The sequence below is a fragment of the Curtobacterium sp. MCLR17_043 genome, from assembly GCF_003224215.1.
GTDB classification, from domain to species: domain Bacteria; phylum Actinomycetota; class Actinomycetes; order Actinomycetales; family Microbacteriaceae; genus Curtobacterium; species Curtobacterium flaccumfaciens.
Genome location: NZ_QKLH01000004.1, coordinates 111985 through 226834, shown reverse-complemented (window position 1 = coordinate 226834; position 114850 = coordinate 111985). Strand labels below are relative to the sequence as shown.

At 71.3% G+C, this 114850-nt stretch carries 103 protein-coding genes and 6 tRNA genes (2 of these 109 running past the window's edge); 68 read left to right on the top strand and 41 right to left on the bottom strand.

Annotated elements, in window-relative coordinates:
- From glnA (DEJ03_RS05875) to DEJ03_RS05855, 5 genes are all read left to right on the top strand, one after another.
- On the top strand, positions 1-453 hold the final stretch of the coding sequence (gene glnA, locus DEJ03_RS05875; protein ID WP_027465449.1) for a type I glutamate--ammonia ligase. Its footprint begins 885 nt before the window's first position; the window shows 453 of its 1338 coding nt (coding positions 886-1338); its start codon lies off the left edge, out of view; its stop codon occupies positions 451-453.
- Positions 454-489: 36 nt separating this feature from the next.
- Positions 490-3441 (top strand): bifunctional [glutamine synthetase] adenylyltransferase/[glutamine synthetase]-adenylyl-L-tyrosine phosphorylase, encoded by a 2952-nt coding sequence (locus DEJ03_RS05870; protein ID WP_110863862.1) that lies wholly within the window; start codon positions 490-492, stop codon positions 3439-3441.
- Between the two features lie 571 nt (positions 3442-4012).
- Positions 4013-5599, top strand: a complete 1587-nt coding sequence (locus DEJ03_RS05865; RefSeq protein ID WP_110863861.1) for a glycosyltransferase family 2 protein — start codon at positions 4013-4015, stop codon at positions 5597-5599.
- Positions 5592-7178: a glycosyl hydrolase gene (locus DEJ03_RS05860; protein WP_110863860.1), complete on the top strand. Its 1587-nt coding sequence runs from the start codon at positions 5592-5594 to the stop codon at positions 7176-7178. The genes DEJ03_RS05865 and DEJ03_RS05860 overlap by 8 nt, the downstream gene beginning before the upstream one ends.
- Positions 7175-8602: a UDP-glucose/GDP-mannose dehydrogenase family protein gene (locus tag DEJ03_RS05855; protein WP_110863859.1), complete on the top strand. Its 1428-nt coding sequence runs from the start codon at positions 7175-7177 to the stop codon at positions 8600-8602. The genes DEJ03_RS05860 and DEJ03_RS05855 overlap by 4 nt, the downstream gene beginning before the upstream one ends.
- Before the next feature lie 433 nt (positions 8603-9035).
- Here the strand turns inward: DEJ03_RS05855 and glnA (DEJ03_RS05850) are convergent, their stop codons facing one another.
- On the bottom strand, positions 9036-10460 hold the full coding sequence (glnA, locus tag DEJ03_RS05850) for a type I glutamate--ammonia ligase (protein WP_027465453.1): 1425 nt from the start codon (positions 10458-10460) through the stop codon (positions 9036-9038).
- Between the two features lie 141 nt (positions 10461-10601).
- On the opposite strand from glnA (DEJ03_RS05850), the gene DEJ03_RS05845 reads away from it, so the two are divergent.
- Positions 10602-11057, top strand: coding sequence for an RDD family protein (locus DEJ03_RS05845; RefSeq protein WP_071244549.1), 456 nt, complete (start codon positions 10602-10604; stop codon positions 11055-11057).
- Positions 11058-11555: 498 nt separating this feature from the next.
- On the opposite strand, the gene DEJ03_RS05840 is transcribed toward DEJ03_RS05845, so the two are convergent.
- Positions 11556-12272 (bottom strand): DUF4191 domain-containing protein, encoded by a 717-nt coding sequence (locus DEJ03_RS05840; RefSeq protein ID WP_027465455.1) that lies wholly within the window; start codon positions 12270-12272, stop codon positions 11556-11558.
- A gap of 128 nt (positions 12273-12400) precedes the next feature.
- On the opposite strand from DEJ03_RS05840, the gene DEJ03_RS05835 reads away from it, so the two are divergent.
- Positions 12401-13228 (top strand): hypothetical protein, encoded by an 828-nt coding sequence (locus DEJ03_RS05835; protein WP_146237658.1) that lies wholly within the window; start codon positions 12401-12403, stop codon positions 13226-13228.
- 82 nt (positions 13229-13310) lie between these two features.
- On the opposite strand, the gene sucB is transcribed toward DEJ03_RS05835, so the two are convergent.
- The 3 genes from sucB to DEJ03_RS05820 all read right to left on the bottom strand — a co-directional run bounded on the left by sucB (position 13311) and on the right by DEJ03_RS05820 (position 17904).
- Positions 13311-14813: a 2-oxoglutarate dehydrogenase, E2 component, dihydrolipoamide succinyltransferase gene (gene sucB / locus DEJ03_RS05830; RefSeq protein WP_110863857.1), complete on the bottom strand. Its 1503-nt coding sequence runs from the start codon at positions 14811-14813 to the stop codon at positions 13311-13313.
- A gap of 70 nt (positions 14814-14883) precedes the next feature.
- Positions 14884-16257, bottom strand: coding sequence for a dihydrolipoyl dehydrogenase (gene lpdA / locus DEJ03_RS05825; RefSeq protein WP_110863856.1), 1374 nt, complete (start codon positions 16255-16257; stop codon positions 14884-14886).
- Between the two features lie 156 nt (positions 16258-16413).
- Entirely contained in the window at positions 16414-17904 is a 1491-nt protein-coding gene (locus DEJ03_RS05820; protein ID WP_110863855.1) for a leucyl aminopeptidase, read from the bottom strand.
- 76 nt (positions 17905-17980) lie between these two features.
- Here DEJ03_RS05820 and DEJ03_RS05815 point away from each other — a divergent pair, with 76 nt between their 5' ends.
- From DEJ03_RS05815 to DEJ03_RS05795, 5 genes are all read left to right on the top strand, one after another.
- A complete protein-coding gene (locus DEJ03_RS05815) occupies positions 17981-18910 on the top strand; it encodes a proteasome assembly chaperone family protein (RefSeq protein ID WP_027465460.1) in 930 nt (309 codons plus the stop codon).
- Positions 18911-19067: 157 nt separating this feature from the next.
- On the top strand, positions 19068-20387 hold the full coding sequence (locus DEJ03_RS05810; protein WP_071403956.1) for a nitrate/nitrite transporter: 1320 nt from the start codon (positions 19068-19070) through the stop codon (positions 20385-20387).
- Between the two features lie 193 nt (positions 20388-20580).
- Positions 20581-21840, top strand: a complete 1260-nt coding sequence (locus DEJ03_RS05805; protein WP_027465462.1) for an RNA polymerase sigma factor — start codon at positions 20581-20583, stop codon at positions 21838-21840.
- Positions 21841-21846: 6 nt separating this feature from the next.
- Positions 21847-23106, top strand: a complete 1260-nt coding sequence (locus DEJ03_RS05800) for a MurT ligase domain-containing protein (RefSeq protein WP_071244554.1) — start codon at positions 21847-21849, stop codon at positions 23104-23106.
- Positions 23103-23876, top strand: coding sequence for a type 1 glutamine amidotransferase (locus DEJ03_RS05795; RefSeq protein WP_110863854.1), 774 nt, complete (start codon positions 23103-23105; stop codon positions 23874-23876). The genes DEJ03_RS05800 and DEJ03_RS05795 overlap by 4 nt, the downstream gene beginning before the upstream one ends.
- Before the next feature lie 134 nt (positions 23877-24010).
- Here the strand turns inward: DEJ03_RS05795 and DEJ03_RS05790 are convergent, their stop codons facing one another.
- Positions 24011-24235 carry a hypothetical protein gene (locus DEJ03_RS05790; RefSeq protein ID WP_017886093.1) on the bottom strand — a complete coding sequence of 75 codons (225 nt, stop codon included), beginning with the start codon at positions 24233-24235 and terminating at the stop codon, positions 24011-24013.
- Between the two features lie 167 nt (positions 24236-24402).
- On the opposite strand from DEJ03_RS05790, the gene DEJ03_RS05785 reads away from it, so the two are divergent.
- A complete protein-coding gene (locus DEJ03_RS05785; protein WP_071403953.1) occupies positions 24403-26529 on the top strand; it encodes a type IIA DNA topoisomerase subunit B in 2127 nt (708 codons plus the stop codon).
- A 244-nt stretch (positions 26530-26773) separates the two neighbouring features.
- Here the strand turns inward: DEJ03_RS05785 and DEJ03_RS05780 are convergent, their stop codons facing one another.
- The gene (locus DEJ03_RS05780) at positions 26774-29260 is read right to left on the bottom strand and encodes a DNA topoisomerase (ATP-hydrolyzing) subunit A (protein ID WP_110863934.1); all 2487 of its coding nucleotides are present in this window, start codon (positions 29258-29260) and stop codon (positions 26774-26776) included.
- A 43-nt stretch (positions 29261-29303) separates the two neighbouring features.
- Here DEJ03_RS05780 and DEJ03_RS05775 point away from each other — a divergent pair, with 43 nt between their 5' ends.
- Positions 29304-30470, top strand: a complete 1167-nt coding sequence (locus DEJ03_RS05775) for an alkaline phosphatase family protein (protein ID WP_181422616.1) — start codon at positions 29304-29306, stop codon at positions 30468-30470.
- A 30-nt stretch (positions 30471-30500) separates the two neighbouring features.
- Here DEJ03_RS05775 and sepH read toward each other — a convergent pair whose 3' ends face one another.
- Positions 30501-31529: a septation protein SepH gene (gene sepH, locus DEJ03_RS05770; protein WP_163343679.1), complete on the bottom strand. Its 1029-nt coding sequence runs from the start codon at positions 31527-31529 to the stop codon at positions 30501-30503.
- Between the two features lie 298 nt (positions 31530-31827).
- On the opposite strand from sepH, the gene DEJ03_RS05765 reads away from it, so the two are divergent.
- On the top strand, positions 31828-32127 hold the full coding sequence (locus tag DEJ03_RS05765; protein ID WP_017886098.1) for a DUF4193 domain-containing protein: 300 nt from the start codon (positions 31828-31830) through the stop codon (positions 32125-32127).
- A gap of 128 nt (positions 32128-32255) precedes the next feature.
- On the opposite strand, the gene DEJ03_RS05760 is transcribed toward DEJ03_RS05765, so the two are convergent.
- Positions 32256-32687, bottom strand: a complete 432-nt coding sequence (locus DEJ03_RS05760) for a DUF3093 domain-containing protein (RefSeq protein ID WP_110859581.1) — start codon at positions 32685-32687, stop codon at positions 32256-32258.
- Positions 32688-32750: 63 nt separating this feature from the next.
- Here DEJ03_RS05760 and dut point away from each other — a divergent pair, with 63 nt between their 5' ends.
- The 6 genes from dut to DEJ03_RS05730 all read left to right on the top strand — a co-directional run bounded on the left by dut (position 32751) and on the right by DEJ03_RS05730 (position 40712).
- On the top strand, positions 32751-33242 hold the full coding sequence (gene dut / locus DEJ03_RS05755) for a dUTP diphosphatase (RefSeq protein WP_110863852.1): 492 nt from the start codon (positions 32751-32753) through the stop codon (positions 33240-33242).
- Positions 33239-33961, top strand: a complete 723-nt coding sequence (locus DEJ03_RS05750) for a DUF3710 domain-containing protein (protein WP_027465470.1) — start codon at positions 33239-33241, stop codon at positions 33959-33961. The genes dut and DEJ03_RS05750 overlap by 4 nt, the downstream gene beginning before the upstream one ends.
- A 131-nt stretch (positions 33962-34092) precedes the next feature.
- Entirely contained in the window at positions 34093-34797 is a 705-nt protein-coding gene (locus DEJ03_RS05745; protein ID WP_258370579.1) for a DUF3159 domain-containing protein, read from the top strand.
- A gap of 128 nt (positions 34798-34925) precedes the next feature.
- Positions 34926-37742 carry an aconitate hydratase AcnA gene (gene acnA / locus DEJ03_RS05740; protein WP_110863850.1) on the top strand — a complete coding sequence of 939 codons (2817 nt, stop codon included), beginning with the start codon at positions 34926-34928 and terminating at the stop codon, positions 37740-37742.
- A 132-nt stretch (positions 37743-37874) separates the two neighbouring features.
- Positions 37875-39812 carry a 1-deoxy-D-xylulose-5-phosphate synthase gene (dxs, locus tag DEJ03_RS05735; RefSeq protein WP_110863849.1) on the top strand — a complete coding sequence of 646 codons (1938 nt, stop codon included), beginning with the start codon at positions 37875-37877 and terminating at the stop codon, positions 39810-39812.
- Positions 39813-39977: 165 nt separating this feature from the next.
- Positions 39978-40712: a hypothetical protein gene (locus tag DEJ03_RS05730; protein WP_181422615.1), complete on the top strand. Its 735-nt coding sequence runs from the start codon at positions 39978-39980 to the stop codon at positions 40710-40712.
- A gap of 151 nt (positions 40713-40863) precedes the next feature.
- Here DEJ03_RS05730 and DEJ03_RS05725 read toward each other — a convergent pair whose 3' ends face one another.
- From DEJ03_RS05725 to DEJ03_RS05710, 4 genes are all read right to left on the bottom strand, one after another.
- The gene (locus DEJ03_RS05725) at positions 40864-43002 is read right to left on the bottom strand and encodes a 3-hydroxyacyl-CoA dehydrogenase NAD-binding domain-containing protein (protein WP_110863847.1); all 2139 of its coding nucleotides are present in this window, start codon (positions 43000-43002) and stop codon (positions 40864-40866) included.
- 2 nt (positions 43003-43004) lie between these two features.
- Positions 43005-44222: a thiolase family protein gene (locus tag DEJ03_RS05720; RefSeq protein WP_110863846.1), complete on the bottom strand. Its 1218-nt coding sequence runs from the start codon at positions 44220-44222 to the stop codon at positions 43005-43007.
- 128 nt (positions 44223-44350) lie between these two features.
- A complete protein-coding gene (locus DEJ03_RS05715) occupies positions 44351-45688 on the bottom strand; it encodes an HRDC domain-containing protein (RefSeq protein ID WP_375334813.1) in 1338 nt (445 codons plus the stop codon).
- Positions 45685-46266, bottom strand: coding sequence for a DUF3000 domain-containing protein (locus tag DEJ03_RS05710; RefSeq protein ID WP_017886108.1), 582 nt, complete (start codon positions 46264-46266; stop codon positions 45685-45687). The genes DEJ03_RS05715 and DEJ03_RS05710 overlap by 4 nt, the downstream gene beginning before the upstream one ends.
- Before the next feature lie 23 nt (positions 46267-46289).
- Here DEJ03_RS05710 and DEJ03_RS05705 point away from each other — a divergent pair, with 23 nt between their 5' ends.
- Positions 46290-47513, top strand: coding sequence for an alpha/beta fold hydrolase (locus DEJ03_RS05705; protein WP_111232797.1), 1224 nt, complete (start codon positions 46290-46292; stop codon positions 47511-47513).
- A gap of 73 nt (positions 47514-47586) precedes the next feature.
- On the opposite strand, the gene DEJ03_RS05700 is transcribed toward DEJ03_RS05705, so the two are convergent.
- Positions 47587-48045 carry a SufE family protein gene (locus DEJ03_RS05700; protein ID WP_027465483.1) on the bottom strand — a complete coding sequence of 153 codons (459 nt, stop codon included), beginning with the start codon at positions 48043-48045 and terminating at the stop codon, positions 47587-47589.
- Complete coding sequence (locus DEJ03_RS05695; RefSeq protein ID WP_110863844.1) at positions 48042-48953, bottom strand: sulfurtransferase; 912 nt, start codon at positions 48951-48953, stop codon at positions 48042-48044. Before DEJ03_RS05695 ends, DEJ03_RS05700 begins: the two co-directional genes overlap by 4 nt.
- Positions 48954-49108: 155 nt before the next feature.
- Between DEJ03_RS05695 and zapE the strand changes: the two genes are divergently transcribed.
- Both zapE and DEJ03_RS05685 read left to right on the top strand, forming a co-directional pair.
- The gene (gene zapE, locus DEJ03_RS05690; protein ID WP_110863843.1) at positions 49109-50131 is read left to right on the top strand and encodes a cell division protein ZapE; all 1023 of its coding nucleotides are present in this window, start codon (positions 49109-49111) and stop codon (positions 50129-50131) included.
- Between the two features lie 210 nt (positions 50132-50341).
- Positions 50342-51616 carry an ammonium transporter gene (locus DEJ03_RS05685; RefSeq protein ID WP_110863842.1) on the top strand — a complete coding sequence of 425 codons (1275 nt, stop codon included), beginning with the start codon at positions 50342-50344 and terminating at the stop codon, positions 51614-51616.
- Between the two features lie 197 nt (positions 51617-51813).
- Here the strand turns inward: DEJ03_RS05685 and DEJ03_RS05680 are convergent, their stop codons facing one another.
- Positions 51814-52785 (bottom strand): aldo/keto reductase, encoded by a 972-nt coding sequence (locus DEJ03_RS05680; RefSeq protein WP_071403939.1) that lies wholly within the window; start codon positions 52783-52785, stop codon positions 51814-51816.
- Positions 52786-52901: 116 nt separating this feature from the next.
- On the opposite strand from DEJ03_RS05680, the gene DEJ03_RS05675 reads away from it, so the two are divergent.
- Together DEJ03_RS05675 and DEJ03_RS05670 are read left to right on the top strand one after the other, a co-directional pair.
- On the top strand, positions 52902-53309 hold the full coding sequence (locus tag DEJ03_RS05675) for a ChaB family protein (protein ID WP_110863841.1): 408 nt from the start codon (positions 52902-52904) through the stop codon (positions 53307-53309).
- A 67-nt stretch (positions 53310-53376) separates the two neighbouring features.
- Positions 53377-54345, top strand: coding sequence for a beta-ketoacyl-ACP synthase III (locus DEJ03_RS05670; protein ID WP_110863840.1), 969 nt, complete (start codon positions 53377-53379; stop codon positions 54343-54345).
- 116 nt (positions 54346-54461) lie between these two features.
- On the opposite strand, the gene DEJ03_RS05665 is transcribed toward DEJ03_RS05670, so the two are convergent.
- Positions 54462-55334 (bottom strand): hypothetical protein, encoded by an 873-nt coding sequence (locus tag DEJ03_RS05665; RefSeq protein ID WP_181422614.1) that lies wholly within the window; start codon positions 55332-55334, stop codon positions 54462-54464.
- A 38-nt stretch (positions 55335-55372) separates the two neighbouring features.
- Here DEJ03_RS05665 and DEJ03_RS05660 point away from each other — a divergent pair, with 38 nt between their 5' ends.
- On the top strand, positions 55373-56020 hold the full coding sequence (locus DEJ03_RS05660) for a hypothetical protein (protein ID WP_110863839.1): 648 nt from the start codon (positions 55373-55375) through the stop codon (positions 56018-56020).
- A gap of 17 nt (positions 56021-56037) precedes the next feature.
- Here DEJ03_RS05660 and DEJ03_RS05655 read toward each other — a convergent pair whose 3' ends face one another.
- The 5 genes from DEJ03_RS05655 to DEJ03_RS05635 form a co-directional block, all read right to left on the bottom strand.
- Positions 56038-56958 carry a hypothetical protein gene (locus DEJ03_RS05655; RefSeq protein WP_110863838.1) on the bottom strand — a complete coding sequence of 307 codons (921 nt, stop codon included), beginning with the start codon at positions 56956-56958 and terminating at the stop codon, positions 56038-56040.
- Between the two features lie 258 nt (positions 56959-57216).
- On the bottom strand, positions 57217-57585 hold the full coding sequence (gene fliW / locus DEJ03_RS05650) for a flagellar assembly protein FliW (RefSeq protein ID WP_027465503.1): 369 nt from the start codon (positions 57583-57585) through the stop codon (positions 57217-57219).
- Positions 57582-58463: a flagellin gene (locus DEJ03_RS05645; RefSeq protein WP_110863837.1), complete on the bottom strand. Its 882-nt coding sequence runs from the start codon at positions 58461-58463 to the stop codon at positions 57582-57584. The genes fliW and DEJ03_RS05645 overlap by 4 nt, the downstream gene beginning before the upstream one ends.
- Before the next feature lie 2 nt (positions 58464-58465).
- Positions 58466-59887: a flagellar hook-associated protein FlgK gene (gene flgK, locus DEJ03_RS05640; protein ID WP_110863836.1), complete on the bottom strand. Its 1422-nt coding sequence runs from the start codon at positions 59885-59887 to the stop codon at positions 58466-58468.
- Positions 59888-59891: 4 nt separating this feature from the next.
- Positions 59892-60377, bottom strand: a complete 486-nt coding sequence (locus DEJ03_RS05635; RefSeq protein ID WP_110863835.1) for a flagellar protein FlgN — start codon at positions 60375-60377, stop codon at positions 59892-59894.
- A 443-nt stretch (positions 60378-60820) separates the two neighbouring features.
- Between DEJ03_RS05635 and DEJ03_RS05630 the strand changes: the two genes are divergently transcribed.
- From DEJ03_RS05630 to DEJ03_RS05540, 19 genes are all read left to right on the top strand, one after another.
- Positions 60821-61636 (top strand): sigma-70 family RNA polymerase sigma factor, encoded by an 816-nt coding sequence (locus tag DEJ03_RS05630; protein WP_110863834.1) that lies wholly within the window; start codon positions 60821-60823, stop codon positions 61634-61636.
- 118 nt (positions 61637-61754) lie between these two features.
- Positions 61755-62594 carry a flagellin gene (locus tag DEJ03_RS05625; RefSeq protein WP_181420034.1) on the top strand — a complete coding sequence of 280 codons (840 nt, stop codon included), beginning with the start codon at positions 61755-61757 and terminating at the stop codon, positions 62592-62594.
- Positions 62595-62700: 106 nt separating this feature from the next.
- Positions 62701-64089 carry a flagellar filament capping protein FliD gene (fliD, locus tag DEJ03_RS05620; protein ID WP_258370569.1) on the top strand — a complete coding sequence of 463 codons (1389 nt, stop codon included), beginning with the start codon at positions 62701-62703 and terminating at the stop codon, positions 64087-64089.
- Positions 64090-64100: 11 nt separating this feature from the next.
- A complete protein-coding gene (gene fliS, locus DEJ03_RS05615) occupies positions 64101-64574 on the top strand; it encodes a flagellar export chaperone FliS (protein WP_110863833.1) in 474 nt (157 codons plus the stop codon).
- Positions 64564-64890 carry a hypothetical protein gene (locus DEJ03_RS05610; RefSeq protein WP_110863832.1) on the top strand — a complete coding sequence of 109 codons (327 nt, stop codon included), beginning with the start codon at positions 64564-64566 and terminating at the stop codon, positions 64888-64890. The genes fliS and DEJ03_RS05610 overlap by 11 nt, the downstream gene beginning before the upstream one ends.
- Before the next feature lie 236 nt (positions 64891-65126).
- Complete coding sequence (locus tag DEJ03_RS05605) at positions 65127-65471, top strand: flagellar basal body protein (protein ID WP_017886135.1); 345 nt, start codon at positions 65127-65129, stop codon at positions 65469-65471.
- Positions 65468-65863 carry a flagellar basal body rod protein FlgC gene (locus tag DEJ03_RS05600; RefSeq protein WP_017886136.1) on the top strand — a complete coding sequence of 132 codons (396 nt, stop codon included), beginning with the start codon at positions 65468-65470 and terminating at the stop codon, positions 65861-65863. The genes DEJ03_RS05605 and DEJ03_RS05600 overlap by 4 nt, the downstream gene beginning before the upstream one ends.
- The gene (gene fliE / locus DEJ03_RS05595; protein WP_027465513.1) at positions 65863-66204 is read left to right on the top strand and encodes a flagellar hook-basal body complex protein FliE; all 342 of its coding nucleotides are present in this window, start codon (positions 65863-65865) and stop codon (positions 66202-66204) included. The genes DEJ03_RS05600 and fliE overlap by 1 nt, the downstream gene beginning before the upstream one ends.
- Positions 66204-67874 (top strand): flagellar basal-body MS-ring/collar protein FliF, encoded by a 1671-nt coding sequence (gene fliF, locus DEJ03_RS05590; RefSeq protein ID WP_110863831.1) that lies wholly within the window; start codon positions 66204-66206, stop codon positions 67872-67874. Before fliE ends, fliF begins: the two co-directional genes overlap by 1 nt.
- 8 nt (positions 67875-67882) lie before the next feature.
- Positions 67883-68923, top strand: coding sequence for a flagellar motor switch protein FliG (gene fliG, locus DEJ03_RS05585; protein WP_110863929.1), 1041 nt, complete (start codon positions 67883-67885; stop codon positions 68921-68923).
- Positions 68916-69590, top strand: a complete 675-nt coding sequence (locus tag DEJ03_RS05580) for a hypothetical protein (RefSeq protein ID WP_110863830.1) — start codon at positions 68916-68918, stop codon at positions 69588-69590. The genes fliG and DEJ03_RS05580 overlap by 8 nt, the downstream gene beginning before the upstream one ends.
- On the top strand, positions 69587-70930 hold the full coding sequence (locus tag DEJ03_RS05575) for a FliI/YscN family ATPase (protein WP_110863829.1): 1344 nt from the start codon (positions 69587-69589) through the stop codon (positions 70928-70930). Before DEJ03_RS05580 ends, DEJ03_RS05575 begins: the two co-directional genes overlap by 4 nt.
- Entirely contained in the window at positions 70930-71361 is a 432-nt protein-coding gene (locus tag DEJ03_RS05570; protein ID WP_071403924.1) for a flagellar FliJ family protein, read from the top strand. Before DEJ03_RS05575 ends, DEJ03_RS05570 begins: the two co-directional genes overlap by 1 nt.
- Positions 71358-72104: a C40 family peptidase gene (locus tag DEJ03_RS05565; RefSeq protein ID WP_110863828.1), complete on the top strand. Its 747-nt coding sequence runs from the start codon at positions 71358-71360 to the stop codon at positions 72102-72104. Before DEJ03_RS05570 ends, DEJ03_RS05565 begins: the two co-directional genes overlap by 4 nt.
- Positions 72101-73498, top strand: coding sequence for a flagellar hook-length control protein FliK (locus DEJ03_RS05560; RefSeq protein WP_110863827.1), 1398 nt, complete (start codon positions 72101-72103; stop codon positions 73496-73498). The genes DEJ03_RS05565 and DEJ03_RS05560 overlap by 4 nt, the downstream gene beginning before the upstream one ends.
- A 25-nt stretch (positions 73499-73523) precedes the next feature.
- Complete coding sequence (locus tag DEJ03_RS05555; RefSeq protein WP_071403921.1) at positions 73524-73967, top strand: flagellar hook assembly protein FlgD; 444 nt, start codon at positions 73524-73526, stop codon at positions 73965-73967.
- Positions 73968-74037: 70 nt separating this feature from the next.
- On the top strand, positions 74038-75213 hold the full coding sequence (locus DEJ03_RS05550; protein ID WP_110863826.1) for a flagellar hook protein FlgE: 1176 nt from the start codon (positions 74038-74040) through the stop codon (positions 75211-75213).
- Between the two features lie 425 nt (positions 75214-75638).
- Positions 75639-75965, top strand: a complete 327-nt coding sequence (locus DEJ03_RS05545) for a helix-turn-helix transcriptional regulator (RefSeq protein WP_110863825.1) — start codon at positions 75639-75641, stop codon at positions 75963-75965.
- Complete coding sequence (locus DEJ03_RS05540; protein WP_110863824.1) at positions 75947-76636, top strand: cation diffusion facilitator family transporter; 690 nt, start codon at positions 75947-75949, stop codon at positions 76634-76636. The genes DEJ03_RS05545 and DEJ03_RS05540 overlap by 19 nt, the downstream gene beginning before the upstream one ends.
- 25 nt (positions 76637-76661) lie before the next feature.
- On the opposite strand, the gene DEJ03_RS05535 is transcribed toward DEJ03_RS05540, so the two are convergent.
- The 3 genes from DEJ03_RS05535 to DEJ03_RS05525 all read right to left on the bottom strand — a co-directional run bounded on the left by DEJ03_RS05535 (position 76662) and on the right by DEJ03_RS05525 (position 77953).
- Positions 76662-76952, bottom strand: coding sequence for a helix-turn-helix transcriptional regulator (locus tag DEJ03_RS05535; protein WP_110863823.1), 291 nt, complete (start codon positions 76950-76952; stop codon positions 76662-76664).
- Positions 76953-77072: 120 nt separating this feature from the next.
- The gene (locus DEJ03_RS05530; protein ID WP_017887460.1) at positions 77073-77228 is read right to left on the bottom strand and encodes a hypothetical protein; all 156 of its coding nucleotides are present in this window, start codon (positions 77226-77228) and stop codon (positions 77073-77075) included.
- Between the two features lie 89 nt (positions 77229-77317).
- Entirely contained in the window at positions 77318-77953 is a 636-nt protein-coding gene (locus DEJ03_RS05525) for an isochorismatase family protein (RefSeq protein ID WP_110863822.1), read from the bottom strand.
- A gap of 115 nt (positions 77954-78068) precedes the next feature.
- Here DEJ03_RS05525 and DEJ03_RS05520 point away from each other — a divergent pair, with 115 nt between their 5' ends.
- Entirely contained in the window at positions 78069-79016 is a 948-nt protein-coding gene (locus tag DEJ03_RS05520; protein WP_110863821.1) for a GlxA family transcriptional regulator, read from the top strand.
- Positions 79017-79137: 121 nt separating this feature from the next.
- Here the strand turns inward: DEJ03_RS05520 and DEJ03_RS05515 are convergent, their stop codons facing one another.
- From DEJ03_RS05515 to DEJ03_RS05480, 8 genes are all read right to left on the bottom strand, one after another.
- On the bottom strand, positions 79138-80739 hold the full coding sequence (locus DEJ03_RS05515; RefSeq protein WP_110863928.1) for a Na+/H+ antiporter: 1602 nt from the start codon (positions 80737-80739) through the stop codon (positions 79138-79140).
- Between the two features lie 159 nt (positions 80740-80898).
- Positions 80899-82029: a DUF475 domain-containing protein gene (locus tag DEJ03_RS05510; RefSeq protein WP_110863820.1), complete on the bottom strand. Its 1131-nt coding sequence runs from the start codon at positions 82027-82029 to the stop codon at positions 80899-80901.
- 146 nt (positions 82030-82175) lie between these two features.
- The gene (locus DEJ03_RS05505; protein ID WP_181422612.1) at positions 82176-83744 is read right to left on the bottom strand and encodes a UDP-N-acetylglucosamine 1-carboxyvinyltransferase; all 1569 of its coding nucleotides are present in this window, start codon (positions 83742-83744) and stop codon (positions 82176-82178) included.
- Between the two features lie 110 nt (positions 83745-83854).
- Positions 83855-84676: an anti-sigma factor domain-containing protein gene (locus DEJ03_RS05500; protein WP_110863819.1), complete on the bottom strand. Its 822-nt coding sequence runs from the start codon at positions 84674-84676 to the stop codon at positions 83855-83857.
- On the bottom strand, positions 84673-85218 hold the full coding sequence (locus tag DEJ03_RS05495; protein ID WP_110863818.1) for an RNA polymerase sigma factor: 546 nt from the start codon (positions 85216-85218) through the stop codon (positions 84673-84675). The genes DEJ03_RS05500 and DEJ03_RS05495 overlap by 4 nt, the downstream gene beginning before the upstream one ends.
- Before the next feature lie 68 nt (positions 85219-85286).
- Positions 85287-85919 carry a class F sortase gene (locus DEJ03_RS05490; RefSeq protein WP_111101179.1) on the bottom strand — a complete coding sequence of 211 codons (633 nt, stop codon included), beginning with the start codon at positions 85917-85919 and terminating at the stop codon, positions 85287-85289.
- Positions 85920-85933: 14 nt separating this feature from the next.
- Positions 85934-86773, bottom strand: coding sequence for a DUF4397 domain-containing protein (locus DEJ03_RS05485; RefSeq protein ID WP_071403907.1), 840 nt, complete (start codon positions 86771-86773; stop codon positions 85934-85936).
- 109 nt (positions 86774-86882) lie between these two features.
- A complete protein-coding gene (locus DEJ03_RS05480) occupies positions 86883-87962 on the bottom strand; it encodes a hypothetical protein (RefSeq protein WP_110863816.1) in 1080 nt (359 codons plus the stop codon).
- Positions 87963-88090: 128 nt separating this feature from the next.
- On the opposite strand from DEJ03_RS05480, the gene DEJ03_RS05475 reads away from it, so the two are divergent.
- From DEJ03_RS05475 to csrA, 13 genes are all read left to right on the top strand, one after another.
- Positions 88091-88393, top strand: coding sequence for a flagellar FlbD family protein (locus DEJ03_RS05475; RefSeq protein WP_110863815.1), 303 nt, complete (start codon positions 88091-88093; stop codon positions 88391-88393).
- A gap of 1 nt (position 88394) precedes the next feature.
- Positions 88395-89219, top strand: coding sequence for a motility protein A (locus DEJ03_RS05470; protein ID WP_071244627.1), 825 nt, complete (start codon positions 88395-88397; stop codon positions 89217-89219).
- Between the two features lie 2 nt (positions 89220-89221).
- Positions 89222-90151 carry a flagellar motor protein MotB gene (locus tag DEJ03_RS05465; protein WP_110863814.1) on the top strand — a complete coding sequence of 310 codons (930 nt, stop codon included), beginning with the start codon at positions 89222-89224 and terminating at the stop codon, positions 90149-90151.
- Positions 90152-90317: 166 nt separating this feature from the next.
- Positions 90318-91196, top strand: coding sequence for a flagellar motor switch protein FliM (locus tag DEJ03_RS05460; RefSeq protein ID WP_110863813.1), 879 nt, complete (start codon positions 90318-90320; stop codon positions 91194-91196).
- A complete protein-coding gene (gene fliN, locus DEJ03_RS05455; protein ID WP_110863812.1) occupies positions 91196-91900 on the top strand; it encodes a flagellar motor switch protein FliN in 705 nt (234 codons plus the stop codon). Before DEJ03_RS05460 ends, fliN begins: the two co-directional genes overlap by 1 nt.
- A gap of 7 nt (positions 91901-91907) precedes the next feature.
- Positions 91908-92468 (top strand): flagellar biosynthetic protein FliO, encoded by a 561-nt coding sequence (locus DEJ03_RS05450; protein WP_110863811.1) that lies wholly within the window; start codon positions 91908-91910, stop codon positions 92466-92468.
- Positions 92465-93301 (top strand): flagellar type III secretion system pore protein FliP, encoded by an 837-nt coding sequence (gene fliP / locus DEJ03_RS05445; protein ID WP_110863810.1) that lies wholly within the window; start codon positions 92465-92467, stop codon positions 93299-93301. Before DEJ03_RS05450 ends, fliP begins: the two co-directional genes overlap by 4 nt.
- 9 nt (positions 93302-93310) lie before the next feature.
- Positions 93311-93586, top strand: a complete 276-nt coding sequence (locus DEJ03_RS05440) for a flagellar biosynthetic protein FliQ (protein WP_017887433.1) — start codon at positions 93311-93313, stop codon at positions 93584-93586.
- Positions 93586-94344, top strand: a complete 759-nt coding sequence (locus DEJ03_RS05435) for a flagellar biosynthetic protein FliR (protein ID WP_071403902.1) — start codon at positions 93586-93588, stop codon at positions 94342-94344. The genes DEJ03_RS05440 and DEJ03_RS05435 overlap by 1 nt, the downstream gene beginning before the upstream one ends.
- 4 nt (positions 94345-94348) lie before the next feature.
- Positions 94349-95542 carry a flagellar biosynthesis protein FlhB gene (locus DEJ03_RS05430; protein ID WP_110863809.1) on the top strand — a complete coding sequence of 398 codons (1194 nt, stop codon included), beginning with the start codon at positions 94349-94351 and terminating at the stop codon, positions 95540-95542.
- Entirely contained in the window at positions 95539-97593 is a 2055-nt protein-coding gene (locus DEJ03_RS05425) for a flagellar biosynthesis protein FlhA (RefSeq protein ID WP_027465543.1), read from the top strand. Before DEJ03_RS05430 ends, DEJ03_RS05425 begins: the two co-directional genes overlap by 4 nt.
- A complete protein-coding gene (locus DEJ03_RS05420; protein ID WP_146237657.1) occupies positions 97568-98533 on the top strand; it encodes a hypothetical protein in 966 nt (321 codons plus the stop codon). The genes DEJ03_RS05425 and DEJ03_RS05420 overlap by 26 nt, the downstream gene beginning before the upstream one ends.
- Positions 98534-98537: 4 nt before the next feature.
- Complete coding sequence (csrA, locus tag DEJ03_RS05415) at positions 98538-98816, top strand: carbon storage regulator CsrA (protein WP_110863807.1); 279 nt, start codon at positions 98538-98540, stop codon at positions 98814-98816.
- Positions 98817-98907: 91 nt separating this feature from the next.
- On the opposite strand, the gene DEJ03_RS05410 is transcribed toward csrA, so the two are convergent.
- A complete protein-coding gene (locus tag DEJ03_RS05410; RefSeq protein ID WP_110863806.1) occupies positions 98908-101058 on the bottom strand; it encodes an acyl-CoA dehydrogenase in 2151 nt (716 codons plus the stop codon).
- Positions 101059-101256: 198 nt separating this feature from the next.
- Here DEJ03_RS05410 and DEJ03_RS05405 point away from each other — a divergent pair, with 198 nt between their 5' ends.
- A complete protein-coding gene (locus DEJ03_RS05405; RefSeq protein ID WP_173033752.1) occupies positions 101257-102723 on the top strand; it encodes a peptide MFS transporter in 1467 nt (488 codons plus the stop codon).
- 166 nt (positions 102724-102889) lie between these two features.
- On the opposite strand, the gene DEJ03_RS05400 is transcribed toward DEJ03_RS05405, so the two are convergent.
- From DEJ03_RS05400 to DEJ03_RS05380, 5 genes are all read right to left on the bottom strand, one after another.
- Entirely contained in the window at positions 102890-103177 is a 288-nt protein-coding gene (locus tag DEJ03_RS05400; protein WP_110863805.1) for a hypothetical protein, read from the bottom strand.
- 999 nt (positions 103178-104176) lie between these two features.
- Positions 104177-107545 carry an ATP-binding protein gene (locus DEJ03_RS05395; protein WP_110863804.1) on the bottom strand — a complete coding sequence of 1123 codons (3369 nt, stop codon included), beginning with the start codon at positions 107543-107545 and terminating at the stop codon, positions 104177-104179.
- Positions 107542-108324, bottom strand: coding sequence for a DUF4194 domain-containing protein (locus DEJ03_RS05390; RefSeq protein WP_110863803.1), 783 nt, complete (start codon positions 108322-108324; stop codon positions 107542-107544). Before DEJ03_RS05390 ends, DEJ03_RS05395 begins: the two co-directional genes overlap by 4 nt.
- Positions 108321-109871, bottom strand: coding sequence for a DUF3375 family protein (locus DEJ03_RS05385; RefSeq protein WP_110863802.1), 1551 nt, complete (start codon positions 109869-109871; stop codon positions 108321-108323). The genes DEJ03_RS05390 and DEJ03_RS05385 overlap by 4 nt, the downstream gene beginning before the upstream one ends.
- A gap of 115 nt (positions 109872-109986) precedes the next feature.
- A tRNA-Val gene (locus DEJ03_RS05380) sits at positions 109987-110059 on the bottom strand.
- A gap of 215 nt (positions 110060-110274) precedes the next feature.
- Between DEJ03_RS05380 and DEJ03_RS05375 the strand changes: the two genes are divergently transcribed.
- From DEJ03_RS05375 to DEJ03_RS05350, 6 genes are all read left to right on the top strand, one after another.
- Positions 110275-110346 (top strand) — tRNA-Gly (locus tag DEJ03_RS05375).
- Between the two features lie 82 nt (positions 110347-110428).
- Positions 110429-110502: transfer RNA gene (locus DEJ03_RS05370), tRNA-Cys, on the top strand.
- Positions 110503-110549: 47 nt separating this feature from the next.
- Positions 110550-110624, top strand: a tRNA-Val gene (locus tag DEJ03_RS05365).
- Between the two features lie 127 nt (positions 110625-110751).
- The gene (locus DEJ03_RS05360; RefSeq protein ID WP_110863801.1) at positions 110752-111666 is read left to right on the top strand and encodes a helix-turn-helix transcriptional regulator; all 915 of its coding nucleotides are present in this window, start codon (positions 110752-110754) and stop codon (positions 111664-111666) included.
- Positions 111667-111781: 115 nt separating this feature from the next.
- Positions 111782-111855, top strand: a tRNA-Arg gene (locus DEJ03_RS05355).
- Between the two features lie 47 nt (positions 111856-111902).
- Positions 111903-111977, top strand: a tRNA-Val gene (locus DEJ03_RS05350).
- 123 nt (positions 111978-112100) lie between these two features.
- Here DEJ03_RS05350 and DEJ03_RS05345 read toward each other — a convergent pair.
- Complete coding sequence (locus DEJ03_RS05345) at positions 112101-112559, bottom strand: hypothetical protein (protein WP_110863800.1); 459 nt, start codon at positions 112557-112559, stop codon at positions 112101-112103.
- Between the two features lie 525 nt (positions 112560-113084).
- Positions 113085-113645: an AAA family ATPase gene (locus DEJ03_RS05335; RefSeq protein WP_110863798.1), complete on the bottom strand. Its 561-nt coding sequence runs from the start codon at positions 113643-113645 to the stop codon at positions 113085-113087.
- 103 nt (positions 113646-113748) lie between these two features.
- Here DEJ03_RS05335 and DEJ03_RS05330 point away from each other — a divergent pair, with 103 nt between their 5' ends.
- Positions 113749-114850: the 5' portion of an MFS transporter gene (locus DEJ03_RS05330; RefSeq protein WP_258370563.1), read on the top strand. Its footprint extends 83 nt past the window's final position; only the first 1102 of its 1185 coding nucleotides appear in the window; the start codon lies at positions 113749-113751; its stop codon lies off the right edge, out of view.

Here is a 114850-nt window from a genome sequence, read left to right as displayed (position 1 = left end):
CGGCTCTGGGGCGGCGACGAGGCCCCGTCCTTCGTCACCTGGGGCCACAACAACCGCTCGGCCCTGGTGCGCGTGCCGCTCTACAAGCCGAACAAGGGCCAGTCTTCGCGCATCGAGTACCGCGGCATCGACTCGGCGGCGAACCCGTACCTGGCGTACTCGCTGCTGCTCGCCGCCGGCCTCAAGGGCATCGAGGAAGAGTACGAGCTCCCCGCCGAGGCCGAGGACAACGTCTGGAGCCTCAGCGACTCGGAGCGCCGGGCCCTGGGCTACAGCCAGCTGCCCGCGAGCCTCGACCACGCGCTGAGCCTCATGGAGGACTCCGAGCTGGTGGCCGAGACCCTCGGCGAGCAGGTGTTCAACTTCGTGCTGCTCAACAAGCGGCAGGAGTGGAAGCGCTACCGCGACCAGGTCACCCCGTTCGAGCTCGACACCAACCTCGGCGCGCTCTAGAACCGAGCGCCCTGACCCCTCGGGAGCACGTTCCACATGACCGGTCGGACGACGACGTCACGTTCGGAGCTGGCCCGTCTGGGGTTCGCCGAGCTGTCGGAGAGCCTCGAGCGGGCTGCCGACCTGGAGGCCCGGTTCGGCCCCGACGTGCCGCTGCCGGTCGCCGGGTCTGCCGCGCTCTGGGGCGGCACCGCTGATCCGGACGGTGCCCTGCGGATGCTCGAGCGGCTGCTCGAGCGCGCGCCGGACGAGCTCCGCCCCGTCCTGACGGACGACGCGGCGACCGAGCGCCTGATCCGCCTGCTCGGCGCCTCGATCGGTCTCGGGGAGTTCCTGCACCGGCGTCCCGCCGAGCTGGCTCTGCTGCTCGAACCGGTCGGCGAACCGTGGTCGCAGGAGCGGTACACGGCGTCGCTGACCGAGGCCGTCGACGGTGCCACGGGTGAGGACGCCCGGATGCGCCTGCGGGTGCGCTACCGCCGGCACCTGGCCCAGATCGCCCTGTTCGACGTGCTGCACGCCGTGCCGACCGATGCCTTCCCGGCCGTCGCGGCGGGACTCGCCGACCTGGCGGGCGCCACCCTCGACGCCGCCGTCGACATCGCCCGGCGCGAGGTGCCGTTCCCGGCGGCCGACGTCGCGGCGACCCCGCTCGCGGTGATCGCAATGGGCAAGGCCGGTGCACGCGAGCTCAACTACGTCAGCGACGTCGACGTCATCTTCGTCACGGAGCCCACCGACGACGTCTCCACCGACCGGGCCGTCCTCGTCTCCACCCGCATCGCGATCGCCGCCATGCACGCGATCACCGACCTCGCCGCCGAACCCGCCCTGTGGGAGGTCGACGCGAACCTCCGGCCCGAGGGCAAGGACGGCGCACTCGTCCGCACCCTCGACTCGCACGTGGCGTACTACGAGCGCTGGGCAAAGGGGTGGGAGTTCCAGGCGCTGCTCAAGGCCCGCCCGATCGCCGGATCCGCCGACCTGGGTGCCCGGTACGCCGAGGCCGTCGCGTCGTTCGTGTGGAACTCGTCCACCCGGCCGGGGTTCGTCGAGTCGGTGCAGCGCATGCGCGAGCGGGTGACCGAGCACATCCCCGACGCCGACGTCGACCGGCAGCTCAAGCTCGGCCCCGGAGGCCTGCGGGACGTCGAGTTCACCGTGCAGCTCCTGCAGCTCGTGCACGGCCGTGACGACCCGTCCGTGCGGGTCCGGTCGACGCTCGAGGCGATGGACGCCCTGACCGACGCCGGGTACGTCGGCCGTGCCGAGGCCGCTCGGTTCGGCCCGGACTACGCGCTGCTCCGGGTGCTCGAGCACCGCATCCAGCTCCGGCGCCTGCAGCGGACGCACCTCATGCCCTCCGACGAAGAGGAGCTGCGGGTGCTCGCCCGGTCGAGCGGCGTCGCGGCGTCGGCGCCGGCGCTCGAGGCCCGCTGGCGCGCCGTGAAGCTCGAGGTCCGCGGGCTGCACGAGCGGCTGTTCTACCGACCGCTGCTGTCCGCGGTGGCCTCCACCGAGGACGAGATCGTCCTGACCAACGACCAGGTCGTCGACCGGCTCGCCGGTGTCGGGTTCGTCGACCCCGCCGGAGCCGTCGGCCACATCCGCGCCCTCACGCAGGGCACGAGCCGACGCGCGGCGATCCAGCGGAACCTGCTCCCGGTGCTCCTGCGCTGGATGGCCGAGGGGCCGGCGCCGGACCGTGCGCTGCTGGCCTTCCGGCGGTTGAGCGACGGGCTGGGGGAGTCGAGCTGGTTCCTCCGCATGCTGCGCGACTCGTCCGGCGCCGCACACTCGCTCACCACCGTGCTGTCCGAGTCGGCGTTCCTGTCCGGGCTGCTCGAGCGGTTCCCCGAGGCGGTCGCCTGGCTCGACGAACCCGAGTCGCTCCTGCGTCCGCGGCCGATCGACTCCCTGCTCGCCGAGATGACCGCGACGACCGCCCGGCACGGCAACGACGTCGACGGCTCCGCGGCCCTGCTCCGGTCGGCCCGACGTCGGGAGACCCTGCGGCTCGGCATGGCCGCCGTGCTCGGCTCCCTCGACGTCGACGGGCTCGGCCCGGCCCTGAGCGACGTCACCGAGGCCACCCTCGCCGGTGCCCTCGCGCTCGCCCGCCGGGACGCGCCCGAGGGCTTCGAGTTCGGCATCATCGCGATGGGCCGGTACGGCGGGCGGGAGCTCGGCTTCGGGTCGGACGCCGACGTGCTGTACGTGTACCGGGCCCCCGACCTGGCGCCCGAGGTCGCGTCCCGGACCGCCCAGACCATCGTGCGCGAGCTCAACCGCCTGACCGAGGACACGATCCACCCGCTCGACCTCGACATCGACCTGCGCCCCGAGGGCAAGAACGGTCCCGTGGTGCGGACGCTCGAGTCCTACGGCGCCTACTACGCCCGCTGGTCGCTCACGTGGGAGGCGCAGGCGCTCCTCCGCGCCCGCGGGGCCGTCGGCGACGCACAGCTCCTGCGTGACTTCGAGCACCTTGCCGACCGCACCCGGTACCCGGAGCGGATCGACGACCACCAGGTGCGTGAAGTCCGCCGCATCAAGGCCCGCGTCGAGTCGGAGCGGCTGCCCCGCGGCGCGGACCCGGCCCGACACCTCAAGCTCGGCCGCGGGTCCCTCAGCGACGTCGAGTGGTTCGTGCAGCTCCTGCAGCTGCAGCACGCGCTCGAGATCCCGTCGCTCCGGACCACGTCGACGCTCGAGGCGCTCGACGCCGCGGTCGACGCCGGACTCGTCGGCGCCGAGGACGGCGAGCGACTCGGGGCCGCCTGGCGCTTCGCGTCGCGCACCCGCAGTGCCCTCGTGCTGTGGTCGGGGAAGACCACCGACGTGCTGCCCGTCGACCGCGTCCAGCTCGAGGGCGTCGCCCGCCTGATGGAGTACCCGCCGGGCTCCGCGAGCCGCCTCGAGGACGACTACCTCGGCGTCACGCGGCGCGCACGACAGGTGTTCGAGCGCGAGTTCTACGGCGCCTGACCCGCCGCCGACGCAGCGCCTGACCTGCCGCCGGCGCAGCACCTGACCCGCCACCGATGCAGCGCCGAGCACCTCGCGACACGCCCGAGCGTCCACGGACGGACCCGACCTGAGCAGCCATCGAAGGTTAATTCTCCGTGTCGCACGACGTCCCCCGACGGCACCCTCTTCGTACCCCTGTTCGAAACGGAGCCCGGTTCGTTACCGGGCCGTGACCGAACTCCCACCGGACCGCCAGGGGACCTTTTCCGACGTCCCCCGACACGCCGCGTGATCACCTGCTGACCTGGGCTTTCCGTCGGACCCGACCCGTGCCTCCAGGCCGCACCTGTCGCCCATCAGGGCGACCCGGCGTCGAGGCGTGGTCCGCAGGAGTGCTGTCAGCACCACGGGGGACCGCTCCGACCGGCCGAGAGGGGGACCGGTGTGTACCCCGTAACGCGCCCGTAACGCCCCCGGACGGGGGCCGCGTTGCGCGCGCGTTCAGGTTCTGCATCAATTGCATCACCCGAACCGGCCCTGATTCCCCGATGAAGCGGAATCTCCACCTCGAACGTTGAAGCAGGGATCAGTGTTCACCTTCATTCTGCAGATCAGGCAGATGGTCGAAGGCCACCCCGAGTTCTACCTGTTCGCCGTGTACTCCGCGGTGATCTGGTTGCTCTGGTTGCTCAAGGTCGTCATCTCCGCCCGCTACCGCCCCTTCACCGGCACCTTCGTCGGTACCACCAGCGTCGTCGTCCCCGTCGTGGACGAACCGCTCGACCTCTTCCGTGACGTCATCGGCCGCATGGTCGAGCAGCAGCCCGGCGAGATCATCGTCGTCATCAACGGTGCCCGCAACGAGGCGCTCGAGGAGGTCTGCGACGAGTTCGCCCCGCTCGTCCGCTGGACCCACACGCCCATCCCGGGCAAGCGCAACGCCGTCAAGGTCGGCACCGAGATGTCCAACGGCGACATCACGGTGCTGGTCGACTCCGACACCGTCTGGACCCCCGGCGCGCTCGAGGAACTCCTCAAGCCGTTCGCCGACGAGTCCGTCGGTGGCGTGACGACCCGGCAGCGCATCCTCGAACCGGAGCGCAGCTGGATCACCCGCTGGGCCGACTGGCTCGAGAACTCGCGGGCGCTCTACTCGATGCCGGCACAGAGTGTCCTCGGGCAGATCGGCTGCCTGCCCGGGCGCACCATCGCGTTCCGCCGGAGCATCCTCATGCGGGTGATGGACCGGTTCATGCACGAGAAGTTCATGGGCGTGTTCCTCGAGGTCTCGGACGACCGGACACTGACGAACCTCACGCTCAAGGAGGGATACCGGACCGTCTACCAGTACACGTCGCTGGTCTACACGGACGCCCCGCTGCAGGTGAAGAAGCTGTTCAAGCAGCAGCTCCGCTGGGCCCGCGGTTCGCAGTACAACACGCTGCGGATGCTGCCGTGGATGCTCGGCCACGCGCCGGTCCTCGCGGCGTTCTTCATCACCGACATCATCCTGCCGTTCATGCTCTTCGGCGTGATCGCCGGCTGGATCTACCGTGCCTTCACCGGCCAGGGCGAGAACCTGTACCAGGGCATCCTGTCGCAGTACGGCTTCTCGACCGGGTTCGTCTACGTCGCGGCGCTCATGGTGATCTCGAGCGTGCTGAGCATGGCGATCCGCCAGATGCGGCACCTGTCCGAGAAGCCGAGCGACTTCTTCCGCCTGCCGATGTTCATCATCGTGTCGACGTTCTTCCTGATGCCGATCCGGCTCATCGGCTTCTTCCGCCTGGCGCACGCCTCCGGCTGGGGGACCCGGGCCGGCGCCTACGCCGGCGGTCCGATGCAGGAGGACCCGGCGGACGCCGTCCAGCCGCTGTCCTCCGCGGCGCAGGTCCCGGTCAGTCCGATCGACGACGAACGTGCCCGGTCGGCCGGGGTCGACCAGGTGGCCGTGGACCGTGCGTTCGACGAGCTCTTCGGCGCCGACGCGGCGACCAACTCCACCACCACCGTCCTCGCCACCCGCCGTGAGGCCGCAGCCGCGGTCGCGCAGCAGGAGGCCCAGCGAGCAGCCGCGCCGGCCCCCGCCCGAGCCCGCCGGTACAACCCGTACGCAGCGATCCCGTACGTGATCGGCATCGCGATCTTCGCCCTGGAGGCGTTCCTCATTGTCTGACTTCATCCGTTCCTCGAGTGCTTGGTGGGCGCAGTCCAGCAAGCACGCCCGCCGGACGGCCATCGGCACGACGGCCATCGTGCTGGCGCTCGGCCTCATCACCTGGTCGGTGTGGATCTCACCCTCCGGCCCCGTCTCGACCGCCGTGCACCAGGCTCTGGGCGTCGAGGCGCCGAAGGCCAAGAAGGTGTCCGCCGCCGAGCTGCAGACGCAGCTCGACGCCGCCCAGGAGCGCATCTGGTCGCTCGAGGGCAAGCTCGACTCCCGCACGGCCCAGGCTGGGTCGCGTGGCGACCAGATCTCGGAACTCAAGGCGCAGATCGCGTCGCTGCAGTCCCAGCTCGGTGCCGCGAAGGACTCGGGAGGCTCGTCCAACGTCAACGCCGCGGGTTCCGGCAGCGGTGGCTCGGGTTCCGGCGGGTCCGGTGCCGGTTCGGCCGGTGCGTCCGGGTCCGGCTCGGGCTCGTCCGACAACGGGTCCGGCAGCGGCTCCGGTTCCGGCAACGGATCCGGGTCCGGCTCTGGTTCCGGCAACGGCGGTGGCTCGAAGCCGAACCCCGGTCCCTCGACCGACCCGGGTTCCACCCCGGTCGTCACGCCGACCAAGGCCGAGATCCTCGGTCAGCAGTCGCGCTGGTACGGCCTGTACACCGCGCAGTCCCCGTTCAACTGGGCCGAGTACGACGAGGTCTCCCGTCAGGTCGGTACCGCGTCCAACATGACCGGCTTCTTCCAGGGCTTCGACCAGGAGTTCAACGCCCCCGCGGTGCAGCGCTCCTGGGCCAACGGCCGTGTCCCGCTCATGACGTGGGAGACGGTGCCGGCACAGACCGGCAACGACCAGAAGTACGTCCCCGGGTACACCAACGACGACATCTCCGGTGGATCGTTCGACGCCTACCTGACGAAGTACGCCAAGGCGCTGGCGGCCAACGGGCAGCCGATGGTCATCCGTCTCGACCACGAGATGAACGGCTCCTGGTACAACTGGTCCGAGGGTGACGCCCAGAAGAACCCGGCCGGCTCCTACAAGAAGATGTGGCAGCACGTGCACGACGTCTTCCAGGCGAACGGCGCGAACAAGTACGTCATCTGGGACTGGTCCCCGAGCCGCATCGACAAGCTCGGCAACCCGAAGTACCAGACGCTCGACTACATGCAGCAGTACTACCCGGGTGCGGACTACGTGGACTGGGTCGGCATGAGCGGCTACTACCGCGACGCCACCGAGCAGCCGACGTTCGGCACGACCTTCGGAGCGACGCTCACGCAGCTCCGCCAGATCGCGCCGGGCAAGGGCATCATGCTCAACGAGATCGGGGCGACCGAGACCGGCACGAGTGTCGCGAACCCGCAGAAGACGCAGTGGATCAACTCGCTCTTCGATGCGCTGGCGGACCCCGCCAACAAGGACATCGTCGGCTTCGCGTACTTCAGCGAGACCGCGACCACCATCATCGACGGCAAGCGCACCACGAACGACTGGCGTCTCAACTCCCGTGCCGATTCCCTCAAGGCCTTCGCCGAGGGCATCAAGCGCAACGACATCGACTACGACCTGCAGGAGGTCACGCAATGAGCGAGTCCAAGAAGTCGACCGCATCGGCCGACACCCGCCCCGCACCCGTCATCAGCGTCATCGGCACCGGCTACCTCGGCGCCACCCACGCGGCCGCCATGGCCGAGATGGGCTTCGAGACCATCGGTGTCGACATCGACCCGTCGAAGCTCGCCGCACTGTCCGCCGGTGAGGTCCCGTTCTTCGAGCCCGGTCTGCCCGAGCTCATCACGAAGCACGTCGCCAGCGGCAAGCTCCGCTTCACCTCCGACATCGCCTCGGCCGTCGCCGCTGCGGACGTCCACTTCGTGTGCGTCGGCACCCCGCAGAAGGCCGGGTCGCACGCCGCGAACCTGGCCTACGTCGAGAGCGCCACCCGTGGCGTCGCCGAGAACCTCACCCACCCGGGCCTCATCGTCGGCAAGTCGACGGTCCCGGTCGGCACGGCAGCGCGGCTCCGCGGCATCGTCCGCGAGTTCACCCCCGCCGGCATCGACGCGGAACTCATCTGGAACCCCGAGTTCCTGCGTGAGGGCAAGGCCGTCGAGGACACCCTGCACCCGGACCGTCTGGTCTGGGGTGGAGCCTCCGAGGCCGCCGACGCCGTGATCCGCGAGGTCTACGCCGCACCGATCAGCGAGGGCACCCCGGTCATCACCACCGACCTCGCCACCGCGGAGCTCGTCAAGGTGAGCGCCAACGCGTTCCTCGCCACGAAGATCTCGTTCATCAACGCGATCTCCGAGATGTGCGCCATCACCGGCGCCGACGTCTCCACGCTCGCCGACGCCCTCGGCCACGACGCCCGCATCGGCCGGAAGTTCCTGAACGCCGGCCTCGGCTTCGGCGGCGGCTGCCTGCCGAAGGACATCCGGGCGCTCATGTACCGCGCGAACGAGATCGGCGCGGGCCAGGTCGTCGGCCTCATGCAGCAGGTCGACGAGATCAACATGGGGCAGCGCCAGCGGGTCATCGACATGGCGATCGACTCGGCCGGGGGATCGGTGCTCAACCGTCGCGTGGCCGTCATCGGTGCCGCGTTCAAGCCCCTGACCGACGACGTCCGGGACTCCCCGGCGCTCAACGTCGCCGCCGCGCTGCACCTCCGCGGCGCCCAGGTGACGCTCTGGGACCCGGAGGCGATGGAGCCCGCGAAGCGCTCGTTCCCGACGCTGAGCTACGCCGCGTCGATGGCGGACGCGATCGAGGGCGCCGACGTCGTCCTCGTGCTCACCGAGTGGGACGACATCATCACCGCCGACCCGGTCGCCCTCGGTGACCTCGTCGGGCGCCGCGTCGTCATCGACGCGCGCAACTGCCTCCCGGTCCTCGACTGGGTGAAAGCGGGGTGGACCGTCCGTTCCCTGGGACGTCCCACGCCGGTCACGGGTGCACCCGTGAGCGTCGCAGCGGGGACGAACGACGCGTTGGCCACGAGCCGCTAGTCACCGTTCGCGAGACGGGGTCCGTGCCGGGCGGCGCGGGCCCCGTTCCCGTGTGCCCGGGGCCTGGTCTGTCCGGGCGGTTCCGGGCGTACCGGGTCGAATCGGGCGTGCCTGGTCGGGAGTTCTGACCAGGTACGCCCGATTCCGCTTTCCAGTCCGGCTGCGATGGGAAGTAACGTGCGTCGCGACCGCCTGGAGGCCCGACACCCGCCCGCCGGACCGACACCGGGCCTCCAGGCGGTCGCGTCAGCACCCCGCGCGCACGGTGGCAGCGTCCTCGCGCGAAAGCGACAGAATCCCGCGGAACGTTCTCGGCGTTCTGTCGCTCTCGCGGGTGCCAGCGCCCTGGCCGTCAGCGCACTGTCGCTTTGGCATACACACGAAGGGCCCCGCACCTGACGGTGCGGGGCCCTTCGTGTGGTGTCAGCGAGACTCAGACGCCGAAGTACAGCTCGTACTCGAACGGGTGCGGGCGCTGGGCCAGCGGGAGGATCTCGTTCTCACGCTTGTAGTCGATCCAGGTCTGGATGAGGTCCTCGGTGAAGACGTTGCCCTTCGTGAGGAACTCGTGGTCCGCCTCGAGCGCGTCGAGCGCTTCGTCGAGGGAGCCGGGGACCTGGGGGATGCCCTTGGCTTCCTCGGGCGGGAGCTCGTAGAGGTCCTTGTCGACCGGCTCGTGCGGCTCGATGCGGTTCTGGATGCCGTCGAGGCCCGCCATCAGCTGCGCGGCGAAGGCGAGGTACGGGTTGCCGGAGGCGTCGGGCGCGCGGAACTCGATGCGCTTGGCCTTCGGGTTGGTGCCCGTGATCGGGATGCGGATCGCCGCCGAGCGGTTGCCGGCCGAGTAGACCAGGTTGACCGGAGCCTCGAAGCCCTTGACCAGACGGTGGTACGAGTTGATCGACGGGTTGGTGAACGCGAGCAGCGCCGAGGCGTGCTTCAGGATGCCGCCGATGTACCAGCGGGCGAGGTCCGACAGGCCGCCGTAGCCGTTCTCGTCGTAGAAGAGCGGCTTGCCGTCCGACCAGAGCGACTGGTGGGTGTGCATGCCCGAGCCGTTGTCGCCGAAGAGCGGCTTCGGCATGAACGTGGCGACCTTGCCCCACTGGTCGGCCGTGTTCTTGACGATGTACTTGAACTTCAGGATGTCGTCCGCGGCGTGGACCATCGTGTCGAACTTGTAGTTGATCTCCTGCTGGCCGCCGGTGCCCACCTCGTGGTGCGAGCGCTCGAGCTCGAAGCCCGCGTCGATCAGCTTGAGGGTGATGTCGTCGCGCAGGTCGGCGGTCTTGTCGACCGGCGACACGGGGAAGTAGCCGCCCTTGTACGGGGTCTTGTTGGCGAGGTTGCCGCCCTCTTCGTCACGACCGGTGTTCCAGGCGCCCTCTTCGGAGTCGACCGCGTAGAAGGACTCGTTCTGCGTGACCGAGTAGCGGACGTCGTCGAAGATGTAGAACTCGGCCTCGGGGGCGAAGAACGCGGTGTCCGCGATGCCCGTCGACGCGAGGTACTTCTCGGCCTTCTTCGCCACCTGGCGCGGGTCGCGGCCGTAGATCTCGCCGTTCCGCGGGTTGTAGATGTCGAAGATCATGATGAGCGTGCGCTCGGCGCGGAACTGGTCGACGTACGCCGTGGTGACATCGGGGATCAGCTGCATGTCGGACTCGTGGATCGACGCGAAGCCGCGGATGGAGGAGCCGTCGAACAGCTGGCCGACCGAGAAGAAGTCCTCGTCGACGGTGGATGCCGGGATGTTGAAGTGCTGCTGCACACCGGGCAGGTCCGTGAAGCGGATGTCGAGGAACTTGACGTCGGTGTCCTTGATGAAGGCCAGGACCTCGGAGGAATCGCTGAACATGGGGCCGATCTCCAATGGGTTGGGTGATGTCGGAGGCACCGGTCAAGGCACCTCCGACGAGGCTATTGACACGGGGTTTCCCGGACATGACTGGTTTGTTTCGGGCGTGTTACGCCCGGGCCGTCGCCTACGCTGGGGACCATGGCCCGCAGCACTCCCAGTCCGTCCGCGCCCTCCGAGCACCCGGACGGATGGCCGGGCAAGGACCTCGGTCTGCCCGAGTCCGGGCCCCGGAGTGTCGGGCGGATCGGTCGGCGGGTCGTCGCGCTCCTCATCGACGGCGCACTTGCTGACCTGGTCGCCTACGTCACCGGGGTGTGGTCGCCGGTGAACGGTTCGGGCGACATCGCGCACTCCTGGGTCCAGATCGCCATCTTCGCCGTGCTGCAGATCGTGTTCATCTGCCTGCTGTCCGGGTCGTTCGGGCACATCTGCGTCGGACTGCGGGTCGTCCCGATGCGCGGGGGCTACGTGGGGGTGTGGCGGCCGATCCTCCGGACGGTGCTGCTCTGCCTGGTGGTCCCGGCGCTCATCATCGACCGCGACAGCCGGGGTGCGCACGACCGCATCGCGGGGACGGTGCTCGTCCGCCGCTGAGCCGGGGCCGGCCGAGGGTGCGGGGCGCGCACCGTGGCTGTCGTCCGCGCCCTCGCACCGTGCGAGGTCGCGAGCCGGGTTTCCGCCGCTGGCCCTCGCACCGTGCGAGGTTGCTCATCGGGTGCGAGTTTGCCCGTCCCGTGCGCCGTCGGAGTCTCGCACCGAGCCGACAACCTCGCACGGTTCAGGGCCGGTGCCGCGCCCTCGCACCGTGCAAGGTTGCGCGCCGGGCCTCCGTCGATCGCCCTCGCACCGTGCGAGGTTGCGCGCCGGGCCTTCGTTGATCGCCCTCGCACCGTGCGAGGTTGCTCACCGGGTGCGAGCATGCCCGTCCCGTGCGCCGTCGGAGTCCCGCACCGAGCTGGCAACCTCGCACGGTTCAGCGAAGGTCGAACGGTGCGGGCCTCGCGAACACCTCCAGCCCCCCGCGGCCTCAACACACGAGAACGCCCCCGACCAGATCTGGTCGGGGGCGTTCTCGTGTGCGGAGGGCTTCGGTCAGCGCGGCCGTCCGGCGCGAGCCCGCATCGGGTCCATGCCCTTCGGGATCGAGGCCGCAGGGCTCTGCGTCAGCGAGTCGAGACGGTTCGCGACCGCCAGGACCTCGTTGCGGTTGAGCGACTTCTTGAGCTTGTTCATGGCACGGGGCAGCTTGTGCAGCGTCAGGCTCTCACCGGTGCCGTCACCCACGTGCAGCACGTGCACGGCGACGTTCGGGACGATGCGCTGCACCTTGCGGCGCTCCTCGTCGACCTGGCGGTTGAGGTTGCCACGCTGGCCCTCGGTGATCAGGACGACGCCCGGGCGACCCACGGCGCGGTAGACCGCTGCCTGCGAGCGACCGTGCACCGCGACCGGCATCTCGCTCGAGCGCCACTGGCGACGGAGCGAGTTCGACAGCACGGCACCGACGGCGCCGGGCTGGCCTTCGATCTGCGAGTACGCGGCGCGTTCGGCCAGACGGCCGAGCACGATGAGGAAGAGCAGCACACCGAGCAGCACACCGGCGACGATCCACAGGACGATCGCGAGCCAGTTCTGCCCCGGCAGGAGCAGCGCCAGCAGGACACCGAGGACAACCGGACCGACGAAGGCGAGGGCGAACCACCAGACCGACGACGGGTCGGCCTTTCGGGTCATCTGGAAGACCTGGAACATCTGCTTGAGACGCCCCGGCTCCTTCGCCTTCTTGTCTGTGGAAGAGCTGCGTGCCATGCGAACAGGATACGGCCTCCGTGCGGCGGGGGAGACCGTCGCGTGTCCGGCTGTGCGCGAACACGTCTTGTCCACAGGTGGTGCGGGAGAGCCTGGAGGCCCGCCGCGCCACCGCCACGCTGGTCACCATGGAGACGAGCACCGACGACCACCCGGATCGCTGGATCGCGACCGGCAACGAGCACGACGTGCTCACCTGGGTCGCCGACCGCTCCGCGGCCATCGAGCGGCACCTCGTCCCGGTGGCCGCGGTCGGCCGGACCGCGACAGGGCATCTCGTGGTCGACCTCGACCGGCCGACCGGCACACCGCTCGTGGCGGCGCTCGACCGGCTCGGCACCCCGACCACCGGCGTCGCGGTGACCCTGACGGTCCCGCTCCTGGAGCTCCTGGTGGCGGTGCACGACGGCGCGGTCCTGCTCGGTACAGCCGGCATCGACGACGTGCTGGTGGACGACTCCGGTGCCGTCGTGCTCTGCGACCGCCCGACGAACGCGGCGAGCCCGGCGAGCCCGACGAACCCGACGAACCAAACCAACGCGAGGACCCCGACGCGCACCGTGCACTCGACCGACGCGACCCGGACCCTCGTGCTCGCAGCCCGGACGGTGTGGGACCGCGTCGACCCGGCCGATCCCGCTCAGCAACCGGTGCTCGACGCGCTGCAGGACGCCCTCGACGGTGACGGACCGAGCGCACGAACGGCACTCGACGTCGTCCACGGCACCGCCGCGCCCCGGCCGTTCCGCTGGACCCCTGTGCCGAGCGACCTCGTGTTCGCCGAACCGCCGACATCGGACGGGCAGGACGGACTGCTCGAGCGCCTTCGGGACGTGGTCGAGCACGGCGTCCCGCTCGGAGCCGACCGACGGCTCCCGCTCCGCCGCGTGCTCGTAGGGCTCGTCGTCGCCGTCGGGTCGGTGGTCGCCGCCCTGACCCTGCTCGGCGGCGGGTGACGCCGAACCCGCCCGTGAACGGGAACGGGGACGGCCCCGGCTCCCACGAGGGGAACCGGGGCCGTCGGCCGTGCTGCTGGGATCAGTACCCGAGGTTCGGGGCGAAGTTGCCCTCTTCGAGACGGTTCTTCACCGCGACGAGGTACCGCGAGGCATCCGCACCGTCGATGATCCGGTGGTCGTACGACAGCGCCAGGTAGACGAACGAGCGGATGGCGATGGCCTCCTGGCCGTCGACCTTCACGACCGCCGGACGCTTCGTGACGATGCCGGTGCCGAGGATCGCCGACTGCGGCAGGAACACCACGGGGGTGTCGAACAGCGCGCCACGCGAACCGGTGTTGGTCAGCGTGAACGTGCCGCCGGCCAGCTCGTCGGGCTTGAGCTGGTTGTTCCGGGTGCGCTCGGCGAGGTCCGCGATGGACTTCGAGAACTGCGCCAGGTCCAGCGAGGCCGCGTCCTTGATGACCGGGGTCAGCAGGCCGCGCTCGGTGTCCACCGCGATGGAGACGTTCTCGGACTCCGGGTAGACGATCTCGTCGCCCTCGACCGTGGAGTTGATCTTCGGGTGGGCCTTCAGCGCCTCGGACGCCGCGAGGGCGAAGAAGGGCATGAAGGAGAGCTTCGAGCCGGTCTTCTCGAGGAACTCCGCCTTGTGCGCGTCGCGGAACTGCGCCACCTTCGTGACGTCGACCTCGACGACGCTCGTGAGCTGTGCGGTCGAGGTCATCGACTGCACGGCACGCTCGGCGACGACCTTGCGCAGGCGGGTCATCTTCTCGCGGGTCCCGCGCAGCGGCGATACCTCGGCGACGAACGGGCCGGACGCGGCGGCGGGTGCTGCTGCTGCCGAGGCGGCCGGGGCCTTCGCGGCGGCGGCGAGGACGTCCTCCTTGCGGATGCGCCCCCCGACACCGGAGCCGGTGACCGTGGACAGGTCCACACCCTGCTCGTTGGCGAGCTTGCGCACCAGCGGGGTGACGTAGCCGGAGGCTGCGCCGTCCTGCGTGGGGTTCGACACCGCTGCGGCGGCCGTGGTGCTCGGCGCGGACGCCGGAGCCGGAGCGGCCTGGGCCGGCACGGCTGCCGGCGGAGCGGCTGCGGGCGGCGGGACCGGAGCGGCGGCCGGGACCGGCGCTGCCGCGGGCGGGGCGGACGGTGCCTGCGGGGCGGCGGGCTGCGTCTGTCCGGCGGGGGCCGGCTCGGGCTCGGTGGGCTCGGGCGCGGGGGTCTCGGCCTCCTGCTCCGTGCTCGGAGCGGCCTCGGGCTCCTCGGCGTCGGCAGCGGCGGCGTTCGCGTCGTCGGCGCCGGAGTCGGACGAGTCCGAACCGCCGTCGGACGAGCCGGAGCCGTCACCGATCTTCACGAGGGCGGTGCCGACCTCGACGGTCTCGTCCTCGGGAACGAGGATCTCCTCGACGACGCCGGCGATCGGCGACGGGATCTCGGTGTCGACCTTGTCGGTCGAGACCTCGAGCAGCGGCTCGTCGACCTCGACCCGGTCACCGACGTTCTTCAGCCATCGGGTCACCGTGCCCTCGGTGACGCTCTCGCCGAGCGCCGGGAGGTTGACGGATTCGCTCATCGGGTGGACTCCTCTTCGCGGGGGATTGCAGTGGTTGTTGATGTCATTGTCACAGTGCGGCCGGTGCCGGTCACAGCGCGTGCAGCGGCTTGCCCGCGAGGTGCAGGAACGCCTCGCCGAGGGCTTCGTTCTGGGTCGGGTGACCGTGCACCAGGGGAGCGATGTCCTCCGGGTAGGCCTCCCAGTTCACGGCGAGCTGGGCTTCGCCGATGAGCTCGCCGACGCGGGCACCGATCATGCTGACCCCGACGACGGGGCCGTCCACGACGCGCACGACCTTGACGGAGCCGGAGGTCCCGATGATGTGGCTCTTGCCGTTGCCGGCCAGGTTGTACTCGTACGAGTCGACCTTGTCGGCGCCGTACTGCTCCTCGGCCTTGGCCTGCGAGAGCCCGACCGAAGCGACCTCGGGGTCGGAGTAGGTGATCTTCGGGATGTTCTTGTCCTCGATGACCACCGGGTTGAGGCCGGCGATCTCCTCGGCGACGAAGATGCCCTGCTGGAAGCCGCGGTGCGCGAGCTGCAGGCCGGGGACGATGTCGCCGACGGCGTAGACGTTCGGGATGTTCGTGGCGAGACGCTCGTTCGTGGTGACGAACCCGCGGTCCATCGCCACGCCGACCTCGTCGTAGCCGACGTTCTGCGTGACCGGGCCACGGCCGACGGCGACGAGCAGGACGTCACCGTCGAAGGTCTTGCCGTCCTCCAGCGTGACGACGACGCCGTTCTCGTGCTGCTCGACGCCCTGGAACCGGACACCGAGCGAGAACTCGATGCCGCGCTTGCGGAACGCACGCTCGAGCTGCTTCGACATCGACTCATCCTCGGCGGGGACCAGGTGCGGCAGGCCCTCGACGATGGTGACCTCGGCCCCGAAGGACTTCCAGACGCTGGCGAACTCGACGCCGATGACGCCGCCGCCCAGGATGACGACCTTGTTCGGGACGTAGTCCATGCGGAGCGCGGTCTCGCTGGTGATCACGCGGCCGCCGATCTCGAGCCCGGGCAGGGACTTCGAGTAGGAGCCGGTCGCGAGCACGATGTTCTTGCCGGTGACGGTCTGGTCGCCGACCTGCACGGTGTTCTGCGAGGTCAAACGACCCCAGCCCTCGACCACGGTGATGCCGCGGGCCTTGATCAGGCCCTGCAGGCCCTTGTACTTGGAGTTGATGACGCCCTGCTGGTAGTCGATGACCTTGGGCACGTCGACACCGGCGAACTCCGCGATCACGCCGTACTTCTCGGCGTCACGCGTGCCGTCGGCGATCTCCGCGGCGTGCAGCAGCGCCTTGGTCGGGATGCAGCCGCGGTGCAGGCACGTCCCTCCGAGCTTGTCGCCCTCGATGAGCGCGACGCTCATGCCGACTTCGGCGGCCCGGAGCGCAGCGGCGTACCCACCACTCCCGCCACCGAGGACAACGACGTCGTAAGTCTGTTCCGTCACCTGGTGCAACTCCCTCGTGCGTGTCGGGCCGATCGGGCCCTACGTGGACACCGCGGAGGGCGGCGTCCGACGGTCGGACCGCGTGGTTCCGGTCCCGTCCCGTGCAGTACCGGTGGGAGGCGCGTCGGTGCGCCGTTCCCACCGGTACCAAACCTACTACTCGGACTGGAGGTCTTCTGCGAGAGCGATGAGCGTCCGGACCATCACGCCCGTCGCACCCTTGCCCAACCAGGCGTACCCGCCGCCCTTGTTCTCCGACGGACCAGCGATGTCGAGGTGCGCCCAGGGGACACCCTCGCCGGCGAAGCGCTCGAGGAACTTGCCCGCGAGCAGCATGCCGCCGGCCGGGTTGCCGACCGTGGCGTTGACGATGTCGGCGACGTCGCTGGACAGCCGGGCCTCGAGCTCCTCGGGCAGCGGCATCGGCCAGATCGGCTCCGCGACGCCCTCGGCGACGGCACGGACCTTCGCGACGAGGTCGTCGCTGCCCATCAGGCCGGTGGTGCGGTCGCCGAGCGCGACGACCTGGGCGCCGGTCAGCGTGGCGACGTCGACGAGCGCGTCGGGCTCCTCGAGCGACGCGGCGGCCATCCCGTCGCCGAGCACCAGGCGGCCCTCGGCGTCGGTGTTCGTGACCTCGACCGTGGTGCCGTTCTTCAGCGTCAGGACGTCGCCCGGGCGGGTCGCGGTGCCGGAGGGCATGTTCTCGGCGAGGGCGAGCCACGCGGTCACGCGCACGTTCAGCCCCAGGCGGGCGGCGGCGACGGTCGCGGCGAGCACCGTGGCGGCACCGGTCATGTCGGTCTTCATGCCGAGCATCGACGCCGCGGGCTTGAGCGAGAGGCCGCCCGAGTCGAAGGTGATGCCCTTGCCCACGAGGGCGAGGTGCTTCGTGGCGGAGTCCGGCGCGTACCGGACGACGACCAGGCGCGGGGGACGCGCCGAACCGCGGCCGACACCGAGGATGCCGCCGAAGCCCTGCTCCTCGAGCGCCTGCTCGTCGAGGACCTCGACGGTGAGCGGCAGGTCCGAGGCGAACCCGGTCGCGACGTCGGCGACGTCCTGCGGCCCGAGGTCGCCCGCGGCGGTGTTCACGAGGTCGCGCACGAGCGACGCGGCGTCGGCGACGATCGCGGGGCGCACGGCGGCGTCGGCTGCGACGTCGGCGGGGGCGACGACCTCGATGCGCTGGTCACCGCGGGCCGGGGCCTTGGTGCCGGTGCCCTTGTGCCGGGTGAAGGCGTACGCGCCGAGCGCCGCGCCCTCGAGGGCGGCGTCGACGAGCTCGGCCGAGTCCGTGGGCAGGGCGAGCGTGATCGAGTCGACCCGGGGGAGCTGTCGCACGGCGCTGCCGGCCGCAGCGCGGATCGCCGCGGCGCCCGTGGCGGAGCCGAGGCCGATCAGCGCGACCGACTTCGCACCGACGCCGGTGGCCGGCAGCCGGACGAGCTGGTCCTTCGCGCCGGTGACCCCGATCGCGGCGAGGTCGAGGCCGGCGAGGGCATCGAGCGTGCCGAGGGCAGTGGGAGCGAGCACAGCGGTGCTGTCGGCCTCGCCGGACGAGCCCGGGCGGACCCCGACGACGAGCACGTCGGCGGTGGTGGTCTCGGGGGGTGAACTGGTGGTGGAGAGCGTCGGTCGGACCATGCTCCAACCCTACCGACGGCCTGTTCGCTGTCGGCGTGGTCGTCGCGCACCGGGGACGTCGGAGGCCCCGCCTAGCATGGGGACGGTGAACCACCCCGAGGAGCTCTACACGTTCGACGCGGACGCCCCGACCGTGCCAGCAGGGTTGCACCTGATCGCCGGGCTGACCGGCTTCGCCGATGCCGGATCGGCCGTCGCGCAGGTGACGAACTCGATCCTCGAGGACCTCGACACCGAACTCGTCGCCGAGTTCGACCCGGACGTGCTGCTCGACTGGCGGGCCCGTCGGCCGGTCATCACCTTCGAGCACGACCACATCAGCGCCGTCGAGCCGCCCCGTCTGGCCCTGCACCTGGTGCGCGACGAGATCGGCCAGCCGTTCCTGTTCCTGTCGGGCTACGAGCCGGACTTCCAGTGGAACCGCTTCGTCCGCGCGGTCACCGGGCTCGCCGCCGACCTGCAGGTGGCCGACACCACGTGGGTGCAGTCCATCCCGATGCCGGTCCCGCACACCCGTCCGATCAGCCTGACCGTCTCCGGCACCCGGGCCGACCTCGTCGAGCAGATGAGCGTCTGGAAGCCCGAGACCCAGGCGCCGGCGAACGTCCTGCACCTGGTCGAGCACCGCCTCGCCGAGACGGGTGCCCAGGTCACCGGGCTCGTGCTGCTCGTGCCGCACTACCTGTCCGACACCGAGTTCCCCGACGCCGCCGTCGCAGCGCTGTCCGGCATCGCCGCCGCGACCGGGCTCATCTTCCCGACCGACGCCCTGCGGGAGTCGGGTCGCGAGTTCCTCACCCGCGTCGAGGAGCAGGTGGCCGGCAACCCCGAGCTGCAGCGCCTGGTCTCCGTGCTCGAGGAGCGGCACGACACGTACATGGAGGGCAACCCCGTCGCGTCGCCGCTCACCGGCGTCGACGGCGAGGTGCCGACCGCCGACGCGATCGCGGCCGAGCTCGAGCGCTTCCTCGCCGACCGGCGCACCCAGGGCGACGCGACCGACTGACCGTCGCGGGATCCGGACGTCCCCACAGGGCGGCCTGGAGGCCCGTGGCGGCCCCGCACCGCGCCTCCAGGCCGTCCTCCGGTCGCCCGCACGACGTGACGCGCGTCGACGACGCTCGTCGCGCATCGACGTGGGGACGCGTCGGTAGCCTGGTCCGGTGAACTCCCGTCGTGCCTTCCTGATCTGGGGCGTCGCGGTCCTCGCGTACGTCCTCGCCGTGGTGCAGCGGTCCTCGCTCGGGGTGTCCGGCGTCGACGCGCAGGACCGGTTCGCCGTCTCCGCCGCGGTCCTGTCCACCCTCGCCGTGGTGCAGATCGCCGTCTACGCGGGGCTGCAGATCCCGGTGGGGATCGCGCTCGACCGCGTGGGCCCGCGCCGGCTGGTGCTCCTCGGCGCCGCGCTGCTGGTCGTCGGACAGGCGATCGTCGCCGTGTCCCCGTCGATCGGGCCGGCCATCGCGGGGCGGGTGCTCGTCGGTGCCGGTGACGCCATGACCTTCATCTCGGTGATCCGCCTGGTGCCGATGTGGTTCAGCGGCCGGATCCTGCCGCAGATCTCGCAGTGGACGGGCAACCTCGGGCAGATCGGCCAGATCCTGTCGGCGTTCCCGTTCGCCGTGCTCCTGCACACAGTGGGCTGGACCCCGGCGTTCGGCGTCGCGGCCGCGGCCAGCGCTGTCGGTCTCGTGCTCGCCGCGGTCTTCGTGCGGAACGGTCCCGTGCCGGTGCGGACGGACACCATCCCGCTGCCGCACTCGTGGGGTGCCGCGTTCAGCACCTTCGGCCACGCGCTCCGGCGCCCGGGCACGCAGCTCGGGTTCTGGTCGCACTACGTCACCCAGTCGTCGGGCACGGTGTTCTCGTTGCTGTGGGGCGTGCCGATGCTCCGAGGGCTCGGGTACTCCCCGGGTGAGGCTGCCGGGTTCCTCACGATCATCGTGGTCGTCGGGTTCGTCGCCGGTCCGGTGCTCGGCGTGCTCTGCGCGCGGTTCCCGATGCGCCGGTCGAACCTGGTGCTCGGCGTGGTCGTCCTGCTCGCGGTGCTCTGGACGGCGATCCTGCTCTGGCCCGGGCACCCGCCGACGTGGTTGCTCGTGCTGCTCGTCGTCGCGATGGGGATCGGTGGGCCCGGTTCCCTGATCGGCTTCGACTTCGCCCGGACCTTCAACCCGGTCGGATCACTCGGCTCGGCGAACGGCGTGGTGAACGTCGGCGGGTTCCTGGCGGCCTTCGTGATGATGTACCTGATCGGCGTCGTCCTCGACGTCGCTGCGCGGGCTTCGGGCACCGAGGTGTTCGCCTGGGAGAACTTCCGGATCGCCCTCACGGTGCAGTACGTCGTGGTCGGTTTCGGCGTCGGGATGCTCCTGCACGCCCGCCGTCGGACCCGCCGGGTGCTGCACTCGGAAGAGGGAATACGCGTCGGGCCACTCTGGGTTGCACTCGTTGCACGCCTGCGGAAGCGGCACGTGCAATAATGATCACGGACCCGTTCGGGACCCCTGTCTGTCGGAGCACTTCGGTGCGCCGGTGAACTCGGGGGACTTGACATGGGTCCTAGTGCTGCCCGGAACGGTAGGACTCGTACGACGCGGGGGACTGCGGCGCGGGACCTGGGCGGCGAGGGAGGCCACGACCCCACGAACGTGGCACGACGAGAGAGGTGATCGCATGGCTGCCCGGAGCACGACGATCGATCCCACGAAGGACACCGAGCCCGAGGGCGCTGTGGCAGAGGACGCCACGGACACCGAGGGCACCGCAGCGCCGAAGAAGCGCGCCACGAAGGCCCCCGCCAAGAAGGCGCCCGCCAAGAAGGCGGCGCCCAAGGCGAAGAAGACCGACGCCGTCGACGAGGCGATCGCCTCCGACGAGCCCGTCGAGGAGCCGACCGACGAGGCCGACGACACCGACGACAAGACGGCCAAGCCGGACGCCGCTGCCGCGGTCGCCGCCGGTGCGCTCGTCATCTCGCAGACCGACGACGACGAGGCGCCGGTCTACTCGACGACCATCACGGGTGCCACCGCCGACCCGGTGAAGGACTACCTGAAGCAGATCGGCAAGGTCGCCCTGCTCAACGCCGAGCAGGAGGTCGAGCTCGCGATGCGCATCGAGGCCGGCCTGTTCGCCGAGGACAAGCTGCAGCACGCGACGGGGCTCTCGAAGCCCGCCGAGCGTGAACTGCGCTGGGTCGCCCGTGACGGTCAGCGTGCGAAGTCGCACCTGCTCGGTGCGAACCTCCGCCTGGTCGTCTCGCTCGCGAAGCGCTACACCGGTCGTGGCATGCAGTTCCTGGACCTCATCCAGGAGGGCAACCTGGGCCTGATCCGTGCGGTCGAGAAGTTCGACTACACCAAGGGCTTCAAGTTCTCGACCTACGCGACGTGGTGGATCCGTCAGGCCATCACCCGCGCCATGGCCGACCAGGCCCGCACCATCCGCATCCCGGTGCACATGGTCGAGGTCATCAACAAGCTCGCCCGCGTCCAGCGGCAGATGCTGCAGGACCTCGGTCGCGAACCCACTCCGGAAGAACTCGCCCGCGAGCTCGACATGACCCCGGAGAAGGTCGTCGAGGTCCAGAAGTACGGCCGCGAGCCGATCTCGCTGCACACGCCCCTGGGTGAGGACGGCGACTCGGAGTTCGGTGACCTCATCGAGGACACCGAGGCGGTCGTGCCGGCCGACGCGGTGGGCTTCACGATGCTGCAGAAGCAGCTCGAGAGCCTGCTCGACTCCCTGTCCGAGCGCGAGGCGGGCGTCATCCGCATGCGCTTCGGCCTCGGTGACGGCCAGCCGAAGACCCTCGACCAGATCGGTGACACGTTCGGCGTGACGCGCGAGCGCATCCGTCAGATCGAGTCCAAGACGATGGCGAAGCTCCGCCACCCGTCGCGGTCGCAGTCGCTGCGCGACTACCTCGAGTAAGCCGGCATGCGCTTCTTCATCCCGATCCTGATCGGGCGGATCCTCCGTGCCCTCGCCCGTGCGAGGGGCGGCGGGTCCGCCTACCCCGGGTACATCGTCCTGAAGCTCGTGCCGGACTTCCTGCAGCACGTGACGAAGCAGTTCCCGAACGGCGTCGTCTTCGTGCTCGGGTCGAACGGCAAGTCGACGACCACGCACATGATCTCCGACATCGTGCGGGCCCACGGGCTGCGGGTCTTCACGAACCCGTCCGGCGCGAACCTGCCGCAGGGCATCGCGTCGGCCCTGCTGTCCGAGGTCTCGCTGACCGGCCGGCTCAAGGCCGACATCGGCATCCTCGAGGTCGACGAGGCCTTCGCGGTCGAGCTCGCCGGCATCCTGTCGCCCTCGACGGTGACCATGCTCAACGTGCAGGTCGACCAGCTGTACCGGTTCTTCGAGACCGAGCGCGTGGCGACGATGATGCTCGACACTGCCGCACTGTCGACGGCGAACGTCATCACGAACCACGACGACCAGTTCCTCGACGGCTACTCCGGCGCCCCCGGGCAGCGCGTCCTGCGGTTCGGTGCGAGCGACGAGGTCATCGCCGCGGCACCGAACGGTCTGCAGAACGCCGACTCGTTCGACGCCGGTGACCGTGCCCAGCACACCGCCGACGCCGAGGTCGTGGCCCACACGGGCGACGGCGCGACGATCCGCTTCGACGGTGCCGAGATCCCGGTCCGCCTGCCCGCCCGCGGCCTGCACTACGCGGTCGACGCCGCTGCGGCCACCGCGACGGCCAGTGCGGCCCTCGGCGCGCAGTTCCGCGCCGATGCCGTGACCAAGGCCTTCGGCACGATGAAGCCCGCGTACGGCCGCGGAGAGCGTCTGCCCATCGCGGGCGAATCCGCCGAGTTCACGATGTTCAAGAACGCCGCGAGCCTGCAGCTCAACCTCGACGCCCTACCGGACCAGCCCGAACAGGTCCTCATGGCGATCGACGAGGGCACGCCCGACATCTCCTGGATCTACGACATCGACTTCTCGAAGCTCGACCACGTGGACGTCGTCTCCGGTGACAAGGCGTGGCAGATCGCGATCGCGCTCGAGCACGCCGGTGTCCGCATCGGCCGGGTCGAGCCCGACGTCGAAGCAGCCATCAAGCACATGGAGCAGCTCGGCTCGACGACCCGCGGGACGAAGAACTTCATCGTCAACTACGAGATCATGATGATCGCCCGCAAGGCCCTGGGCCACCCGGACATGGAGAAGACCGCATGACGGCCGACCGGCTGACCATCCTGCACGTCTACCCCCGGCAGATGGGCGTGTCGGGCGACCGTGGCAACGTCGCGGCCCTGGTCCGCCGTGCGGCCGCTTCGGGCATCGAGACACAGGTCCTCGAGTACGCGCCCGGTGACGAGCTCCCGACCGCGGCGGACGTCGTCGTGATCGGCAACGGACCGCTCAGCGCGATGCGTTCCCTGGGCGACGACGTCACCCGCATCGGCGGCGCGCTCCGTGCGTTCGCGACCGATGGTGTGCCGGTCATCGCGGTCGGCGGTGGGTTCGACCTGGCGACGAACGAGGTCGTGCCGACCGAGGGTGCGCCGGTCGCCGGCTTCGGCGTGTTCGACGCCCGGGCCGTCCGCGGTGCCGAGCGCCGCGTGAACTACTTCGTCCTCGAGACCCGGTACCCGCTGCTCCCCGGAGCACCGAAGCGTCTCGCCGGCTTCGAGGACCACGCCACCACGATCGAACTCGCGGCCGGGGTCAGCCCGTTCGCCGACGTCGTGTCCGGTGGTGGCAACCAGGCGGGAGCCCCGGTCGAGGGTGCGATCGTCGGCACGTCGTTCGGCACGCACACGCAGGGCCCGATCCTGCCGCTCAACCCGCAGCTGACCGACGGCGTCCTCGCCGCGGCCACCGCACGGCTGGGCCGCGAGTACGCACCGGACGCCGAGCGCACGGCGACCATCGACCGCTACGCACGCGAAGCGCGCGCCACGGTCGACCGGTACGTCGACAAGGCGTTCAAGCGCATCGCCTGACGGACGAAGAAGAAGGCCGGGTCCCGAGGGGGGCCCGGCCTTCGTCGTCTCCGCGCGTTCTGAACCAGGCTGCAGACAGACGGGAGGCGCGGTGCCAGCTGGCACCGCGCCTCCTGTCCGTCTATCGGTCGCGACTACTTCGACTCGTAGAGTCGGCTGCTCTCGTCGTGCCACTCGATGGCGGTCGCCGCGAGCTTGTCCTTGAACTCGGCGCCGTGGTGGGCGCAGAAGTAGAGCTCGCCGCTCGACATGGTGGCTCGGATGTAGGCCTGCGCCCCGCAGCTGTCGCAACGGTCGGCGGCGGTCAGCTGGTGGTTGCTGACTTCGTCGATGGAGGGGTCCTGCACGGTCTGGGTCATTGCTGTGCTCCTCACGGATCGCAGGTGGTGCCGGGTAGTTGCACCATTTCAACACGTGATGCCTGAGAGCGACGCATTGTCGGGGCCTGTTTCGCTCAGCGCGGATCGCTTGGCCCCAGTGCGAGTGTCCACACGGTGCTGTCGGTGCCGCTCGGTAAACTCCGACGGTGAGCTCCGACTACTCCGCACGCCATCTCTCCGTCCTCGAAGGGCTCGAGGCGGTCCGGAAGCGGCCGGGCATGTACATCGGCTCGACGGACTCCCGGGGCCTCATGCACTGCCTGTGGGAGATCATCGACAACTCGGTCGACGAAGCCCTCGCGGGGCACGGTGACGAGATCGGTGTCGTGCTGCACGCCGACGGCTCGGTCGAGGTCCGGGACACCGCCCGGGGCATCCCCGTCGACGTCGAACCGAAGACCGGCCTGACCGGGGTCGAGGTCGTGTTCACCAAGCTGCACGCCGGCGGCAAGTTCGGCTCGGGGTCCTACGCGGCCTCGGGCGGGTTGCACGGTGTCGGCGCCTCGGTCGTGAACGCGCTGTCGGAGCGCCTCGACGTCGAGGTCGACCGGGGCGGCAAGACCTACGCCATGTCGTTCCACCGCGGCGAGCCGGGCATCTTCGACGACAGCAAGGGCATCGGGCCGGACGCCCCGTTCGCGCCCTTCACCTCGGGCAGCGAACTGCGTGTGGTGGGCAAGGTCAAGAAGGGTGTCACCGGCTCCCGGATCCGGTACTGGGCGGACCGCCAGATCTTCACCGCCGACGCCCGGTTCAGCACCGATGACCTGGTCACCCGTGCACGCCAGACCGCGTTCCTCGTGCCCGGGCTCGGCATCACCATCACCGACGAGCGCGCGGCGTCGATCGAGGCTGCTGCTGCCCGGGCCGAGGCGACGGGCACCACCGTGGCCGCCGGGCCGGTGGTGGAGCGCTTCCGGTACGAGGGCGGGATCGGTGAGTTCGTCGAGCACCTCGCCGTCGACAGCCCCCTCACCGACGTCTGGCGCGTGCAAGGGACCGGCACCTTCACCGAGACCGTGCCGATGCTCGACGACAAGGGCCACATGGTCTCCACCTCGGTCGAGCGCGAGTGCGAGGTCGACCTGGCGCTCCGCTGGGGCAGTGGCTACGAGACCGTGTTCCGCAGCTTCGTCAACATCATCGCGACGCCGAAGGGCGGCACCCACCAGGCCGGGTTCGAGTCGGGCGTCGTCAAGGCCGTCCGTGCCCAGGTCGAGGCGAACGCCCGCAAGCTCAAGGTCGGGCAGGACAAGCTCGACAAGGACGACGTGCTCGCCGGCATGACCGCCGTGCTGACGGTGCGCCTGCCCGAGCCGCAGTTCGAGGGGCAGACGAAGGAGATCCTCGGCACCCCGGCGGTCCGCAAGATCGTCGACCAGGTCGTGTCGAAGCGCATCACCGAGATCCTCACCTCGACGCAGCGCACCGAGAAGGCACAGTCGGCCGCCCTGCTCGAGAAGGTCGTGTCCGAGATGAAGACCCGCATCTCGGCGCGGGCACACAAGGAGACGCAGCGCCGCAAGAACGCGCTCGAGAACTCCTCGCTGCCGACCAAGCTCGCCGACTGCCGCTCGCAGGAGACCGAGGGCACCGAGCTCTTCATCGTCGAGGGTGACTCGGCGCTGGGCACCGCGAAGCTCGCCCGCAACAGCGAGTACCAGGCGCTGCTGCCGATCCGCGGCAAGATCCTCAACGTGCAGAAGGCGTCCGTGTCGGACATGCTCTCGAACGTCGAGTGCGCGTCGATCATCCAGGTCATCGGCGCCGGTTCGGGCCGCACGTTCGACATCGACCAGGCCCGCTACGGCAAGATCATCATCATGTCGGACGCCGACGTCGACGGGGCCCACATCCGCACGCTGCTGCTGACGCTGTTCTTCCGGTACATGCGGCCGATGATCGAGCAGGGCCGGGTCTTCGCCGCCGTGCCACCGCTGCACCGGGTCGTCGTGGTGAACCGCGGCAAGCCGAACGACACGCTCTACACGTACTCCGAACAGGAGCTGCAGACGGTGCTGAAGAAGCTCGAGAAGACGGGCAAGAAGTACCAGGAGCCGATCCAGCGGTACAAGGGCCTCGGCGAGATGGACGCCGACCAGCTGGCGGAGACCACGATGGACCGCGCGCACCGCACCCTGCGCCGGGTGAACGTGACCCATGCCGAGGGCGCCGCGAAGGTCTTCGAGCTGCTCATGGGCAACGACGTGGCGCCGCGCAAGGAGTTCATCCTGGCCGGCGAGGGCCTGGACCGCGACCGCATCGACGCGTAGCGCGTCGCGAAAGCGACACCGCTCGGCCGACGCGCACGCTCCATGGCGTAAGAGCGACAGAACCCCGCCGAACGTCGGCGGGGTTCTGTCGCTTCCGCGATGTCGGACGGGAGGCCCGTGGCGGGGCCGCCCCGCGCCTCCAGGCCGGTGCGCCCTGCGTTCTCACGCGCTGGGCGACACCTCACGCATCCCCACGGGCGTGAGGTGTCGCCAGGCGCTAAACGTGGCGGACGCCAGCGCGCCCCTACGCCTCGCCGGCGGTGCCGTCGAGCGTCGCGGCGCTGCCGCCGATCGAGCCGATGACCGCCTCGAGCGGGGCACCCGACCCGTCACGCTTCGACAGCCAGTCGGGCAGGGTCCGTGCGGCGCCGTCCGTGCCGACGGCGTGCGGCGGCGCGATGCCGGCCCAGCCCACGGTGAGCCCGTCCTCGCCCTTCAGGAAAGCGTGCGCCCGGACACCCTGGGTGGCGCGGCCCTTCGCCGGGAACTCCGACAGGGCGGAGACCTTGGCGCGGCCGGCGTCGGTGCCGGGCAGTGCGGTCGAGGTGGTGGACACCGTGGCGACCACGGCGTCGTCGGAGCGGGCGACCGAGCCGAACCAGATCACCGAGGCGCCGTCGGCCAGGGCCATGCCGGCCACGCCACCCGCGGGCAGCCCCTGCGCCCGGACGACGGACGCCGGGAAGCGCAGCAGCTGCGCGTTCGAGCTGATGAACACGAGGTCGTCGGACTCCGGGGCCTGGGCAGCGCCGACCACGTGGTCGCCGGGCTTCAGGCCGATGGCGACGAACTCCGGCTTGTCGGGCCACGCACCCGCCACGACGCGCTTCACGACGCCGTGTGCGGTGCCGATCGCCAACGAGTCCGACGACGCGCCGGACAGGTCGACGATCGCCACGACGGTCTCGCCCTTGGTGAGCGCCAGGAAGTCGGTGACCCGGACGCCGGCGTCGAGCCGGACCGCGGCGGGCGGTACGGCGGGGACGTCGACGGGGGAGAGCCGGAGGACACGACCGGTCGAGGTGATCGCGCCGATCTGCCCCCGCACCGTGCTCACCACGGCGGAGCGGACGGCGTCGTGCTTCGAGCGCTTCGGCACGCGGACGATGCCGAGCTCCGACGTCGGGATGTCGACGCGGATGAGCCGTCCGGTGGTGGAGAGCAGCACGCGGCAGGGCGAGTCGGCGATCTGCAGGGACTCCGGGTCGACCGCGGCCTTCCGACCGCCCTTCACCGGGGCGTCGGCCTCGGTGAGCAGGGTGCGCCGCGGGGTCGCGAACTTGTCGGACACCTCGGTGAGCTCGAGGGCGACCTGTGCGCGGAGCCGTTCGTCGGACGCCAGGAGTTCTTCGAGGGCGGCGATGTCGGCGAGCAGCTGGTCGCGCTCGGCCTCGAGCTCCATCCGTGAGAACTTCGTCAGGCGGCGCAGGCGCAGCTCGAGGATGTACTCGGCCTGCACCTCGGACAGGTCGAAGACGTCGCGCAGGCGGTTGCGCGCCGCCTCGGAGTCGTCGGAGGTGCGGATGACCTGGATGACCTCGTCGATGTCGAGGATCGCGATGAGCAGGCCCTCGACCAGGTGCAGCCGTTCCTTGCGTCGTGCCAGCCGGTACTGGGACCGGCGGGTGACGACGTCGAGGCGGTGCTGCACGTAGACGTCGAGCAGCTCACGGAGCCCGAGGGTGCGCGGTGACCCGCCGACCAGCGCGACGTTGTTGATGCCGAAGCCGTCCTCGAGCGGGGTGTGCTTGTAGAGCTGCTCGAGCACGGCGGTGGGGTTGAAGCCGCTCTTGATGCCGATGACGAGCCGGAGCCCGTGGTTGCGGTCGGTCAGGTCGTTGACGTCCGAGATGCCGACGAGCTTCTTGGACTGGACGCCGTCCTTGATCTTCTCGATGACGCGTTCGGGGCCGACCAGGTACGGCAGCTCGGTGACGACGAGTCCCACCTTGCGCGGGGTGAGGTTCTCGACGCTCACCTTGGCGCGGGTGCGGAACGAACCACGGCCGGTGGCGTAGGCGTCGCGGACCCCGGAGAGCCCGACGATCGTGCCGCCGGACGGCAGGTCGGGGCCGGGGACGAACTCCATGAGCTCTTCGAGGCTGGCCTGCGGGTTCATGAGCAGGTGCTTCGCGGCCTCGACGACTTCGCCGAGGTTGTGCGGCGCCATGTTCGTCGCCATGCCGACCGCGATGCCGGAGGCGCCGTTGACGAGCAGGTTCGGGAACGCCGCCGGCAGCACGCCCGGCTGCATGATCTGGTTGTCGTAGTTCGGGACGAAGTCGACGACGTCCTCGCCCAGGCCCTCGGTCATCGCCATCGACGGTTCGGCGAGCCTGGCCTCGGTGTACCGGGCGGCAGCGGGGCCGTCGTCGAGCGAGCCGAAGTTGCCGTGACCGTCGACGAGCGGCACGCGCATCGTGAACGGTTGGGCCATGCGGACCAGCGCGTCGTAGATCGCGCCGTCGCCGTGCGGGTGCAGCTTGCCCATCACCTCGCCGGTGACGCGGGCGCTCTTGACGTGTCCGCGGTCGGGCCGCAGCCCCATCTCTGCCATCTGGTACAGGATGCGGCGCTGCACCGGCTTCAGGCCGTCGCGGGCGTCGGGCAGCGCCCGCGAGTAGATGACGGAGTACGCGTACTCGAGGAAGGAGCCCTGCATCTCCTCGGAGACGTCGACGTCCTCGATGCGCTCACCGTCGGGCAGGCCGACTACGTCCGTGCGTGCCATGGCACCTTTCTGGAGAACCGGAGTCGTCTGGGAGACTCGTGGGATGGGAACAAGCGTACCGACGGCCCCCGACGCCGTCGCGAACCTCGCCGACGTCTTCCCGAGTTGCCTCGTGGCGCTCGGCGCTGCGGACGACGCGTGGTTGCGGAACGACGGCCTGGAGGCCCGGATCGCCCTCCGCCCCGCCCGCTCGGCGATCGTCGTGCTGGTCGACGGCCTCGGTTCCGCCGCGCTGGCGGCGCGCGCCGGGCACGCCCGCTGGTTGACCGGCGCGAAGGGCACCGGCACCGCGAAGAAGCTCCGGAGCGGGTTCCCGACGACGACCGCGGCGGCGCTGAGCACCCTGACCACGGGCCGCTCGCCCGGCAGCCACGGCGTCGTCGGGTACAGCGGCTGGAACCCGGACACCGGTGCCGTGATGAACCTGCTGGGCGGCTGGGACACCGAGGTGCCCGCCGACTGGTTCCTGACGCAGACCCTGTTCACCCGGGCCGCGGAGCTCGGGCTCGACCCGGTCGTCGTCGGGCCGGACCGGTACCGCTCGTCCGGGATGACCGCGAACGTGCTCGGCGGCGCCCGGTACGTGTCCGCGGACACCATCCCGCAGCGTGTCGACGCCGCACTGGCCGAGACCGCCACCGGCCGCTCGCTCGTCTACCTGTACGTGCCGGAGCTCGACTCCATCGGGCACAAGTACGGCTGGCAGTCCGACCGGTGGACGGCCGCCCTCGAGCTGCTCGACGGGGAACTCGCCCGCCTCGATGCCCGGACCGCTGAGGACGTGGGGGTCCTGGTGACTGCGGACCACGGTGTGCTCGACGTGCCGGACCACGCGAACATCGCCATCGACCCGCTGCTGCTCACCGACGTCGTCGGCGTCGCGGGTGACCCGCGCTGCCGCCAGCTCACCGTCGCACCCGGTACCGACGTCCGCGCCCTGGTCGGCGCGTTCCGGGCCCGCTACGGCAAGAAGGCCTCCGTCGCCAGCCGTGCCGAGGCGATCGAGGCCGGGTGGTTCGGGCAGGTGTCCGACCAGGTGGTGCCGCGCATCGGCGACGTGCTCGTCGTGGCGCGCGGCTCGTGGGCGTTCAACGACGACCGTGCCCTGCGCGAGGACGAGACGCCGAAGCGCATGATCGGCCAGCACGGGGCGATGACCGACGAGGAGACGATCGTGCCGCTCCGGCTCGCCGGCGCGTTCGCCCACTGAGGGCGCCAGCGCCGACGGGCGACGTGCGGATCAGGCGGGGTCGTCGTCCGGGCGGGTGCCGAAGACGATCTCGTCCCAGCTCGGCATCGAGCGGCGGTTGCGCTTCTTGCGTTCGCCACGGCTCTCGGGCTCGGGCGCCGACGCCGGACGGGCATCGGTCGACTGCGGCGCGGTGTCGTGCGCGCCGCCGTCCTCGAAGCCCTGCAGCGGGATGTCGACGACGCTGATGGACGTGCCGCGGGCGGACTCGTCGCGCTGTTCGCCGAAGGACGCTGCTTCGCGCTCACCGCGGCGACGGCGGAGCGCCTCGAGCAGGTCGGCGGTCTCGTTGCCGGGAGCACGCTCTTCCACGGCGGCCTGGCCGATGCGGGGCAGCGGTGCACGGAGCGGTGCGTGCTGCGACGGCTCGGGCTCGGCGGCCGGCTGCTCCGGCTCGTCGACGCGGAAGGCGCCGGAGTCGAAGCGGGTGCCGTCGTCGTCCTGCTGCTCGAACTCGACCGCACGCAGACGCGGGGCGATGCCCTCGTCGTCGGTGTGCGACAGCCGGTGCGCGTCGCCGTTGTCCGGCACGAGGGTCGAGGTCTTGGGGTCGAAGTGCCACTGGGCGTCGTGCTCGACCTCGCCCGCGGTGTAGCGGACGCGGACCTGCCAGCCGCTCTCCGGGTGCTTCCAGGAGCCCCAGGTGATCGCGGTGGCCTCGCCGGCCTCGAGCTTCGCGGTGATCGCGGGGCCGAAGGTGTCGGGGGCCTCGTCGTCGACCGGGGTGACCGGCACGCGGTGCGAGGCGTCGAGGATGAAGGCACGCTCGGCGAGGACCGGGCCCTCGAAGCGGCGGACGTACTCGACGTCGACGTCGAGCGCGGCGGCCACGTCGGCGGCGTCGGCGCCACCACGGATGCGCGCCTGGACGTCCTTGGGGGAGACCCGCTTCTGCGGTCCGGCGTCGGGGTTCGCCTGGCGCACCTGGCCTGCCAGCGACGACGTGACGGGCAACCGGAACTCGGTGCCGCCGTCGGTCGCCAGGAGGAGTGCGCCGGACTCGACTCCGATGACTCTCACGTCTTGCATGGTTCCGCCTTCCCAGCGTCGCGTACGGTCCTGCTGTCGTACCCCGTGAGTATGCAGGGACGACGGGCGGTTTCCGGGGAGGCGCACGGGCGTGCCGCGGACATCCGCACGGCCGATCCCGGGCGCGCGGCGCTCCGGCAACGGGTGTCGGGAATGTCCGGTTCCGGTCATGGGTTGCACAGCCAGCACGACCCGCCGCAGCACTCGGTTTGCGCTCTGGCGGGGCGTGGTGCAAACTGTCGCCGCCGATCACCCGGCGACGACCTCTCGATACGAGAAATGGATGGGCATGGCCACCGATTACGACGCCCCCCGGAAGACCGACGACAACTCTGACTCAGAGTCGATCGAGGCCCTCAAGGAGCGCGTTCCCGACAAGATGTCGGGGGTCGTCGACGATGATTCCGACAACCCCGGCAGCTTCGAACTCGCCGGGCAGGACCTCAGCGACGTCGACCTCGACGTCGTGGTGCTGCCCCCGCAGGTCGATGAGTTCACCTGCGTCGAGTGCTTCCTCGTGAAGCACCGCTCCCAGCTCGACCACGAGTCGAAGCTCGGACCGGTGTGCGCGGAGTGCGCTTCGCTCTAGCGAGCACAGCCGCGTCGCTCTCGACGCAACGATCAGCGAAGGCCCCGCATCCTCCAGGGATGCGGGGCCTTCGTCGTGTGCTGCGAGGCGGGGCCGAGCCGCGCCTCCAGGCCGTGGACCGTGGTCCGTCAGGACCGCAGCGCCTCGACGACCTTGCCCGGGTGCCGGACGCTGACCAGCCAGTAGGGCGTCGGGTCCGCGTCGTCGCGCACCTCGACCTTGACGACCCCGCGGACGTAGCCGCGGAAGAGGGTCCAGGCGCGGGCGTCGAGTGCCGGCCCGCGCTGCTCGGTGGCCGCCGCGCCCTCGAACGCCTCGGTCGTGCCGACGAGCGTGCGGGGGAGGTGGGCCTTGCCCGCGCGGAACTCGGTGTCGGTGACCTCGATGGTGGGTGCGAGTGCCCACAGGAGGACGAGGACCCCGAGCTCCATCCCGATCGCCACGAGGACGCCGGCCAGGACGCTGATGGGGAGGAAGACGAGCAGGGTGGCGGGGATGACGAGCGCCGTCGCCAGGTAGAGGGCGGGCGGGGCCCAGAGTCGTTCGCGGTACAGGGTCACGGGTCCATTCGATCACGAGCGAGCGAGGTCACGGAACGGTCACGGCTGCACTACCCTCGTCACGTGACCGAACCAGTCGACGTCCTCTGGACCGGGGAGCACGCTCCCGGCCACGCCCACCCCGGCGACGCGGGTGCCGATCTCGTCTCCACCGAGGCCTTCGTGCTGCAGCCGGGGGAGCGACACCTGGCCGCAACGGGCCTGCGCGTCGCGCTGCCCGAGGGGTACGCCGCGTTCGTGGTCCCGCGGAGCGGCCTGGCTGCGAAGCACGGCATCACGATCGTGAACAGCCCCGGCACCGTCGACTCCGGCTACCGCGGGGAGATCAAGGTCGCTCTGCTCAACACCGACCAGACGGAACCGTACGAGGTGCACGTCGGCGACCGCATCGCCCAGTTGATCGTGATGCCGGTGCCGCAGGTGACTTACACCCGGGTCGACGACCTGCCGGACAGCGTCCGCGGACAGGGCGGGTTCGGCTCGTCGGGCTACGGTGACCGGAGCGACGCCGTGACCGGTGCCGCCGCAGACGCTCAGGAAGGAACGCGCGCATGAAGTTCGGCCGACGCAAGCGGGACGAGGTCGAGGTGGCGGACGCCGTCGCCGACGACATCGAGGTCGCGGACACGTCCCCCGAGGTCGACATCGCGACGGATGCCGACGCGGACCTCGACGAGGTCGACGCGGTCGCCCCGACGGACAAGTCCGCTCCGGAGGACCGGGCCGAGAACGGCCCCCACGACGAGACCGAGGCGAACCTGGTCCGCCCCTACGTCGACCTGGGCGGGGTGAAGGTGCTCCCGCGCGAGGGCCTGCACCTGCGCCTCGAGGTCGAGGAGGGCTCGCAGCGCGTCGTCGCGGTCGGGCTCGACTACGACGAGTCCACGCTGCAGGTCCAGCCGTTCGCGGCACCCCGGTCCACCGGCCTGTGGCACGAGATCCGCGCCCAGATCGCCGAGCAGATCGAGCGCCAGGGCGGTGTCGTGACCGAGGTCGACGGCCCGTTCGGCCCCGAGCTCCGCGCGTCCGTCCCGGTCGCCGTGGACGGCGACGGCGGCACCGCGGGCTCCCGTCCGGCCCGTTTCGTCGGCGTCGACGGCCCGCGCTGGTTCCTGCGCGGCGTGATCGCCGGCAAGGCCGCCGAGCAGCCCGACGACGCGAGCGAGATCGAGGAGCTGTTCCGCAGCGTCGTCGTCGTGCGCGGCACGACGCCGATGCCGCCGCGCGACCTCATCCCGCTGCACATGCCCAAGTCGACGCAGACCGCGATCTGACCGACTGACGACCAACCCCGCCTGGAGGCACGGTGCCGGACCACGACGACACCCCACGACCCGAGACGGCTGGCTCCGACCCCGTTGCACCGGCTGCTGAGTCATCGGTGGCGCCGGCGGCTGAGCCCTCGGTGGCGCCGTCGTTCTCCGCGCAGTTCCGTGACGCCGTGCAGAACGCCGGGATCGCCCGCGTGGCACCCGGTGAGGCACCGTCCGGCCGGGCGCTGCTCGGCGCGGTCGGCGGGGTGCGTGGGCTCGCCGAGTCGGTGCTGCCCGGGTTCGCGTTCCTGGTCGTCTACGCGATCACGAAGGAGCTCGTGCCGAGCGTCGTGATCCCGGTGGCGGTCGGCCTGGTGTTCGTGGTGCTCCGGCTGCTGCAGCGGCAGTCGGTGACGATGTCGTTCGCGGGCATCCTCGGCGTCGCGGTCTCGGCCGGCCTGGCGCTCATCACCGGCCGCGCGGAGAGCAACTTCATCCCCGGAATCATCATCAACGCGGTCTGGCTCGTCGGACTGCTGATCACGCTGGCGATCCGCTGGCCGCTCATCGGACTCGTCGTCGGCTTCCTGCTGCCCGCGAACGAGGACGGCTCGCACGTCGACTGGCGCGCCGACCCGGTCAAGCGCCGCGTGCTGACGGTCGCCACCTGGATCTGGGTCGGGCTGTTCGCGGTCCGGCTCGCGGTGGAGGTCCCGCTGTACCTGACGGCGCAGGTCGAACTGCTCGCCGGGCTGAAGCTCATCCTCGGCGTGCCGCTGTACGCGGCGGTGCTCTGGGTGACCTGGCTGCTGGTCCGCACCGTGTTCGTCCGACGCGACGACGTCGCCCCGGTGTAGAGTTCTCTCGACATCAAGATAGTTCTCGCAGGGCGCGCACGCGTCCTCGGGATTAGGTTTGCCTTGCTGGTGGGACGGTCCACGGCCCGCGAGGATGAGGGCAAACCGATCAGTAGGGAGGCGGCACGGTGGCTGCAGTCAATAGCTTCGGCTCGAAGGACACACTGTCGGTTGGGGGTGTCGACTACGCGATCCACCGGATCGACTCGGTTCCCGGGCACGAGAAGTTGCCCTACAGCCTGAAGGTGCTGCTCGAGAACCTCCTGCGCACCGAGGACGGCAAGAACGTCACCGAGGGGCAGATCCGCACGCTCGGCTCCTGGCGGCCCGACGCGGAACCCGACACCGAGATCCAGTTCTCGCCGGCACGCGTCGTCATGCAGGACTTCACGGGTGTGCCGTGCATCGTCGACCTCGCCACCATGCGCGAGGCCATGGCGGACATCGGCGGCGACCCGAACAAGATCAACCCGCTGTCCCCGGCCGAGATGGTCATCGACCACTCCGTCATCGCCGACCTGTTCGGCAGCACGGACGCCCTGCAGCGCAACACGGACCTGGAGTACGAGCGGAACGGTGAGCGCTACCAGTTCCTCCGCTGGGGCCAGACCGCGTTCGAGGACTTCAAGGTCGTCCCGCCGGGCACCGGCATCGTCCACCAGGTCAACATCGAGTACCTGGCGAAGGTCACCTACACGCGTGACTTCGACGGCGAGACGTACGCGTACCCGGACACCCTGGTCGGTACCGACTCGCACACCACGATGGTGAACGGCCTCGGCGTGCTCGGCTGGGGCGTCGGCGGCATCGAGGCCGAGGCCGCGATGCTCGGCCAGCCCGTGTCGATGCTCATCCCGAAGGTCGTCGGCTTCAAGCTCTCCGGTGAGATCCCGGCCGGCGTGACCGCGACCGACGTGGTGCTCACCATCACGCAGGAGCTCCGCAAGCACGGCGTCGTCGGCAAGTTCGTCGAGTTCTACGGCGAGGGCGTCGGCGCCGTCCCGCTCGCCAACCGCGCCACCATCGGCAACATGTCGCCCGAGTTCGGTTCGACGGCGGCGATCTTCCCGGTCGACGACGTCACGCTGGACTACCTGCGGCTGACCGGTCGCGACGAGGCGCAGATCGCCCTGGTCGAGGCCTACTCCAAGGCCCAGGGGCTGTGGCACGACGCCTCGGTCGAGCCGAACTACTCCGAGTACATGGAGCTCGACCTCTCCACGGTCGTGCCCTCCATCTCCGGCCCGAAGCGTCCGCAGGACCGCATCGAGCTCACGAACGCGAAGACCCAGTTCGAGCTCGACCTGAACAACTACACGACGCCGTCCGAGCAGACCGACCTCGACGACGCGGTCGAGGAGACGTTCCCGGCCTCCGACCCGATCGCCGCCGGTTCGACCAACGAGGACACTGCGCTGCACGAGCACGTGCACGTGTCGAGCGCACCGTCGACCGCCTCGGCGCCGACGAAGGTCGCGATGGACGGGGCCGACCCGTTCACGATCGACCACGGTGCCGTCGCGATCGCCGCCATCACGTCGTGCACGAACACGTCGAACCCGTCGGTCATGATGGCCGCCGGCATCCTCGCCCGGAACGCCGCGAAGAAGGGCCTCACCGCGAAGCCCTGGGTGAAGACCACCCTCGCACCCGGGTCGAAGGTCGTCACCGACTACTACGAGAAGGCCGGTCTCACCACCTACCTCGAGCAGCTCGGCTTCTACACGGTCGGCTACGGCTGCACCACCTGCATCGGCAACTCGGGCCCGCTGCCCGAGGAGATCTCGCAGGCCGTGCAGGACAACGACCTCGCCGTCACCGCGGTGCTCTCGGGCAACCGCAACTTCGAGGGCCGGATCAACCCCGACGTCAAGATGAACTACCTGGCGTCCCCGCCGCTGGTCATCGCCTACGCCCTCGCCGGGTCGATGCACTTCGACTTCGACAAGGACGCCCTCGGCACCGACCAGGACGGCAACGACGTCTACCTGACCGACATCTGGCCCGACGCGGCCGAGGTGCAGCAGGTCATCGACGAGTCGATCGACACCGAGATGTTCACCCACGAGTACGGCTCCGTGTTCGAGGGCGACGACCGCTGGAAGAACCTGCCGACCCCGACCGGCGACACCTTCGAGTGGGACCAGGAGTCGACCTACGTCCGGAAGCCCCCGTACTTCGAGGGCATGACGATGCAGCCCGACGCGGTCTCGGACATCTCCGGCGCCCGGGTGCTCGCGAAGCTCGGCGACTCGGTCACGACCGACCACATCTCGCCGGCCGGTTCGATCAAGGCCGACAGCCCCGCCGGCCAGTACCTCGCCGAGCACGGCGTCGACCGCAAGGACTTCAACTCCTACGGCTCGCGTCGCGGCAACCACGAGGTCATGATCCGTGGCACGTTCGCGAACATCCGTCTGCGCAACCAGCTGCTCGACGGCGTGGAGGGCGGGTACACCCGTGACTTCACGACGCCGGACGGTGCGCAGTCGTTCATCTACGACGCCTCGCAGCACTACCAGGAGCAGGGCATCCCGCTCGTCATCTTCGGTGGCAAGGAGTACGGCTCCGGCTCGTCCCGTGACTGGGCTGCCAAGGGCACGAACCTGCTCGGTGTCCGCGCGGTCATCACCGAGAGCTTCGAGCGGATCCACCGCTCGAACCTCATCGGCATGGGCGTCGTCCCGCTGCAGTTCCCGGCGGGCGAGACGGTCGAGTCCCTCGGGCTCGACGGCACCGAGATCGTCTCGATCTCCGGGCTGACCGAGCTGAACGAGGGCCGCACCCCGAAGACGGTGCACGTCACCGCGACGCCGAGCGAGCACTCGCCGGCCGGCAAGCAGCCGATCGAGTTCGACGCGGTCGTCCGCATCGACACCCCCGGCGAGGCCGACTACTACCGCAACGGCGGCATCCTGCAGTACGTGCTCCGCTCGCTCGTCTGAGCGTCGTGCGCACGGGTCGCTGACGCGACCGACGACCGGCCTGGAGGCGCGGTGCCAGCTGGCACCGCGCCTCCCGTCCGTTGTCGGGTCCCCGGAATAGAGTGGGCCGACAGCCCCACGAAAGGAGCGCCCGTGAGCCTGCTCGCCAGCATCACGTCGCCGCGCGACCTGAAGCGTCTCTCCGACGCGCAGATGACCGACCTCGCCGCCGAGATCCGGCGCTTCCTGGTCGCCGAGGTCGCGAAGACCGGTGGGCACCTCGGGCCGAACCTGGGCGTCGTGGAGCTGACGCTCGCGATGCACCGCGTGTTCGACTCGCCGAACGACCCGTTCGTCTTCGACACCGGGCACCAGTCGTACGTGCACAAGCTCGTCACCGGGCGCCAGGACTTCTCGAAGCTGCGCGAACGCGGCGGCATCGCCGGCTACCCGCAGCGGAGTGAGTCCGAACACGACATCGTCGAGTCCTCGCACGCGTCATCGTCGCTGTCGTGGGCCGACGGCATCTCCCGCGCGTTCGGGCAGACCGGGCAGACCGACCGCACCGTCGTCGCGGTGGTGGGGGACGGCGCGCTCACCGGCGGCATGACGTGGGAGGCGCTCAACAACATCTCCGACGACAACGACCGTCGACTGGTCATCGTCGTCAACGACAACGGCCGCTCGTACGCCCCGACGATCGGTGGCATGGCGCGGTTTCTGAGCTCCGTGCGCACCCGCCGCGAGTACCGGGCCCTGTACGAGGGCACGCAGGCCGTGGCGGCCCGGTTCGGCGCTCCGGGACGTGCGGTCTACCGAGGCATGCGCGGGGGCCTGCACGGCTTCCTGTCGCGGCTGACGAACAACGAGGCGCTGTACTCGAACCTCGACATCAAGTACATCGGCCCGGTGAACGGGCACGACCAGCAGGCGATGGAGGCAGCGCTCCGGCAGGCCAAGGAGTACGGCGCTCCCGTGATCGTGCACGCGATCACCGAGAAGGGCCACGGCTTCGAGCCCGCACTGCGCGACCAGGCCGACCAGTTCCACGCGGTCGGGCACATCGACCCGGAGACGGGGGAGTCGCTCGACGCCGCGTCGGGTCCGTCGTGGACGTCGGTGTTCGCGTCTTCCCTGGCCGAAGCCGGCGCCTCGGATCCTCGGATCGTCGCCATCACGGCGGCGATGCTCCGGCCGACGGGGCTCCACCTGTTCCAGGAGCAGCACCCCGACCGGGTCTACGACGTCGGCATCGCCGAGCAGCACGCCGTGACGACCGCCGCGGGCCTCGCCTACGGCGGTCTCCACCCGGTGGTGGCGCTCTACGCGACGTTCCTGAACCGCGCGTTCGACCAGGTGCTGATGGACGTCGCCCTGCACAAGGCTGGCGTGACGTTCGTGCTCGACCGTGCCGGCATCACCGGCCCGGACGGCCCCTCGCACCACGGCATGTGGGACCTCGCGCTGCTGCAGGTGGTGCCGGGGATCCGGATCGCCGCGCCCCGCGATGCTGCGACCCTGCGCGAGGAGTTCCGCGAGGCGATCGCCGTCGACGACGCCCCCACCGTGCTTCGGTGGTCGAAGGGGCAGGTCGGGCCGGACATCCCCGCGGTCCGTCGTCTCTCGGATGGCGTGGACGTCCTGCACGCAGCCGCGGACGACGTCGAGGACGTGCTCTTCGTCGCCGTCGGGTCGATGGTGCCGGTGGCGCTCGAGGCCGCGGCGCTGCTCGAGGCGCAGGGCATCGGCGTCACCGTTGTGGACCCGCGTTGGGTGGTGCCGATCCCGACGTCGCTGATCGAGCTCTCGCGGACGCACCGGCTCGTGATCACCATCGAGGACGGCGTGCGGGTCGGGGGCGTCGGGACCCGGCTGCGGCAGGACCTGCGCGCTGCCGGGGTCGACACCGGGGTGAACGAGCTCGGGCTGCCCGACGCGTTCATCGACCACGCGACCCGGTCGCAGATCCTCGCCGACGCGGGGCTGACGGCGCAGGCCATCGCCCGCGACGTCATCGACCAGGTCGTCGGGACGAAGTTGCCGCAGGCGAAGCCCGCGCGGTCCCGCGAGTCGGCGGCGTCCGACCGCTGACGCCTGACGGCTGACGGCTGACCGCTCGGAACCAGGTTCCGGACACGGCACCACGTTCCTCCGCGGTGCTGTGTCCGGCACCTGGTTCGGTGGGAGGCCGCCTTGCCGCCGTGCTGCCATGCCGCGAGGTGCATGTGCCACGGGGACGTCTGGCAGGATCGCCACATGCGACGGGGGCTCAGGACGGTGACGGTGGGGCTCTGCCTCGCCGTGTTGGCGCTGACTTCGGGGTGTTCGGCGATGAACGACGGTTCGGTCGCGCCGGAGCTCGGTGCTGATGCCCGGGTCGGTGCCAGACAGACGATGCACCGCGTGATCGACTGGGATGGCGGGGAAGCGGTCCACCGGGTCGATGCCACCTGGACCGACTCCTGCGGGCACGCGAGCAACTCCGGCTTCTTCCAGGCCGCTGCAGGAACCACGTGCCGGATCGACGCCGGAGTGGTCGACACGATCGACGGTGCGACCACACCGGTCGACGCGGTGCGCATCGTCGGCCCAGCGCTTCGTGCAGGCGGCCTGACCGACGAGGACCTCGTGGCGCAGGCGATCCGGCCGGACAGATCGACACCGTCCTTGATCGATGTCGGTGGGCGGCAGTCGATCGCACTCGGCAGCGATGTCGGCCAGGACCGGTTCGCCGTCGTCCGGGTCCGTGGTTGGGACCAGTCACTCGGACTGTGGCAACCGGACGGATCGTCCGTCGTGCAGTCCGCGCCGGGACTCGGTGTCGACCGACGAGACGACGCCGTGCGGGCGAGCGGGGCGGACTACGTGCTCGTCGTGACGCACAGCGCCGACTACTTCACGTCGTACGACAACGAGCCGCCCGAGCCGCCGGCACCCCGGCCGTCGGTGCCGCCGTGCTTCAGTGGCAGCAACGACTGCGTCGGTGGCTGACGGCGGCGCACGTTAGCAGACGCCCGGGCTGCTGTCGGAGTCGGTGGCACGCCTCGGCGCCGCACAATCAAAGTCACCCCGAACCACGGCGATCCGCGGTTCGGGGTGACTTTGGTTGTGCGGCGGTGCCGCCTTCGAGACCGAGTCGGCTCTAGCGGGAAGCGGGGCCGACGATCCGGGGCTCGTGGAACGTGCCGCCGAAGACCCGCTCGGACGCACCGGAGCGGTCGAGGTACGGGCTGATCCCACCGGCCTGGAACGGGTAGCCGGCACCGAGGATGAGCCCGAGGTCGATCTCCTCGACGTGCTCCACGACCCGGTCCTCGAGCATGCGGTGCAGCTCGTCGGCCAGGGCGTCCTCGAACCGGCGCTGCATCTCGGCGGCGTCGACCGGCTTCGCGTCCTTCTTGGAGGGCGCGACGAGCTTCACGGCGGCGGGGTCGTACCCGGTCGCGTTGCCCTTCTTGTCGCGGGTCAGGATCGTCCCGTGCTCGGCGATCTTCTTCAGCCCGTCACCGGGGTAGAAGCGCTCCGGCCAGGCCGCGTGGTGCGAGTCGAGCACGTGCGCGCCGACCGGCAGCCCGACGAGCTCGAGCAGCTCGAACGGCGACATCGGCAAACCGAGGGGCGCGGCACCCTGGGCGACGGTGTCGAACGAGGTGCCCTCTTCCACGCCGCGCATCGCCTCGCCGAGCACCCGCGCGAGCACCCGGTTGACGACGAAGCCCGGCTGGTCCGCGGTGATGATCGCGGTCTTCTTCAGGGTCTTCGCGACGGCGAGGGCGGTGACGAGGGCCTCGTCCGAGGTCTTCGCCGCGCGCACCACCTCGAGCAGCGGCATGACCGCGACCGGGTTGAAGAAGTGGAAGCCGACGAGTCGCTCCGGGTTGGTGAGGACCGACGCCATCTCGTCGACGGAGAGCGACGACGTGTTCGTGGCGAGGATGGCGTCCGGTGCGATGACCTGCTCGATCTTCCGGAGGACCTCCTGCTTGACGGTCATCTCCTCGAAGACGGCCTCGATCACCCAGTCGGCGTCGGCGAAGGCGTCGTAGGACACCGAGCCGCTGACGAGTGCGGTGATGCGGTTCGCGTCGTCGGGGGAGATCCGGCCCTTGTCGAGCAGCTTCGCGACCTCGCCGCGGATCCGCTCGACGCCGGCGTCCACACGGGACTGGTCGACGTCGGTGATGACGACGGGGACGCCGAGACGTCGGGCGAACAGCAGCGCGAACTGCGACGCCATCAGCCCGGCGCCGAGGACGCCGACCTTCGTGATCTTCTTCGGTTCGACGCCCTCGGGAGCGCCGACGGGCTTCTTTGCACGCTTCTGCACGAGGTCGAAGGCGTACATCGACGCGGCGAACTGGTCGCCCGAGATGAGGTCGGCGAGGGCCTCGTCCTCGTCTGCGAAGCGTTCGTCGAGCGAGCCCGACTTGGCGGCGGCGACGAGGTCGAGCGCCCGGAACGGCGACTTCGGCACGGTGCCGATCTTCGACGCGACCTGTCCGCGGGCGACCTTGACGACGGTGCCCCAGGCGGCCTTCTCGAGCATGCCCGGTTCGTTCTTCCGCACCACCTTGGTCGTTCCGGTGATGACGCCGTCCGCCCAGGCCACGGCCGAGGGCAGGAACGTGACGGACGGGACGAGCACGTCGCCGATGCCGATCTCGACCGCGGCCGGACCGTCCATCAGGCGGTTGTTCTTGAGCGGGTTCTCGACGATGACGCGGAGCGCGCGCTCCGGGCCGATCAAGCGGGGGAGCAGCGTCGCGCCGCCCCAGCCGGGGATGATGCCGAGGAACACCTCGGGCAGGCCGATGCCCTGCGCCGCGGACGAGAACGCCCGGTAGGTGCAGTGCAGGGCGATCTCGAGCCCACCGCCGAGCGCCAGGGTGTTCACGAACGCGAACGACGGCACCCCGAGGTCGGCGAACTTGCGGAGCGTGGCGTGCCCGAGGGCGGCCAGGTCGTGGGCGGCCTCGCGCGACGGGACCGCCGCTGCCTGCGACAGGTCGGCGCCGGCGGCGAAGCAGTACTCCTTGCCGGTGATCGCGACGCCCTGGATCGTGCCCGCGGCGGCCTCGGTCTTCAGGGTGTCGAGCACGCCGGACAGCTCACGGAGCGTGCGGGGCCCGAGGGTGTTCGGCCGCTTGTAGTCCTTGCCGTTGTCGAGCGTGATGAGCGCCAGCGTGCCACCCGAGGGCATCGTGACGTACTTGACGAACGAGTGCGTGACGACCTCGTCCTCGCTGAGTTCGGCCAGTCGGTCGTTGTCGACGATGGTCATGGTCACGCCCCCTTCCGAGCCGAACGCTCGGCCGACTTGCTGTGGTTCGGGTTCTCCCAGATGACGGTGCCGCCCTGGCCGAGCCCGATGCACATCGTGGTGATGCCGTACTTGACGTCCGGTCGCTCGGCGAACTGTGCGGCGAGCTGGTTCATCAGCCGGACACCACTCGACGCGAGCGGGTGGCCGACGGCGATCGCGCCGCCCCAGGCGTTCACGTTCGGGGAGTCCTGGGCGATGCCGTAGTTGTCGAGGAACGCGAGCACCTGGACGGCGAACGCCTCGTTGATCTCGAACAGGCCGATGTCGTCGATCGACAGGCCGGCCTTCGACAGGGCCTTGTCGGTCGCGGGGACCGGGCCGACGCCCATGACCTCGGGCTCGACGCCGGCGAAGGCGAACGAGACCATGCGCATCTTCGTCGACAGTCCGTGCTGCTTCGCACCGTCCTCGGACGCGAGCAGGCTCATGGTCGCACCGTCGTTCAGACCGGCGGCGTTGCCGGCGGTGACCCGTCCGTGGGGCCGGAACGGCGTCTTCAACGCGGCCAGCGCCTCCAGGGTGGTCCCCGGCCGCGGCGGCTCGTCGGTGCTGACGACGTCCCAGCCGTCGCCCTTGTTGACCTCGACCGGGATGACGTCCGGCTGGAGCTTCCCGTTCGCCCATGCGGCGGCGTAGCGCTGCTGGGACTGGACGGCGTAGGCGTCCGTGCGGTCCTTCGTGATCGCGGGGAAGCGGTCGTGCAGGCGCTCCGCGGTGGCGCCCATGACGAGGGCGTCGCTCGAGACCATGCGCTCCGCGACGAAGCGTGGGTTCGGGTCGGCGTTGAAGCCCATCGGGTGCCGGCCCATGTGCTCGACACCACCGGCGATCGCGATGTCGGCGGCGCCGAAGGCGATGGCACCCGCGAGCGTCGTGACGCTCGTCATGGCACCGGCACACATGCGATCGATCGCGTAGCCGGGAACCGACTTCGGCAGACCAGCGAGCATGCCCACGGTGCGGCCGAGCGTCAGCCCCTGGTCACCCTGCTGCGTGGTGGCCGCGACGGCGACGTCGTCCACCGCTGCGGTGTCGAAGGTGTTCCGGTCGAGCAGTCCGCGCATCGCGTGCACCGCGAGGTCGTCGGACCGGGTCTTCCAGAACACCCCCTTCTCGCCGGCTCGTCCGAACGGTGTGCGAACGCCGTCCACGAACACGACGTCTGATGCCTTTGGCAATCCGGGCCTCCCAGATCCTCATCGATCGGGCCGGAACGCAGGTCGCTCCGGCCTGGCCGGGCCTCGCCCGGCGACCCTCCCGACGCTATGCCCCCAGCCTGGGCGGCCGCATGCCGGTTGGGCAGTTCCTACGACTCGTCGTCGTCCGTCGCCGCGGGCCGCTGTGCAGCAGCCACAAAGGCCGAGGCGATGATCGACGCGAGTTCCTCGACCTGCCACGGGCGGGCGTCGTGCTCGGCGAGGGCGGCGCCGACCAGTTCGGTCGACGGCGGCGACGGCGGGGCCCACGACACGAGCCGGAGCGTCTCCGGCGTGAGCAGGTTCTCGAGCGGGATGTCGAGTTCCTCGGCACGCTTCGTCACCGCCGCGCGCGCGGCCTTGTACCGGCGGTCGGCGGCCGGGTTGCGGTCCGCCCAGGCTCGGGGCGGGGGCAGGGTGGCCTCGCCGGCACCGCGCAGACGGGGGAGGTCCTCGGTGGTGCGGCCTTCCTCGACGGCGGCCCACCAGCGGTCGAGCTCGGAACGGCTGGCGCGGCCCGTGAACGTCTTCAGCGCACCGAGTTCGGCGCGGGACTCGGGTGCAGCGGCCGCGGCGGCGACGATCGCCGAGTCGGGGATCGTGCGCCCGGGGGCGATGTCCGCCTGTCGGGCGTACTCGTCGCGGGCGAGCCAGAGCGACCGGGCGATCGCCAGTGCTCGCGCACCACGGAGCGCGTGCATGCCGGACAGGCGACGCCAGGGCTCGGCACGGGCGGGCTTCGGCGCACGGTGCAGGACCGCGTCGAACTCCTCCTGGGCGATCCGGGTCTTGCCGGCCTCGTCGAGCTTCTCGGCGAGGGCATCGCGGAGGTCGGGCAGCAGCTCGACGTCGAGCGACGCGTAGACGAGCCACGACTGCGGCAGGGGACGGGTCGACCAGTCGGCGGCCGAGTGCGCCTTGGCCAGGGTGATGCCGAGCAGCTGCTCGACGACGGCGCCGAGGCCGACGCGGGGGAACCCGGCGATCCGGGCACCGAGCTCGGTGTCGAAGATGCGCGTCGGGACGAGGCCGACCTCCTGCAGGCACGGCAGGTCCTGCGAGGCGGCGTGGAACAGCCACTCCTCGTCGACGATGGCGGCCTGCAGCTCCGAGAAGTCGCCGATCGGGATCGGGTCGAACAGGAACGCACCGGCACCGCGGCGGAAGACCTGGATCAGGTAGGCGCGCTGCGAGTAGCGGTAGCCGCTGGCGCGCTCGGCGTCGACCGCGACGGGGCCGTGGCCGGCGGCGATGGCGGCGACCGCCTCGAGGTAGTCCTCGCGGGTGTCGATGACCTTGACGGCGTCGTGCGACGCCTCGAAGGCGGGGCCGGCGGCGGCAGCAGTCGGGCCGGCAGCGGCAGCCGGAGCAGTCGAACCGGCAGCCGTGGCTGCGGGCGCAGCCGGGCCGGTCGATCCAGCGGCGTCCTGGGGAGCGGGGTCGGTCACTTGGCGAGCCTCCTCGGGGCCAGCAGGGTCACGCCGTCCGATGCGGGCGGCAGACCGGCGAGCATGGCGACGATGTCCTGCCAGGCCCGGACGTGTGCGGTGAGGTCGTCGCCGCGTGGTGTCCACGACGCGCGGAGTTCCAGCTGGGCGCCGTCGCCCTGTGCGGCGAGGTCGCCGTACCCGCGCGAGATGATCTTGGTGGCTGTGCCCGAGGCGTGGTCGTACGTCGCACCGTGCGACTCGAGCGCGTCGACGAGCCAGCTCCAGGTGACGTCGGCGACGAACTCGTCGACGCCGATCTCCGGCTCGAGCGGCGCCTGCGCGAACGAGACGACACGGAACGCGCCGCCCCAGCCCTCGGGTTCTTCCGGGTCGTACAGGGCGATGAACCGACCGGTCCCCAGGTCCGACTCCACCCCGTGCGCGGTGCCGGACACGTCCGCCGCCAGGGCGATCGAGAACGGTGCGATCCGGGTCGGCGAGGGGATCTCGGTGACGGTGGTCTCGGCACGGCCGCTGCCGCCGGACACGAACGCGCGGAGCCGCGCGAAGGCGTCGGGCTCTCGGGTTTCGGACACACATGCAGACTAGGCTCCGGGCCATGTCCCGATCCGCGCGACCCGCCGAGGACGTCGTCCAGGAGACCGCTCGATCCGCCGGGTTCATCGCACTCGGCGCCGGTCTGGCAGCTGCCGCGGTGGGGACGGCCGTCATCGGTGGCTTCGTCGCCGCCGTCGCCCGCGCCGTCGTCACCCCCGACCGCAAGCGCAACGAACGCGTCCCGATCCACGCCGTCGACCCCGTCCGGAAGACCGTCACGATCGAGCGCACGGCCGACACCGAGCTGCAGGGCCGCTACTCGCTCTGGTTCGGCGGCGGCACCGGCCACATGCGCGTCGGCGAGGTCCTCGGCACGACCGACACCACCGTCACGCGCCGCATCATCGCGATCGACGCCGGCGATCCGACCGCCGCCCGTCGCGGACGCTGGGGCGGCTGGTTCTACCTGACCCCGGGCGAACTCGACGTGCCCGTCGAGGACGTCGACATCCCCACCCCGAACGGCCCCGCCCCCGCCTGGGTCGTCCGCGCCGACGACCCGGCAGCGCCGTGGGCCGTCCTGGTGCACGGCCGCGGTGTGACCCGTGCCGAGACGATCCGCGCCGTCCCCGTCTTCCGCGCCGCCGGGTACTCGGTCGTGCTCGCCTCGTGGCGGAACGACGGCGTCGCCCCGCCGAGCGTCGACGGCCGCTACGGCCTCGGCAGCACCGAGTGGGAGGACGTCGACTCCGTCCTCCGCTGGCTCACCGCGCAGGACGCCCAGAGCGTCGTGCTCATGGGCTGGTCGATGGGCGGCGCCGTCGTGCTGCAGACCCTGCTCCGCTCGCGCTTCGCCGGCCTGGTCGACGGGGTGGTCCTCGAGTCCCCGGTGGTCGACTGGCACGCCGTGCTGAAGTCGCAGAGCCAGCTCCTGCGCCTGCCACGTCCGGTCCGCAAGGTCGCGCAGCGGCTGCTCCGCACGCCGGTGCTGTACCGGCTCGCCGGGCTCCAGGCTCCTGTGGACCTGCGCGAGCTCGACATGGTCACGCGATCCGACGAGCTCACGGTGCCGATCCTGCTGCTGCACAGCGACGACGACGGGTTCGTTCCGTCCTCGGCCTCACACGACCTGGCCCGCGCACGGCCCGACCTGGTGCGGCTCGAGATCCAGACCACGGCCCGGCACACCAAGCTCTGGAACCACGACGCCGACTGGTTCGACGCCCGGATCCTCGCGTGGCTGACCGAGGTGGTCCAGCGGCGCGGGGCGGCCAGCGCGCGGTAGACGCAACCGGAGGAACGGACGGGAGGCGCGGTGCCAGCTGGCACCGCGCCTCCCGTCCGTCAGTGGGTCGCGTCTACGCGACCGCCGCCTGTACCTGACGCTGCACGCGGCCGAGCATGCCCACCATGCCGCGGATCCGCAGGGGGCTGACCGCCTCGGACAGGCCGATGGTCAACGGGTAGTCCGTCGGGACGGCGAGCACCTGCTCGACGGTCAGGCCGGACAGTCCCTGTGCCAGGATCGAGGCGAAGCCGCGGGTGGTCGGCGCCTCGCGCGGGGCGGTGGCGTGCATCCGGACCACGTCCGGGGCGTCGCCGTCCTCGCCCACCGTCACGGTGATGAAGACGGGGGACTGGCACTCCTCGACGCGTTCGAGCTCGTCCTCGTGCCCCTGCAGGCGTTCGGGTAGCGCAGGCAGCTCGTTCGAGAACTCGAGCAGGAGCTGCAGGCGGTCCTTCTGTCCCAGGGCGAGGAAGTCGTCGCGGATCTCGGCGAGGGTGGCGGGGAGTGGTGCGTCGGTGCTGGCGTTCATCGGTTCGGAACAGTACCCGGCTCGGATCCCTGCACGATGGGGACGCGGACGGCGCTGCCCCACTCGGTCCACGAGCCGTCGTAGTTGCGGACGTTGTCGTAGCCGAGCAGGTGCTGCAGGACGAACCAGGTGTGGCTCGAGCGCTCACCGATGCGGCAGTAGGCGATGACCTCGTCGGCGTCACCGATGCCGGCGCCGTCACGGTAGACGGCGTCGAGCTCGGCGCGCGACTTGAAGGTGCCGTCGGGGGCGGCGGCCGTCGCCCAGGGGATGTTCACGGCGGTGGGGACGTGGCCGCCGCGCAGCGCGCCCTCTTCCGGGTAGTCGGGCGCGGTCGTGCGCTCCCCGCTGTACTCCGGGGCGCTGCGGACGTCGATGAGCGGCTTGCCGAGGTGCGCGAGGACGTCGTCCTTGAAGGCGCGGACGGGCTCGTCGTGGCGCTCGACGACGGGGTACTCGACGGGCGTGACCGGGGTCTCGTCGGTGGTCAGGGCGCGGTCCTCGGCGATCCACTTGCCGCGACCGCCGTCGAGCAGGCGGACGTCCTCGTGGCCGAACAGGGTGAGCACCCAGAGGGCGTACGCCGCCCACCAGTTGTTCTTGTCGCCGTAGATCACGACCGTGGTGTCGCGGCCGATGCCCTTGCCGCCGAGGAGCTCGGCGAACGCGGCGCCGTCGATGTAGTCGCGCTGCACCGGGTCGTTGAGGTCGGTGTGCCAGTCGATCTTCACGGCGCCCGGGATGTGGCCCGTCTCGTAGAGCAGGACGTCCTCGTCGGACTCGACGACCACCAGGTCGGGCGCGCCGGCCCCGGCGTCGAGTTGCTCCTGCAGCCACTCGGTGGAGACGAGGCGCTCCGGGTGCGCGTAGGCGGCGAACTTCTCGGACGGGTCGACCGGTGCGGTCATCGGGGGTACCTCCAGGGGTGCGGGGGAGCGTGGTGCGGGGCGAGCATGGTGCCCGGGTGCGTGCTGCCGGCGCCGGACTAGGATCGGGCGTCGGTGCCTGTGGGCAACGGTACGCGGACGTACCGTGCCCCTGACGCAACGTGACACCCCACGACATGCTTCCCGGAAGGGTTCCCCGATTGCCCGCTCACCTCGTCGACCGTGATCCCCAGGTGACGCCGCAGCAGATGGCTGCGGCGCTCGTGCCCCCGCCGCAGTTCACGGACGCGTCGTTCGACTCGTACCGGCCGGACCCGGACTACGACTCGCAGGCCTCGGTCCGCGATGCCGTCGCCGCGTTCGTGGCCGCCGGTCCGACGGAGGCCCCGCGGCGCGGGCTGTTCGGGCGCCGGAAGCAGGCGGCGGAACCCGCGGCGAAGTCCGGTGTGTACCTGGACGGCGGGTTCGGTGTCGGCAAGACCCACCTGCTCGCAGCCGCCTACCACGCGGCCACCGGCCGGAAGACATTCGGCACCTTCATCGAGTACACCGCGCTCGTGGGCGCCCTGGGGTTCCAGGGGACCGTCGACCTGCTCCGCGGCACCGCACTGGTGTGCATCGACGAGTTCGAGCTCGACGACCCGGGCGACACGATGGTGATGACCCGGCTCATCAAGGAACTGACCGAGACCGGCACCCGCTTCGCCGCGACGTCGAACACGCCCCCGGGAGCCCTGGGCGAGGGGCGCTTCGCCGCGCAGGACTTCCTGCGCGAGATCCAGGCGATGTCGGACCGCTTCGACACCATGCGCATCGACGGCCTCGACTACCGCCGACGTGCCGTGGACGAGTCGGCGCAGGTGGTGTCCGACGTGCCCGCCGCGCTGCCGTCCGGCACCGTGACGCTCGACGACTTCGGCGCGGTGGTCGCGCACCTGGGTTCCGTGCACCCCTCGAAGTACGTCGCGCTGGTCGAGGACCTCGACGCCGTCGGGCTCACCGACGTCCGGGCGTTCACCGACCAGACCGACGCGCTGCGCTGGGTCGCCCTGGTGGACCGGCTGTACGACGCGCAGGTGCGCATCGTCGCGTCAGGCACGCCGCTCGACCAGGTGTACCCCGACGTGATGCTCGAGGGCGGGTACCGCAAGAAGTACCTGCGCGCGGCGTCCCGCGTGGTGGCGCTCACCCGCGCCTGAGCGTCGCTCGCCGTCAGACCGATCTGTCCACGGCGGTCTCCTGCCCCTCGCGCAGGGGACATCGGGCCGCTGGAAACACGACGTTTACAAACGGCGCGGTCGCGTTACATCCGCGAAACAGTTCGTGCTCCCTCGTGAAACCTCGCCTCGCCAGACTCTGTGACACCCGAGGCGGTCCAAGAGCCGCTCGTGCAATCGAGAGGTGAGCAGATGCTTGATCAGGGCAACACGACGTTCGTGTTGGTGATGGCTGCGCTGGTGTTGTTCATGACACCCGGCCTGGCCTTCTTCTACGGCGGCTTGGTGAAGGCCAAGTCCGTCATCTCCATGATGATGATGTCGTTCGGTGCGATCGCGCTCGTGAGCGTGCTCTGGGTGGTCTACGGCTACGCGATCGCCTTCGCCAACCACGGCGACGGCACGGCGGTCTCCGGCGTGGTCGGGTTCTTCAGCATCGACTGGAACCAGATCGGCCTCGGTCAGGCCTTCGAGGAGGCGCAGTCCTCGAACATCCAGGCGGCGTACCCGTCGATGGCCTTCGTCGGGTTCCAGGCGACGTTCGCGATCATCACCGTCGCGCTCATCTCCGGTGCCATCGCCGACCGCGCCAAGTTCGGCGCGTGGATGGTCTTCGCCGGCGTCTGGGTCACGGTCGTCTACTTCCCGGTCGCCTCGTGGGTCTTCAACCTGACCTCGGGCTGGGCCGCCACGTGGGGCGTCATCGACTTCGCCGGTGGCACCGCGGTGCACATCAACGCCGGTGCAGCGGGTCTCGCCCTGGCAATCGTCCTCGGCAAGCGCGTCGGCTTCGCCAAGGGCGCGCACAAGCCGCACAACCCGCCCTTCGTCCTCCTCGGTGCCGCCATCCTGTGGTTCGGCTGGTTCGGCTTCAACGCCGGCTCCGAGGGCGCTGCTGACGGCATCGCCGCGATCGCCTGGGTGAACACCCTCGCCGCCCCGGCCGCCGCCATCCTCGGCTGGCTGCTCATCGAGAAGCTCAAGGACGGCAAGGCCACCTCCGTCGGTGCCGCATCGGGTGCCGTCACCGGCCTCGTCGCGATCACCCCGGCCTGTGCCGCGCTGACCCCGGGCTGGGGCATCCTGCTCGGCTTCCTCGCCGGCATCGTCTGCTGCTTCGCGATCGACTGGAAGTACCGCCTGGGCTTCGACGACTCGCTCGACGTGGTCGGCGTCCACCTGGTCGGCGGCATCTTCGGCACGCTGTTCCTCGGCTTCTTCGCCAACGACACCGGCCTGATCTACTCCGGCTCGTTCGAGCAGCTCGGCAAGCAGGCCGTGGCGGCCCTCGCCGTCGGCCTCTACTCGTTCGTGCTCGCCCTGGTCATCGGGTTCGCCATCGAGAAGACGATGGGCTTCCGCGTCAAGACCGAGGACGAGGTCGCCGGCATCGACACCGCCGTCCACGGCGAAGAGGGCTACGTCCTCTACGAGCAGACCGACGACAGCCCGGTCAGCGTCCGCTAGTCACCAGGCACCACCCGCACGACGACGGGCCCCGCGCACACAGCAGCGCGGGGCCCGTCGTCGTTGCGTTGGTCGCGTTCTCGACGTGACCACGGCCGGGAGGCGCGGTGCGGGTCCGGCCCGCACCGCGCCTCCAGGCAGATGGTCGCGTCAGCGACCCGTTGGTTCCGTTGGTTCCGTTGGTTCCGTTGGTTCCGTCACCAGGCGTAGTCCTCCGGCGAGGTCTCGTGCCCCGGGAAGATCTCGTCGAGACGGTCCAGCGCACGCTGGTCGAGGCGGATGTCGACGGCGCGCACCGCGGACTCCCACTGCTCCATCGTGCGGGGGCCGGTGATCGGCGCCGTGACGCCGGGCTGGTGCAGCAGCCAGGCGAGTGCCAACTCGCCGGGCGTGTGGCCGAGCTCCTTCGCGAACGACTCGTACGACTGCAGCTGGTCGCGGTGCGCGTCGACGTACTCGGCGCTGCGGCCGGAGAGCCGACGGGAGCCGTTCTCGGTCTTCTCGATGACGCCGCCGAGCAGGCCGCCCTGCAGCGGCGACCAGGGGATCACGCCGAGGCCGTACGCGCGGGCGGCGGGCAGGACCTCGCGCTCGACGTCGCGGACCACGAGGTTGTAGATCGACTGCTCGCTGACCAGGCCGAAGGTGTTCCGGCGCTTCGCTGCCTCCTGCGCCTGGGCGATGTGCCACCCGGCGAAGTTCGACGAGCCGACGTACAGGACCTTGCCCTGCTGCACGGCGACGTCGATCGCCTGCCAGATCTCGTCCCACGGCGTCGCACGGTCGACGTGGTGGAACTGGTACAGGTCGATGTGGTCGGTCTGCAGCCGCTGCAGGCTCGCGTCGAGCGACTGCCGGATGTTCAGGGCGCTCAGCTTGCCGCCGTTCGGCCAGTCGGTCATCTCGCCGTAGACCTTCGTGGCGAGGACCGTCTTCTCGCGGCGACCGCCACCCTTGGCGAACCACCGTCCGATGATCTCCTCGGTGGCACCCTTGCCCACCGAGCCGCCGTAGCCGTTGGCGGTGTCGAAGAAGTTGACGCCGAGCTCGTGGGCCCGGTCCATAATCGCGTGCGAGTCGTCCTCGCTGGTCTCCGGGCCGAAGTTCATCGTGCCGAGCACGGCGCGGGAGACGGACAGACCGGTGCGACCGAGGTGTGTGTAGTCCATGAGACGGGTCTACTCGTGACGCGCTGGTGGCGCCAGGCCCTGGGAGTACCGGTCGGGGCTTGGTGCTCGTTGTGCTGGTCGGAGTAGTCAGGGTGGACCACCCGAGAGGAGCAGCCATGCCAGCCAAGGACGAGATCCCCAGCACCCTGCAGCGGTCCCCGGAGCACGCGCAGGAGATCTTCGAGAAGACACTGGACTCGGCGAACGAGACGTACGGCCCGGGTGAGCGGGCGCACCGCACGGCGTTCGCCGCCGTGAAGCACGAGTACGAGAAGGTCGGCGACCACTGGGAGGAGAAGGAGTCCTCCGGGCCGTCCGACTCCGGTGCCGCCGGCTCGCGTGGTGCTGGCTCGGGCTCATCCGGGAAGACCGAGGGCGGTGTGGACGCGAACGCCTCGAAGGCGCACCTGATGGACGTCGCGAAGCGGCTCGACGTCAGCGGCCGCTCCAAGATGACGAAGGACGAGCTGGTCGAGGCGATCGGCAAGGCGAACGACCGCGCGACCGCTGCCGCGCGGAAGTGACCGTCGCGCGTGCCGGGCATGCCCCGCTCGGCATGCGGCGGTCGGGTGAGGGGGTAACGTGCCGACGATGAACATCCCAGTACTCCGCGGCAGCCGGATCCTCGGGTTCGGACACCACCAGCCCGAACGCGTCCTGACCAACGACGAGCTCTCGACGATGGTCGACACGAACGACGAGTGGATCCGCACCCGCACCGGGATCCAGACGCGTCGGATCGCCGGTCCCGACGACACCGTCACGTCGATGGCCATCGAGGCTGGGCGCCGTGCCCTCGCCGACGCCGGGGTGTCGCCCTCGGCCGTCGGACTCGTCATCGTCGCCTCCACCACCCACCAGGACCGCGCCCCGTACACGGCAGGCCGCGTCGCCGCTGCACTGGGCATGACGAACGGACCGGCGCCGATCGACATCAACACCGCGTGCAGCGGGTTCGAGTACGCGCTCGGGCTCGCCGACCAGTCCATCCGCACCGGTTCGGCCGACGTCGCGCTCGTCATCGGGTCCGAGGTGCTGTCCGGCATCGCCGACTGGACCGACCGGTCGACGTGCGTGCTCGTCGGTGACGGGGCCGGTGCCGCCGTGCTCGGGGTCGCCGAGACGCCCGAGATCGGCCCGGTGTCGTGGGGGAGCGTGCCGCACCTGCTCGACGCCGTGCGGGTGGAGGGCTCGCCGGGGCGCTTCAACCAGGAGGGTCGCTCGATCTACCGGTGGGCCATCACCGAGGCCGAGGGGCACGCCCGCAAGGTCGTCGAGGCCGCCGGACTCACGATGGACGACATCGAGGTGTTCGCGTTCCACCAGGCGAACCTGCGGATCATCGAGCCGCTCGTCACCGCGCTCGGCGGGGAATCGAAGTTCGTCATCCGAGACGTCGTCGAGTCCGGGAACACCTCGGCCGCCAGTGTGCCGCTCGGCCTGTCGAAGGCCTGGGAGCGCGGCGACCTCCCGGAAGGCGTGCCGGCCCTGCTGTTCGGGTTCGGTGGCGGGTTCGCCCACGCCGGGCAGGTCGTGACGACACCGGTGCGGTCCTTCTAGGCGCAGCTGCACGAACGGCCCGGGCTCGGCTGCTGAGCATCCGTGCCCGGGCCCTGCTCGGTCGTCGCGCCGGGCCGTTCTCGGTAGGCGTGCCGGACCGTTCTCGGTCGTCCTGGCTAACGCTTCGAGCGGGGGTCGTCCTGGCCCGGCTCGGTCCAGAGGTCCTGGTCCTTGCCCGTGCCGCGCTTCCACGGCAGGGCTCGCCGGGTCTTCTCGGCAGTCGGTGTGACCGTCAGCACGATGGGGAACTCCGCCGGCGGCATCCCGAACCCGGTCCGCGACGCCTGGATCACCTTGCGCCCCAGGGCGTGGTTCCCCAGACCGCCGACGGCCGCTCCGATGCCGAACGGGAGCGCGCGGCCGAGGACCGAACCGCCCTGCCGGATGGCGAAGCGCTTGATGAACTGGTCACGGACCTGTCCGCCGATGCCGTTGACGACCTGCTTCGGCAGCGAGGACGTCACCATCTCGCCCCAGAATGCCGTCCGGGCCTGCCCGCCGGCAGCCTGGCCGGCGAGCTGCTTGATGAGCTGCGTGCCCGGTGCGCCGAGGATCATCGCCATCACCAGCGTGCGGGCGCGCTCCGGGTCGTCCAGCGCGATGCCGTGGACCTCGGTCACCGACTGTGCGAACAGCGCGGTGGTCTCGAGGAACCCGACCGTCTCGGCGCCGCTCAGTCCGAGCGCAGCGGCCATCCCGACGCCGGGGATCACCGCGCTCGCGCCGACCGCGGCGCCACCGGTCGTGACCGCGGCCAGGTACTGCCGCTCGAGGATCTGGATCACCTCGGCGGGGGTCGCGTCGGGCTTGCGGCGACGGATCGCGTTGACGTGCGCGACCACGACGGGGCGCTGCACACTGATGACCCGATCGAGCCACTTGGCCCAGCCCGAGGGCTGGACCTGCTGCGTTCGGGGGTCGGACGTGGTGGGGGAAACCGGTGCGGTCGGCAGGGGCACGATCGACTGGTCCTTCGGGGCGCGGGCCATGCGCTCACCGTACGCCGCACACGTGAGAGGCTCGCTGGATGGACACCGACCCCGCGCAGCGAGCCCTCGACGACGCCCGTCGTGCGGCCGGGTTCCTGACCGTCCGGCAGGTGGCCGCCCTCGCGCCCGAGGTCCGGGTGCTCGATCCGGCGTCCGTCCTGATCGGGGAGGGCGTGTCGGTCCTGCCCGGCGTCGTGCTGTACCCGTCCACGACGCTCGAGACCCGTCACGGTGGGGCGATCACGCTGGCTGCCGGTGCCTGCCTGGGCCCCGGCCCCGTGACCGTCGTCGCGTCTGCGGCGACCGTGCACATCGGGGCGGGCGCCGAACTCGGCCCGGGCCCCGTCACCGTCGTCGCGGACGGGTCCGACGTCGTGATCGGTGGTCGGGCTCGCCTGACGGCCGGGTGTCTCGTCGAGGGGCCGGCGCGGATCGGTGCGGGCGCGCAGGTGCTCGGTCCGGTGTCCGTGCGTGACGTCGAGCTCGAGGACGGCGGCGACCACCGCGAACCCGACCCGGACCACCGCGGCGGCGTGGTCAAGGGCACCGGGCCGGTCCGTGGGGTGCGCGTGGGGCTCGGCGAGGTCGTGGTCGGTGGGGCAGTGGACATCGGGGCATCGTCCGGCCGGCCGCGGATCGAGCGTCAGCGCACGAACCACCCGGATGCGCCACGGCGCCCGCGCTGATCGTCCGGCACGCACCCTCAGCACGGGACACCCGCCCGCCGGAGGGCAGCCCGCACCCGGTCGGGCTGCATCAGGTCGGCCCACGAGAGCCGCACGACCGCCCGGACCTCGGGGAACGACCGGATGAAGTCCTCACGACGCTTCTCGCGCCAGTGCGCGTCCGCGGTGGAGCGCCCGTCGAGCAGCGCCGGGTCCTCGTACTTCGCGCGGCCGTCGACCTCGACCACGACGCCCTGGTCGGGGAACCAGAAGTCGATGACCGCCGTGGCCGATCCAGCCCGGGCGAACACGTGCTGCTGCACCGGCTCCGGCGCCCCGAGCTCCCGGAACCGCACGCGGCACACCGACTCCGCGGGTGAACCCGACAGCGCCGACCCCATCCCCACCGCGATCCCCGCCTTCGTCCGGGCGAAGACCAGCGATGTGAGTTCCGCGTCCAGCGCCTCACGGTCGGCGAGCCGACGGGAGAGCACGGCATCGACGACGGGGAGTGCTTCGAGCAAGGAGCGCGTGGCAGCGACGTCGATGGCGGTCCTCGCGGCCGTCGTCGTGGGGGTCGCCTGCTGATCGACGAGGACTGCGGGCGCTCGCCCCTGTGCACCGTGCCGGACGAACCACGCCGTGACACGGGTGTGCGGCGTGGTCGGATCGGCGAGGTGCACCTTGGGTGGGGCGGTCCCGATCAACGGGAGTCCGAGGACCGCGCAGGCAGACTGGTGTGAGACGACATCGGTCGCGCGGAGTCGGTGCGCCGAGGCCCGGACGAGCACGTGGTGCTGCTCACCGGGGTGCATCCCGTCGAGTGCATCCGGGCGGACGAGGACGCCGGGGCGGAGGCGTTCGTACCGTCCCCGTTGGACATCGCGCTCGAGCGCGCGGCGTTCAGCGGAGGTCGCACCCGTCGTGCGGATCAGTTCGACGTCGTTCGCTCTGGACATGGCACCAGGCTCGCCGAACCTCGTGGCCCAGCTCTCGCCGTCGTCCGATCTGTGGAGAGCCGGGCGGCGACGACGACCTGTGCAGGACTGACCAGCTGCAATGCGCGTGCATCTTGCGACGATCCACGCGTCGAACGACTCGTGTCTTGTCGTCACATGCACACGCAGCCTCTGCGTACACATCTTCCGACGATCCACGCCGAGAACGACTGGTGGAATGTCGCAGAACGGGTGTGAAGCAGCCGCGCGCGCCCCGCGCTACACCCGCGCGAGCTCCGCCCGCAGCGGCAGGTCCTGCTCCTCGAGGATGACCTGCGCGCCCACGGCCGTCCGGGCGTTCACGACGATCGGCGCGAGCAGGTTGACCGTGGTGCCGGACGCGCCGGGGTTCGCGACCACGAGCAGCATCGCGTCGGCGGGGTCGGTCAGCCCGAGCCCGGCGGCCTGCTCGTCGGTGAGCTCCGGCGCGTAGGACGGCAGGTGCACCGCGGCGTCGAGCAGGAACAGCCGTGCGTCGTCGCCGACGAGCGTGAACAGGCCCTCGGCGCCGTCGACCGGCGAGAGCTCGAAGGCCGCGGCGGGAGCGAGCCCGAACGGGGGGACGGCGAAGGTCAGGGAGATGCTCATCGGAGGTAGTCCATCAGGGTCGGCTGCAGGACCTTCGCGGTGACGGCGAGGGCTGCCTGGTAGTTGGTCTGCTGCACCTGCAGGTCGAGGACGGCCTTCGCGAGGTCGACGTCCTCGATGCCGGCGCGACGGCTCTCGAGCGAGACGGTCGCGGACTTCAGCGAGTCCTGCGCCGTGAGCGCGGCGGCGTGCCGGACGCCGACGTCGGCCTGGGCGCCGCGGACGGTCCCGAGCGCCGTGTCGACGTCCCCGATGCGAGCGTTCACGTTCACCCCGTTCTGCAGGTCACTGACGATGGAGTCGATCATGCCGAACACCGAGTCGTCGCCGGATCCGAAGACCGCGGTGCCGGTGGTGTCGACCCGCACCGTGGTGCCGTCGCCGACCCGACGGGACACGTCGGTGCCCGATGCCGCCCAACCCGTCGCGGGGTCGTAGGCGACAGCGGCGGTCGACGATCCCGCGAACACCGAGCGGGTGCCGTAGGTCGTGTTGGCCCGCGCCTCGAGGTCCGCCTTGAGCGACCGGAACTGCGTGACGAACGCGTCGCGGTCGGTGTCGCTCATGGTGCCGGAGTTCGCGGCCCGCACCGTGAGGTCGCGGACGTTGTTGAGCACCGAGTACACGCCGGACAGCGCACTGTCGGTGGTCGCGAGCCACGCCGCGGCGTCGTTCGCGTTCCGCGAGTACTGCGAGGCTGCGGCCTGCTCCTTGCGCACCTGCATCGACGACGCGGTGCCGACCGGGTCGTCCGAGGGCTTCTGGATGGCACGCAGCGTCGTGGCCTGGTCGGTGAGCTCGGCGACCCGCGCGGCACCGGCCTGCAGCCGGGCCGAGGCGGCCGCCATCGACATCTGGGTGGTCACACGGGTGATCACGATCAGCCCCTCCCGACGAGTCCGACGCGGTTGATGATGGTGTCGAGCATCTCGTCGACCGCGGTCAGGACGCGCGCCGCGCCCTGGTACGCGTGCTGGTAGCTCAGCAGGTTGACGTTCTCCTCGTCGAGGTCGACGCCGGCGCTCGACTGCTGCTGGTTGCGCGCGTTGGTGAGCGCGAGTCCGGTCATCGTCGATTCCGACGTGGCCGACCTGGAGGCGGTGCCCACCCCCGCCACGAACGTCGCCCAGACCTGGTCGGCACCGTCCGACGACGCCCCGAGTCGCGCGAGCGCGTCGGCGAACGAGTCGTCGAGTTCCCCCGCCGCGTTCCGCGTCGCCAGCCCACTGGCGTCCGTGGGGACGACGCCGAGTGCCTGGGCGGCGGGGACGCCGGCCGTCAGGGAGAAGAAGGGTGCGCCGGTGGTGCCGGCCGGGGTGGTCCCGGCGGCGTGCAGGGTGTTCACGGTCGTGGCGAGCCGCGTGGCCACGGCGTCGTAGGACGCGGAGGCCTCGGCGAGTGCGCCGCCGGTGCCGGTGCCGGACGCGGGTGCGAGGACCGTGAGGGCGCCACCGATCGACCCGCCGCTCAGTCCCACCACCCCGGCCGTGCCGGTGGTCCAGGTCAGGGTGACCGCGGTGCCGTCGGCGAGACGTTCGCCGCCGCCGAGGGCGACCGGGCGTGCGTCGGTGCCCTGCACGAGCGGGTTGCCGCCGAGGAGCACGTCGACCGTGCCGTCGGCGTTCGTCCGGGTGGTGCCGCCGGCGAGCGTGGCGATCTGCTGCGTGAGCTGGTCGCGCTGGTCGAGCAGCTCGTTGGCGTTGCCGCCCGAGGCGAGCGCGGTGCGGATCCGGCCGTTCAGGTCGGCGACCTGCTCCGCGGCGCCGTTCAGCTGGGCGACCTGCCCGGTCAGGGTGCCGCGCACCGAGGACCACTGCGCGTCGACGGCCTTCGAGCCGGCGGCCAGGGCGGCGACGACGGTGCCGGCGGCCCCGAGCACGGCACTGGCGGCACCCGGGTCGTCGGGGTGGCTGGCGAGCTCGCTCCAGGACGACCAGAACGCGTCGAGCTTGGCGCTCAGGCCGTCCTTGCCGGGCTCGTGCAACCCGGTCTCGAGGGCGGAGAGCGCCGTGGCGCGGGCATCGGCGTAGGCCGACGAACCGGCGGCGACGCGGACACCGGCGTCGAGCGTCAGGGACGCCAGGCGAGCGATGCCGTCGACCGAGACGCCCTGGCCGGCGAGGGCCGCGGTGCCCCGCATGAACCCGGTCTGGGTCGCGGGGATCGAGTTCTGCGTGACGCGCTGCCGCGTGTACCCGGCGGTGCCGGCGTTCGCGATGTTCTGGCCGGTGACGTCGATGCCGGCACGGGCGGCTGCGAGGCCGGAGTAGGCGGTCGCGAGGGATCCGAAGGTGCTGACCACGGTGCTACAGCGTCCCCTCGAACAGGCGGGCGCCGTCCTGGCCTGCGCCGGACGTCCCACTGGCGTCGTAGGTGGCGGCGCCGGTGACGGTCCCCGCCAGGGTCTCCTCGGTGGCCTGGGCGGCGACACGCAGGAACCGGTCGTTCTCGTCGCGCAGGGCGCCGATCTGCGTGGTCAGCTCGACCATCGCGGTGAGGTGCGACGACAGGATCTCGCCCCACGGCCCGTTCGGTGCCGCGGCGACGACGTCGCGCAGGGGAGCGTCGGCGGGGACGCCCCACCCCTCGGCGACCTCGGCGCTCTGCGCGGCGCGCTCGAGCCCGGTGCTGCGGAGCCGGTCGAGGACCTGCTCGACCTCGCGGCTGGCGTGCGACACCCAGCGGGAGCGGCCCGCGGTGAGCAGGAGCTGTTCCTCCTCGAGCTTGAAGGTGAGCAGTTCGAGCAGCTCGCGTTCGCGCCAGAGCACGGCGGACAGGTCGTTCACGCTCATCAGCTCCTCCCAGGTGGTGGTTCGTCGGGGTGGTCCCCGGTCCGTCATCCTGCGGACACCGGGACCTATCGACTCGGTGACCGCGACCGTAAGCCCCGGCGGCCGAGTGCCGTCCCCCGTACTCGTCGACTCTGTGACCCGATGACCCCCGTCGGGGGACAAGAACGAGCGTTCCCAACCCTGAGTCCCCCCAAATGCCGACCGGAAAGGGGGCCTGACACCCCCGCACTGGGGACGGTTGAGCACCTGTTCAGCGCATTGCCAGCCGATACATTCAGAACGCACCCCGGGGGACACCCGGAACCGCTCGGGAACGATGCGGGGTGCACCGCTCGGAGGGACCCGGGCGGGTCTTCGGCGTACGCACCGGCCATCCGAGGCCGGCGTCCGTCGCGCCCACGGACGGGTGAGCCGACACACGTCAGGTCGACCAGGGGAACAGCATGGACCGCACCGAACGCAACGCGATGATCGTGGAGCACCTCCCGCTCGTGGGCTACATCGTGGCCGACGTCCGCTCCCGGGCGACGCACCTGGATCGCGACGACCTCGCCGCCGTCGGGTCGCTCGCACTCGTCGCAGCCGCCGAGGCCTTCGACCCCACCCTCGGCGTGCCGTTCGGTGCCTACGCCCGCACCCGGATCGCCGGTGCGCTGGCCGACGACATGCGCTCGGCCGACTGGGCCTCCCGCGGAACCCGGAAGCGGATCCGCGAGACCCTGGCCACGCAGGAGGCCCTGTCCGCACGGCTCGGCCGGAGCGTCGGCGCCCAGGAGATCGCCGATGCCATGGGCGTCGACAAGCAGACCGCCGTCGACGCGATGAGCGACGCCGCCCGGACCGTCGCGCCGCTCGACGAGACCGTGCACGACCTCGTCTCCGCGGACCTGCCGCTCCCCGGGGACGACCTGCTCGAGACCGAGAAGCGCCGGTACCTCCGCGCCGCGGTCGAGGCCCTGCCGGAGCGGATGCGCTTCATCGTCGAGGCCGTGTACTTCGGCGACCGCTCGGTCACCGACGTCGCCGCCGAGCTCGGCATCACGCACTCGGCCGTCTCGCAGCAGCGCTCCGAGGCGATGCGCCTGCTCCAGGACGGTCTCGCCGCCCACTACGGCGACGGCACGACCGTCGAGCCCGCGAGCCGCACCACCGCGGCCCGCCGCAGCGCCTACCTCGCCCGTGTCGCCACGAACGCCGCCGCCGGTGTCGCCCGTGCCGTGCACGACGCCGCGTCCGGCCCGGCTGTCGCTGCGAGTTGAGACGTCGGCGGAAACTTCTCCGCCGATCCCCTAACGACTCCCGGCAACCGGTCGAGAGTCATCCATGTCAGCCCACGGACGGGCCGACGTACGACCCACATTCACGGAGGAAACCACCATGGGTATGTCCATCAACACCAACCTCTCGGCACTCAACACGTACCGGAACCTCAACGCGACGCAGAACGACCTGTCGAAGTCCCTCGAGAAGCTCTCGTCGGGTCTCCGCATCAACCGTGCTGCCGACGACGCTGCCGGTCTGTCGATCTCCGAGGGGCTGAAGTCCCAGGTCGGTGGCCTCACGGTCGCCGCCCGCAACGCGCAGGACGGCATCTCCGTCGTGCAGACCGCTGAAGGTGGCCTCACCGAGACCCACTCGATCCTCCAGCGCATGCGCGACCTGGCAGTGCAGGCCGGCAACGACTCGAACAACGAGGACTCCCGCAAGGCGATCACCACCGAGGTCGGCGAGCTCACCAAGGAGCTCACCCGCATCTCGGAGTCGACCAACTTCAACGGCATCAACCTGCTCGACGGCTCCGCCGGCACCGCAGGCGTCCTGAAGTTCCAGGTCGGCGCGAACGGCGACGCGGCGAGCCAGATCGACGTGGACCTGTCGAAGTCGAACGTGGAGTCCGTGTCGACCGCGGTCGGCGCGCTCACCTTCGACTCGGCGACGAACGCTCAGGCCGCCATCACCGCGATCGACGAGCAGATCAAGTACGTCTCCTCGGCTCGTTCGAGCATCGGTGCCGTCCAGAACCGCTTCGACCACGCCATCAACGTGACGAACGTGGCCAAGGAGAACCTCACCGCTGCCTCCTCGCGCATCACCGACGTCGACATGGCGGAGGAGATGGTCAAGTACACGCGCGACAACATCCTCAGCCAGGCCGGCACCTCGATGCTCGCGCAGGCGAACCAGAGCACCCAGGGCGTGCTCTCGCTCCTGCGCTAGCCATCACGACGTCCGTCCTCCGGGCCCGATCGGGTGCCCCGGGGGGCGGACGCCGCCGTCCTGACCACCTCCACGACGCCAGGGAGTGTCGACGATGTCCTCGTCCGTGTCCTCGAGCACCAGCCTCGCGATCGATGGTCTGGTCAGCGGTCTCAAGACGACCGACCTCATCAACTCGCTGATGAGCGTCGAGGGGGTCCCGCAGACCCTGCTCAAGAACAAGCTCACCACCACCAACTCGTTCATCTCGTCACTGCAGACGCTCAACGGGTTGATCCAGGGGCTCGCCACGAAGGCCGCGGACGCCGCGAAGGCCTCGTCGCTCGACCTCTTCGCCGCGACGAGCACCGCGCCGAGCGTCACCGCCGTCACCGGTACCGGAGCGACCGCGGGCTCCATCAGCTTCACCGTCGGTTCGACCGCCTCGGCCCAGGTCGGCGTCACGGCCGCGATGTCGACGTGGTCGACCGGTGCGCAGCCGATCACGATCGTCGGCGCGGACGGCAAGTCGACCACCGTGACGCCGGCGTCCGGTTCGCTCGACGACGCCGTGTCCGCCCTGAACAAGTCCGGTGCGGGCGTCACCGCGACGAAGGTCTCCGCCGGCACCGATGCCGACGGCACCAAGCTCTACCGCCTGCAGCTCACGTCCGCCACGACCGGGGCGGCCGGCGGGTTCCAGCTGTACCGGGGCGGCGCCGACGACGTGGCAGCGGGCACCGCGACGAACGTCCTCACCGAGACCGGTGCCGCCGTCGTCACCGCGGCGACCGACGCCAGCGTCACCCTCTGGGCCGGCACCGCCGCCGCGCAGAAGGTCACGAGCGCCACGAACACCTTCACCGGGCTCGTCCCCGGGCTCGACGTCACCGTCTCGAAGGCCACCACCGACCCCGTCACCGTGACGATCGCGCAGGACACCACCAAGGCGCAGTCCGTCGCCTCCGGGCTCGTCGACGCGATGAACGCGATCGCGGCCTACTACAAGACGAACACCGCGGTGTCGAGCTCGACCAGCGCGACGTCCGGCACCACGACGACGAAGGCCGGTGTCCTGCTCGGCGACGGTGCATCCCGCGACGCCGTGCAGCGGCTCACGAGCACGATGTCCGCCCCGGTCGACGGCAAGTCCCCGTCGACGATCGGCATCGTGATCACGAAGGACGGCACGTTCACCTTCGACCCCGAGGTCTTCCAGAAGGCCCTCGCCACCGACCCGAAGGCCACCCAGGCGATGCTCTCCGGGGTCGCCGCGAACGTCGGCGCCGCGGCCACCGCCGCGTCCGACAAGTACGACGGCTCGGTCACCACGTCCATCACCGGGCAGCAGGCCGTCGCCAAGGACCTCACCACCCAGATCGACAGCTGGACCGACCGGCTGACGATGCGCCGTGCCGCCCTGCAGACCCTCTACTCATCCCTCGAGACCAGCCTCAGCAAGCTCCAGTCGCAGTCGAGCTGGCTCGCCGGCCAGCTGGCCTCGACGTCGAGCTGACGGGAACGACCATGTCCTTCGACTTCCAGGCAGCCGCCTTCCGCCAGGCCGCCCAGCCGCGCACCGTCACCGACCAGCGTCGTGCCCAGTACACGAACGAGGCCGTGCTCTCGGCGACGCCGGCCCAGCTCGTGACGATGCTCTACGACCGGCTGCTGCTCGACCTGCACCGTGCGGAGGCCGCGCAGGTCGCCGCCGACTGGGAGGCGGCCCGCGAGCAGCTCCTGCACGCCCAGGCGATCGTTGGCGAGCTCTCGAGCACCCTCCGGATCGACGTCTGGGACGGCGGCGAGGGCCTGCTCGCCGTCTACAACTACGCCTCCACCTCGCTCATCACGGCGAACGTGCACCGCGACGTGCAGGCCACCCGCGACTGCATCCGGATCCTCGAGCCGCTGCGTCAGTCGTGGCACGAGGCAGCCGCGTCGCTGCCCGCGACGCCCACCGCGCAGCAGCCGACCGGGGGAGCCCTCGGTGTCGCCTGAGCCGTCCGCAGAGCCGTCGCCTGAGCAGTCGGGCGGACGAGCCGCATGGGAGGCCCTGCTCACCTCCCTGGAGCACGACGCCGCCGGGCAGGCGGCCGACTCCACTGCCGTGGCCGGGTGGTCGGAGCCGGCCGGGCTGGGACCGCTGCCGCGGGACCTGGTGGGACGGGCCTCCCGGCTGCTCGCCGCGCAGCGGGACCGGATGACGGTGCTCGAGGCGGACCGCCGCTCGACGCTGGAGCACCTCGGTGCCCTGCGCGCCGTCGACGCCACGCGCGAGCCCCGCGGCTCCGTGTACCTCGACGCTTCCGCCTGACCCGCGCCCCCGCACCAGTTCTGCGACAGAGCACCCGTCGACCGACGGGTGCTCTGTCGCATCTCGGGTGCTCCGCCCCACCGCCGCACCGCCCCCCGTTCGGGGCGATGCCTAACGCGGCGGACGACGGGCTCCGATAGCGCCACTCGAGCACGGATCGCTCACCAGTTCGGCCAGGGATCGGCCACCACCGCACGGCGACGTCGCACCGACGACGCCTGACGAGGGGATCCTTCGTGTTCGATTCCGTGACGAGCGTCGCGCTGCAGAGCGCACTCGACGGTCTGTCGATGCGCCAGAAGGTGATCGCGAACAACATCGCGAACATCAACACGACGAACTACCACGCCGAGAAGGTCCAGTTCGAGGACGCCCTGGCGAAGTCGATCGTGGACGGCGACGGCGCCACCACGCCGACGATGGCGCGCAGCCTCGAGCCGACGAACACGAACGGCAACAACGTCAACCTCGACGAGGAGACGCTGTCGAACATCGACACCGTGCTGCGGTACCAGTTCGCCACGCAGGCGATGAACTCCGAGCTCACCAGCGTCCGTGCGGCGATGCGGACGAACTCGTGACGACCTTCGACGCGATCGGCATCGCGAGCACCGGCCTGACCGTGCACCGGAAGTGGCTCGACGCCGTCTCGGACAACATCGCGAACGCGAACACCGTGAAGTCGATGGACGACACCGCGTTCCAGGCGCGCTACGTCGAGGTGCAGGAGGGTGCCGGCGTCTCCGGCGCCTACGTCAAGGGCGCTGCGTTCGGCAGCGCCGCCGGCCGGGTGACCTACGACCCGGACAACCCGCTCGCGAACGAGGAGGGCTACGTCCGCATGCCCGACATCGACCTCGGCACGCAGATGGCGGACCTCATCATGGCCCAGCGCGGCTACCAGGCGAACGCCGCCGTGGTCGACCGTGCCAAGACCGCCTACGAGGCGGCACTGCAGATCGGGAAGAACTGATGCCCATCGACGCCGTGAACGGTGTGACCACCAACGCGATGACGAACGCCCTGACGAGTGTGTCGGGGACGTCCAGCGACAGCACGAACGCCACCGGTGCCGCCGGCGCGACGACCGACGGCAGCGGGTTCGCCGCGAGCCTCGGCAACGCCGTCGACGGGCTGCAGTCGCTGCAGAGCGACTCGAAGACCCTGGCGCTCAAGGCCGTGACCGGCAACCTCGACGACATCCACGACGCCACGATCGCCGCCACCCGTGCGCAGGTCACGCTCGAGCTCGTCTCCGCCGTCCGCAACAAGGGCGTCGACGCCTTCAACGAGATCATGAGGATGCAGGCCTGATGCCCGTCGCCGTCAAGAACGTCTTCGCGCGCCTCAGCGCCTACGTGAAGGGCTTCTCCGCCGCCCAGCGCACCATCGCGATCCTGGCGATCGCGGCGCTCGTGCTCGGCGGGATCGCCCTGGCGTCCTGGCTCGGCAAGGCGTCCTACGCCCCGCTCTTCACCGGGCTCGCCGCGGCCGACGCGAGCTCCATCACGGACCAGCTGCAGACCGACGGTGTGCCGTTCCAGCTCACCGACGGCGGCGCGACGATCCTCGTGCCGCAGGCGCAGGTGTACTCGGAGCGGCTCAAGGCAGCGTCGAACGGCCTGCCGTCGTCGAACGAGGGCGGCTACTCGCTGCTCGACAAGATGGGCGTGACGAGTTCGGAGTTCCAGCAGGACGTCACCTACAAGCGCGCGATGGAGGGCGAGCTCGCCAAGACCATCGGCGCGATGGACGGCGTGCAGACCGCCACCGTGCAGCTCGCGATCCCCGAGAAGTCGGTGTTCGTCTCCGAGGAGAAGGACCCGACCGCATCGGTGTTCATCGCGACCGAGAACGGCACGCAGCTGAGCACCGACCAGGTGCAGGCCATCGTGCACCTGACGAGCGCCTCGGTCGAGGGCATGCAGCCCACCGACGTGTCCGTCGTCGACGCGAAGGGCCAGACCCTGTCCGCCGTCGGCACCGGTGCGACCGGCAGCGGCGCGGACCAGGCCGCCGACTACGACGCGGCGACGAGCAAGAAGATCCAGGACCTGCTCGACACCACGCTCGGCGTCGGCAACGCGACCGTCGTGGTCTCCGGGACGATGAACCAGGAGTCCGGCACCCGGACGTCCGAGAGCTACACGAGCCCGACCTCGGGTCCGGTCGCACTGAACGAGTCGAGCACCACCGAGGAGTACGGCGCCGGCTCCGGCGCGGGGAGCGGCGCGACGGGGGTCCTCGGTCCGGACAACATCGCCGTCCCGAACGGCACCGCGACGAGCGGCACCGGCGACGACGGGTACAAGAACGAGTCGGCGACGAAGAACAACGCCGTCGACCACACCACCGAGACCACGCAGATCCCCTCGGGCGGGCTCGACCGGCAGACCATCTCGGTCGCGCTGAACTCGAAGGCCGACGCCGTGCAGAACGCGAACCTGCAGAGCATCAACGACCTGGTGTCCGCCGCCGCGGGTGTCGACCAGGACCGTGGCGACCAGGTCAAGGTCGCGATGATGGACTTCGACACGAGCGCCTCCGACCAGGCCGCCAAGGCCCTGGAGGCCCAGCAGAAGGCCGACCAGCAGGAAGCACTGTGGTCGTCGATCCGCACCGCCGGCATCGTGATCGGCATCGTCCTCGCCGTCATCGCGATCATGTTCTTCGTCGCCCGCCGCAACCGGAAGCAGGAGCGCGAGGCCGTCGACCTCGGCGAGCTCGACGCCTTCGCCGGTGAGACGTTCCAGCTGCCCCTCGCGATGGACGGCGTCGACGACCGGGCCACGCTCGGTGCCGGTGACGCGCCGACCGCCGTGCTGTCGGCGATGCCCGCCGGCGACGCCCCCACCGAGGTGCTCACGACCGAGGAGATCACCGCAGAGCGCCGCCGTCAGGACATCTCCGCCCTGGCCGAGCGCGACCCGAAGCGCACCGCCGAGCTCCTGCGCGGGCTCCTGGACGACCGGGCACCGGTGTGAGCGCGCTGATGCCGAGCCCCGGCGGCGGTTCCGGTCCGAGTGACCGTGCCCTGACCGGTGCGCAGAAGGTCGCGCTCATCCTCATGCAGATGGAGACCGACCGCGCCGCCGAGGTGATGAAGCAGTTCACCGAGATGGAGGCCGAGGAGATCTCCGCCGAGATCGTCCGGATGCGCCGCGTCGAGGACACCGTCGTCGACCAGACGCTGTCGGAGTTCCACCGGATCACGATGAGCGGCCGCCTGCAGAAGCGCGGCGGCAAGGAGACCGCCCTCGGGCTGCTCGAGGCGTCGTTCGGCGCCGAGCGGGCCGCCGGCGTGATGGACCGTCTGGCCTCGAACCTCGCCGGCCAGTCGTTCGACTTCCTCGACGACGCCGAACCCGGCCAGGTCATCTCCCTGCTCGAGGGCGAGCTGCCGCAGACGATCGCCCTCGTGCTCGCCCACCTGGGCCCCGGGCAGGCCAGTGCCGTGCTCGCCGGGATCGACGAGCGCGTCCGTACCGACGTCGCCCAGGCCTTCGCCACCATGGGCAGCGCGACCCCCGAGGCCGTCGGCATCGTCGCCGGTGTGCTGCGCCAGCGCGCCGGGGCCGTCGTGTCCCCGCGCGAGAGCGTCGAGGTCGTCGGGGGCATCGCGCCCCTGGTCGACATCATCAACCGCTCGGACGTCGCGACCGAGAAGGCGGTGCTCGAGGGACTCGAAGCCCGCGATCCGGAGCTCGCCGAGGACATCCGCTCGCGCATGCTCACCTTCGAGGACATCGTGAAGCTCGAGTCCCGCGACATCCAGCAGGTGCTGCGCGGCATCGACTCGAAGATCCTCGCGACCGCCATGAAGGGTGCAGCCGGGCCGGTCGTCGAGACCATCCGCGCGAACGTGTCCGAGCGCAACCGCGAACTGCTCGACGACGAACTGCAGGCCATGGGCCCGGTCCGCGTCTCGCAGGTCGAGGAAGCCCGTGCCGAGGTCGTCCGCTCCGTGCGCGAGCTCGAGGCCCAGGGCATCGTGACCGTGCACCGCGCCGAGGAGGACGAGCTCGTTGACTGACACCGTCGTGCACCGCGTCGCCTTCCCGGTGCTCGCCGACCCCGCCGGACGCGAGCGTGCGTCGAGCGCCGACGTCCGCGGGCACGCGGCCGGCTACACCGCCGGCCTGCGGGCCGCGCAGGCCGAGACCGACGCCCTGCGCGCCCGGCTCGAGGCAGAGCACGCCGCGCGGGTCACCGCGCTGCAGGCCGACACGGCACGCCGGATCGCGGTCCTCGACGCCGCCACGAACGCCATGCTCTCCACGGTCGCACCCGTCCTGGCGGACGCCGAGGCGTCGGTCGCGAGTGCGGCAGTCGACCTGGCCGAGGCGATCGTCGGCAACGTGGTCCGCGCCTCCAGGCCCGCGCACGACGCGACCGTAGCCGACGGTCCTGATGGACAGGGCAGCCGGGAGGCCCGGATCGCGTCCGGCGCCGAGGCCACCGTCCGGCGGGCGCTCGCGTCCGTCGACCGCACGGTCCCGGTGGCCGTCCGGCTGAGCCCGGCGGACGCCGCGCGCGTCGCCGGCCTCGACCTGCCGGTGCCGGTCGTCGCCGACGGCGCCCTGCGCGACGGCGACGCCGTCGTCGACCTGCCGGACGGCATGCTCGACGCGCGCATCGCCACGGCGCTCGACCGCGCCCGCACCGCCCTCGGTGTCGACGCGACGGGAGCCGACCGGTGACCGCCACGCTGCTCCGTCCGCGCGGCCTCGACGAGGCGCTGCTGCGGGCCGCGCCCCAGCGGGTCGGTGTCGTCACGAGCGCCGTCGGCCTGGGGCTGACGATCGCCGGGCTCGACGCCCGCGTCGGCGAGGTCGTCACGGTCGGCGCCGAGGACGGCGAACAGACCGCGGTCGAGGTCGTCGCCACCGATGCCTCGGGCGTCCGCTGCATGCCGCTCGGCCGCCTGACCGGCGTGACCGCGGGCACCCCGGCGCGTCCGACCGGCCGCCCGGTGCTCGTGCCGACCGGATCTGGTCTGTTCGGCCGCGTGCTCGACGGACTCGGCCGACCGATCGACGACCGGGGCCCGCTCGAGGGCCCCGGCGGCGAACCGGTCACCTGGGTCCCGCTCGACCACGACACCCCGAGCGCGATGGCCCGGACCCGCATCGACACCCCGATGCAGCTCGGCGTCCGCGTGCTCGACACCCTGACCACCGTCGGCCGCGGGCAGCGCATGGGCCTGTTCGCCGGGTCCGGTGTGGGCAAGTCGTCGCTGCTGTCGATGATCGCGCGTGGGAGCGACGCGGCCGTCAACGTCATCGCCCTGGTGGGGGAGCGCGGCCGTGAGGTGCGCGAGTTCCTGGAGGACGACCTGGGACCCGAGGGGCTCGCCCGCTCGATCGTCGTCGTGTCGACCTCCGACGAACCCGCGCTCATGCGTCTGCGCGCCGCGTTCGTGGCCACCCGCATCGCCGAGTCGTTCCGCGACGCCGGCCAGGACGTCGTGCTCATGATGGACTCGCTCACCCGTGTCGCGATGGCGCAGCGTGAGATCGGGCTGTCGGTGGGGGAACCGCCGGCCACCCGGGGCTACCCGCCGTCGACGTTCTCGGTGCTCGCCGGACTGCTCGAGCGCGCCGGGACCGACCGCGTCGGCAGCATCACGGGCATGTACACCGTGCTGGTCGACGGCGACGACCACAACGAGCCGATCGCCGACGCGGCCCGCAGCATCCTGGACGGCCACGTCGTGCTCGACCGCAAGCTCGCGATCACCGGGCACTTCCCGTCGGTCGACGCCCTCGGCTCGGTGTCCCGCGTCGCCTCGAAGGTCACCCGACCCGAGCAGCGTGCCGCCGCCACCGTGCTGCGGAAGGTGATGGCCGCCCGAGCCGGGGCCCAGGACCTGCTCGACGTCGGTGCGTACCAGCGCGGGTCGAACCCGCTCGTGGACGCCGCCGTCGACCACCAGGGATCGATCGACGCGTTCCTGCGCCAGGGCATGGACGAGCGGGCGACCGCCGACGCGTCCTGGCAGCGCCTCGGCGGCCTCGTGCAGCAGCTGGGGGTGTCGTGATGGCCCGCCGGTTCCCGCTCGCCGGACTCCTGCGCCTGCGCCACACCGAACAGGACCGTGCCGCCGCCACGCTGGCCACCGCGAACGAGCGCGTCCGGGACGCCGCCGACGCCCGGATCGCCGCACGCCGCAGCCTCGCCGACAGCGAGGACGCCCAGCCGATCCAGGACGCCGCCACCCTGAGCGCCGTCGCCGCAGCCCGTGCCGCGACCCGCGGGATGCTCGAGGAGCTCGACGCCGTCGTGCAGAACCGCCGTGCCGACGCCGACCGGGCGCAGCAGGACTACACCGCTGCCCGGCGCGCCGCCGTCGGCCTCGAGAAGCTCGAGGGCAAGCACACCGAGCAGCAGGCGGCCGAGGAACTCCGGACCGAACAGAACGCCCTCGACGAGATCGCGGCACGACGCCGCACGGAAGGTGGTGCCCGATGAGCGTCGAAGCGGTGCTCTCCCGGATCTCGGAGATCCGGTCCCAGATCGACACGCTGCGCGGCGGGACGGCCACGGCTGCCCCGAGCGCGGCCGCCGCCAGCGGTACCGCGGGATCCTCGGCCTTCGCCGACGCCCTCGCCACCGCCGACGGCACGACCGGCGCCGCGAGCGCTGCCGGTGCGACCGCCGCAGCGACCCCGGCGGCCACCCGTGCCCCCGCGACCTCGGTCGACGCCGGGGCCGGCACCCTCGCCACCGGCAGCGGTGCGACCGGCGCCGACGTGGTGGCCGACGCGAAGAAGTACCTCGGCGTGCCGTACGTGTTCGGCGGGGAGACGACCGCGGGCATGGACTGCTCGGGCCTGGTGCAGACGGTCTTCAAGGACCTCGGGGTCACGATGCCCCGGGTCGTGCCGGACCAGGCGAAGATGGGCGTCGAGGTCGGCTCCCTGAAGGACGCGCAGCCCGGCGACCTGATCATCCCGAAGGGCGAGGGCCACGTCGTCATCTACGTCGGCGACGGCAAGGTGCTGCACGCGCCGCGCCCCGGCAAGGACGTCCGGATCGTCGACAACTGGTACTCCGACGGCGACATCGCGACCATCCGCCGGATCGTCCCCGCCCAGGCGGCCCAGGCGTCCCCGGCGGCCGTCGCCGCGCCGACCGCCTCGGCTGCGCGTTCCGCGACCGACCTGCAGACCGCCGCGCTGCTGTCCATGATGCAGTCCGGGAGCGCCGCATGAGCCTGACCATCGCCACCCAGCCGTCCGTGCCCACCGCACCGGGCTCCACCCAGGGTGCATCGTCCGACACCGCGGCTGCCGGGTCCTTCGGTGCGGCACTGACCGCCGCCGTAGCGACCGAGCGGCGCCCCGGAGACGGTGCTGCCGGGCGGGACGACGTCGACGGCCGCACGGCGGACGGGTCGGCTGCGACGCCGGGCACCGCCGCCACGCCGTCTGCGTCTGCGGCCACGTCCGCGTCGGACCAGCCGGTGCCCGCGACCGAGGCAGCGCCCGTCGACGCGCAGGCGTTGCTCGCCGCCGGACTCGTGGCCGTGACCGCACCGCTCGTTCCGGCCAGCCGCGCCGCCGAGACTCCCGCCCGCGACCCACACGCCGCCGTGGCCGCAGGGGTGACCGCCGGAACGACCAACACCACGACCACGACACCGCCGTCGGGGGAGGGGGACACCTCGACGCCAGTGCCGTCGACCCCGGCGCCGACCACCGCCCCCGCCACGGCGACCCCGCAGCAGGCACCGGCGTCGGGCGCGGCACGGGGGACCGCTGCCGCAGCCACGACGGGCCCGGCGACCGCCACGACCCCCGCCGTGACACCCGCTGGCACCGCGTCTCCGGCCGCGCCCGCGACGACCGTCGCCGGCGCCACCCCCACGACGACCGCTGCGTCGACGACCGCAGCCGCGACCGACCCGGCGACCACCGCCCCGACGGCCGCTGCCGCGATCGCGGCCCCCGCTGCGACCCGCACCGCCGACGGCGACACCGCCACCGCGACCCCTGCTCAGGCACCGGTCGTGGCGGCCGCCGCCCCGGCAGCCGGCCCCGGCTCCCGAGCCGGCCACGGGACGGAGCAGCAGGCGTCGACGCCGGGTGATCCGGGCCTCCCGGCCGTCGCCCCCAGCCGCGGTGGCGAGACGCCGTTCGTCATGTCGACGACGCCGACCGCCGCGCCCGCCGCGGCGACCGCGCCGGCCCCGGCACCGCTCGCCCAGCAGCTCGCGCGACCGGTGTTCTCACTCGCGCAGGCCGGCCCCGGCGAGCACGTCGTCACGGTGCAGGTCGTGCCGGACAGCCTCGGCCCGGTCACGGTCCGCGCGCACGTCACCGCCCACGGCATGCACGTCGAGCTGTTCGCCGCGTCGGACGCCGGCCGCGAGGCCGTCCGCCAGGTCCTGCCGGAGCTGCGTCGCGACGCCGCCGGCACCGGTGTGAGCACCACGCTCGACCTGTCGTCGCAGAACCAGCCGCAGGATGCGCCGGGTCGCGACGAGCGTCCGGCCGCGCGTGCGCTGCCTGGTGACCCCGGCCTGGAGGCGCGGGTCACCCCGCGTCCGCAGCCCACCGCCCACACGCCCTCCATCCGCACCGCGGGACTCGACGTCCTCGCCTGATCCGGCTCACGAACAGGAACGCACCATGCCCATCGACGGCATCACCGGCAGCGTCGACCCGACCGCGCAGGCCGCGGCCCTCGCCGCGAACTCCACCGCCCAGAAGTCCCAGACGATGGACTCCGAGGTCTTCATGAAGCTGCTCGTCACGCAGCTGCGCAACCAGGACCCGTCGTCGCCGATGGACACCAACCAGATGATCGGCCAGCAGACGCAGCTCGCGATGATGGAGCAGATCACCAACCAGACCACGACGGGGAACGAGAACTTCTCGCTCCAGATGCGCATCGCCGCAGCGAACCTCGTCGGCAAGCAGGTCAGCTACACCGACGCCGACTCGGGCAAGTCGGTCACCGGGACCGCCTCGGCCGTGTCGTACGCGAACAGCGTCCCCACGGTCACCGTGAACGGGAAGGAGGTCGCTCTCGACGTGATCTCCGGCATCACCACCACCGCTCCGGCGTCCTGACGCCCGCTCGTTCCTTCCTCGTACTCCCTCGTACTTCCTCGCTCTTCCTGCCTCTCCGAAAGGACGCACCATGCTCCGCTCGCTCTACTCCGGGATCTCCGGCCTCCGCTCCCACCAGCAGATGCTCGACGTCACCGGCAACAACATCGCCAACGTGAACACCGTCGGCTTCAAGTCGTCGACCACCGTGTTCCAGGACACCCTGTCGCAGATGACCCAGGGTGCCGGCGGACCGCAGACCGGCATCGGCGGCACGAACCCGGCCCAGATCGGCCTGGGCGTGCAGGTCGCCGGAGTCTCCACGAACTTCTCGCAGGGCTCGGCGCAGGCCACCGGCAAGGCCACCGACCTGATGATCTCGGGCGACGGGTTCTTCGTCACCCGCCTGGGCAACGACACCGTCTACACCCGTGCCGGTGCGTTCGACTTCGACGCCAACGGCCGCCTGGTCACCGCCGACGGCAAGATCGTGCAGGGCTACCCGGCCACGAACGGCGTCGTCAACGAGAACGGCCAGCTGTCCGACATCACGCTGCCGCTCGAAGCAGCGGCTCCGGCGGTCCGCACCACCGCCGCCACGGTCGCCGGCAACCTGCCGTCCGAGACCGCCGTCGGCCAGACCATCACCCGCGAGGCCACCGTGTACGACGCCTCGGGTGCCAAGCACACGATGTCGCTCGCCTACACGCGCACCGCCGACGGCTGGGACGTCACCGGGCGCAACGGCCAGGGCACCACGGCGACGACCTCGCTGACCTTCGGCACCGACGGCAAGCTGACCGCCGGCGGCACCCTCGCCGTCGGGGGTATCCGGGTCGACATGGGCGACCTGACCGGGTTCGCCTCGCTCAACACCGCGGCGATCGGCTCGCAGAACGGCCGCGAGGCCGGCGCGCTGCAGGGCTACTCGATCTCGAAGGACGGCACCGTCACCGGCACGTTCTCGAACGGCGCGTCGCTCGCGCTCGGCCGCATCGCCCTCGCCACGTTCGCCAACCCGGCCGGCCTCGAGAAGACCGGGGCGTCGGGCTACCGCGCCACGGCGAACTCGGGCGGTGCCACGGTCGGCGGTCCCGGCTCGGCGGGCGTCGGTTCGCTCGCGGCGGGGACGCTCGAGATGTCGAACGTCGACCTGTCGCAGGAGTTCACGAACCTGATCGTGGCGCAGCGCGGGTTCCAGGCGAACGCCCGCATCATCACCACCTCGGACGAGGTGCTGCAGGAGCTCACGAACCTGAAGCGCTAGGCGCGGGGGCGCGCGTCGCGGGGGCGCTTGTCGCGCGTCGCGGGCGCTTGGTGAGCAGGAACGGTCGGGTGCTGAAGGGGGACTCGACCGTTCCTGCTCACCATCGTTCGTGGTGCAGGGAGTTCGGCGACGGTTCGTGACGAAAGGGTGCGTCGTGACGTCTCATCGGTGCGATGCGCGAGAACCACGACACCGACCACCAGTCCGACCACCGCTGCTGCAGCGTCTTCGACCGCTGGCGGTGTGAGCGTCCGGACGGCCATCCGGGACCCCACGCATCGGGCGCTGGGGGCACCCGCACGAACTGGAACGACGGGCTGACCGGGCGGCGGCTTAGGGACGTCTGAGTTCGAACGCTGCCCGCGAGCGCGTCGCGTCGTCCGGATCGGTGGCGGTCTGGGCGTGGCCCGATGTATGGTCAGCGCATGGTGACCATTGCTTCGCGGCACGACGTGTTGAACCGTCTCGGGCGGGCGCTCTCCGACCCCACGCGTGCGCGCATCCTGCTCCGGTTGCTCGACGGACCCGGCTACCCGGCACGGCTCGCCGAAGAACTCGAGTTGACGCGGACGAACGTGTCGAACCACCTGGCGTGCCTGCGCGGCTGCGGGATCGTCGTCGCCGTGCCCGAGGGGCGTCGGACCCGCTACGAGATCGCCGACCGCAACCTCACCCGCGCGCTCGAGTCCCTGGTCGACGTGGTGCTGGCGGTGGACGTCACCGACGACGACGGATGCGAGGTCGAGCGGTGACCACGACCGCGGTGTCGCTCGCACCGGCTCGTGTCGGCGTGCTCCGGAGACGGATCAGGTGGATCGTCGCGGCGACCATCGCCTACAACGTGATCGAGGCCGTCGTGGCGATCGCCGCCGGTTCGGTGGCGTCCTCCACCGCGCTGATCGGCTTCGGGCTCGACTCGATCGTCGAGGTCCTGTCGGCGGCGGCCGTCGCGTGGCAGTTCGCCGGGCGCGACCCGGAGGCCCGGGAACGAACGGCACTGCGGGTGATCGCGGTCTCGTTCTTCGGGCTCGCCGTCGTGGTCGGTGTCGATGCCGTCCTGACCTTCACGGGTGTCCGGTCGCCGGAGCACAGTCCGGTCGGCATCGTCCTGGCCGCGGTGAGCCTGGCGGTCATGCCGTTCCTGAGCCTCGTCGAACGGCGGACCGGACGCGAACTCGGTTCGGCTTCGGCGATCGCCGACTCGAAGCAGACGCTGATCTGCAGCTACCTGTCGGCGGCGGTGCTGCTCGGCCTGCTGGCGAACAGCTTGTTCGGCTGGTGGTGGGCCGATCCGCTCGCCGGACTTGTCGTGGTCGTGTTCGCCGTGCGCGAGGGACTTGAAGCCTGGCGCGGTGACGCGTGCAAGCAGTCGGTGTCGGCGCTGACGGGGGAGCGCGAGGGCGACGGCTGCGACTGCTGCTGAACGGAGTCTGCCCGCGGTCGGCGGTTCAGTCGGCTTCGGACTCGCTGACGTGGCTGACCGCGTCACCGACGATGTGCGCGATGTGCTCGTCGTGCAGCGAGTAGACGGCGTTCCGCCCGATGCGCTCGACCTGCACGATGCCCGCGAGCCGCAGCGTGCGGAGGTGCTGGGACACCAGGGGCTGCGACAGCTCGGTCGCTTCGGCGAGGGAGCCGACGTCGGAAGGCTGGGAGATCAACGCCGACAGGATCCGGAGTCGGGCGGGCGAGGACAGCGCCTTGAAGAGTTCGGCTGCTGCTTCGATCCCGTCTGACATGGACTCATGTAAGCGCACGCGCATACGTGCATGCAACACGACGGCCCCGGCGCGGTGCGTCGGGGCCGTCGTGCAGGTCCGTCGATCGGTGCTGATCACGGGCCTGCGCTGATCAGGAGATCAGTGCTCGTCGTAGTGGTCGCCGTGCTGGGCGTGCTTGTGTCCGTCGTGGACGAAGTCGACGTGGTCCTCGTGCTGGACCGTCTCGTGGCCGCAGCCGTCCTGGTGGGTGTGCTCGGCGACGGTGTGCTCTGCGCTGTTCTCGTGCTCGGCCATTGTGACCTCCTGCTGATCGTCGATTGGGATGCCCTCAGCGTAGATCACATATGCAGAAGTAGCAATACATTTATAGAGGAGAACGGATGTCAGCCCGGGAACCGCTGGGTTCCCGCGACGGCCGACGTCGGCAGCGCGTCCCCGGGGATCGCGACTCCGGCGGCGAGTGCCGACGCCCACTCCGCGGTCGGTGCGACCGCGGCGAGGTTCGACTGCAACAACGCCATCAGCGTGCGGTGCACCGTCTCGGCGGACACGGCCCCGCCGGCGTTGACGATGTTGATCGCGCCGGTCGCGTCGGACAGCACCTCGACCGAGACGCCGAGTGCCTCCGCCTCGGCTGCCGAGGCGATGATGCAGTTGTTCGTCATGAAGCCGACCAGGGTGACCGTGTCGATCGACCGCTCCTGCAGCCAGGCGAGCAGGTCCGTGTGGGCGAAGACGGAGCTGAACTGCTTCGTGACCTGATGCCACTCGGGTGTCCGTCGTCGCTCGATCTCGGGGTGCAGGGCGAACGCCTCCGTCGTCGGGTTGAACACCGGCGCAGCATCACCGGCGGTGTGCTGGACGACGACGATCGGCGTGCCGGCAGCGGTCGCGGCGTTGATCGCGGTCGTGATCTGCGCGAGCGCGTCGCGGACGGGCGGGAACCGGACCTCGAGTGGACCGCTGAAGTACTCCAGCTGGATGTCGACGAGGACGAGGGCGCGCTGGGGATCGGACACGGGAGCTCCTTGGGTCGGTGGGCGTACTCGACGATCCTCGTCCGTCGATGCGCTCGGTGCGATTGGCACGCGTGCGTCGGTACGATGGATCCAGGCCAAACCGGAGGAGTCCCGCGTGCGGATCGCCATCTACGCCTTCGACGGCATCACGATGTTCCACCTGTCGGTCCCGCAGATGGTGTTCGACGAGGTCACCCGGCTCGGGCTCGCCGACTGGGAGACCGTCGTCTTCTCCGACCGGCGCGGTTCGGTCCGGACCGCCGAGGGGCTGACGCTCGGTCCCGTGCAGGGGCTCGACGCCACGGCGGACGCCGACCTGGTCGTGGTGCCGTCCTGGACCGACGACGGCACCCGACTGCCGGCACCGACGGAACGGGCGGTCGTCGACGCGCACGCGCGGGGATCGGTCGTGGTCGGTCTGTGCCTCGGGTCGATCGCGGTCGCCGGTGCCGGGCTCCTCGCGGGACGCAGCGCCGTCACGCACTGGCGCGAGGTCGACCGGCTCGCCGCCGCACACCCCGACGTCACCGTGGACGCCGACGTGCTCTACGTCGACCACGGTGACGTGCTGACCTCGGCGGGCACGGCGTCCGGGCTGGACGCGTGCCTGCACGTCGTGCGGACGCGGCTCGGCGCCGAGGCAGCGAACCGGGTCGCGAGGAGCCTGGTCGTCGCGCCGCACCGCGAAGGCGGGCAGGCCCAGTACATCGAGCGGCCGGTCGTGCAGCATCGGGGCGACGACCCGGTGGCGACGGCATCAGCCTGGGCGGTGGAGCACCTGGACGAGGAGCTCGGCGTCGACCGACTCGCTGCGGCGGCCCACATGAGCCGCCGCAGCTTCGTCCGGGCCTTCAAGGCGTCGACCGGCACCACCCCGGCGGCCTGGGTACGGAGTCGCCGTCTGGACGAGGCCCGTCGGCTGCTCGAGACCACCGACCTGCCCGTCGACCGGATCGCCGCAGCGTGCGGGTTCGGCAACCCGGTCACGCTGCGGCAGAACTTCGCCGTGGCCTTCGGCAGCACGCCCTCGAGCTACCGCCGACGGTTCGACGCGCGGTCCTGACCGGCCAGCTGAAGGAGCGCGTTCCATCCCAAGACGGCTGCAATGGGAACGCGGAACGGGCGTACCTGGTCGGAACGACCGACCGGGTACGCCCGGTTCGACCAGGTGCGCCCGGAGTCGCCTACGACGACGTGGGCGGTGACGCCACCGGTTCGATGCCGTCCAGCCGCGCCTCTTCCGCGTCGTACCCGGCGCGCACCTGACGCAGCACCAGGTCGTCGATCTCGTCGGCGTCGCGCAGGCGCAACAGGGTGTTCGCCTTGTGCTGGACGAGTGCGAGCTCGAGGGCGACCGCGTTGTCGTGCCGCTGCAGCGCCGGGTGGTCGTCGTCGTCCCCTTCGCGGGCTTCGATCACGTCGAGGTGCGCCTCGTACTCCTTCCGCAGGCGATCGACGGTGGCACGATCGGCTCCGGTCGACCGTGCGAGACGGGGGAGCGCATCGAGCGCCTCCTCGATGGCGGTGCGTTCGGCGTAGCGACGTTCCTCGCTGACGGACTCGTCCTCGGGGAGCGCGGCGCGGCGCAGGACGGCCGGCAGCACGAGGGCCTGCCCGACGATCGTGACGATGACCACGCCGGCGGTGACGAAGACGATGAGGTCCCGCTCGGGGAAGTCACCGCCGGACTCGAGGGTGCGCGGCACGGCGACGGCCATGGCGAGCGACACCGCGCCCCGGAACCCGGCGAACCCGCTGACGAGCCGGTCGCGGTGGCCCTCGCGGGGTTCTCCGCCGGTGCGTCGGGTGACGAGCCAGATGGTCCCGCCCGCGGCGTTCAGGAACGCGAACCGCACGATGACGAGCAGCACCGCGACCGCGAAGACGATCCCGGTCCCGCGCAGCAGGTCGGCGGGGTCGAGTGCGCGTGCGGCGACCATCGCCTCGATGCCGACCAGGACGAAGAGTGCGCCGTTGAGCAGGAAGGTCAGGAACGACCAGAACGCGCGCACCTGCTGGCGGGTCTCGGCACGGTCGAGCTTGGGGCCGACCTGGCTGACGACGATGCCGGCTGCCACGACTGCGAGCACGCCGGAGGCGCCGATCGCCTCGGCTGCCAGGAAGGCTGCGAAGGGCACGAGCAGGGTGACGAGGTTCTCGAGCACGACGGTGTCGACGCGTCGCAGCACCATCGTCCCGATCCAGGCGGCGGCGAGCCCGGCGGCGACCCCGCCGATGTAGGACAGGACGAGCATGCCGGACACGCCCCAGAACGTGAGCTCCTGCGTACCGACGGTGACGGCCACCGCGATGCCGTAGACCACCAGGGTGGTGCCGTCGTTCACCAGGCTCTCGGCGCGGAGCACCGTGACGTTCCGCCGCGGCAGCATCTTCGTGAGCACGCCGACCGCGGTCGCGTCGGTCGGGGCGACCGCGGCGCCGAGCACCCAGGCCGGCCCCCACGGCATCCCGAGCAGGTGTAGCAGGACGGCGACGGCACCAGCGGTCACCACGACGAGCAGGGTGCCCATCAGGACGATGCCGCGCAGGTTCTTCCGGATCTCGCGGAGCGACGTGGTCAGGCTCTCCCAGTAGAGCAGCGCCGGCAGGAACAGCAGCAGCACGGCATCGGCGGGGAGCTCGACGTCCGCGAACTCCGGTACGAGCCCGAGCAGCGCGCCGAAGACCAGGAGCAGCACGGGTGGTGCGATCCGGACCCGGTCGGCCACGGCCGCCGTCAGTGCGATGGCGAGGCCGAGCACGACCACCAGTTCCGGTCCCAGCACGTGCACTCCGATCGTCGTCCGACCCGCCAGTCAACGCCGATCCACGGTTGATCCTTCCAGAACAGCCGGACGACGCGCCGCACCACACACGGACGACGCGCTGCGCACAGCCGGACGACGCGCCGCACGACACCGCACGGACGCGTCACGAGCCGCCCCTCACACCGCCCGCGGCCGCCGCACCACCCGCCGCCACCACGCGCGCCACGGCAGGGAGCTCACCAGCGCCGATCCGATCACGACGGTCCCGAACCACCCCACGACGACGCCCGGGATCGGCACGAGCAGACTCGCCCACAGCAGCACCGACAGCACCCCGAGGACGTACGCCGCCCCGGCCTTCAGGTACCGCAGCCGCTTGAGCCCCGCAGCCTGGTCGACCCGCGAGGTCAGGCGGGCCAGGAACACCGCGCCCACCCCGATCGCCCCGATGGCGACCGCGGCCTGCTCCAGCGCCCCGAGCCCGTCCGACCCGAGCGGCCCGGACCCCGACAGGCTGTACACGCCGTCGAGGATCTCGAAGAGCATGAACACGACGAGCCCCCGCTCGAACACGACCGTTGACGCGTACAGGTGGATGCGCCAGGCTCCGCGGCCGACCCCGATCGACGCCGTGTCCGACCCGCCGCCGGGGCCACCGCGAAGCGCCCACGCCGCGGTCCGCTTCGACACGAGGTACGCGGCGAGGCCGGCCACCCCACCGAGCGCGACCGGCAACAGCGCACCGGCGGCCCAGCCGGAACGCGACCCGACGAGCACGGAGGTCACGACGACCCCCGTCGCAGCGGTGACCAGCGACCAGACGCGCGGTCGCGCGACGGAGGCGAGTCGCGCCTCCAGGCTGCCCAGCCACGACCTGCGGGACGCGCGATCGGTGTTGAACAGGTACTCGGCGAAGACCTGCCAGATGAACGCGGCGCCGAAGGCGGCGAGGGCGGGACGCACCTCGGCCAGGTGCGCGGAGAACGAGCCGGGCGCGAAGACGGCTTCCTCCACCGAGCTCGCCGGGTCGGTCGCGTCACCGACCGCGACGGCGGCCGGCGGCAGGAGCAGGCGCATCGCGAGCACGCCCGCGACGATCCCGAGCGACAGGAACAGCCGCCGGGCGGGGGAGTGCAGCCGGCCGGCGATGCCGGCCATCGGCACGGACGAGTCCGCGGCCATCGCGATCTCGAGGAACGCGAGGGCGACGAAGGCGAGCGCTGCGGCGGGGCCGAGCACCAGCCAGGCCGCCGCGGCGGCCGCGACGGTGATGAGCAGGGGGACGGTCAGGAGTGATCTCGTGGCCATCTGCCCATCCAGCACGGTCGGGCTGGGCGGCGCATGGAGCGCTCCTGGGCATCGGCCTGGAGGCCCGTGGGGAGCCCGTCAGACGGGTGACGGCCCGTCCCCACTTGCGGGGACGGGCCGTCAGGTCGCGCGGGTGGGGCGTCGAGTCAGTCGTGGAACGTCTCGATGGACGCGCCGAGCGAGTTCAGGCGCTCCTGCAGCTGCTCGTAGCCACGGGCGATGATGCCGACGTTGCGCAGGACGCTCTCGCCCTTCGCCGCGAGCATCGCCAGCAGGATCACCACGGCGGGGCGCAGCGCCGGCGGGCAGCTGATCTCGGCACCGGAGAAGTGCGTCGGACCGGTCACGTCGAGGCGGTGCGGGTCACGCAGGGTGACGCTCGCGCCCAGGCGGGTGAGGTCGAGCAGGTGGATCGCCCGGCCCTCGTAGACCCAGTCGTGCACGAGCGTGGTGCCCTCGGCCATGGCCGCGATGACGACGAAGAACGGCAGGTTGTCGATGTTCAGGCCGGGGAACGGCATCGCGTGGATCTTGTCGATCGGCGCGTGGAGCTCGGACGGGTGCACCGTGATGTCGACGAGGCGGGTGCGGCCGTTGGCGGCGGCGTACTCCTCGGTGACGTCGAAGCGCAGGCCCATCTCGGCCAGGGTCGCGAGCTCGATCTCGAGGAACTCGATCGGCGCCCGGGTCACGGTGAGGGTCGACGCGGTGACGATGCCGGCGGTCAGCAGGCTCATCGCCTCGACCGGGTCCTCGCTCGGCCAGTAGTCCACGACCTCGTCGATCTTGCTCTTGCCGGTGATGCGGAGCGTGGTGGTGCCGATGCCCTCGATCTGCACCCCGAGCAGCTCGAGGAAGAAGCAGAGGTCCTGCACCATGTAGTTGGGGCTGGCGTTCCGGATGACGGTCTCGCCGTCGCGGGCCGCGGCGGCCAGGATCGCGTTCTCGGTCACGGTGTCGCCGCGCTCGGTGAGCACGACCGACTTGGTGGGGACGGCCTGGTTCGCCACGTCGACCTCGTACCAACCTGAGGTCGCCTCGACGTCCACGCCGAACGGACGGAGCGCGATGAGGTGCGGCTCGACCGTGCGGGTGCCGAGGTCGCAGCCGCCGGCGTAGGGCAGGCGGAAGGACTCGTACCGGCCGCTGAGCGGGCCGAGGAACATGAGCACGCTGCGGGTGCGGCGGGCGGCGTCGGCGTCGATCGCGTCGAGGTGCAGGTCGTCGGGGGCGACGATCTCGAGGGTCTCGCCGTCCTCCGACCAGGTGACGCTCGCACCGAGGCTGCGGAGCACGTCGATGATGCGGTCGACCTCGACGATCCGGGCGACCTTGTGCAGCCGGGTCACGCCGCGGTTGAGCAGCGAGGCGCAGAGCAGTGCCACGGCGGCGTTCTTGCTCGAGTTCACCGCGATGGAGCCACTGAGCTTCCGGCCGCCCTGCACGCGCAGGTGGGCCCGCTGCGGGGCGCCGCCGATCGAGACGATCTGCTGGTCGAGGGCGTCGCTGATGCGGGTGAGCATCTCGAGGGACAGGTTCTGCCCGCCCTGCTCGATGCGGTTGATCGCGCTCTGGCTGGTGCCGACGCGTTCGGCGAGCTGGGCCTGCGTCATGCTGCGGCCCTTGCGGGCACCCCGGATCAGGGCGCCGACCTCACGGAGGGGTGCTGCGGTCGCCGGAGATGCCGGCGAGACGACGGTGGTGGTGTCGGTCATGCGCGCCACGCTAACACGCTCATGAGATAAACCAGTGGAAGATCGACACCCGTCGCGCGTTCCGAGGTCTCGAATACGTCACAGTTGGGAATTCCGGGGGACGAAATTGCTCAGGGATCGGTCAGGGTGCCCCGGACGATCGAGTCGCCGGAGTGCGCCGGATCGCCGTCGTCGGCCTCGGCCGAGACGTCCACGACCGGGAACTCCGCGGTGTCGATGCCGTCGGGCACCGTGAAGCGGCCCTGGTCGCCGTCGAGGTAGCCGACGCTCACCAGTCCGCCGAGGTCCGACCGCATCATCCAGACCTCGCGCAGCGGACCGGTGCCGGAGCGACCGCGCTCACCGTGCAGGTCGACGACGAGGGTCACCCGGCCGTCCCGGTCACGTTCGAGTTCGGCGCGGCCGGTCGTCCCCGACCAACCGGGCAGCGCTGCGAGCTCGGTGTTCGCCAGGACGGTCTCGGTGTCGCCGCGGGGGAGTCCGGGGACGTCTCCCGACGCCACACCGATGCCGAGGACGACGGCGAGCACGCCGACGCCGGCGATCGCCAGCGCCAGGACACGGCGACGACGCGGCCGGGATCGGGGCCGGCGGCCCACGGTGTGGTGCTGCGCGTCGGACGGCGTGGCGACGGACGTGCGTTCAGGCGCTCGCCCGGGTACCCGTTCGGCAGCTCGTTCGGGTTCGGTCGCCCGCGCCGCGGTCTGCTGCGGCGTCCGGGCGATCTCGGCCGCGATCCGCTCCCACACGTGCTCCGGGGGCGCGGCCAGCGTGACGTCCTCGGACGCCCGGGTCACCGCGGCGACCCGCTGCAGCGCGGCGACCTCGTCGCGGCACCGGTCGCAGGACGCCAGGTGCTCGGCGACGTCGTCCGCGGCGACCTGGTCGGAGACCGCGAGCATCGCCAGCGTCTCGTCGTCGACGTGCTTCATTCGATCACCTCCAGACGTGTTCGGAGCCGAGCCAGACTTCGGTGGATGTGGCTCTTGACGGTGCCCAGCGGCAGATCGAGCCGTTCGGCGATCTCACGATGGCTGAGGTCGTCGTAGAACGCCAGCCGCATCACGCGTCGTGGGACCTCGTCGAGCCGCTCGAGCTCGCCGGCGACGAGTGCGCGCTCGGCCAGGTCGAAGGCCGGTTCCGGCGCCGGGGTGGTCTCCTCGACCACGTCCGGGTCGGCGGCGCTGGCGTGCCGTCGGCGCTCGTTCTGCGCGTCGGTGATGCAGTTCCGGGTGATGCCGACCAGCCATGCGCCGAGCGGGGCGCGGCCGGGGTCGTAGCTCGTGCTGCGCTGCCAGGCCTTCACGAAGACCTGCTGCGTGACGTCCTCCGCGGCGGCCTGGTCGGCCAGGGCGCGCAGGGCCAGCGAGTACACGAGCGACGACCACCGTTCGTAGACGGCTCGCAGGGCGTGCTCGCCCCCGGCGCGGAACGCGTCCGAGAGCTCGCTGTCGTCCGGGAGGATGGTCGTCACGTCTTCCTGTCGCTGGCGCGGTCGTCGTCGACCACGATCCGATCGTAGGGGGCGGATCGTCGCCACGGTCAGGCCGGGACCGCGGTGACGACGAGGTTGCTCTCGTAGTGTCCGGTGGCTGCGTCGAACGTCCCACCGCAGGTCACCAGGACGAGCCGTCGTGGTCCGTCGTCACGGAACACCTCGCCCCAGGGGAGTCCCTGCTTCTCGAGCATGCTGACGGAGTCGATGCGCCACGCGGTCTCGGCACCGTCCGCGTCGGTCAGGGTGACCCGGGTGCCGGTCGGGGCGTCGCCGAGCCGGGAGAACGGGCCGATGCCGTAGCCGACCGCGTCGACGTGGGCCGCGATGACGACGGTGCCCTCGGTGGACGACGGTGCGGCACCGAACCGGTACCAGCCCGCGGTGGCCGGGTCGGGCGGGAGCGCCATCGCGCCGTCCTCGTCGACCCCCTCCGGACGGACCGGCGCGCTGATGCCGGCGTGGTCGACCGTGATGGTGGTCGGGGCGGGGGCGTCCCGGACCGGGGGGATCGTGGCGGCCTGCTGCGGCACCTCGGTCGAGAACGCCGACGGGACCGGTGTGGGGGTGGTGGTCGGCAGGACGGACGGCTGCCCGCCGGGGGTGGTCCCGGCCGACGAGCACCCGGTCAGGGCGGCGGCCGCCACGGCGACGACGAGCGTCACCGTGGCGGACCGCACGGGGCGTGGCACGTTCAGCGGCGGGTCGCTGCGTGCCGGCGGCGGAGCACCACGGCCCCGATCGCGGCAGCGGCGGCCAGTGCGGCCGCCGCTGCGCCGACCAGGGGCAGGGGGTCCTGGTCGTTCGTGGCCACGAGACCGGCGTTCCCGGCGGGGACGCCGTTCGGCGTGCCACCGAGGTCCGCGATCGTCTGCGTGGCGAGGGCGAGGTTGTCGTCGTCCAGGCTGCCCCAGGCGTAGACGATGGTCGACGAGCCCGCGGTGACCGCGACGTCCGCCGGGCCGATCACGGGGTCGGTGGTCCCGGTGGCGGCGACGGTTGCAGACACGGTGCCGGCCGGCAGTTCGAGTGCCTGCTCGTCGGGGTTCGACAGGTTCGACACGACGGCCTTGCCGCCAGCGAGGACGTCGACGGCCGGTGCGGCGGCGACATGCCGGACGACCAGGCGTCCCTGGCCGGCCGCGACGGCCGAGGTGTCGTTGGTGAACACCGTGGCGGTCGGCGACCCGTCCGTGGCGTCGTGGGCGACGGCGGTGTAGTTGCCGCCGGCGTCGAACGAGACGTCCGCCGGGCCGATGATCGGCTTCGACGCGTCGGTGGCGTCCGAGGCGGTGATCGCGAGCTGGTGTGCACCGGCCGGCACCATCATCGGGCCGGCGAGGGTGCCCGGGGTGAAGTCGTCGATGGCCCGTTCGCCGTCGAGGTACACGTCGACGGTGACGTCGGGGACGGCATGGAGGACCGAGAGCGTCGCCTCGCCGGTGGCGGCGGTCGCAGCGGTCGCGGGCAGTACGGCCGCAGCGGCGGCGAACAGGACACCGGCGCTGAGGCCGGTGGCGAGTGTCTTGCGCATGACGTGTCTCCTTCGGGCCTGTCCGGGCCGGTGCGGACGACGTCGTCCTCGACGTCGTACCCCCACTACCGCCGGAGCACCCCGATCGGATGCAGCGATTTCCTGGGGATCAGCTGAGACGGCGCCAGACCCCAGCGTTGCCCGGACGCGACCAGGTCTCCGGATCGCCCGTGACGGCCTCGTCCCCGGCTCCCCGGTCGGTGAGCCGGTACGCGGAGTCCGGCGTCCACCCTGCGACGACGCTCGCGCGGCTGCCGTCGACCGGCACGGTGAGCCCGGAAGTGCGGAACCAGCCCGCGACGGTCAGGTGCACGACGTCGTACTCGGTGGCCACCGCGGACCAGTCCGGCTGCACCCAGCCGCCCTGCCGTCCGGTCGCCACGGCCCAGTCGTTCCGTCGGGTCGTCCCCGTCACGTCGAGCGGCCAGCGCCGGCACAGCGCGGCCCAGTCGGCGGGACCGTCGACGGTGCACACGCGCGCCGTGGCATCGGCCGGCACCGCCGAGACGACGGCGCGTTCCTGCCCGAAGGAGTCCTCGACCGCCCAGAGCGCCAACGGCCCGGCGGACGGGAACGGCGCTCGCGTGTGCTGCGCGAGCGGCCACGGCGGCGTGGTCCACCACACACCGCTGGCCACCCCCGGGTTCCCCTCGGCGTCCTCGCGGCGCAGCTCCCGGGACCAGTCGGCGAGCGCCTCTGCCGCTTGCGGACGTCGGGGCTGCTCGTCCTCGTCGAACTCGACGGTCCATGCTCCGCCCTGCGGGTCGAAGAGCCTGCGCACGACCGGGCTTCCGACCGCCCACCGAGCGAGCCGCCGGAGCGCGGCCTGCAGGTCCGTCCGAGCGAGGAGCGCGTCCAGCGCATCGGGCTGCTGCCACCACAGCGCGCTCTCCGCAGTCGACTCGAGTGCGACCACGACGTCGTCCTCGCCCACGGACGGCAGGGACACCGCCGCGAGTGCGCTCGCCACCGCTGCCAGGTTCGGAGCCGGCTCGGGTTCGACCGCACCACCGATGCCGAAGAGCGTTCGGTCGTCGCCGCGTTCGACGCCGAGGTGGTGCTCCGCCCAGAAGAGCAGGTCGCCGAGTTGCAGGGCGGCCGGGTCGTCGGGGTCCTGGACACCGCTGACGAGCTCCAGGCAGAAGCGCCGGCCACGCGGGTGGGCGAGCAGGTCCGAGGCATCGATCACCGAACCAGGCTAGTGACGGCCGCTAACGCACCCGTCGCACCCGCCGATAGTCCTCCGTGCAGGCCCACGGACGGGCCCGCATCCCGCCCCACGGACGGCGGCGGGACGATCGAGAACCAGGACGGGCCATGATCGTCGTCACACGACTGAACGGCAGCGGATTCGCTGTGAACCCCGATCTCGTGGAGCGCATCCAGGAGACGCCGGACACGACGCTCATCATGGTCGACGGTGCGAAGTACATCGTGCGGGAGTCGATGGCCGACGTCATCGACCTGATCGCCGCGTACCGCGCACGCATCGTCGGCATGGCCTACGGCACCGACCAGGCCCCCCGCTCGAGCACGAACACCGGCCCGCAGCCCACGCTCGCCCCCGTCGCCGCTCTCCGCTCCACGCAGCACGGCCGCGCGCTGGACGGGGGTCGCTGACGTGGACATCGCAACGATCGTCGGCATCCTGCTCGCCTTCGGCGCCCTGTTCGGCATGGTCCAGATGGAGCACGTCGAGCTCGGTGGACTCTTCCTGCCCGCCCCGATGCTGCTCGTGTTCGGTGCCACCATCGGCTGCGGCATCGCGAGCACCACGCTGAAGGACGCGATCGCCAGCTTCAAGGCCGTGCCGAAGGCGTTCACCGGCAAGGTCACCCCGCCGGCGTCGGTCATCGACGATGTCGTCGGGCTCGCCGAGACCGCCCGCGCCAACGGCCTGCTCGCCCTCGAGCAGGAGGCCGACAAGCACGACGACCCGTTCATGAAGAAGGCGCTGCAGAACATCGCGGACGGCACCGACGGTGACGAGCTGCGGATCCTGCTCGAGGACGAGATCGAGTCGAACGCGGCCCCGACCCGGAGCGCGAGCGCGTTCTTCATGGGCCTCGGCGGCTTCGCCCCGACCGTCGGCATCATCGGCACCGTGGTCTCGCTGACCCACGTGCTCGCGAACCTCGGCAAGCCCGACGAGCTCGGACCGCTGATCGCCAGTGCGTTCGTCGCCACCCTGTGGGGCCTGCTGACCGCGAACTTCATGTGGCTGCCGATCGGCGGCAAGCTCCGCAAGCTCGCCCAGCTCGAGTCGGACCGCCAGACGCTCCTGATGGAGGGGCTGCTCGCGGTGCAGGCCGGCAGCCAGCCCCGTCTGCTCGGTGAGCGGCTGAAGGCCATGGTCCCGCCCGCCGCCCGCGCCGACACGGGCGGCAAGGCCGGCAAGGCCGGCAAGAAGGCCGACGCGGCCGACGACCAGCAGCTGGCGGCCTGACCGTGAGCGCCAACCCCCGGGGCCGCGGCCGCGGTCGCGCGAAGAAGTCCCACGACGAGGCCGAGCACCCCGACGAGCGCTGGATGGCGTCGTACATGGACATGATCACGGTGCTGATGTGCATGTTCCTCGTGCTCTTCGCGATGTCCACCGTCGACCAGGAGAAGTACATCCAGCTGAAGCAGTCGCTCGCCACCGGCTTCGGCGAGGTCGACTCGCAGAAGATCGACACCGCGAGCGGCACCGTCGTGACGAAGGACCAGGTCGAGGACGGCTCCGGGTACTCGACGGACAAGTCCCAGGCGGACCACTCGACCGCGTCGTCGGGCACGAAGGACACCAACGTCGACCCCGCGTCGACGGTGGTGCCGACCACGGCGAGCAAGCAGGACCTCGCCGAGGCGAAGCGCGAGCTCGACGACCTGACGAAGCTCGAGCGTGCGATCCAGCGCAACCTGGCGAAGGCGGGCCAGACCGAGAACGTCCAGTTCACCGTGGACGCCCGCGGCCTGATCGTCCGGTTGATCGGCAGCGAGACGTACTTCGGCACGAACAGCGCGGACCTGTCCGACCAGGCGCGGTCGATCATGGACGCCATCGCGCCGGTGCTGAAGACCTCCGCCCACGACGTCAGCGTCGAGGGCCACGCCGACCAGCGGAACTCGACCGCGCCGTACGCCACCAACTGGGAGCTCAGCGCGGCGCGGGCGACCGGGGTCCTGCGCGACCTGGTCGAGCGGGGCGGGATGCCCGGCGACCACGTGCAGAGCGTCGGGTTCGGGTCGAGCCGGCCGCTGGCGAAGGGCGGCACGGACCGGGACCTCGCCCTGAACCGGCGGGTCGACATCGTGGTCCTGTCGAACGCCGACCAGGACGTCAGCGCCCTCATGCCGGCGCTGGCGAAGGCACAGGACGGAGCGCAGCAGGGCTGAGAGACCCAGCGCAGCAGGGCTGGGACACGCAGCGCAGCAGGGCTGGGACACGCAGCGCAGCAGGGCTGAGACACGCAGCGTGCGGAGCGCACCAGCGCTGCCGCCACCGCCCCACTACGGGGTACAGCACTGACGGGTGCCCCACAGGTGACCGATAGACGCACCCGTGACCGAGACCCTGCCAGCGCCCGAGGTGTACGACTTCGCGCGCCCGTCGACGCTGGCCCGTGAGCACGCCCGGGTCCTCGAGCTCGCTTTCGAGACGTTCGCCCGCCAGTGGGGCACGCAGCTGACGGCGAAGGTCCGCGCGGTCAGCCAGGTCACCTGCGAGCAGGTGGAGATGACGACGTACGACGAGTACGCCGCGTCGCTGCCCGCGCTCACCGGCATGGTGCTGCTGCCGATCACCGGCCTGACCCCGAAGGGCGTGCTGCAGGTCCCGCTCGACGCCGCGCTGACGTGGGTGTCGCACGCGCTGGGCGCGTCGAAGCCGCTGCCGACGCCGGACCGCACCTTCACGCCCATCGAGCAGGCCCTGGTCCGCAAGATCGTCGAGGACGCCCTCGACGACCTCCGCTACTCGTTCGGAGGCCTGCTCGCGCAGGACGTCACGGTCGGCGGGTTCCAGTTCAACAGCCAGTTCGCCCAGGCCGCGCAGAAGGGCGACCTGATGATCGTCGCCTCGTTCTCGATCCGGGTCGGCGACCGCATCGCGCCCGGCACGCTGGCCCTGCCGGCCGAGGCCGTCCTGCCGCAGCTCGGCGAGGCCGCCGCGCACGTGTCGCGCGCCGACGCCCGAGCCCTGCTCGACGCGCAGCTCGAGAGCGTGCCCGTGGGCGTCAGCCTGCGCTTCGCCCCGGCCGCGGTCCTGCCGACGCAGGTCCTGCGGCTCGCCGTCGGCGACGTCCTGCCGCTGCCGCACCCGCAGCACCGGCCCCTCACCATCGCGGTCGACGGCGAACCCGTCGGCACCGCCGCGGTCGGCGCGAACGGCTCGCGCCTCGCCGGCATCGTCGTCACCACCACGAGCACGGAGCAGCACTGATGACCGAAACGACCACCCTCCACACCGCAGCGGCCGAGTCGCTCGCGGCGCAGCTCCCGACGGCCGCCCCCTTGACCGCGGTGCTCCTGCCTGGAGGCGCGACACCGGTCGTGCTCGACGCGGCGACGGACGCCGTGGTCGCCTCGTTCGTCGGCGGCCTGTCGGCCGACCTGGCGCTCGTGCTCACCGACCTCGAGTCGATCACGGCCGCCGGAGGCACCGACCACGGCATCGTGGCCGTCACGGACGTCCTGCGTCCGTCGCTCGAGGCCGCGGCCGGGGTCCTCGGCGTCGGGGTGCTCGGCGAGGCGAACCGCGAGTCGGCCGCGTCGCTGCTGGCCGACCCCGACACCGTCGTGTTCGAACTGGCCGCCGGTGGCCTGCCCGCCGGGTGGTTCGGCATCCGGATCCGCGAGAACGGCACGGTGTCGGCGCCCGTCGTGGCGAACCTGCCCGCCGGCAACCTCGGCCGGATCAACAACGTCGAGATGACCCTGACGGTCGAGATCGGCCGCACCCGGATGTCGGTCCGCGACGTGCTCGGCATGGAGCCCGGCGCCGTCGTCGAGCTCGACCGCAGTGCCGGCGCCCCCGCCGACGTCCTGCTGAACGGCCGCCTCATCGCGCACGGCGAGGTCGTCGTCGTCGACCAGGACTACGCGGTCCGGATCACCCGCATCCTCGACGTCGCCGAAACGGTCTGACCCGCACGTGGACACCCTCGTCGTCACCCTCCGCGTCGCGCTCTCGCTCGGCGTCGTGCTCGCCCTCATGTGGGTGCTGCACCGCGCGAGCCGCAAGCGCTTCTCGGGCAAGCCGTCGGGCCGCCGTGCGGCGACCGTCGAGGTCGTCGGTCGGCAGGGCATCGGCGGCAAGGCGAGCGTCGTCGTGGTCGACGTCGAGGGGGAGCGGCTCGTGCTCGGCGTGTCCGAGCACGGGGTCAACCTGCTCACCAGCGGGCAGGCGCCCGCGCCGGAACTCACCATCGTGACCGGACCGGTGGCGCTGCCGGTGCGTCACGCCCCGTCGGCCGACGCGTTCGGTCGGGAACTCGCGCAGCAGTCGGACGCCACCACGGGCCTCCCGGCAGACACGGACGACGTGACCCGGGCGACCGACGCGACCAGCGCCGTCGCGCCGCTGCCGATGCGCCCGCGCAACCGTCGCCCGCAGCGCGCCGTGCCGAGCGCGCAGCAGCTGCAGGGCTCGATCCTGTCGGTCGACACCTGGCGCCAGGCCGCCGCCGCGCTGCGGAACCGGCGGGCCGGGTGACCGCGGCAGGGCCGCACCGGCTGGCACGGTCGGTTCGACTCGTCGCCCTCGTCCTGCTCGGCCTGGCGGTCGTGGCCGGGTTCCTGATGCTCACGACGACGGGTGCGCACGCCGCCGGTGTCGTCGAACCCACCGCCCCGGCGACCCCGACCGCCCCCGCGACCGGTGACTTCAGCGTCAGCGTGAACGGTCCGGACGGCACCCCCTCGTCGGCCGTGGTGACGCTCATCGGCATCACGCTGCTGAGCGTCGCGCCGGCGCTGATGCTCATGATGACGTCGTTCACGAAGATCTTCGTCGTGCTCGCGATGACCCGGAACGCGCTCGGGCTGCAGTCCATCCCGCCGAACCAGGTGATCGCCGGACTGGCACTGTTCCTGTCGCTGTTCGTGATGGCACCGGTGCTCGGGCACATCAACGACGACGCCCTGCAGCCCTACCTGGCCGGGCACCTCGACTTCAACCAGGCCGTCGAGATCGGCACGAAGCCCCTGCGGACCTTCATGCTCCACCAGACCCGCGACGAGGACGTCGCCCTGATCACCCGCGCCGCCGGGCTGGACAACCCGAAGTCGATGGCGGACGTGCCGATGACGACGGTGATCCCGGCGTTCATCATCTCGGAGCTCCGCAGCGCGTTCATCATCGGGTTCGTCATCTTCATCCCGTTCCTGGTGATCGACCTCGTCGTCTCCGCGGCCCTGATGTCGATGGGCATGATGATGCTGCCGCCGGTCATGATCTCGCTGCCGTTCAAGATCCTGCTCTTCGTGCTGGTCGACGGCTGGGGCCTCATCATCACGTCGCTCATCGAGAGCTACCACGTTGTCTAGGGGGCACGCATGAACCAGCAGGCCGTCATCGACCTCGTGCTCCAGGCGCTCCTGGTGTCCGGCAAGCTCGCCGCCCCGGTGCTCGTCACCTCGCTCGTCGTCGGCTTCGCGATCTCGCTGTTCCAGTCGGTGACGCAGATCCAGGAGGTCACGCTCTCGTTCGTGCCGAAGGCCGTCGCCGTCGCGATCGCCCTGGTGGTCTGCGGCAACTGGATGATCTCGGAGATGATCGCGTTCACGCACGTCGCCTTCGACATGATCCCGAAGCTGCTCGGGGCCGGTTGATGGAGCTCAGCATCGACGCCGACCGTCTGGAGGCGACCATGCTCGCCGGCGTCCGGCTCGTCGCGTTCTTCGTCATCGCGCCGCCGTTCTCGTACCGGGCGTTCCCCGGCACGGTCAAGGTGATCCTCGGGCTGGGGCTCGCCATCGGCGTCGCCCCGCGTGTCGCCGTCGGCTACGAGTCGCTCGACACGGGGCCGTTCCTGCTCGCCCTGCTCACCCAGCTCGTCGTCGGGCTGTCCCTCGGGTTCCTGGTGTTCCTGGTGTTCGCCGCCGTGCAGTCGGCGGGTGCGCTCATCGACCTGTTCGGCGGGTTCACGCTCGCGCAGGCGTTCGACCCGCAGTCCCAGGTCAACGGCGCCCAGTTCACCCGCCTGTTCCAGATGACCGCGCTCGCGCTGCTCTTCACCTCGGGCGGCTACCAGCTCATCGTCGGCGGCCTGGTGCGGTCGTTCGACGCCGTGCCGCTCACCGGCACCTTCGCGGTGGACGGGCTCGCGTCGATGCTCGTGACCGCGATGTCGCAGATGTTCCTCGCCACCCTGCAGATCGCCGGACCGCTCGTCGTCGTGCTGTTCCTGGCCGACGTCGGCCTCGGGCTGCTGACCCGCGTGGCACCGGCGCTCAACGCGTTCCAGATGGGCTTCCCGATCAAGATCGGCCTGACCGTCCTGTTCGCCGGCGCGCTCTTCATGGCCCTGCCCTCGGTGGTGTCGTCGCTGACCGGCGATGCCGTCGAGGCGATCACGGGACGGGGGTGACGACGTGTCCGACAGCGGAGAACGTTCCGAACAGGCAACCCAGCAGCGGATGCGCGAGGTCCACGAGAAGGGCCAGATCGGCCGCTCGCAGGACCTCGGCGCGTGGATCGGGATCGCCGTCGCGGCGCTCATGATCCCGGCCGCGATCGGCAACGCCGCAGCTGCGGGGCAGGACCAGCTCCTCGCCGTGCAGCGCGTCATCGAGGACCCCGAGCTCGGTGCCGTGCAGGCCCTGCTCGCCGACGCCCTCGGTTCGATGGGTGCGACCCTCGGCCCGATGCTCGCGGTCGTCGCGGTCGCGGTGCTCGCCGCCGCCGTCACCCAGGGCGGGGTGCACTTCCGCAAGATGACGCCGCAGCCCGACCACTTCGATCCCGTCGCCGGACTGAAGCGCGTGTTCGGCACCCAGGCGCTCTGGAACGGCGCGAAGGCGCTGCTCAAGACCGCCGTCGTCGGGCTCGTCCTGTGGTTCGCGGTGCAGGGGCTCATGCCGGTCCTGATGACGAGCGGGTCGCTGCCGCTGTCGGCCGTGCTCGAGGCCGCCGCCGCCGGGTCGGGCACCCTGCTGCGCGCCGCGATCGTCGCCGGACTCGTCCTCGCAGCCCTCGACGTGTTCGTGGTGATCCGCCGCAACCGGAAGCGCACGATGATGACCAAGCGCGAGGTCAAGGACGAGAACAAGCGGAGCGACGGCGACCCGCTGGTGAAGTCGCAGCGCCGCTCCCGCCAGCTCGCGATGAGCCGCAACCGGATGATCCAGGCCATCGGCACCGCGGACGTCGTGATGACGAACCCGACCCACTACGCCGTCGCGATCAAGTACGAGCCGGGGAAGTCCGCGCCCCGGGTGGTGGCGAAGGGGGCCGGTCCGGTCGCCGACGTCATCCGCGCCCGTGCCGAGGAAGAGCGCGTGCCGATCGTCCGCGACGTCCCGCTCACCCGGGCGCTGCACGCCGCGTGCGAGCTCGGGCACGAGATCCCCGTCGACCTGTACACGCCCGTGGCCCGCGTCCTGTCCTTCGTGATGGCGCTCAAGGCCCGTGGCACCGCGGCCGGCACGCACGCGCCGCCACGGCCGACCACCCCGGACGAGGTCGCGAGCGTCATCGACCCCGCCACCCTGATCGGTGACCTCCGCCCCCGCAAGCTCCGCACACCGCGCACCGCAGAGAACCAGACCGAAGGACTCCCCGCATGAACCGCAAGGACCTGCCGAAGCTCGTCGTCCCGGTGTTCATCGTCGGCATCATCCTGCTGCTGATCCTGCCGGTGCCGTCGTTCCTGCTCGACTTCCTGATCATCATCAACATCCTGCTGGCGCTGGTGATCCTGCTCACGACGCTGTTCGTGAAGAAGCCGCTCGACTTCTCGGTGTTCCCGTCCCTGCTGCTCGTCGCGACGCTGTTCCGGCTCGGCCTGAACGTGGCGTCCACCCGGCTGGTGCTCGGCGAGGGCTTCGCCGGTGACGTCATCCAGGCGTTCGGCCACGTCGCCGTCTCCGGGTCGATCATCATCGGCGCGGTCATCTTCCTCATCCTCATCGTCATCCAGTTCGTCGTGGTGACGAAGGGTGCCGAGCGCGTCGCCGAGGTCGGGGCACGCTTCACCCTCGACGCGATGCCGGGCAAGCAGATGGCGATCGACGCCGACCTGAACGCCGGGCTGATCACCGACCAGGAAGCCAAGGAGCGCCGTGCCGCGGTGTCCGCCGAGGCCGACTTCTACGGCGCGATGGACGGTGCGTCGAAGTTCGTCAAGGGCGACGCGATCGCCGGCATCCTGATCATCATCATCAACCTGATCGGCGGCATCGCGATCGGCATGCTGCAGAACGGGCTGTCCGCCACCGACGCCCTGTCGAAGTACGGCATCCTGACGATCGGCGACGGCCTGGTCACGCAGATCCCGGCGCTGCTCATGGCGGTGTCCACGGGCATGATCGTCACCCGGTCCGGCGCGGAGTCCGAGATGGGTTCCTCGGCCGCGACCCAGCTGTCGCAGTCGCGGAACGCCCTGATGATCGCCGGCGTCGCCGCGATCGCGATGGGCTTCATCCCCGGCATGCCGATCCTGCCCTTCCTGCTCGTCGGCGCGACCCTGCTCTTCACGGGCTGGCGCATCGGCCGGAACGCCGCCCGGGCCGAGGCCGACGCCGCCCAGCAGCAGGCACTCGCGGCCGCCGCACCGACCGGCGACACCCCGGAGGACCTGCTCGAGCAGATGCGCGTGCACGCCCTCGAGATCCTGCTCGCCCCCGACCTGGTCGACATGGTGTCCGGCGCCTCCGACGACCTGCTCGGCCGGGTGCGCGCCCTCCGCCGCAAGATCGCGATCGACATGGGCATCGTCGTCCCGCCGGTCCGCACCCGCGACTCGATCGACCTGCCGCCGTCGACCTACGCCATCCGGATCGCCGGCGTCGAGGCGGGTCGGGGCACCGCGCCCGCCCGCAGCGTCCTGGCACTCGGCGACCACCTGGACGGCCTGCCCGGCACCTCGACCGTCGAGCCGGTCTTCGGCCTGACCGGCAAGTGGGTGCCCGCCGAGCTCCGCCACGCCGCCGAGATGACCGGCGCGACCGTGATCGACCGGGTCTCCGTGCTCGTCACCCACCTGCAGGCGGTCATCGGCGACAACGCCGCGCGCCTGCTCACCCGCGAGGACGTCAAGGTCCTGACCGAGGGCGTCAAGCAGGTCAACCCCGCCGCGGTCGAGGAACTCGTCCCCGGCATGCTCTCGATGGCCGAACTGCAGCGGGTGCTGCAGGGCCTGCTCGCCGAGCGGGTGCCGATCAACGACCTCGGCCGGATCTGCGAGGCCCTCACGCTCCGCGCCAAGGTGTCGACCGACCCCGAGGGGCTCGTCGAGTCCGCCCGTGCGGCCCTCGGCCCGGCCCTCGCCGCCCGGCACACCGACGCCGGCACCCTGCGCGTCATCATGATCGACCCGATGCTCGAGCAGTCGATGCTCGAGGGCCTCCGGCCGTCCGAGCAGGGCAGCCAGATCGTGCTCGACGCGCACCGCATCGAGCAGGTCCTGGGCTCCGTCCGCGACGCCGTGCGCTCCGTGGAGGACCAGGGGCTCTCCGCCGTCCTGGTCTGCGCCCCGCAGCTCCGCCCGGCCGTGCACCGCATGGTCGCCGCCCAGTCGAACGGGCTCCCGGTGCTGTCGTACCAGGAGGCCACCGCCGCGGGCTCCACCATCGAGACCGTGGGAGTGGTCCGTGCCGCCGACCCGATTGCAGCGTAGCGGCGCCACGCTCGAGTCCCTCCGCGACGCGGTCCGGACCGAGTTCGGCGCGGGTGCGCGGATCGTCGCGGCCGAACGCGTGACCACGCCGGGTTTCGGCGGGCTGTTCCGCAAGGCGCACGTCGAGGCCACCGTCGAGGTGCCGGAACCGGGGGACCAGCCCACCGCCCGGGTGGTCATCGCCGACTCGCCCGTGCAGCGCGCCGGCATCGCCGCGCTGCTCGCCGACGCCGAGGCGGCCGAGGCCCGCATCGCCGGCACCGACGGCACCGCGACGACGCGGGCCGACGCCTTCGCGTCGGTGCTCGACGGGTTCCAGGCGGACGGCATCACGCCGAGCGCCCCGCGCCCGACGCACGCGCCGGCCGAGCCGGACGTGCCGGCCGGGGTCGACCCGCGCCTCCAGGCCGCCGTCGACGCGCAGACGGTGGCCGACACGCAGGCGGTGGCCGTCGCGCAGCCGGTCGTCGAGACCCGGTCGGGAGGCCCGTCCCGCGTCCTCGACGCGCCCTCGCCTGCTCCGGTGGCCCGGTCCACCCCGCCCGCCGTACGGTCCGCGGACGGTGACCTGGTGCTCCTGGTCGGGCGGCCGAACGACGTCGACGCCGCCGCCGGACTCTTCGCGGTGCGGCACGCGCTCCGGCCGACGGACGCCGCCGACCGCCGTGCGGCGATCCTGGCGCGGGCCGACGGCGTCCGTGACGGGCACGCCGTGCTCGCCGTCGCCGCGTGGGACGACCGGGCGACCGGCGACGCGCTGCAGGCCGACCAGGTGTGGGTCGTGGTCGACGTCGGGCGGAAGCCGGCGGACTCGGCCGCGATGGTGTCCGCGGTGGCCTCGCGGCTGCCCGTGGTCGGCGTCGTGGCGATCGGCGCGGGGGAGACCGCCACGCCCGGGTCGGTGGACCTGCTGGGGCTCCCCGTCGTGTCGCTAGGCTGAACGGGTGCTGGTACTCACGCGGAAGGTCGGCGAGCGGATCCTCGTCGGCGACGACATCGTCATCACGGTGCTCGACTCCCGGGGCGACGGCGTCCGGATCGGCATCGACGCACCGCGCGGCGTGAAGATCCAGCGCGAAGAGGTCGTGCGTGCGGTCGCCGAGGCGAACGCCGAGGCCGCCGCTGCCGGTGACGACGCCGAGGCGCAGCTGCGCGCGGCGCTCGGGGCACGTGGCGGGGGTGCCGCGGGCGGCTCGACTCCGTCGGGACCGACCGACTCCTAGCCGTCCGACGCAGCCACGCCCGTCACGGGCGCGGCTGCGCGCCCGTTACGAACGTGGCTGCACGTCCGTCACGGGCGCGGCCGCGTGTCCGTCACGGGCGGGGCTTCTTCTCCTGTTCGGGCAGGCGGCCGGCGGCGGCCTCGGCGGCGAACCAGGCGCGTGCCTCGTCCTGCCGGGCCTGCTCCGCACCGAGCGCGATCGGCGCCCGGACGTGACCGGGCTCGTACCCGAAGGTCTCGATCAGCTGCGGCACGATCGGTCGGACCCGGGTGACGAGCCGGTCGATGTACGCGGACACCGCACGGGCCCGCTGCGCCGACAGTCGGCCGTGCAGCAGGTACCAGTCCAGGTGCTGCTCGAGCAGGCCGAGCGCGAACAGGTCGCGCAGCCAGACGAGCACGCGTCGGGTGTCGCCCTCGGTGACCTCGTCGAGCGCCTCGGTGAAGGCGTCCCACTGCATGAGCTCGGCGTGCGCCTTCGACGCCTCGATGAGCTCGTGCTGCGAGCGGTTCAGCAGTCGGGCGGCGCGGGCGCGGTCCTTGCCGGCCGACGCGAGGCGCATGCCGATCTCGGCGACCATCGTGTCGACCCGACCGGCGAGCAGTTCGCGCTGCGTGCGGGGGTCCTGCAGGTCGGCGACGCTGGCGGCCAGGGACCCGCGGTCGGCCACGGTCTGGCCGAGGCGGCGGATGCCGGACGCGTCGGCCAGCTTCGACGCCGCGACGGCCGCCACGAACTTCGCGGTGGACGCCGGGTCCCTCGGGGCCTTCGCGCGGAACTCGGTGAGCAGGCGCTTGCCGACGAGCTGCAGCAGCACGGTGTTGTCGCCCTCGAACGTCACGTAGACGTCCAGGTCGGCGCGGAGCCCGGTCAGACGGTTCTCGGCGAGGAACCCGGCACCGCCGCAGGCCTCGCGGGCCTCCTGCAGGGTGTCGAGCGCCGACCAGGTCGACATCGACTTGAACGCTGCGGCCTGGGTCTCCAGGTCCTCCCGGCGCTCCGGGGTGTCTTCACGACCGCTGAAGACGTCGTCGAAGGTGCGCAGGAGCTTCTCGTGCGCGAACGACTGCGCGAACACCGTCGCCAGGCGCGGGATGAGCCGGCGCTGGTGCCGGCCGTAGTCGAGCAGCACGCCCTCGGTGCCGTCACCGGTGGGGAACTGGCGGCGCTGCATGGCGTAGGTCAGGGCGATCTGCAGCGCGATCTTCTGGGCGACGACCGCGGCGCCGTCGAGCGACACCCGGCCCTGCACCAGGGTGCCGAGCATCGTGAAGAACCGGCGGCCGGGCGAGGCGATCGGTGACGAGTAGGTGCCGTCCGCGGCGACGTCGCCGTAGCGGTTCAGCAGGTTGGTGCGGGGGACCCGGACGTGGTCGAACGCGAGCCGGCCGTTGTCGATGCCGTTCAGGCCGCCCTTGGGGCCGTCGTCCTCACCGCTCACGCCGGGCAGGAACGCCCCCTCGGCGTCGCGGAGCGGGACGTAGAACGCGTGCACGCCGTGGTCGACACCGGCGGTCACGAGCTTCGCGAACACGACGGCGGCGTGCCCGTGCAGGGCAGCGTTGCCGATGTAGTCCTTCCACGCACCGCGGAACGGCGTGTGGATCTCGAACTCCTCGGTCGCGGGGTCGTACGTGGCCGTCGTGGCGATGCTCTGCACGTCCGAGCCGTGGCCGGTCTCGGTCATCGCGAAGCAGCCGGGGACCGCGAACGAGACGATGCCCGGCAGGAACTCGCGGTGGTTGGCCTCGGTGCCCAGGTGGTGCACGGCGGACCCGAACAGTCCCCACTGCACCCCGGCCTTGATCTGCATCGACGGGTCGGCGGTGACGAGCTCCTCGAACGCGGCCAGGTTGCCGCCGTGGTTGCTCTGGCCGCCGAACTCGGCGGGGTAGGGGCGCTGGATCGCCCCGGCGTCGACCAGGGTCCGGAGCTGCTCGAGCACGCGTGCCCGGTGCTCGGGGATCGGCTGACCCTCGATCTTCTGCATCGCGGGGTCGAGCGCGAGACGCCGGGAGATCCGGCGGTCCTCGGCCCAGCGTCCGAGCAGGAGTTCCTGCACCAGCTCGACGTCGATGCGGACGTCGGTGTCCGTGCCGGCGGTCGGGGTGCCCGCTGCCGGGTCGCCGGCGGCGTCGGCGTTCGGCGCGGCGTGCTGCGCGGCGTTCTTCGCGTCGACGTCCGGCGCGGTGTCGCTGCCACTGGCGGGGGTGGTGCGCTGGGCGGGTGCGGTGTCGACCATGGGCGGAGTCCTCCTGAACTGCGGTGTCCGTGTTGCACCGTCCACGCTAGACACCGGTGCCGACAGTGGCGGGAACGCCGTGCGGGGCGCACAACCCCGTGTCGCCGGTGCCGTCAAGGGGTCGTGGGAACCCTCCAAAGACATGAGCCGTGTTCGACGATTGGGCGCGCCCACCCGGCCAGGGGCAGACTGGCCGCCATGTCACGTACCACCCCCGCGGACCGCGAAGGCCGTCCCGGACGCACCTTCTTCGGGCAACCGTTCGAGCTCTCGACACCGTTCGCCGTGGAGCTCTGGGAGCGGTTCTCGTTCTACGGGATGCAGGGCATCGTCCTCATCTACATGTACTACACGGTCACGCAGGGCGGCCTGGGGATCGACAAGGGCATCGCCACCGGCATCATGGGTGCCTACGGCGGCGCGGTCTACCTGTTCACGATCATCGGGGCGTGGATCGCCGACCGGCTGATCGGTGCGGACCGGACCCTGTTCGGCAGCGCGATCGTCGTGATGCTCGGGCACATCGCCCTCGCGCTCATCCCCGGGGTGGCCGGGGTCGGGGTCGGCCTCGTGCTCATCGCGCTCGGCTCCGGCGGGCTCAAGGCCACCGCCACCACGATCGTCGGCGGCCTCTACAGCCGCGAGGACCCGCGCCGCGACGCCGGCTTCTCGCTCTACTACCTCGGCGTGAACCTCGGGGCGTTCTTCGGACCGCTGCTCACCGGGCTGCTGCAGAGCTCGCTCGGCTTCCACTGGGGCTTCGGCCTGGCCGCCGTCGGCATGGCCGCGGGCCTGGTGCAGTACGCGATCCGGCGGGGGAAGCTGCCCGAGGTCGTCCGCCACGTGGCGAACCCCGTCGACCGCCGCCGTCTGCCGCTCATCGGAGCCGGCGTCGTCGTCGCGCTCGTCGTCATCGTCGTCGCCGTGCTGACCGGTCTGCTCAACGTCGGCAACCTGCCGACCGTGGTGGTGGCGGTCGTCGTGCTGGCCACCATCGGCTACTTCGTCGTGATCCTGTCGAGCGGCATCACCCGTGACGAGCGATCGCGGGTCTTCGCGTTCATCCCGCTGTTCATCGGCAGCGCCGTGTTCTGGTCCCTCTACCAGCAGCAGTTCACCGTCGTGACGGTCTACTCCGACGAACGCCTCGACCGCTCGCTGTTCGGCTGGGAGATGCCGGTGTCGTGGGTGCAGTCGATCAACCCGGTCTTCATCATCGTGCTGTCCGGCGTCTTCGCGGCGCTGTGGACCAAGCTCGGCGATCGCCAGCCGTCCACCCCGACGAAGTTCGCCCTCGGCACCGGGATCATGGGGCTCGCGTTCCTGCTGTTCCTGCCGTTCACCGGCTCGGGCGAGAACGGCACACCGCTGCTCGCGCTCGTCGGCATCCTGCTGGTCTTCACGCTCGCGGAGCTGCTGCTCTCGCCCGTCGGCCAGTCCGTCGCCACGAAGCTCGCGCCGCCGAAGTTCCAGACGCAGATGGTCGCGTTGTTCTTCCTGTCGGTGTCGCTCGGCACCGCCGTCACCGGGGTGCTGTCCCGCTACTACGACCCCGCGAACGAGGCCCCGTACTTCACGATCCTCGGCCTGGTCGCCGTCGTGGTGGGCGTGGTCCTGCTGCTCCTGGCCAAGCCGGTGCTGCGGCTCATGCGCGGCATCCGGTAACCTGAGCGGAGCCACACGCCGACGCAACCAAGGAGTCACCACCCATGCTCGAACTCATCGCAGGGATCATCATCGGCGTCGGCGTCCTCGGTGGCGTCGGGTGCTGCATGGCCGTCGCGGCCATGATGAAGAGCGGCTCCGAGGAGTACTGAGTCCCTGACCCGGACTACTCGCCGCTGTCGGTCGTGACCGGCACCAGCTGACGACTCAGGACGGTCGCGCGCTCGAAGGGGCCGCGGCCGTCCTTCGTGTACGCGGGCTCATCGAAGGCGACGGTCCACGTGCGCTGTGTCCCGCCGATCTGACTCCCGCCGGGAGCCACGATCACCCCGATCGGCTCATCGGCCCACTGCTCGCCACCCCGATCGGTGTCGATGACCTGCACGAGGGCACCGATGCCGAGACCGGGAGCGTCGTCGGGGCGGGGACTGGGGGAGTGGCGGCGTCCGAACACGCCATCACCGTAGCGGCGAGTGGTCATGGAACGTCTGTGCGGCACCTGTCGACACGCTGACGGCCCGGCCGCCGCGTGGTCAGGACACCCCGCCTGCGGCGCGTCGAGTGGTCACGAACTGTCGGCTGCGGCGCCGCCAGGCGACGCGTCGTGACCCCTCGGCGAACCTGAGCGGGGTGTTGCGACCGGCGGGACGACGGCCGGGAGGCCCGTGGCGGGCCCGTGGCGCGCCTCCAGGCCGCTGTCGGTCGCGACCAGAGCGCGGGCCGGGTGGTCAGGACACCCCGCCTGCCGCGCGTCGAGTGGTCACGAACTGTCGGCTGCGCCGCCGCCACCCGACAGTTCGTGACCCCTCGGCGAAGGTGAGCGGGGTGTTGCGACCGGCGGGACGACGGCCGGGAGGCCCGTGGCGGGCCCGCACCGCGCCTCCAGGCTGCTGTCGGTCGCGACCAGAGCGCGGGCCGGGTGGTCAGGACACCCCGCCTGCTGCGCGTCGAGTGGTCGCGAACTGTCGGCTGCGGCGCCGCCACCCGACAGTTCGTGACCCCTCGGCGAAGGTGAGCGGGGTGTTGCGACCGGCGGGACGACGGCCGGGAGGCCCGTGGCGGGCCCGCACCGCGCCTCCAGGCTGCTGTCGGTCGCGACCAGAGCGCGGGCCGGGTGGTCAGGACACCCCGCCTGCCGCGCGTCGAGTGGTCACGAACTGTCGGCTGCGCTGCCGCCACCCGACGGTTCGTGACCCCTCGGCGAAGGTGAGCGGGGTGTTGCGACCGGCGGGACGACGGCCGGGAGGCCCGTGGCGGGCCCGCACCGCGCCTCCAGGCTGCTGTCGGTCGCGACCAGAGCGCGGGCCGGGTGGTCAGGACACCCCGCCTGCCGCGCGTCGAGTGGTCACGAACTGTCGGCTGCGCCGCCGCTATCCGACGGTTCGTGACCCCTCGGCGGACCTGAGCGGGGTGTCTTGACCAGCCCGACACGCGGGACCAGACCCGGCCCGCGTCAGACGGCGGCCGCCTCCACCCGGGCGATCTCGGTGATGGACGAGTGGCCCGTCTCGGGGTGCTTGCGCATCGACAGGAGCCGCTCCATCGACGGTTCGAGCGCCGTGACCTTGTCGAGCGGCGCACTCACGACGAGCTGGAAGCCGAGCCGGAGCCACGCGGTGACGGCACGGCCGGCGAACTCCGAGTCCGCCTTGATGAACGCCTCGTCGAGGAACACCGGCGCGAACCGGGGCCGAGGACGGGTCTCGTCGCCGAGCTGGTAGCGCAGCGCGGCGCCGACGATGAACGCCACGAGCTCCTGCGTCTCACCACCGGACTTGTCGCCGAGCGACGAGTACACGCCGAGGTCGTTGCCGTCGGTGTCGTACCGGACCGCTGTGATCTCCATGTGCCGGCGGACGTCGAGCACCGCGTCGCGCTGGGTGGTGCGGCCGCGGGCGGCGTCGGGGTCGGGCCGGATGACCGCCATGAAGCGCCGGAGCCGCCGGAACCGGGTCTCGAGCACGTCGTCGGTCAGCTCGGTGTCGACCGAGGCGGACAGCGCGCGGAGCTCCCGACGGAAGGCGGTGACGTCCTCGCGGGTGACCCGGCGGATCTGGATCTTCAGGCGGTCCCGGTTCGCGCCGAACGGCAGCTCCCGCAGGATCTCGTTGACCGGCTCGAGGCGCTCCTCGATCTCGACGACGGCGCGGTCGAAGGCGCCGGCGAGCGGGACGAGGTCCTCGCCGCTCCACTGCGACAGCCGTCGACGCCACTCGCTCCGACGCGCGTGCAGGCCGGTCGCCACGATCTGGTCGAGGATCGCGTGATAGTCCGGGTACGACGCGACGCCGGTGCCGAGGTTCGGGTCGGGCCAGGCGTCCTGGTACCGCTGGAACGTCAGCGTCAACGAGGTCGAGGCCGCCGCGGCACCGTCGAGCGCCTGCGCGAGCCGCTCCTCGAGCCGGCGCTTCAGCCGTCGCGTGGCGTCGTCGAACCCGTCGACGCCGTCCGGGGCGCCGATCTCCTCGAAGGTCTCCTCGAGCAGACGGGACTGCTGGTCGTCCGGCAGCGAACCGGGCGAGGACTCGAAGCGCTCCAGGATCTCGGCGGCGGCGTCCTGGCCGTCGACGAGCACCGCGTGGCGCTCCTCCAGCCGCTGGACGGACAGCCGTGCGGCGGAGCGACGGTCGGCGGCCTCGTCGAGGGACTTCCGGAGCCGGGCGACCGAGGCCCGCAGCGTCCGGAGGCCGTCGTCGGCGGCGAGCAGCGCCTGCCGTTCCTCGTCGAGCCGGGCGAGGGAGGTCCCGAGCCCGTCGACGTCGATCGCGGCCCACGTGGCGTCGACCACGTGCTGGTGCGCGGCGCGGAGCACGTCGAGCGCGGTGAGGTCCTGCGCGACGTCGGTGCGGCGGGCCTCGAGCGTGGCGAGGTCCTGCGCGATCGAGGCGAGCTCCTGCTCGACCGCGGCGACGCGGGCCTCGTTCGTGAAGCCGATGACGTTCGACTGGCGGCGGTCACCGTGCGCGCCACGACGGCCGTCGCGCAGCTGCCCGGACTCGGTGACCCGGCGGCCACCACCGCCGAGGTCCGACGCCGAGGCGACACAGCGGGCGTCGGTGCGGTCGGACTCGATCCGCTCGCGCACCCAGGTGCTGAACGGCGACGGCTTGATGGCGAGCTTGCCGGAGACCATCGCCGGGTCGCCGTCGAGGTCCAGGTGCGGGCCGGTCGGCACACCCTCGAACTGCACGCGGACGGGCAGGCGCAGTGCGTCGATCGCCTCGCTGAAGTCGCCGAGGCGGTCCTGGTCGACGAGCAGCGTGCGGGCGACGGGGGCCAGGACGGACTCGATGGCCGTGCGCCAGCGCTCCTCGCCGGGCAGCACGTCGAGCAGTTCCGCCACGAAGGGCAGCTCGGCCGGGTCGATGCCGGCGGCGCGGGCCATCGCGAGCCGGGCGTCGTGCATCGGCAGCGGCATGGCGCCCTGCCGGTGCTCGAGCGACTGGCGCTCCTGCCGCAGGGACCGCTCGCGGTCGAGGAGCGGGTACTCCTCTCGGGTCAGGGCGTCGCGGCGTTCGTCGAGGGCGGTGCGCGCGTCGGCGTACGAACCGAGGAACTCGTGCGCGGCACGCTGGATCCCGATGAAGTCCTGCTCCGAGGAGACCGGGACCCCGAGCACCGCGGTGCGCTCGTCGAAGGTGGCGCGGGTGCGGACCACGGCGTCGCGCTCACGGGTGAGCCGTTCGATGCGGTCCTCGAGCTGGGCGAGCGCGTTGCCGCCCTGGTCGCGGAGCCGGGCCTCGGCGTCGCGCAGCTCGATCTCCACGGCGGCGTGCCGGGCCTCGGCCGCGGCGACCTCGGCGCGCGATGCCGTGCGTTCGCGGGCGTTGCGCGAGACCTCGGCGTCGAGCAGGTCGCGCTTCCGCGAGGCCGTCCAGTGCGCGAACGGCGACACCTCGGCGCCGGTCGCGATGCCGTCCAGGGCTGCTGCGGCTTCGGTCGCGCGCGAGATCTCGTCGTGCAGGTCGGTGATGGGGGAGAGGATGCGGACCTTGCGCTCCTCGGTGTCCATCGCCTCGTACGCCTCGTCGAGGGCGGAGAAGTGCGCGAGGGCCCGGTCGGCCGCCTCGTACGTGCCGGGGGTCTCGAGCACGAGCGACTTGTACAGCGCGTCGACGGTCGGCAGGTGCTGGCCGGCCTGGATCCGGGCGAGCAGGCGCATCGCCCGGTTGCCGCCGCCGGAGTCACCGATGCCCAGCCGCGTCTGCAGCGTGTACGCGAGCTCCTGGTAGGTGTCGCGGATGACGAGCCCCGGCACGCGGCCGGTCAGCTCGAGGTGGTGGAACCGCGACGGCACGAACTCCTCGAGTCGGCGCAGGTCGAAGGTGTCGTCGACCGTCGCCATGGTCATCTGGATGTCGCCGACCCCGCGGGCGCGCTTCGGCACGATGTACGCACGCAGCACCGTGAAGCGCCGCTCGTCGTCGTTCCGGAACGTGACCGCCGCAGCGCCCCAGGTGGTCTGGTCGTCGCCGCGCAGGTTCACGTCGCGCAGGCTGCCGGTCTCCGGGTCGCGCCGGGTGTCGACCTTGCCGCGCAGGTACGTGAGCAGGTTGCGCTGGTCGGCGCTGCGGGCGCGGCCGGTGGTGGCGTCGTTCGAGGCGCCGTTGAACGGCACGTCGGACGGCATCATCACGGCCAGGTAGGCGTCCATCAGCGTGGACTTGCCGGTACCCGATGCGCCGGAGATGAGCGTCGCCGTGCCGGACAGCTCGACCTGCCGGTGGCCGTGGAACCCACCCCAGTTGACGACCTGCATCGACTCGGCGCGCCACTGCGCCACCGTGTCGAAGAGTGCCGGGATCTCGAACGTGTCGGTCACGCTTCCGTCTCGCCTTCGTCGTCGATGTCGGCTTCGCCGTCTGCCGGGAGGCCCGGGTCGTCCCCGTCGGTCGGCTCGCCGCCCGACGTGGTCGCCTCACCCTGCGCGGTGGTGGTCCGCAACCAGGCGTCCAGTTCGAGCAGGCGCTCCAGGGGGAGCAGCACCTCGACGACGCTCGCCACCCGGAAGCGGTCGGGGTCGGAGGTGCGGATCAGGATGCGTGCGGTCACGAGACGCTCTATGGCCTTGGCGACCCGGCCCTCGTCGCGGGTGCGGTCGGTCGCGGTCGCCGGACGGAAGCCCGCCACGTGGCCGAGGATCTCGGAGCGGTCCACGACGACCTGGTCCGGGCCCGGTCGGGCGTCGGCGCGCAGGCGCATCCGCAGGTAGACGAGGACGATCGTCTCCTCGCGGGTGTACGGCAGGTCGCGGAGCAGGGTCGGGAACGTGCGGCGCTGGCTCTCCGACCGAGCCTGGCGCTTCCACGCGACCTCGCGGTCACGGTCGACGTGCAACTCGAGGAACAGGTCGTTCAGGCGGGACCGCAGCTGGTACTCGGCGTCGAGGACCGCACGCCACTCGTCGGGGTGCGTGCGGGAGCTGACGTACGAGTGCCGCAGCAGTGCCACCAGGGCGCGTCGCTGGTGCTCGTCGAGCCGGCCCTCGTCGCCCTCGAAGAGGGCGAAGCTGGACTCGTCACGCTCGTCGTCCTGCATCACGGATGCGGGGTCGTCGTAGGGGACCGTGTCGTCGACCGGTGCCGGCGTCGTGTCGCTCACCGTGCCTCCTGTGCGTTCTCGTCGTGTGCGTCGCCGACCGGAGTTCGCTCGTCGTCGAGCGCAGCGGTGGGCATGTGGAAGGTGATCGCGGTGCCGTCGGGGCGGACCGTGCGGTGCTCGGCGACGTGCGCGGCCGACTCGAAGTCGTCGCGCCCCGTCAGCAGGTGCGCGAGGCCGAAGAGCTCGACCGGTCGGCGCTGCTCGGGCGGCAGCCCGTGGAACGCGTCGACGCTGGAGTCGGCCTCGGCGAAGCGGAGTGCCGCGCGCAGCTCGGTCAGGAGCGGCCCACCGTGCTTGCGGAGCATCTCGACGTCGAGGTCCTCGAAGACGTCGTCGTCGGGTTCCTCGATGGGCGGCGGCACGGACTCGGCGTCCGGGTCGTAGAAGCGCTCGCGCAGCGTGCCGACCTCGGCGGCCGCCGGCAGGAGCGGCAGCGGGATCCGGTCGCGTGCGCCGCCCTGGTCCATCAGGGTGGCGAGGCCGCGGTTGACCGAGCGGAGCACCGCGTCGAGCTCGCGGTCGCGCACCACGTCGTGGGCGACGATCTGGTCGCGGAGCGTGGCGGTGAGCTGACGGCGCTGGGCGAGGACGTCCTCGATGCCCTGGCGCAGGATCGTCACGGTGTTGCGGAAGGCCCGACGCTCGCCGGCTCCGAGGCCCTGCGCGAACGGGTGCGCCAGGATCGTCGCGATGTCGTCGCGGAGCCGCAGGAGCAGGGCGTCGTCGCGGAGGAGCTCGAAGGCGCCCTCGAAGGCACGGCCCTCGGGCGTCGCTTCCATCAGGTTGTCCGTGCGCGCCAGGTAGTCGTCGAGGATCTCGCCGATCGGGCGGACCTCTTGCCGGAAGTCCTCGACGATCGAGCGGTGCATCGTCGCGACCGCTTCTTCCACGCGCTTGAAGTCGCTCGGCAGCTGCCGGATCAGGTCGGAGATGTTCGTGTACCCGTCGCGCATCCGGTCGTCGTCGACGGCCACGACGTCGTCGCCGTGCTCCAGGCGCTCCCGTTCGGCCTGCAGCTCGGCGATCTGGGCGTCGATCCGGCGGATCTGCACGTCGGGGTCGGGTTCGGCCCGGGCCGCCCACCGGCGCACCGCGTCCACGATCATCGCCAGCCGGCTCTCGCTGATCAGGGCGCGGTCGGCCGACAGGGCGTCGACGAGGCTCAGCGCCTCGAGGGCGTGGCTGGTCAGGGAGTACTGCTCGTCGCCGTCGGGGGAGTTCGAACGGACGAGCCACTGGGCGCCGACCCACTCGCGACACAGCGCGCGGCCGTTCGGGCGGGCCTCCTGCGCGCCCTCGGTCGGCTCGCCGACTGCCGGCACCGCCTGGTCGCTGGCGGGCACGCGGGCACCCGCCGCCTGCAGGCGCGCGACGTGCTCCTCCACCTGCAGGTGCATGCGGTCGGCAGGGACGTACTGCACGTCGCGGTCGAAGACCGTGCGGAACACGGCGAGGACCGTGGCGCTGGTCGGCCGGGACATGAGCCGCAGGGTCGGACGGTCGAGGACCGCTCGGACCCGGGCGAACTCGAGGTCGACGTCGGTCATGCGCCCCTTCGTCCGATCGTGCTGGTGGTCTGGCCCGCGTGCTGCGGCCTGATGAGATGACAAGAGCCCGACGCTGCTGCGTCGGGCTCTTGTCGGTGGTGTTCGTGTTGCTGTGTGGGCGATACCAGACTCGAACTGATGACCTCTTCGGTGTGAACGAAGCGCGCTACCAACTGCGCCAATCGCCCCCTGCACTGTTCGTGCGGATCGATACTAGCGGAAGTCCGGCGGTGCATCGAACACATCGCGCGGCCCGGGTGTGGCGCGCTGCCCAGAGGGGGTGTCGAACCGCCCCGATCCGCATGAACTCGGGGGACACGCCCGGTGAACGGGGAGGATTTTGGTGGAAGTGCCCCGGTGCGTATAGAGTTTACGTCGTCGCCGCGACAGCGGAACGACAAGTGCGGATGTGGCGCAGTGGTAGCGCATCACCTTGCCAAGGTGAGGGTCGCGAGTTCGAATCTCGTCATCCGCTCGAGTGTGGGTCTTCTCGAAGGCCCGCGACTCACCAGAGGGTATCCCACCGTTCGGGTACTCACGGAGACGTGAACCTCGATGGTGGGGTGGCCGAGAGGCTAGGCAGCGGCCTGCAAAGCCGTCCACGCGGGTTCGAATCCCGTCCCCACCTCCAGATCCACCCTCCAAGACCTTGATGGACTCCGGTCCACGCAGGGACTTGGGCGATTGGCGCAGCGGTAGCGCGCTTCCCTGACACGGAAGAGGTCACTGGTTCGATCCCAGTATCGCCCACCACCACGAAGCCCCCGGCAGGACCACCAGGTCCGGTCGGGGGCTTCGTCGTTCGTGGATCGTGCCAGCGGCTGTGGGCTAGCGTGGGGACGTTCGGAGCCGAGCAGGCTGTTGGGAGAACGACCACCGCATGACCGTGATGATGCTGCAGCAGGACACCGTCGACTTCGACGCGGTCAGTGAAGTACTCGGGGAGATGTACCCGAAGGTGCGCCTCGAGCCGCCGCGTGGTCGGGTGCGGTTCCGCGCAGACATCCGTGGCGACGACCGACTGAGCATCGCGCGCCTCTCGATGGGCTTCCACGCGCAGGTGACCGTCGAGCCGGCGGGGGTCTTCACCTCGGCCACCCGACTCGGCGGCGGACTCCGGACCGAGCACGGTGACGGCGGAGAGGTCGGCGGCGTGCTCTTCGGTCAGGAGGAGACCGTCGCCGAGTACGACGGTTCGGAGCTGCTCGTCGTCAACATGCCGGAGTCCTCGCTCCTCCAGCACGCCGTCCGTGCCGAGGGAGCCGACACCGGCGTCCTCCGGCTCCACGGCCACCGGCCGATCCCGGAACGTGCCGACGTCTGGGCACAGGCGGTCTCCCACGTCCACCAGAACGTCGTCCGGGTGGACTCTGCGTTCCGGAACGAGCTGGTCCGCACCGCCGCGTTCGACTACCTGCTCAGCGTCGCGACCTGGGCACTGCCGTTCGAGACCGTCACGCGGGTCTTGGCCGGCACCGGGGCGGGGGCGGCAACGGTCCGGCGGGCCGCCGCGTACATGGACTCGCACCTGAGCGACCCGATCACCCTCGAGGACGTGGCGGCGGCGGCACGGGTGTCTTCCCGCGGACTCCATTCGACCTTCCGTCGGCAACTCGACATGACGCCGATGACCTACCTGCGCCGCGCCCGGCTCGCCGAGGCGCACCGGGAGCTCCTCGACGATGAGTCGAAGCTGATCAAGGACGTCGCGGCGAAGTGGGGGTTCAGCAACCAGGGACGGTTCACCCGCCTGCGACGTGAGATGTACGGCACGGACGGTCACCGGACGCACTGACCAGATCGGTCGTCGTCGGCGGCGCACGCACCGACACGCACCGACCGTTCGAAGGCCCGCGACTCGCCAGACGGTATCCCACCGTTCGGGTACTCACGGAGACGTGAACCTCGATGGTGGGGTGGCCGAGAGGCCAGGCGGCGGCCTGCGGAGCCGTCCACGCGGGTTCGAATCCCGTCCCCACCTCCAGATCCACCCTCCAAGACCTTGATGGACTCCGGTCCACGCAGGGACCTGGGCAATCGGCGCAGCGGGAGCGCGCTTCCCTGACACGGAAGAGGTCACTGGTTCGATCCCAGTACCGCCCACCACCACGGGCCCCCGGCAGGACCACCAGGTCCGGTCGGGGGCTTTCTTCGTTCCGGTCTGCTCGCCGGCAGCGCTCGCGCCGTGTTCGGGATGTCCTGCACACGGGTGGTTCGTCTGCTTTCGGGTCAGCCACCACCCGTGAGCGCGTCACCGCTCACGCCACCCCGCCGCGCGTACCCTGCGGCGGAGGAGTCCCGCCGGGCTCGGGCCCGGTCGGGGTCCTCGGCCCAGTGGTCGATGGCGTCGTCGCCGACGGCGAAGTAGTGCGGGCGCAGTTGCTGGATCGCCCAGTCCGTGCCAGGGCTGTCCTCGTCGAGCTGGGGGATGACGGCCTTCAGATCGCGCCTCGCTCGAACGAGGTCCCGTGGAGCGCCGTCGTGCACGTCGACAGCGGCGAGGGCGACGCACTTCGAGAGCATCAGCGAAGCACCCGACCCCGTCGTCGGACCCAACAGGCTGAGGAAGTCGGCGACGTCGCAGACGCGGACGACCTCCTCGGTGCAGGTCTCCACCCAGTCGGCGACCGCCGGTTCGTGGAACTGCAGCAGGTCGCGAACCGTCAGGTTCCTCGTGGTGGAGAGCACGGGTGCAAGCGTATGCGGCACGGTTCTGGTGCGCCGTGAAGGGCGGTCACCAGCGACCATGCGCGGGTGAGCTGCACCGCCGCCCTCGGCTAGCCCTGGTCGCAGGCTGACGACGACGGGACGGCGAACCGGGCAACCGCAGCACGGACATCGTCGGAGAGCTGACGGTCGCCATGCCGTGCGAAGACGAGGACCGTCTGGTCGAACCGGTCGGCGTCCGCCACCTCCCACGTCGCCGTCTCGCGGTCCGACTGCGACGGCTTCACGCCGTGCCGGAGTGCCCAACGGACGTGGAAGTCCCCCGACGCGGCGACCGCCGGAGCGCGCAGCGGCGGATGGCACCGGCCCGGTCGAGCTCCCCGACCACCCGTCGAATCCCGGGTGCTGGGTTCCCACCGTGCCAGTCGTCCGCACAGGCGTAGAGGACATCGAACTCGCGGACGAACGGCGGGACGACATCGACCGAGTCGGCGATGCGGTCGCCCACGAGCGCGGCGACCTCCGCCACGTGGGTGACTGCACCGCTCAGTCGTCCGAGGCGGTCTGCAGCAGGAACGTCCCTGCCTCGACGGCGGCGCGGACCGCGGCGAGTGTTTCCGAGGGTGCCTGTCCCGTCGTGTCGATCACGTGGTGTTCGAGCGCACGGAGGGCGGAGAACTCCTCCCACATCGCGAGGATCGGCGCCTCGTCGACGAGTGCGTCCGGCTCGGTCCGGCCCCGCGCACGTCGCAGGGTCTCGTCGCGGGAGGGGCGGAGGACGACGTAGTGGAGCGGCGACGTGCCGCGGATCGGGCTCGGGGCCAGGAAGTGGTGCAGCATCCACGGTCCGACGATGCCGTCGACGACGACCACGAACCCACCGGCGACGTACGCGGAAGCAGCAGTGCTGATCACCCGCATGACCGTCTGGTTCTGCTCGTCCGCCTCGGGCAGGTAGGGCGGGACCGAGCCGGAAACGATCGCGTGCCAGAAGTCGTCCGTGTGCAGGTGCACCGAACGCGGGAACGAAGCAGCCACCGCCCGAGCCGTCGTCGACTTCCCCGCGCCGGGTGGACCGGTGATGACGACGACCGCAGCAGCGTCCATGACCACGGAGACTAGTCGCTGCCGCGAGCCCACTCACGGGGTCATCGGAGGTCGGACACGCCCGACGTTGGCGATCCGGCCCGTGGTCGTCCAAGGTTGGCACGTGACCGCCCTGTCGACGACCACGCCCCCTCGGCTCGCTCCGCTGTACGCCGCGGGGTTCGTGACCGCCTTCGGGGCGAACGGCATCGCCGCGGCGGTCGGTGGCGAGCACCTCGAACTCGGTCTGACGCTCGCGTGGCTCGGACTCTTCCTCGCGCTGTACGACGTCGCCGAACTCGTCCTCAAGCCGGTCTTCGGCGCACTGTCCGACCGCATCGGGCCGCGACCGGTGATCGTCGGCGGACTCATCGTGTTCGCGGTGGCCTCGCTCATCGGCGTGTTCGGGACCGGACCGTTCTGGCTCGGGCTCGCCCGCCTGCTGCAGGGTGCCGGCGCCTCCGCGTTCTCGCCGGCGTCGTCCGCCGCGGTCGCGCGACTCGTGCCGGCGCATCGTCGCGGGACGTACTTCGGTCGGTACGGATCGTGGAAGGGTCTCGGCTACGCCGGGGGACCGGTGATCGGTGCACTCGTGGTGCAGTTCGGCAGCACGCAGTGGCTCTTCGGGATCCTGGTCGTGATGGCCCTCGTGACGGCGGTGGCGGTGCTGATCGCCGTCGAGCCCATCGTGCCACTGCCCCGGCAGCGGGCCACGCTCGCGGTGATGGTCCGAGCGGCCACGGACCGCCAGTTCCTGATCCCGGTCGTCGTCCTGGCCGTCGGCAGCGCTGCGATCGGGGCGCTGACCGGGATGCTCCCGGCGCTCGGCACCGAGGTCGGCATCCCGCTCCTGGTGTCGACGCTCGCGGTCGCCGTCCTCGCCGTGATCTCGTCGCTCATGCAGCCCGTTGCCGGTCGACTGCACGACGCCGGGCGTCTCGGCACCGGGGTGGCGGGTGTGGCCGGGACGGCCGCGGTGGCCGCTGCATTCCTGGTGGTCGCCGTCGCACCCTCGGCGGTGGCGGTCTTCATCGCGGCGCTGCTCGCCGGGGCCGGTGTCGCGACGTTGACGCCGGTCGCGTTCGCGCACCTCGCCGGGACGGCTCCGCCGGACCGGCTCGGGCGGACCATGGGCTCTGCGGAGCTCGGGCGCGAGACCGGGGACGCCGTCGGACCGCTCGTCGTCGGTGGTGTCGGCAGCGCGATCGGGCTGCCGTTCGGGTTCG

Excerpts from the sequence above, each read along its gene's own strand:
- DEJ03_RS05765 (WP_017886098.1), top strand. The coding sequence starts at position 31,828 with ATGGCCACCGATTACGACGCCCCCCGGAAGACCGACGACAACTCTGAC.
- DEJ03_RS05815 (WP_027465460.1), top strand. The coding sequence starts at position 17,981 with ATGGGGACGGTGAACCACCCCGAGGAGCTCTACACGTTCGACGCGGAC.
- DEJ03_RS05800 (WP_071244554.1), top strand. The coding sequence starts at position 21,847 with ATGCGCTTCTTCATCCCGATCCTGATCGGGCGGATCCTCCGTGCCCTC.
- DEJ03_RS05700 (WP_027465483.1), bottom strand. The coding sequence starts at position 48,045 with ATGAACGCCAGCACCGACGCACCACTCCCCGCCACCCTCGCCGAGATC.
- DEJ03_RS05545 (WP_110863825.1), top strand. The coding sequence starts at position 75,639 with ATGGTGACCATTGCTTCGCGGCACGACGTGTTGAACCGTCTCGGGCGG.
- DEJ03_RS05790 (WP_017886093.1), bottom strand. The coding sequence starts at position 24,235 with ATGACCCAGACCGTGCAGGACCCCTCCATCGACGAAGTCAGCAACCAC.
- DEJ03_RS05680 (WP_071403939.1), bottom strand. The coding sequence starts at position 52,785 with ATGGACTACACACACCTCGGTCGCACCGGTCTGTCCGTCTCCCGCGCC.
- DEJ03_RS05485 (WP_071403907.1), bottom strand. The coding sequence starts at position 86,773 with ATGCGCAAGACACTCGCCACCGGCCTCAGCGCCGGTGTCCTGTTCGCC.
- DEJ03_RS05560 (WP_110863827.1), top strand. The coding sequence starts at position 72,101 with ATGAGCCTGACCATCGCCACCCAGCCGTCCGTGCCCACCGCACCGGGC.
- DEJ03_RS05505 (WP_181422612.1), bottom strand. The coding sequence starts at position 83,744 with ATGACCGACACCACCACCGTCGTCTCGCCGGCATCTCCGGCGACCGCA.
- DEJ03_RS05425 (WP_027465543.1), top strand. The coding sequence starts at position 95,539 with ATGAACCGCAAGGACCTGCCGAAGCTCGTCGTCCCGGTGTTCATCGTC.
- DEJ03_RS05780 (WP_110863934.1), bottom strand. The coding sequence starts at position 29,260 with ATGGCACGCACGGACGTAGTCGGCCTGCCCGACGGTGAGCGCATCGAG.
- DEJ03_RS05705 (WP_111232797.1), top strand. The coding sequence starts at position 46,290 with ATGTCCCGATCCGCGCGACCCGCCGAGGACGTCGTCCAGGAGACCGCT.
- DEJ03_RS05660 (WP_110863839.1), top strand. The coding sequence starts at position 55,373 with ATGGACACCGACCCCGCGCAGCGAGCCCTCGACGACGCCCGTCGTGCG.
- DEJ03_RS05360 (WP_110863801.1), top strand. The coding sequence starts at position 110,752 with ATGACCGTGATGATGCTGCAGCAGGACACCGTCGACTTCGACGCGGTC.
- DEJ03_RS05335 (WP_110863798.1), bottom strand. The coding sequence starts at position 113,645 with ATGGACGCTGCTGCGGTCGTCGTCATCACCGGTCCACCCGGCGCGGGG.
- DEJ03_RS05805 (WP_027465462.1), top strand. The coding sequence starts at position 20,581 with ATGGCTGCCCGGAGCACGACGATCGATCCCACGAAGGACACCGAGCCC.
- fliN (WP_110863812.1), top strand. The coding sequence starts at position 91,196 with ATGACCGAAACGACCACCCTCCACACCGCAGCGGCCGAGTCGCTCGCG.
- DEJ03_RS05565 (WP_110863828.1), top strand. The coding sequence starts at position 71,358 with ATGAGCGTCGAAGCGGTGCTCTCCCGGATCTCGGAGATCCGGTCCCAG.
- DEJ03_RS05670 (WP_110863840.1), top strand. The coding sequence starts at position 53,377 with ATGAACATCCCAGTACTCCGCGGCAGCCGGATCCTCGGGTTCGGACAC.
- DEJ03_RS05625 (WP_181420034.1), top strand. The coding sequence starts at position 61,755 with ATGGGTATGTCCATCAACACCAACCTCTCGGCACTCAACACGTACCGG.
- DEJ03_RS05820 (WP_110863855.1), bottom strand. The coding sequence starts at position 17,904 with ATGGTCCGACCGACGCTCTCCACCACCAGTTCACCCCCCGAGACCACC.
- DEJ03_RS05685 (WP_110863842.1), top strand. The coding sequence starts at position 50,342 with ATGCTTGATCAGGGCAACACGACGTTCGTGTTGGTGATGGCTGCGCTG.
- sucB (WP_110863857.1), bottom strand. The coding sequence starts at position 14,813 with ATGAGCGAATCCGTCAACCTCCCGGCGCTCGGCGAGAGCGTCACCGAG.
- DEJ03_RS05555 (WP_071403921.1), top strand. The coding sequence starts at position 73,524 with ATGCCCATCGACGGCATCACCGGCAGCGTCGACCCGACCGCGCAGGCC.
- DEJ03_RS05405 (WP_173033752.1), top strand. The coding sequence starts at position 101,257 with ATGTCACGTACCACCCCCGCGGACCGCGAAGGCCGTCCCGGACGCACC.
- DEJ03_RS05535 (WP_110863823.1), bottom strand. The coding sequence starts at position 76,952 with ATGTCAGACGGGATCGAAGCAGCAGCCGAACTCTTCAAGGCGCTGTCC.
- glnA (WP_027465453.1), bottom strand. The coding sequence starts at position 10,460 with ATGTTCAGCGATTCCTCCGAGGTCCTGGCCTTCATCAAGGACACCGAC.
- DEJ03_RS05845 (WP_071244549.1), top strand. The coding sequence starts at position 10,602 with ATGGCCCGCAGCACTCCCAGTCCGTCCGCGCCCTCCGAGCACCCGGAC.
- DEJ03_RS05855 (WP_110863859.1), top strand. The coding sequence starts at position 7,175 with ATGAGCGAGTCCAAGAAGTCGACCGCATCGGCCGACACCCGCCCCGCA.
- DEJ03_RS05410 (WP_110863806.1), bottom strand. The coding sequence starts at position 101,058 with ATGGTCGACACCGCACCCGCCCAGCGCACCACCCCCGCCAGTGGCAGC.
- DEJ03_RS05750 (WP_027465470.1), top strand. The coding sequence starts at position 33,239 with ATGAAGTTCGGCCGACGCAAGCGGGACGAGGTCGAGGTGGCGGACGCC.
- DEJ03_RS05795 (WP_110863854.1), top strand. The coding sequence starts at position 23,103 with ATGACGGCCGACCGGCTGACCATCCTGCACGTCTACCCCCGGCAGATG.
- DEJ03_RS05530 (WP_017887460.1), bottom strand. The coding sequence starts at position 77,228 with ATGGCCGAGCACGAGAACAGCGCAGAGCACACCGTCGCCGAGCACACC.
- DEJ03_RS05635 (WP_110863835.1), bottom strand. The coding sequence starts at position 60,377 with ATGAGCGTGAACGACCTGTCCGCCGTGCTCTGGCGCGAACGCGAGCTG.
- fliG (WP_110863929.1), top strand. The coding sequence starts at position 67,883 with ATGCCGAGCCCCGGCGGCGGTTCCGGTCCGAGTGACCGTGCCCTGACC.
- fliS (WP_110863833.1), top strand. The coding sequence starts at position 64,101 with ATGTCCTTCGACTTCCAGGCAGCCGCCTTCCGCCAGGCCGCCCAGCCG.
- DEJ03_RS05540 (WP_110863824.1), top strand. The coding sequence starts at position 75,947 with ATGCGAGGTCGAGCGGTGACCACGACCGCGGTGTCGCTCGCACCGGCT.
- DEJ03_RS05435 (WP_071403902.1), top strand. The coding sequence starts at position 93,586 with ATGGAGCTCAGCATCGACGCCGACCGTCTGGAGGCGACCATGCTCGCC.
- DEJ03_RS05725 (WP_110863847.1), bottom strand. The coding sequence starts at position 43,002 with ATGACCATCGTCGACAACGACCGACTGGCCGAACTCAGCGAGGACGAG.
- DEJ03_RS05730 (WP_181422615.1), top strand. The coding sequence starts at position 39,978 with ATGCGACGGGGGCTCAGGACGGTGACGGTGGGGCTCTGCCTCGCCGTG.
- DEJ03_RS05440 (WP_017887433.1), top strand. The coding sequence starts at position 93,311 with ATGAACCAGCAGGCCGTCATCGACCTCGTGCTCCAGGCGCTCCTGGTG.
- DEJ03_RS05510 (WP_110863820.1), bottom strand. The coding sequence starts at position 82,029 with ATGGCCACGAGATCACTCCTGACCGTCCCCCTGCTCATCACCGTCGCG.
- fliE (WP_027465513.1), top strand. The coding sequence starts at position 65,863 with ATGCCCATCGACGCCGTGAACGGTGTGACCACCAACGCGATGACGAAC.
- DEJ03_RS05840 (WP_027465455.1), bottom strand. The coding sequence starts at position 12,272 with ATGGCACGCAGCTCTTCCACAGACAAGAAGGCGAAGGAGCCGGGGCGT.
- DEJ03_RS05675 (WP_110863841.1), top strand. The coding sequence starts at position 52,902 with ATGCCAGCCAAGGACGAGATCCCCAGCACCCTGCAGCGGTCCCCGGAG.
- DEJ03_RS05385 (WP_110863802.1), bottom strand. The coding sequence starts at position 109,871 with ATGACCGACGTCGACCTCGAGTTCGCCCGGGTCCGAGCGGTCCTCGAC.
- DEJ03_RS05775 (WP_181422616.1), top strand. The coding sequence starts at position 29,304 with ATGGGAACAAGCGTACCGACGGCCCCCGACGCCGTCGCGAACCTCGCC.
- DEJ03_RS05475 (WP_110863815.1), top strand. The coding sequence starts at position 88,091 with ATGATCGTCGTCACACGACTGAACGGCAGCGGATTCGCTGTGAACCCC.
- zapE (WP_110863843.1), top strand. The coding sequence starts at position 49,109 with ATGCTTCCCGGAAGGGTTCCCCGATTGCCCGCTCACCTCGTCGACCGT.
- DEJ03_RS05550 (WP_110863826.1), top strand. The coding sequence starts at position 74,038 with ATGCTCCGCTCGCTCTACTCCGGGATCTCCGGCCTCCGCTCCCACCAG.
- DEJ03_RS05500 (WP_110863819.1), bottom strand. The coding sequence starts at position 84,676 with ATGAAGCACGTCGACGACGAGACGCTGGCGATGCTCGCGGTCTCCGAC.
- DEJ03_RS05665 (WP_181422614.1), bottom strand. The coding sequence starts at position 55,334 with ATGGCCCGCGCCCCGAAGGACCAGTCGATCGTGCCCCTGCCGACCGCA.
- DEJ03_RS05870 (WP_110863862.1), top strand. The coding sequence starts at position 490 with ATGACCGGTCGGACGACGACGTCACGTTCGGAGCTGGCCCGTCTGGGG.
- fliW (WP_027465503.1), bottom strand. The coding sequence starts at position 57,585 with ATGAGCATCTCCCTGACCTTCGCCGTCCCCCCGTTCGGGCTCGCTCCC.
- DEJ03_RS05655 (WP_110863838.1), bottom strand. The coding sequence starts at position 56,958 with ATGTCCAGAGCGAACGACGTCGAACTGATCCGCACGACGGGTGCGACC.
- DEJ03_RS05630 (WP_110863834.1), top strand. The coding sequence starts at position 60,821 with ATGGACCGCACCGAACGCAACGCGATGATCGTGGAGCACCTCCCGCTC.
- DEJ03_RS05695 (WP_110863844.1), bottom strand. The coding sequence starts at position 48,953 with ATGACCGCACCGGTCGACCCGTCCGAGAAGTTCGCCGCCTACGCGCAC.
- fliF (WP_110863831.1), top strand. The coding sequence starts at position 66,204 with ATGCCCGTCGCCGTCAAGAACGTCTTCGCGCGCCTCAGCGCCTACGTG.
- DEJ03_RS05570 (WP_071403924.1), top strand. The coding sequence starts at position 70,930 with ATGGCCCGCCGGTTCCCGCTCGCCGGACTCCTGCGCCTGCGCCACACC.
- DEJ03_RS05835 (WP_146237658.1), top strand. The coding sequence starts at position 12,401 with ATGGAGACGAGCACCGACGACCACCCGGATCGCTGGATCGCGACCGGC.